96 protein-coding genes and 2 rRNA genes (2 of these 98 only partly in view) are annotated in these 114,099 nt (G+C 68.7%); 64 read left to right on the forward strand and 34 right to left on the reverse strand.

Annotated elements, in window-relative coordinates; all coding sequences use genetic code 11:
- From ACN6M5_RS14755 to ACN6M5_RS14770, 4 genes are all read left to right on the forward strand, one after another.
- Positions 1-1,601: ribosomal RNA gene (locus tag ACN6M5_RS14755) — 23S ribosomal RNA — on the forward strand (it extends 1,516 nt beyond the left edge of the window).
- A 137-nt stretch (positions 1,602-1,738) separates the two neighbouring features.
- Positions 1,739-1,855: ribosomal RNA gene (gene rrf / locus ACN6M5_RS14760) — 5S ribosomal RNA — on the forward strand.
- 126 nt (positions 1,856-1,981) lie between these two features.
- Positions 1,982-4,255, forward strand: a complete 2,274-nt coding sequence (locus tag ACN6M5_RS14765; RefSeq protein WP_434950920.1) for a tetratricopeptide repeat protein — start codon at positions 1,982-1,984, stop codon at positions 4,253-4,255.
- On the forward strand, positions 4,230-5,252 hold the full coding sequence (locus tag ACN6M5_RS14770) for an HAD-IIA family hydrolase (protein ID WP_085371303.1): 1,023 nt from the start codon (positions 4,230-4,232) through the stop codon (positions 5,250-5,252). Before ACN6M5_RS14765 ends, ACN6M5_RS14770 begins: the two co-directional genes overlap by 26 nt.
- A gap of 4 nt (positions 5,253-5,256) precedes the next feature.
- Here the strand turns inward: ACN6M5_RS14770 and ACN6M5_RS14775 are convergent, their stop codons facing one another.
- A complete protein-coding gene (locus ACN6M5_RS14775; RefSeq protein ID WP_434950922.1) occupies positions 5,257-6,249 on the reverse strand; it encodes an o-succinylbenzoate synthase in 993 nt (330 codons plus the stop codon).
- A 56-nt stretch (positions 6,250-6,305) separates the two neighbouring features.
- Between ACN6M5_RS14775 and ACN6M5_RS14780 the strand changes: the two genes are divergently transcribed.
- The 3 genes from ACN6M5_RS14780 to ACN6M5_RS14790 all read left to right on the forward strand — a co-directional run bounded on the left by ACN6M5_RS14780 (position 6,306) and on the right by ACN6M5_RS14790 (position 9,587).
- Positions 6,306-7,217, forward strand: a complete 912-nt coding sequence (locus ACN6M5_RS14780) for a 1,4-dihydroxy-2-naphthoyl-CoA synthase (RefSeq protein ID WP_434950924.1) — start codon at positions 6,306-6,308, stop codon at positions 7,215-7,217.
- Between the two features lie 267 nt (positions 7,218-7,484).
- Entirely contained in the window at positions 7,485-8,519 is a 1,035-nt protein-coding gene (locus ACN6M5_RS14785) for an AMP-binding protein (RefSeq protein ID WP_434952414.1), read from the forward strand.
- A gap of 90 nt (positions 8,520-8,609) precedes the next feature.
- A complete protein-coding gene (locus tag ACN6M5_RS14790) occupies positions 8,610-9,587 on the forward strand; it encodes a 1,4-dihydroxy-2-naphthoate polyprenyltransferase (protein WP_434950926.1) in 978 nt (325 codons plus the stop codon).
- Positions 9,588-9,666: 79 nt separating this feature from the next.
- Here the strand turns inward: ACN6M5_RS14790 and ACN6M5_RS14795 are convergent, their stop codons facing one another.
- Positions 9,667-9,951: a DUF4229 domain-containing protein gene (locus tag ACN6M5_RS14795; RefSeq protein WP_247597245.1), complete on the reverse strand. Its 285-nt coding sequence runs from the start codon at positions 9,949-9,951 to the stop codon at positions 9,667-9,669.
- A 42-nt stretch (positions 9,952-9,993) separates the two neighbouring features.
- Here ACN6M5_RS14795 and ACN6M5_RS14800 point away from each other — a divergent pair, with 42 nt between their 5' ends.
- The 3 genes from ACN6M5_RS14800 to ACN6M5_RS14810 all read left to right on the forward strand — a co-directional run bounded on the left by ACN6M5_RS14800 (position 9,994) and on the right by ACN6M5_RS14810 (position 12,810).
- Positions 9,994-10,350, forward strand: a complete 357-nt coding sequence (locus ACN6M5_RS14800) for a PLD nuclease N-terminal domain-containing protein (protein ID WP_085371298.1) — start codon at positions 9,994-9,996, stop codon at positions 10,348-10,350.
- On the forward strand, positions 10,343-12,103 hold the full coding sequence (gene menD, locus ACN6M5_RS14805; protein WP_434952416.1) for a 2-succinyl-5-enolpyruvyl-6-hydroxy-3-cyclohexene-1-carboxylic-acid synthase: 1,761 nt from the start codon (positions 10,343-10,345) through the stop codon (positions 12,101-12,103). The genes ACN6M5_RS14800 and menD overlap by 8 nt, the downstream gene beginning before the upstream one ends.
- A gap of 176 nt (positions 12,104-12,279) precedes the next feature.
- The gene (locus ACN6M5_RS14810; protein ID WP_247597246.1) at positions 12,280-12,810 is read left to right on the forward strand and encodes an acyl-CoA thioesterase; all 531 of its coding nucleotides are present in this window, start codon (positions 12,280-12,282) and stop codon (positions 12,808-12,810) included.
- A gap of 143 nt (positions 12,811-12,953) precedes the next feature.
- On the opposite strand, the gene ACN6M5_RS14815 is transcribed toward ACN6M5_RS14810, so the two are convergent.
- The gene (locus ACN6M5_RS14815; protein WP_434950929.1) at positions 12,954-14,351 is read right to left on the reverse strand and encodes an FAD-binding oxidoreductase; all 1,398 of its coding nucleotides are present in this window, start codon (positions 14,349-14,351) and stop codon (positions 12,954-12,956) included.
- 77 nt (positions 14,352-14,428) lie between these two features.
- Here ACN6M5_RS14815 and ACN6M5_RS14820 point away from each other — a divergent pair, with 77 nt between their 5' ends.
- Complete coding sequence (locus ACN6M5_RS14820; protein ID WP_434950931.1) at positions 14,429-15,385, forward strand: DNA-3-methyladenine glycosylase family protein; 957 nt, start codon at positions 14,429-14,431, stop codon at positions 15,383-15,385.
- Between the two features lie 11 nt (positions 15,386-15,396).
- Here ACN6M5_RS14820 and ACN6M5_RS14825 read toward each other — a convergent pair whose 3' ends face one another.
- The 3 genes from ACN6M5_RS14825 to ACN6M5_RS14835 form a co-directional block, all read right to left on the reverse strand.
- Positions 15,397-15,963, reverse strand: a complete 567-nt coding sequence (locus tag ACN6M5_RS14825; RefSeq protein ID WP_434950933.1) for an SRPBCC domain-containing protein — start codon at positions 15,961-15,963, stop codon at positions 15,397-15,399.
- Between the two features lie 103 nt (positions 15,964-16,066).
- Entirely contained in the window at positions 16,067-17,707 is a 1,641-nt protein-coding gene (locus tag ACN6M5_RS14830; protein ID WP_434950935.1) for a phytoene desaturase family protein, read from the reverse strand.
- Positions 17,708-17,761: 54 nt separating this feature from the next.
- Complete coding sequence (locus tag ACN6M5_RS14835) at positions 17,762-18,655, reverse strand: LysR family transcriptional regulator (RefSeq protein ID WP_434950937.1); 894 nt, start codon at positions 18,653-18,655, stop codon at positions 17,762-17,764.
- A gap of 157 nt (positions 18,656-18,812) precedes the next feature.
- Between ACN6M5_RS14835 and ACN6M5_RS14840 the strand changes: the two genes are divergently transcribed.
- Positions 18,813-22,457: a proline dehydrogenase family protein gene (locus ACN6M5_RS14840; RefSeq protein WP_434950939.1), complete on the forward strand. Its 3,645-nt coding sequence runs from the start codon at positions 18,813-18,815 to the stop codon at positions 22,455-22,457.
- 29 nt (positions 22,458-22,486) lie between these two features.
- Positions 22,487-23,314: an aldo/keto reductase gene (locus ACN6M5_RS14845; RefSeq protein ID WP_434950941.1), complete on the forward strand. Its 828-nt coding sequence runs from the start codon at positions 22,487-22,489 to the stop codon at positions 23,312-23,314.
- 109 nt (positions 23,315-23,423) lie between these two features.
- Here ACN6M5_RS14845 and ACN6M5_RS14850 read toward each other — a convergent pair whose 3' ends face one another.
- The 5 genes from ACN6M5_RS14850 to ACN6M5_RS14870 form a co-directional block, all read right to left on the reverse strand.
- Positions 23,424-23,828 carry a GntR family transcriptional regulator gene (locus tag ACN6M5_RS14850; RefSeq protein ID WP_434950943.1) on the reverse strand — a complete coding sequence of 135 codons (405 nt, stop codon included), beginning with the start codon at positions 23,826-23,828 and terminating at the stop codon, positions 23,424-23,426.
- A 13-nt stretch (positions 23,829-23,841) separates the two neighbouring features.
- Positions 23,842-25,380, reverse strand: a complete 1,539-nt coding sequence (locus ACN6M5_RS14855; RefSeq protein ID WP_434950945.1) for a sensor histidine kinase — start codon at positions 25,378-25,380, stop codon at positions 23,842-23,844.
- A 72-nt stretch (positions 25,381-25,452) separates the two neighbouring features.
- On the reverse strand, positions 25,453-26,145 hold the full coding sequence (locus tag ACN6M5_RS14860; protein ID WP_085369704.1) for a response regulator transcription factor: 693 nt from the start codon (positions 26,143-26,145) through the stop codon (positions 25,453-25,455).
- A 106-nt stretch (positions 26,146-26,251) separates the two neighbouring features.
- Entirely contained in the window at positions 26,252-26,674 is a 423-nt protein-coding gene (locus tag ACN6M5_RS14865) for an SRPBCC family protein (protein ID WP_434950947.1), read from the reverse strand.
- Between the two features lie 57 nt (positions 26,675-26,731).
- Positions 26,732-27,169: an Lrp/AsnC family transcriptional regulator gene (locus ACN6M5_RS14870; protein WP_168688378.1), complete on the reverse strand. Its 438-nt coding sequence runs from the start codon at positions 27,167-27,169 to the stop codon at positions 26,732-26,734.
- Between the two features lie 186 nt (positions 27,170-27,355).
- Here ACN6M5_RS14870 and ddaH point away from each other — a divergent pair, with 186 nt between their 5' ends.
- The 3 genes from ddaH (at position 27,356) to ACN6M5_RS14885 (ending at position 31,111) form a co-directional block, all read left to right on the forward strand.
- Positions 27,356-28,216 (forward strand): dimethylargininase, encoded by an 861-nt coding sequence (ddaH, locus tag ACN6M5_RS14875; protein ID WP_434950950.1) that lies wholly within the window; start codon positions 27,356-27,358, stop codon positions 28,214-28,216.
- An 11-nt stretch (positions 28,217-28,227) separates the two neighbouring features.
- Positions 28,228-29,547 (forward strand): ornithine--oxo-acid transaminase, encoded by a 1,320-nt coding sequence (gene rocD / locus ACN6M5_RS14880; RefSeq protein ID WP_434950952.1) that lies wholly within the window; start codon positions 28,228-28,230, stop codon positions 29,545-29,547.
- Between the two features lie 85 nt (positions 29,548-29,632).
- On the forward strand, positions 29,633-31,111 hold the full coding sequence (locus ACN6M5_RS14885; RefSeq protein ID WP_434950954.1) for a peptide MFS transporter: 1,479 nt from the start codon (positions 29,633-29,635) through the stop codon (positions 31,109-31,111).
- A 21-nt stretch (positions 31,112-31,132) separates the two neighbouring features.
- Here the strand turns inward: ACN6M5_RS14885 and ACN6M5_RS14890 are convergent, their stop codons facing one another.
- The 3 genes from ACN6M5_RS14890 to ACN6M5_RS14900 all read right to left on the reverse strand — a co-directional run bounded on the left by ACN6M5_RS14890 (position 31,133) and on the right by ACN6M5_RS14900 (position 33,259).
- The gene (locus ACN6M5_RS14890; RefSeq protein WP_434950956.1) at positions 31,133-32,080 is read right to left on the reverse strand and encodes a 2Fe-2S iron-sulfur cluster-binding protein; all 948 of its coding nucleotides are present in this window, start codon (positions 32,078-32,080) and stop codon (positions 31,133-31,135) included.
- Between the two features lie 75 nt (positions 32,081-32,155).
- The gene (locus ACN6M5_RS14895; RefSeq protein ID WP_434950958.1) at positions 32,156-32,497 is read right to left on the reverse strand and encodes a cupin domain-containing protein; all 342 of its coding nucleotides are present in this window, start codon (positions 32,495-32,497) and stop codon (positions 32,156-32,158) included.
- A 39-nt stretch (positions 32,498-32,536) separates the two neighbouring features.
- On the reverse strand, positions 32,537-33,259 hold the full coding sequence (locus ACN6M5_RS14900; protein ID WP_434950960.1) for a YqcI/YcgG family protein: 723 nt from the start codon (positions 33,257-33,259) through the stop codon (positions 32,537-32,539).
- Between the two features lie 353 nt (positions 33,260-33,612).
- Between ACN6M5_RS14900 and ACN6M5_RS14905 the strand changes: the two genes are divergently transcribed.
- The 4 genes from ACN6M5_RS14905 (at position 33,613) to ACN6M5_RS14920 (ending at position 38,490) form a co-directional block, all read left to right on the forward strand.
- Positions 33,613-34,809, forward strand: a complete 1,197-nt coding sequence (locus ACN6M5_RS14905) for an ATP-grasp domain-containing protein (protein WP_434950962.1) — start codon at positions 33,613-33,615, stop codon at positions 34,807-34,809.
- Positions 34,802-37,393 carry an MFS transporter gene (locus ACN6M5_RS14910; protein WP_434950964.1) on the forward strand — a complete coding sequence of 864 codons (2,592 nt, stop codon included), beginning with the start codon at positions 34,802-34,804 and terminating at the stop codon, positions 37,391-37,393. The genes ACN6M5_RS14905 and ACN6M5_RS14910 overlap by 8 nt, the downstream gene beginning before the upstream one ends.
- Before the next feature lie 132 nt (positions 37,394-37,525).
- The gene (locus ACN6M5_RS14915) at positions 37,526-38,173 is read left to right on the forward strand and encodes an MOSC domain-containing protein (protein ID WP_434950966.1); all 648 of its coding nucleotides are present in this window, start codon (positions 37,526-37,528) and stop codon (positions 38,171-38,173) included.
- Positions 38,170-38,490: a hypothetical protein gene (locus ACN6M5_RS14920; RefSeq protein ID WP_434950968.1), complete on the forward strand. Its 321-nt coding sequence runs from the start codon at positions 38,170-38,172 to the stop codon at positions 38,488-38,490. Before ACN6M5_RS14915 ends, ACN6M5_RS14920 begins: the two co-directional genes overlap by 4 nt.
- A gap of 20 nt (positions 38,491-38,510) precedes the next feature.
- Here ACN6M5_RS14920 and ACN6M5_RS14925 read toward each other — a convergent pair whose 3' ends face one another.
- Positions 38,511-39,047: a GNAT family N-acetyltransferase gene (locus tag ACN6M5_RS14925; RefSeq protein ID WP_434950970.1), complete on the reverse strand. Its 537-nt coding sequence runs from the start codon at positions 39,045-39,047 to the stop codon at positions 38,511-38,513.
- Positions 39,048-39,134: 87 nt separating this feature from the next.
- Between ACN6M5_RS14925 and ACN6M5_RS14930 the strand changes: the two genes are divergently transcribed.
- From ACN6M5_RS14930 to ACN6M5_RS14975, 10 genes are all read left to right on the forward strand, one after another.
- Positions 39,135-40,016, forward strand: coding sequence for a LysR family transcriptional regulator (locus ACN6M5_RS14930; RefSeq protein ID WP_434950972.1), 882 nt, complete (start codon positions 39,135-39,137; stop codon positions 40,014-40,016).
- A gap of 172 nt (positions 40,017-40,188) precedes the next feature.
- The gene (locus ACN6M5_RS14935; RefSeq protein WP_434950974.1) at positions 40,189-41,478 is read left to right on the forward strand and encodes a sugar ABC transporter substrate-binding protein; all 1,290 of its coding nucleotides are present in this window, start codon (positions 40,189-40,191) and stop codon (positions 41,476-41,478) included.
- Between the two features lie 4 nt (positions 41,479-41,482).
- Positions 41,483-42,457 (forward strand): carbohydrate ABC transporter permease, encoded by a 975-nt coding sequence (locus tag ACN6M5_RS14940; RefSeq protein WP_434950976.1) that lies wholly within the window; start codon positions 41,483-41,485, stop codon positions 42,455-42,457.
- The gene (locus tag ACN6M5_RS14945; protein ID WP_434950978.1) at positions 42,454-43,281 is read left to right on the forward strand and encodes a carbohydrate ABC transporter permease; all 828 of its coding nucleotides are present in this window, start codon (positions 42,454-42,456) and stop codon (positions 43,279-43,281) included. Before ACN6M5_RS14940 ends, ACN6M5_RS14945 begins: the two co-directional genes overlap by 4 nt.
- Complete coding sequence (locus ACN6M5_RS14950; protein WP_434950980.1) at positions 43,278-44,813, forward strand: glycoside hydrolase family 3 protein; 1,536 nt, start codon at positions 43,278-43,280, stop codon at positions 44,811-44,813. Before ACN6M5_RS14945 ends, ACN6M5_RS14950 begins: the two co-directional genes overlap by 4 nt.
- Positions 44,810-46,051: an anhydro-N-acetylmuramic acid kinase gene (locus ACN6M5_RS14955; RefSeq protein WP_434950982.1), complete on the forward strand. Its 1,242-nt coding sequence runs from the start codon at positions 44,810-44,812 to the stop codon at positions 46,049-46,051. Before ACN6M5_RS14950 ends, ACN6M5_RS14955 begins: the two co-directional genes overlap by 4 nt.
- Positions 46,048-47,028, forward strand: a complete 981-nt coding sequence (locus ACN6M5_RS14960; protein WP_434950984.1) for an N-acetylglucosamine kinase — start codon at positions 46,048-46,050, stop codon at positions 47,026-47,028. The genes ACN6M5_RS14955 and ACN6M5_RS14960 overlap by 4 nt, the downstream gene beginning before the upstream one ends.
- On the forward strand, positions 47,021-47,980 hold the full coding sequence (gene murQ / locus ACN6M5_RS14965; RefSeq protein WP_434950986.1) for an N-acetylmuramic acid 6-phosphate etherase: 960 nt from the start codon (positions 47,021-47,023) through the stop codon (positions 47,978-47,980). Before ACN6M5_RS14960 ends, murQ begins: the two co-directional genes overlap by 8 nt.
- Entirely contained in the window at positions 47,970-48,968 is a 999-nt protein-coding gene (locus ACN6M5_RS14970) for a MurR/RpiR family transcriptional regulator (protein WP_434950988.1), read from the forward strand. The genes murQ and ACN6M5_RS14970 overlap by 11 nt, the downstream gene beginning before the upstream one ends.
- Positions 48,965-50,596: a beta-N-acetylhexosaminidase gene (locus ACN6M5_RS14975; RefSeq protein WP_434950990.1), complete on the forward strand. Its 1,632-nt coding sequence runs from the start codon at positions 48,965-48,967 to the stop codon at positions 50,594-50,596. The genes ACN6M5_RS14970 and ACN6M5_RS14975 overlap by 4 nt, the downstream gene beginning before the upstream one ends.
- Positions 50,597-50,700: 104 nt before the next feature.
- Here the strand turns inward: ACN6M5_RS14975 and ACN6M5_RS14980 are convergent, their stop codons facing one another.
- Together ACN6M5_RS14980 and ACN6M5_RS14985 are read right to left on the reverse strand one after the other, a co-directional pair.
- The gene (locus ACN6M5_RS14980; protein ID WP_434950992.1) at positions 50,701-51,561 is read right to left on the reverse strand and encodes an aldo/keto reductase; all 861 of its coding nucleotides are present in this window, start codon (positions 51,559-51,561) and stop codon (positions 50,701-50,703) included.
- Positions 51,558-52,529 (reverse strand): aldo/keto reductase, encoded by a 972-nt coding sequence (locus ACN6M5_RS14985; protein ID WP_085369694.1) that lies wholly within the window; start codon positions 52,527-52,529, stop codon positions 51,558-51,560. The genes ACN6M5_RS14980 and ACN6M5_RS14985 overlap by 4 nt, the downstream gene beginning before the upstream one ends.
- Before the next feature lie 113 nt (positions 52,530-52,642).
- Here ACN6M5_RS14985 and ACN6M5_RS14990 point away from each other — a divergent pair, with 113 nt between their 5' ends.
- Entirely contained in the window at positions 52,643-53,269 is a 627-nt protein-coding gene (locus ACN6M5_RS14990; protein WP_434950994.1) for an MBL fold metallo-hydrolase, read from the forward strand.
- Positions 53,270-53,303: 34 nt separating this feature from the next.
- On the opposite strand, the gene ACN6M5_RS14995 is transcribed toward ACN6M5_RS14990, so the two are convergent.
- Together ACN6M5_RS14995 and ACN6M5_RS15000 are read right to left on the reverse strand one after the other, a co-directional pair.
- Positions 53,304-55,274: a serine/threonine-protein kinase gene (locus tag ACN6M5_RS14995; RefSeq protein WP_434950996.1), complete on the reverse strand. Its 1,971-nt coding sequence runs from the start codon at positions 55,272-55,274 to the stop codon at positions 53,304-53,306.
- 156 nt (positions 55,275-55,430) lie between these two features.
- Positions 55,431-55,712 (reverse strand): pyrophosphorylase, encoded by a 282-nt coding sequence (locus ACN6M5_RS15000; RefSeq protein ID WP_434950998.1) that lies wholly within the window; start codon positions 55,710-55,712, stop codon positions 55,431-55,433.
- 148 nt (positions 55,713-55,860) lie between these two features.
- Here ACN6M5_RS15000 and ACN6M5_RS15005 point away from each other — a divergent pair, with 148 nt between their 5' ends.
- The 5 genes from ACN6M5_RS15005 to ACN6M5_RS15025 are packed head-to-tail and all read left to right on the forward strand — an operon-like array spanning position 55,861 to position 67,321.
- Positions 55,861-58,572 (forward strand): spectrin repeat-containing protein, encoded by a 2,712-nt coding sequence (locus ACN6M5_RS15005; RefSeq protein WP_434951000.1) that lies wholly within the window; start codon positions 55,861-55,863, stop codon positions 58,570-58,572.
- 35 nt (positions 58,573-58,607) lie between these two features.
- Positions 58,608-60,008 carry a hypothetical protein gene (locus ACN6M5_RS15010; protein WP_434951002.1) on the forward strand — a complete coding sequence of 467 codons (1,401 nt, stop codon included), beginning with the start codon at positions 58,608-58,610 and terminating at the stop codon, positions 60,006-60,008.
- A 43-nt stretch (positions 60,009-60,051) separates the two neighbouring features.
- Positions 60,052-64,338 (forward strand): type VII secretion EssC family protein, encoded by a 4,287-nt coding sequence (locus ACN6M5_RS15015; protein WP_434951004.1) that lies wholly within the window; start codon positions 60,052-60,054, stop codon positions 64,336-64,338.
- A 20-nt stretch (positions 64,339-64,358) separates the two neighbouring features.
- On the forward strand, positions 64,359-65,792 hold the full coding sequence (locus ACN6M5_RS15020; protein ID WP_434951006.1) for a glycine zipper domain-containing protein: 1,434 nt from the start codon (positions 64,359-64,361) through the stop codon (positions 65,790-65,792).
- Entirely contained in the window at positions 65,789-67,321 is a 1,533-nt protein-coding gene (locus ACN6M5_RS15025; protein WP_434951008.1) for a hypothetical protein, read from the forward strand. Before ACN6M5_RS15020 ends, ACN6M5_RS15025 begins: the two co-directional genes overlap by 4 nt.
- On the opposite strand, the gene ACN6M5_RS15030 is transcribed toward ACN6M5_RS15025, so the two are convergent.
- From ACN6M5_RS15030 to ACN6M5_RS15045, 4 genes are all read right to left on the reverse strand, one after another.
- Positions 67,318-67,572, reverse strand: coding sequence for a glutaredoxin family protein (locus tag ACN6M5_RS15030; RefSeq protein ID WP_434951010.1), 255 nt, complete (start codon positions 67,570-67,572; stop codon positions 67,318-67,320). The genes ACN6M5_RS15025 and ACN6M5_RS15030 overlap by 4 nt on opposite strands.
- Positions 67,569-68,249, reverse strand: coding sequence for a nucleoside/nucleotide kinase family protein (locus ACN6M5_RS15035; protein WP_434951012.1), 681 nt, complete (start codon positions 68,247-68,249; stop codon positions 67,569-67,571). The genes ACN6M5_RS15030 and ACN6M5_RS15035 overlap by 4 nt, the downstream gene beginning before the upstream one ends.
- A 45-nt stretch (positions 68,250-68,294) precedes the next feature.
- A complete protein-coding gene (locus ACN6M5_RS15040; RefSeq protein ID WP_434951014.1) occupies positions 68,295-69,086 on the reverse strand; it encodes a nucleotidyltransferase domain-containing protein in 792 nt (263 codons plus the stop codon).
- A gap of 76 nt (positions 69,087-69,162) precedes the next feature.
- The gene (locus ACN6M5_RS15045) at positions 69,163-70,170 is read right to left on the reverse strand and encodes a LacI family DNA-binding transcriptional regulator (protein ID WP_434951016.1); all 1,008 of its coding nucleotides are present in this window, start codon (positions 70,168-70,170) and stop codon (positions 69,163-69,165) included.
- A gap of 277 nt (positions 70,171-70,447) precedes the next feature.
- Here ACN6M5_RS15045 and ACN6M5_RS15050 point away from each other — a divergent pair, with 277 nt between their 5' ends.
- The 7 genes from ACN6M5_RS15050 to ACN6M5_RS15080 all read left to right on the forward strand — a co-directional run bounded on the left by ACN6M5_RS15050 (position 70,448) and on the right by ACN6M5_RS15080 (position 80,673).
- A complete protein-coding gene (locus ACN6M5_RS15050; protein WP_434951018.1) occupies positions 70,448-71,752 on the forward strand; it encodes an ABC transporter substrate-binding protein in 1,305 nt (434 codons plus the stop codon).
- 106 nt (positions 71,753-71,858) lie between these two features.
- Positions 71,859-72,797: a carbohydrate ABC transporter permease gene (locus ACN6M5_RS15055; protein ID WP_168688389.1), complete on the forward strand. Its 939-nt coding sequence runs from the start codon at positions 71,859-71,861 to the stop codon at positions 72,795-72,797.
- Positions 72,794-73,627 carry a carbohydrate ABC transporter permease gene (locus ACN6M5_RS15060; protein WP_085369685.1) on the forward strand — a complete coding sequence of 278 codons (834 nt, stop codon included), beginning with the start codon at positions 72,794-72,796 and terminating at the stop codon, positions 73,625-73,627. Before ACN6M5_RS15055 ends, ACN6M5_RS15060 begins: the two co-directional genes overlap by 4 nt.
- 40 nt (positions 73,628-73,667) lie before the next feature.
- Positions 73,668-75,998, forward strand: a complete 2,331-nt coding sequence (locus tag ACN6M5_RS15065) for an alpha-L-rhamnosidase (RefSeq protein WP_434951021.1) — start codon at positions 73,668-73,670, stop codon at positions 75,996-75,998.
- A gap of 9 nt (positions 75,999-76,007) precedes the next feature.
- A complete protein-coding gene (rhaI, locus tag ACN6M5_RS15070) occupies positions 76,008-77,171 on the forward strand; it encodes an L-rhamnose isomerase (protein WP_434951023.1) in 1,164 nt (387 codons plus the stop codon).
- Complete coding sequence (locus tag ACN6M5_RS15075; RefSeq protein ID WP_434951025.1) at positions 77,171-79,207, forward strand: bifunctional aldolase/short-chain dehydrogenase; 2,037 nt, start codon at positions 77,171-77,173, stop codon at positions 79,205-79,207. The genes rhaI and ACN6M5_RS15075 overlap by 1 nt, the downstream gene beginning before the upstream one ends.
- Entirely contained in the window at positions 79,204-80,673 is a 1,470-nt protein-coding gene (locus ACN6M5_RS15080) for a rhamnulokinase (protein WP_434951027.1), read from the forward strand. Before ACN6M5_RS15075 ends, ACN6M5_RS15080 begins: the two co-directional genes overlap by 4 nt.
- Positions 80,674-80,733: 60 nt before the next feature.
- Here ACN6M5_RS15080 and ACN6M5_RS15085 read toward each other — a convergent pair whose 3' ends face one another.
- Both ACN6M5_RS15085 and ACN6M5_RS15090 read right to left on the reverse strand, forming a co-directional pair.
- Complete coding sequence (locus tag ACN6M5_RS15085) at positions 80,734-82,032, reverse strand: MFS transporter (RefSeq protein ID WP_085369676.1); 1,299 nt, start codon at positions 82,030-82,032, stop codon at positions 80,734-80,736.
- Positions 82,033-82,037: 5 nt separating this feature from the next.
- The gene (locus ACN6M5_RS15090) at positions 82,038-82,469 is read right to left on the reverse strand and encodes a MarR family winged helix-turn-helix transcriptional regulator (protein ID WP_434951030.1); all 432 of its coding nucleotides are present in this window, start codon (positions 82,467-82,469) and stop codon (positions 82,038-82,040) included.
- 72 nt (positions 82,470-82,541) lie between these two features.
- Here ACN6M5_RS15090 and ACN6M5_RS15095 point away from each other — a divergent pair, with 72 nt between their 5' ends.
- The 7 genes from ACN6M5_RS15095 (at position 82,542) to ACN6M5_RS15125 (ending at position 90,303) form a co-directional block, all read left to right on the forward strand.
- The gene (locus ACN6M5_RS15095) at positions 82,542-83,387 is read left to right on the forward strand and encodes an alpha/beta fold hydrolase (RefSeq protein WP_434951032.1); all 846 of its coding nucleotides are present in this window, start codon (positions 82,542-82,544) and stop codon (positions 83,385-83,387) included.
- Positions 83,388-83,424: 37 nt separating this feature from the next.
- Entirely contained in the window at positions 83,425-84,474 is a 1,050-nt protein-coding gene (gene lplAB, locus ACN6M5_RS15100; protein WP_434951034.1) for a lipoate-protein ligase LplAB, read from the forward strand.
- Between the two features lie 194 nt (positions 84,475-84,668).
- Positions 84,669-86,891 (forward strand): HtaA domain-containing protein, encoded by a 2,223-nt coding sequence (locus tag ACN6M5_RS15105; RefSeq protein WP_434951036.1) that lies wholly within the window; start codon positions 84,669-84,671, stop codon positions 86,889-86,891.
- On the forward strand, positions 86,888-88,045 hold the full coding sequence (locus tag ACN6M5_RS15110; RefSeq protein ID WP_434951038.1) for a heme/hemin ABC transporter substrate-binding protein: 1,158 nt from the start codon (positions 86,888-86,890) through the stop codon (positions 88,043-88,045). Before ACN6M5_RS15105 ends, ACN6M5_RS15110 begins: the two co-directional genes overlap by 4 nt.
- Positions 88,042-89,157: a FecCD family ABC transporter permease gene (locus ACN6M5_RS15115; protein ID WP_434951040.1), complete on the forward strand. Its 1,116-nt coding sequence runs from the start codon at positions 88,042-88,044 to the stop codon at positions 89,155-89,157. Before ACN6M5_RS15110 ends, ACN6M5_RS15115 begins: the two co-directional genes overlap by 4 nt.
- On the forward strand, positions 89,154-89,978 hold the full coding sequence (locus ACN6M5_RS15120) for a heme ABC transporter ATP-binding protein (RefSeq protein ID WP_434951042.1): 825 nt from the start codon (positions 89,154-89,156) through the stop codon (positions 89,976-89,978). The genes ACN6M5_RS15115 and ACN6M5_RS15120 overlap by 4 nt, the downstream gene beginning before the upstream one ends.
- 10 nt (positions 89,979-89,988) lie before the next feature.
- A complete protein-coding gene (locus ACN6M5_RS15125) occupies positions 89,989-90,303 on the forward strand; it encodes a hypothetical protein (protein ID WP_168688398.1) in 315 nt (104 codons plus the stop codon).
- On the opposite strand, the gene ACN6M5_RS15130 is transcribed toward ACN6M5_RS15125, so the two are convergent.
- The gene (locus tag ACN6M5_RS15130) at positions 90,263-90,547 is read right to left on the reverse strand and encodes a GNAT family N-acetyltransferase (protein ID WP_434951044.1); all 285 of its coding nucleotides are present in this window, start codon (positions 90,545-90,547) and stop codon (positions 90,263-90,265) included. The genes ACN6M5_RS15125 and ACN6M5_RS15130 overlap by 41 nt on opposite strands.
- A gap of 66 nt (positions 90,548-90,613) precedes the next feature.
- On the opposite strand from ACN6M5_RS15130, the gene ACN6M5_RS15135 reads away from it, so the two are divergent.
- Positions 90,614-91,516, forward strand: a complete 903-nt coding sequence (locus tag ACN6M5_RS15135) for a DNA-methyltransferase (RefSeq protein WP_168688399.1) — start codon at positions 90,614-90,616, stop codon at positions 91,514-91,516.
- 116 nt (positions 91,517-91,632) lie between these two features.
- On the forward strand, positions 91,633-92,460 hold the full coding sequence (locus tag ACN6M5_RS15140) for a phosphatase PAP2 family protein (protein ID WP_434951047.1): 828 nt from the start codon (positions 91,633-91,635) through the stop codon (positions 92,458-92,460).
- Between the two features lie 23 nt (positions 92,461-92,483).
- On the opposite strand, the gene ACN6M5_RS15145 is transcribed toward ACN6M5_RS15140, so the two are convergent.
- The 6 genes from ACN6M5_RS15145 to ACN6M5_RS15170 form a co-directional block, all read right to left on the reverse strand.
- A complete protein-coding gene (locus ACN6M5_RS15145; protein ID WP_085369656.1) occupies positions 92,484-93,506 on the reverse strand; it encodes a LacI family DNA-binding transcriptional regulator in 1,023 nt (340 codons plus the stop codon).
- 4 nt (positions 93,507-93,510) lie between these two features.
- A complete protein-coding gene (locus ACN6M5_RS15150; protein WP_434951049.1) occupies positions 93,511-95,022 on the reverse strand; it encodes a GH1 family beta-glucosidase in 1,512 nt (503 codons plus the stop codon).
- Positions 95,023-95,024: 2 nt separating this feature from the next.
- Complete coding sequence (locus ACN6M5_RS15155) at positions 95,025-95,951, reverse strand: carbohydrate ABC transporter permease (protein WP_434951051.1); 927 nt, start codon at positions 95,949-95,951, stop codon at positions 95,025-95,027.
- On the reverse strand, positions 95,948-97,123 hold the full coding sequence (locus ACN6M5_RS15160) for a carbohydrate ABC transporter permease (protein WP_085369651.1): 1,176 nt from the start codon (positions 97,121-97,123) through the stop codon (positions 95,948-95,950). The genes ACN6M5_RS15155 and ACN6M5_RS15160 overlap by 4 nt, the downstream gene beginning before the upstream one ends.
- A 67-nt stretch (positions 97,124-97,190) precedes the next feature.
- Positions 97,191-98,516, reverse strand: a complete 1,326-nt coding sequence (locus ACN6M5_RS15165) for an ABC transporter substrate-binding protein (protein ID WP_434951053.1) — start codon at positions 98,514-98,516, stop codon at positions 97,191-97,193.
- A gap of 385 nt (positions 98,517-98,901) precedes the next feature.
- The gene (locus ACN6M5_RS15170) at positions 98,902-100,902 is read right to left on the reverse strand and encodes an MDR family MFS transporter (protein WP_247597251.1); all 2,001 of its coding nucleotides are present in this window, start codon (positions 100,900-100,902) and stop codon (positions 98,902-98,904) included.
- Between the two features lie 360 nt (positions 100,903-101,262).
- On the opposite strand from ACN6M5_RS15170, the gene ACN6M5_RS15175 reads away from it, so the two are divergent.
- From ACN6M5_RS15175 to ACN6M5_RS15195, 5 genes are all read left to right on the forward strand, one after another.
- Positions 101,263-102,165 (forward strand): DUF1287 domain-containing protein, encoded by a 903-nt coding sequence (locus ACN6M5_RS15175; protein WP_434951056.1) that lies wholly within the window; start codon positions 101,263-101,265, stop codon positions 102,163-102,165.
- A 75-nt stretch (positions 102,166-102,240) separates the two neighbouring features.
- Positions 102,241-103,074 (forward strand): M15 family metallopeptidase, encoded by an 834-nt coding sequence (locus ACN6M5_RS15180; protein ID WP_434952418.1) that lies wholly within the window; start codon positions 102,241-102,243, stop codon positions 103,072-103,074.
- A gap of 162 nt (positions 103,075-103,236) precedes the next feature.
- Entirely contained in the window at positions 103,237-103,452 is a 216-nt protein-coding gene (locus tag ACN6M5_RS15185; protein ID WP_434951058.1) for a hypothetical protein, read from the forward strand.
- The gene (locus ACN6M5_RS15190) at positions 103,449-103,826 is read left to right on the forward strand and encodes a hypothetical protein (protein ID WP_434951060.1); all 378 of its coding nucleotides are present in this window, start codon (positions 103,449-103,451) and stop codon (positions 103,824-103,826) included. The genes ACN6M5_RS15185 and ACN6M5_RS15190 overlap by 4 nt, the downstream gene beginning before the upstream one ends.
- 146 nt (positions 103,827-103,972) lie before the next feature.
- Positions 103,973-106,072, forward strand: coding sequence for a sigma-70 family RNA polymerase sigma factor (locus tag ACN6M5_RS15195; protein WP_434951062.1), 2,100 nt, complete (start codon positions 103,973-103,975; stop codon positions 106,070-106,072).
- Positions 106,073-106,274: 202 nt separating this feature from the next.
- Here the strand turns inward: ACN6M5_RS15195 and ACN6M5_RS15200 are convergent, their stop codons facing one another.
- Entirely contained in the window at positions 106,275-107,858 is a 1,584-nt protein-coding gene (locus tag ACN6M5_RS15200; protein WP_434951064.1) for a DUF5979 domain-containing protein, read from the reverse strand.
- Positions 107,859-107,997: 139 nt separating this feature from the next.
- Entirely contained in the window at positions 107,998-109,620 is a 1,623-nt protein-coding gene (gene pgm / locus ACN6M5_RS15205; RefSeq protein ID WP_434951066.1) for a phosphoglucomutase (alpha-D-glucose-1,6-bisphosphate-dependent), read from the reverse strand.
- A 98-nt stretch (positions 109,621-109,718) separates the two neighbouring features.
- Here pgm and pheA point away from each other — a divergent pair, with 98 nt between their 5' ends.
- From pheA to ACN6M5_RS15240, 7 genes are all read left to right on the forward strand, one after another.
- Positions 109,719-110,720, forward strand: coding sequence for a prephenate dehydratase (gene pheA / locus ACN6M5_RS15210; protein ID WP_434951068.1), 1,002 nt, complete (start codon positions 109,719-109,721; stop codon positions 110,718-110,720).
- Between the two features lie 44 nt (positions 110,721-110,764).
- Positions 110,765-111,433 carry a hypothetical protein gene (locus tag ACN6M5_RS15215; RefSeq protein ID WP_434951070.1) on the forward strand — a complete coding sequence of 223 codons (669 nt, stop codon included), beginning with the start codon at positions 110,765-110,767 and terminating at the stop codon, positions 111,431-111,433.
- Between the two features lie 154 nt (positions 111,434-111,587).
- Positions 111,588-111,908, forward strand: coding sequence for a hypothetical protein (locus ACN6M5_RS15220; protein ID WP_434951072.1), 321 nt, complete (start codon positions 111,588-111,590; stop codon positions 111,906-111,908).
- Positions 111,905-112,219: a hypothetical protein gene (locus tag ACN6M5_RS15225; RefSeq protein ID WP_434951074.1), complete on the forward strand. Its 315-nt coding sequence runs from the start codon at positions 111,905-111,907 to the stop codon at positions 112,217-112,219. Before ACN6M5_RS15220 ends, ACN6M5_RS15225 begins: the two co-directional genes overlap by 4 nt.
- A 13-nt stretch (positions 112,220-112,232) precedes the next feature.
- Complete coding sequence (locus ACN6M5_RS15230; RefSeq protein ID WP_434951076.1) at positions 112,233-112,757, forward strand: zinc metalloprotease; 525 nt, start codon at positions 112,233-112,235, stop codon at positions 112,755-112,757.
- Positions 112,754-113,533: an ABC transporter ATP-binding protein gene (locus ACN6M5_RS15235; RefSeq protein ID WP_434951078.1), complete on the forward strand. Its 780-nt coding sequence runs from the start codon at positions 112,754-112,756 to the stop codon at positions 113,531-113,533. Before ACN6M5_RS15230 ends, ACN6M5_RS15235 begins: the two co-directional genes overlap by 4 nt.
- On the forward strand, positions 113,530-114,099 hold the 5' portion of the coding sequence (locus ACN6M5_RS15240) for a hypothetical protein (RefSeq protein ID WP_434951080.1). The gene runs 876 nt beyond the window's last position; 570 of the gene's 1,446 nt are visible here — the first part of the coding sequence; the start codon lies at positions 113,530-113,532; the stop codon falls past the right edge of the window. The genes ACN6M5_RS15235 and ACN6M5_RS15240 overlap by 4 nt, the downstream gene beginning before the upstream one ends.

The following is a 114,099-nucleotide window of genomic DNA, read 5'->3' on the forward strand; positions in this document are numbered from 1 at the left end:
GCGAAGAACCGCCCAAGCTAATCCAGTAATGCTAAGTGTCTGAATCCCCTTGATCGAGGCCTTCGGGTTGAGACGAGTGGGCCTAGCACACGACCCTATGCTGGTGCGGCTAGCGTATTAACAGGTGTGACGCAGGAAGGTAGCCGAGCCGGGCGATGGTTGTCCCGGTCTAAGTGTGTAACCCGAGAGATAGGCAAATCCGTCTCTCATATAGGGCCAGGCACGATGGGTAGTCTTAAGTGACGAAATCGGTGATCCTATGCTGCCAAGAAAAGCATCGACGCGAGGTTCCAGCCGCCCGTACCCCAAACCGACTCAGGTGGTCAGGTAGAGAATACCAAGGAGATCGAGAGAATCGTGGTTAAGGAACTCGGCAAAATGCCCCCGTAACTTCGGGAGAAGGGGGGCCTGAGGCGTGAACGGACTTGCTCCGGGAGCGTTTGACGGCCGCAGAGACCAGTGGGAAGCGACTGTTTACTAAAAACACAGGTCCGTGCTAAGTCGCAAGACGATGTATACGGACTGACGCCTGCCCGGTGCTGGAAGGTTAAGAGGAACGGTTAGCCGTAAGGCGAAGCTGAGAATTTAAGCCCCAGTAAACGGCGGTGGTAACTATAACCATCCTAAGGTAGCGAAATTCCTTGTCGGGTAAGTTCCGACCTGCACGAATGGCGTAACGACTTCCCAGCTGTCTCAACCGCGAACTCGGCGAAATTGCACTACGAGTAAAGATGCTCGTTACGCGCAGCAGGACGGAAAGACCCCGTGACCTTTACTACAGCTTGGTATTGGTGTTCGGTGTGGCTTGTGTAGGATAGGTGGGAGACTGTGAAGCGGGCACGCTAGTGTTCGTGGAGTCATTGTTGAAATACCACTCTGGTCACTCTGGATATCTAACTTCGAACCGTAATCCGGTTCAGGGACAGTGCCTGGTGGGTAGTTTAACTGGGGCGGTTGCCTCCCAAAAAGTAACGGAGGCGCCCAAAGGTTCCCTCAACCTGGTTGGCAATCAGGTGTCGAGTGTAAGTGCACAAGGGAGCTTGACTGTGAGACTGACAAGTCGAGCAGGGACGAAAGTCGGGACTAGTGATCCGGCAGTGGCTTGTGGAAGCGCTGTCGCTCAACGGATAAAAGGTACCTCGGGGATAACAGGCTGATCTTGCCCAAGAGTCCATATCGACGGCATGGTTTGGCACCTCGATGTCGGCTCGTCGCATCCTGGGGCTGGAGTAGGTCCCAAGGGTTGGGCTGTTCGCCCATTAAAGCGGTACGCGAGCTGGGTTTAGAACGTCGTGAGACAGTTCGGTCCCTATCCGCTGCGCGCGTAGGAAATTTGAAAGGATCTGACCCTAGTACGAGAGGACCGGGTTGGACGAACCTCTGGTGTGTCAGTTGTTCCGCCAGGAGCACCGCTGATTAGCTACGTTCGGGATGGATAACCGCTGAAAGCATCTAAGCGGGAAGCCGGCCTTGAGATGAGATTTCCATGCCTTCGGGCGAGAGGCTCCCAGCTAGACTACTGGGTTGATAGGCCGGATGTGGAAGTGGGGACTAAAGACCCATGGAGCTGACCGGTACTAATAAGCCGATAACTTGACAATCACTACTCACACACATGTTGTAAGGCTGGTGTGTGAGGCCTGAAGAATGCTTGCGTCCACTATGTGGTTCTCGATGTACGGTCGAGAACCGAACCAATCAGCTGATTGGTCCGTTCACTTTGATACATCAATAGTGTTTCGGCGGCCATAGCGAGAGGGAAACGCCCGGTCACATTCCGAACCCGGAAGCTAAGACTCTCTGCGCCGATGGTACTGCAGGGGGGACCCTGTGGGAGAGTAGGACACCGCCGGACTCCTTTTAGAAAGAGCCACCCCACACCGGGTGGCTCTTTCGCATTTAACACCACCACAACACCACACAGACCACACCACCAACGACATAGGCTGGGCGACAGGCCCGCCACCCAACAGGAGAAGTCGTGAGCGATACACCGGCAGACGACCAGCGAGACGCGCGCAGCGCCGACAATCGGGGCGGCGCATCCGGTGCACGCTCCGGTGGTGACCGAGGGAACGCACCGCGCAGATCCGACAGCGGATCGGGTCGCCCGTACCAGGGCGGGCGCGGCGGCAACCCGCGCGCCGGCCAGCGCTCCGACGGCGGCTATCGCGGTGACCGCGCACCCCGAGAGGGCGGCCGCGACGGTCAGCGCTCGGGTGGGTACCGCAATGATCGTGCGCCGCGGGATGGTGAGCGTTCCGGTGGGTACCGCAATGATCGTGCGCCGCGCGACGGCGAGCGTTCCGGCGGCTATTCTGCCTCGCGGGACGGCGGTCAGCGCGACGGCTACCGCGGCAACCGCGACTCGGCGCCGCGCGACGGGTATCGCGGCAGGAGTGGCGACGCGAGCGACGGCGGGCGCAGCGGCGACCGGGCCCCGCGTCAGGGTGCACCACGCGACGGATACCGCAGCGACCGCGCCCCCCGGGAGGGTGGATACCGCGCGGGCGGCGGCCGGGACGGCGAGCGTTCGGGTGGCTACCGCGGGAACGGCAGTGCTGCCGGCGCTCCGCGCAGCGGGGGGTCACGGGACGGATATCGAAGTGACCGTGCGCCGCGTGATGGAGAGAAGCGGGACGGATACCGGAGTGACCGGGGTGCGCGTGATGGTGCTCCGCGCGATGGCTACCGCAACGATCGGCGCCCCAGCGACGGTGCTCCGCGTGACGGGTATCGCAGTGATCGTGGACCGCGTGAGGGTGCTCCGCGCGATGGCTACCGCAACGACCGCGCGCCGCGTGAGGGCGCTCCTCGCGATGGCTACCGCAGTGAGCGGGCGCCGCGTGAGGGTGCTCCCCGTGAGGGCTACCGCAGTGACCGCGCACCCCGTGAGGGTGCTCCGCGTGATGGGTACCGCGGTGGGCGCGACGGGCAGCGCGGCCGGGCTCCGGCGGGTAGCCGTGGGGGCGCATCCCGTGGCTACGACCGCGATGGCGGCGGACGCGGAGCTGGACGCGACGGCGGCGGACACGGCGACAAGCTGTGGACCAGGGACGGCCGGCCGGCGCGCGGCGACCGCGATGCGCGCGACTATGAGCGCGAGCTCACCGAAGAAGAGCGCATGGCGCGGGAACTGCGATCGGTTCGTCCGCGCCATGACGACCCGGAGATCCCGGAGAGCGTGCAGGCGCGCGACCTCGACAAGGGTGCCCGCGTCGAACTGAAGACCCTGAGCAAGGACAACGCCGACTGGGTTGCGCGTCACTTGGTGATGGCCGCGCAGCTGATCGAAGAAGACCCGGAGCTCGCACACCGGCACGCGCTTTCGGCCGCTCGGCGGGCGGGTCGTATCGCCGTCGTGCGGGAGACGCTCGCGATCACCGCGTACGCGACGGGCGACTTCGCACTCGCGCTGCGGGAACTGCGCACGTACCGCCGGATCTCCGGATCCAACGAGCAGCTGCCGCTGATGGTGGACAGCGAGCGTGGCGTCGGACGCCCTGATCGCGCGCTTGAGCTGGGTCGGTCTGTCGACCGTTCCACGCTGCCGAACGACGTGCAGGTGTCCCTGGCGATTGCGATGTCCGGCGCCCGCCTCGACCTCGAGCAGCCGGATGCTGCGCTGGCCGAGCTCGAGATTCCGCAGCTCGACCCCAACCGGGCGTACAGCTGGAGTCCGGACCTGTTCCACGCGTACGCGGACGTGCTCGGCGAAGTCGGACGCACCGAGGAATCCGAGGCCTGGCGCGAACGTGCGACCCGTGCCGAGGAGGCGATCGGCGAGGCGCTCTCGATGGACGAGCACGAGACCGTCGACGTCGTCGAGGAAGAGTACGAGTTCGAATTCGACATCGACGGTGAGGACAGCATCGCCATCGGTGACGCCGGCACGTTCGACGACGATGCGGATGTGGTCATCGAGATCGAGGACGACGTCGAGCTCGACGAGGCGGACGACGAGGACCTGGACGAGGACCTGGACGACGAGTCGGACAACGACTATGACGACTCCGACGACGACGAAGATGACGAAGACGACGACTCTGATGACGACGACGACGACGCAGACGACGAAGACGACGACTCCGATGACGACTCTGATGAGGACGAGGACGACTCCGACGACGAGGCCGACGACAACGGCGCGGACGAAGACGACTCGACCGACGCCACGCCCGTGAGCGCCGGCGACGATGACCGCGACGACACGGAGGATGACGCGACCGATGGCCCTGTTTCGACGGAGCGCTAAGACCGTGACGCCGCTCGACGGAGTCGATCTGGTGCTGGCCGACCTCGACGGGGTCGTCTACAAGGGCGCCGACGCGATCCCGCACGCCGTGGAGAGCCTCAACCAGGCCGCCGAAACCGTGCGAGTCGGTTACATCACGAACAACGCATCCCGGACCGACGCGTCCGTCGCGGGACACCTCACCGACCTCGGCCTGACGGTGGCCCCGAGCGATGTGGTGACCTCGCCGCAGGCCGCCGTGCGATTGCTGGCCCAGCATGTTCCTGCCGGCGCGACCATCCTGGTCATCGGCGGGGACGGGCTGGTCGACGAGGTGCAGAAGGGCGGGTTCTCCGTGACCCGTTCCGCCGACGACGACCCGGCCGCCGTGATCCAGGGCTTCGCGCCGGAGATCGGCTGGACCCAGCTCGCTGAGGCCGCCTTCGCGCTGCAGGGCCGGACGGACGAGGAGCGGCCGTGGGTCGCGACGAACACCGACTGGACCATCCCGGTCGCGCGCGGCATCGCCCCGGGCAACGGGACGCTCGTGTCCGCTGTGCACACGGCCGCCGGCCGCCTGCCGATCGTGGCGGGCAAGCCGGAGGTGGCGATCTTCGAGGAGGCCGTCACGCGGTTCGGTTCGTCGAAAGCGCTGTTCATCGGCGATCGGCTGGATACCGACATCCTGGGCGCGAATCGTGCGGGGATCGACTCCGTGCTCGTTCTGACCGGGGTGGATCGGGCCAAGCAGCTGATCGCTGCGGATGCGAACTCGCGGCCGACCTACATTCTCGCCGACCTGCGCGGGCTGAGCGAACCGTATCCGGTCACCGAGTTCAGCAAGGACGGTCGGACGGCAACGGTCGGCGACGCCTCGGTGGCGATCGAAGGCAACGACGTGCGCATCCTGAGCGAGGGCGGCGACGAGCTGAACCTGCTGCGGGCCGCGTGCGCGGTGATCTGGGGTTCTGGGCGGGCGATCTACGGACTCGAAGTCCCGGAGAAGCTGTACAGCTGAGCGGTCAGAGCGCTGCGGTGCGCTCGACCAGGCGGTAGCAGCGGCGAACGCGGTCGAGCCACCAGTCGCGGCGGTCGTCGTCGGCCGCGAGGGCGTCGAGTCGCGCGCTGGACACCGACGGACGGACGACGGGGATGCTGCCGTCGACCGGGAGGAGCGGCTCGTCCGTCACGTCCTCGACGAACATCGCGGCCGTGCCGAGCCCGCAGTCGAAGTCGAGGCGCGGAACGGCCGCGGCGAGGTGGGCGCCCATCGCAACGCCGACCGACGTGTCGATCGCGCTCGAGACGACGATCGGCAGACCGGCCTCCGCGACGATGCGCAGGGCGGAGTGGATGCCGCCGAGCGGCTGCGCTTTGACGATCAGGAGGTCCGCTGCGCCGGCGCGCGCGACCGCGAGCGGGTCGGACGCCTTGCGCACGCTCTCGTCGGCGGCGATCGGAACATCCATGTATTTCGTCCGGCGGCGGATCTCGGCGAGCTCGTCGACGGTCGCGCAGGGCTGCTCGACGTACTCGAGGTCGAACGGCGCGAGCGCGTGGATGGCGTGCTCGGCCTCGTCGACGTTCCACAGGGTGTTCGCGTCGATCCGGATGCGCCCCTCCGGCCCCAGAAGGTCGCGGACCGCGCGGACGCGGGCGACGTCGTCGGCGAGGGTCTGGCCGGGCTCGGCCACCTTGACCTTGGCCGTGCGCGCGCCGGGATAGCGGGCGAGGATGCCCGCCACGGAATCCGCGGCGACAGCCGGGATGGTCGCGTTGACCGGGATGCGGTCGCGGAGCAGAGGCGGGGCGGGGTGCCAGCCGAAATCGATCGCGGCGTGCAGCCAGTGCGCGGCCTCCGCGTCGTCGTACTCGACGAACGGGGAGAACTCGGTCCAGCCCTCTGGGCCCTCGAACAGCACCGCCTCGCGAACCGCGATGCCGCGGAACTTCGCCGTCATCGGCAACGCGACGACGCGTGCAGTTTTCAACAGGTCGGCGAGCTCGGGCAACATTCCACAAGTCTGGCACGACCGGTCCGCGGCGGGATGGCGAACCGTAGGCTGGGTTCATGGCAAAAGCAGTCTCAGAGATCTTCGACCAGAGCGCGTGGAACGAGGTCGCCGGCTTCGAGGAGCTGACCGACATCACGTATCACCACGATGTCGCCGGACGGGTGGCGCGAGTGGCGTTCAACCGGCCAGAAGTGCGCAATGCGTTCCGACCGCACACGGTCGACGAGCTCTACGCCGCGCTGGAGGATGCGCGCACGAATCCGCGCATCGGAGTGGTGCTTCTCACCGGAAACGGGCCGAGTCCGAAAGACGGAGGGTGGGCGTTCTGCTCGGGAGGCGATCAGCGCATCCGGGGGCGAGACGGCTACAAGTATGCGGACGGGGAGACGGCGACGGGCATCGACGCTGCGCGCAGTGGGCGGCTGCACATCCTCGAGGTCCAGAGGCTCATCCGGTTCATGCCGAAGGTGGTGATCGCGGTGGTTCCCGGGTGGGCGGCCGGAGGCGGGCACTCGCTGCACGTGGTCTGCGACCTCACGATCGCGAGCGCCGAGCACGGACGGTTCAAGCAGACGGATGCGGATGTGGGTTCGTTCGACGCCGGATACGGCAGCGCGTACTTCGCCAGGCAGATCGGGCAGAAGAACGCGCGCGAGGTGTTCTTCCTCGCCAGGGAGTACTCGTCGCAGCGTGCGTACGAGATGGGCGCGGTCAACGCGGTCGTGCCGCACGCGGAACTCGAGACGACCGCTCTGGAGTGGGCGAACGAGATCCTGACCAAGTCGCCGACGGCGATCCGGATGCTGAAATTCGCGTTCAACGCTGTGGACGACGGACTCGTGGGACAGCAGGTGTTCGCCGGAGAGGCCACGCGGCTGGCATACGGAACCGACGAGGCCGTCGAGGGGCGCGACTCGTTCCTGGAGAAGCGGGAGCCGGACTGGTCGCCGTTCCCGTGGCAGTTCTGAGCGCGGCAGCGTGAGCGTGGTGAGCAAGCGGAGGACGCGGTGACCAGGGCGCTGAGGGTGGTGGACTCGGCGCGAGTGGATGAGGTGTTCGAGGCGCTGCGGGATGCGCTCGGCGGCGGAGGGCCGGCGGTGGTGCCGCGGGAAGGCGGTGGTGGTCGTCGCGTCGGTGGGCGAGTCGACAGTGGGCGAGTCGACGGTGGGCGGTTCGATGGTGGACGGCTCGACGATGGGCGGGTCGATCGGGTGTGGCCGGGCGAGAGTGAGCGGGTGGGGCAGAACGTCGCGCTCGTGATCGAGACCTCCGGGTCGACGGGAGTGCCGAAGCGGGTAGCGCTGTCCGCGGATGCGCTGCTGGCCAGTGCGGCGGCCTCGGCGGGCGCGATGGGCGGGCAGGGACAGTGGATGCTCGCCCTGCCGGCGCACTACGTTGCGGGAGCGCAGGTGCTGGTGCGGTCGATTGCGGCCGAGACGGAGCCGGTGCTCTATAGCGATGGCCACTTCGACCCCGGGCGGTTCGCCGAGGTGGCGCGAGACCTCATCCACGACCTGCGGTTCGTCTCGCTCGTGCCGGTGCAGCTGGCGCGGCTGGTCGCGGCGACGGAGGCCGGCGACAGGGTGGTGGCGGACGCTCTGCGGCGATTCGACGGGATCCTCGTGGGCGGCCAGGCGCTGACCACGGAGCTGCGCGAGCGCGCGCTGGACGCGGGGGCGCGCATCCTGAGCACCTACGGGTCGAGTGAGACGGCGGGCGGGTGCGTGTACGACGGGCGTCCGATCGGCACGACCACAGTGCGGGCGGTGGACGGGTTGCTGGAGATCGCGGGGCCGGTGCTCGCGGAAGGGTACCTCGGCGATCCGGACAGGACGGCGGCCGCGTTCCATGAGGCGGACGGGCAGAAGTGGTATCGCACGGGAGACCTCGGCGCGGTGGACGACGGGCTCGTGACGGTGTTCGGGCGTGCGGACAACGTGATCATCTCCGGTGGGGAGAAGGTGCTGCTCGACGCCGTCGAGGGGGCGGTTCGGGCTCTGGACGGGTTCGGCGGCGCGGTCGTCGTGGCTGCGGACGATGCCGAGTGGGGTCAGGTGCCGGTCGTGGTCGTCGAGAGTGGCGGGGCTGCGGCCGCCACCGCGCTCGCCGCAGTGCGCGCGCATGTGGCGGAGCAGCTCGGGCGGGCGGCGGCGCCGGCGGAGGTCGTTGAGGTGGATGTGCTGCCGCACCTCAGCAGCGGCAAGCCGGACCGGGTGGCTGCGCGGCGGATCGCGGAGAGCGCGCGGGGCGAGCGGGCGAGGCGAGGGTGAGCGGGCGAGGCGCGGCAAGGCGCGCGCGATGCGACGAGGGACGTTAGCGGACGAAACGGCATAGCGGTTGTTGTTACGATTCGCTCTGTGATGAGTCAGAACAAGCCACGGATGCAACGGATGACGCCCGCTCAGCGCGGCAACGGCGGCAAGAGCGGCCGGCCGGGGGCGGCGAAGGTCAAGGTCAAGCCCGCGACCGCATCCGACTGGATCGCCGGGGCGCGCCTGCGCACGCTTCCGCTGGCCATCGCGCCCGTCATCATCGGTGTCGGGGCCGCCAAGGTCGCTGACGGAGCGGGCATCTGGCATCCGGTTCGTGCGCTTCTCTGCCTCGCGGTCGCGGTGTTCCTGCAGATCGGTGTCAACTACGCGAACGACTACTCCGACGGCATCCGAGGCACGGACCAGTTCCGGGTGGGGCCGAGCCGGCTGACCGGTTCTGGACGGGCGGCGCCCAAGCGGGTGCTCACCGTCGCGCTCGTCTTCTTCGCGCTCGGGGCGGTCGCCGGGCTGGCGCTCGTGCTGCTGACCCAGCACTGGTGGGTCATCCTCGTGGGCGCGGCCGCCATCGTCGCGGCGTGGTTCTACACCGGAGGAAAGCGGCCGTACGGCTACTTCGGCCTCGGTGAAGTGTTCGTCTTCGTGTTCTTCGGGCTCGTCGCGACGGCGGGGACCACCTATATGCTGTCCGGCGTCGTCAATCAGGAAGCCTGGTTCGGCGCGGTCATCGCGGGGCTCATCGCGTGCGCCGTGTTGATGGTGAACAACATCCGGGACATCGGGCCGGACAAGCAGGCGGGCAAGCGAACGCTCGCCGTGCTGCTCGGCAACGTCGCATCCCGGATCGTCTTCTGCGTGTTCCTGCTGGTGCCGTTCGGCATCCTCGCGGTGCTCGCGTTGCTGTACCCGTTCGCCTGGTTCGGGATGTTCGCCCTGCTGGCCGCGCTGCCCGCGTGTGCGATCACACTGTTCGCGAAGACTCCGCGGGAGCTGGTCACCGCGCTGCAGCTCACCAGCTTCACCGGGCTGCTGGTCGCGCTGGCGCTCGGGGCGGCGTACGCGTTCTAGCGCAGGCGCAGGGATTCCTGCAGACGCAGACGCAGGCGCACGCATTGTTCCAGGCGCGGCCGCGCCTGGACGGGGCTGATCAGGCGGACTTGTCCGGGTGGTCGACGGCGTCGACGACCGCGTCTTCCGCATCGTCGTCGACCGTGGTGGCCGGCTTGTCGCGGTGGCGGGCGGCGTAGAGGTCGCTCGAGACCGCGTTGCGCGGCTTGCTCAGGAAGATGTACGACAGGCAGAGCCCGATGAGGGCTGCCGCGATGACCGCGATCCACCATTCGATGCGCAGCACCAGCAGGATCGCGAGCGGGATCGCGAACAACAGCAGTCTGAGCACCGTATAGGTGACCCACGAGGGAATGCGTTTCACCCTCCCAGCTTAGAGACACTCTCTGAGAGTTACGATTGACACATGGTTCGCCTCTGGATAGTCCTCGGCGTCGCTGCCGCGGTTTTCTACATCTATTCCGTGGCAGACTGCGCCCTGTTCGACCGTTCGCGAGTGCGCGGCCTTCCCAAGCCCGTCTGGCTTCTCGTCATCATCCTGTTCCCGGTCATCGGCGGGGTGCTCTGGTTCCTCATCGGACGCGGTCGACGCAAGAGCGGCATCGGACGCCGCACCGTCGCACCGGACGACGACCCCGAATTCCTCAAGCGCCTCCGCGTCGACCACGACCAGGAGGAGCGCATCCGGCAGCTGGAGAAGGAACTCGCCGAACTCGATGACAACGGACCAGACAACGACCAAACCGGCCGCCGGGATGGGTGAACCCCTCACCAGACCCGCACGCACGGGAAACCCCGCCACCGACTACTCCATCGCACTCCTCACCGGACTCGTCCGCGCCGGCGTCCGCGACCTGATCGTCAGCCCGGGCTCGCGCTCGCAGGCCCTCGCGCTCGTCGCCGCCGAACTCGAACGCTCCGGCTCCGCCCGGCTCCATGTGCGCATCGACGAGCGCGTGTCCGGATTCCTGGCGCTCGGCCTCGCACGTGAAGGCGGGGCACCCGCCGTCGTCATCACCACCAGCGGCACCGCAACGGCCAACCTGCATCCGGCCGTTCTCGAAGCGCACGAATCCGGCATCCCGATGATCGTGCTCACCGCCGACCGGCCGGACGAACTGCGCGGGATCCGCGCCAACCAGACCACCCAGCAGAACGGCCTTTACGACGTGGCCGTGCGCTCCACGCGCGACATCCCCGCGCCGGACGGCGCAGCCGGCGAACTCGACGCCGCCGCCGCGATCGCGCTCGCCGCCGTGCGCGAGGCGGTCGGTGCCGACAGCGGAGACCCCGGTCCGGTGCACCTCAACGTCGCGTTCCGCGAGCCACTGTCGGTGGCGGTCCCCGAGCTGGGGCGGATCGAGACCGGCGAGCATCCCGCACCAGCAGGGCCGGATGCGCTCGGCCGCGAGACCATCGAGCTCGCCGACGGGCCCCGCACCGTCGTGATCGCGGGAGCGGACGCCGGACCCGACGCGGAGGAGTTCGCCCGCGCATCCGGAGCACCACTGCTCGCAGAGGTATCGAGCGGGTCGCGGTTCGGGCCGAACCTCGTCGTCGCATACCGGGAGCTGCTGCACGAGGACACGTTCGGTGGGCGCGTCGAGCGCGCTGTCGTCTTCGGGCATCCGACGCTCAGCCGCGAGGTTCCCGCCCTGCTCACCCGCGCCGACGTCGAGGTGATCGTCGTGGCACCCCGCGGGAAGCAGGCGTACAACCCCGGCCATCGGGCGCGGATCGTCGGGCGCGTGCTGCCGGCAGCATCCATCGATCTGCGGTCGCCGGAGGTGCGCGCCTGGGTGGGCAGCTGGGTGTTCGGCAGTCGGCGGCTCATCGAGGCGGCGGAGCAGGCGGCCGACCCGGCCGCGACGGCACCCGACGTCGACAAGGCGCGCTCATACGACCGCGCCGACGCGCTCGCCTTCGCGAAAGCGGAACTCGCTGCGGTGCGCGCACCCATCACGCGGCCGCTGCTGGCCGAGGCGCTGTGGCGCTACACCTGGCCGCACGACCGGCTGCTGTTCGGCGCATCCCGGTTGGTGCGGGATGCGGACCGTATCGTTCCGGGAAAGAAGCTGCGGGTGCACGCCAACCGCGGACTCGCTGGGATCGACGGCACCGTCGCCACGGCTATCGGCATCGCCCTGGAAAGCCAGGCGGCCGCAGAAGCGACAGGAGCGCCCACGGGGGTGACCCGCGTGCTGCTCGGTGACATCACCCTGCTGCACGACGTCGGCTCGCTGCTGTTCGGCGAAGGCGAGCGGCGACCGCACCTGCAGGTGATCGTCGGCAACGACGGCGGCGGGACCATCTTCGACGGTCTCGAGGTGGCGTCGAGCGCCCCCGCGAACGCGTTCGACCGCGTGCTGTACACGCCGCAGAAGATCGACCTGGCACTGCTGGCGCAGGCGTACGGGTGGGCGTACAGCGTCGTGCGGACGAAGGGCGAACTCGACCAGGCGCTGTCCGCGCCGCCCGCCGGCGTGAGCATCGTCGAGGTGCCGCTGGGGCGGTGACGTGGGGCGCGGGCGGGGTTCGGGCCGCTCGATCCGGTAGCGACCGCGCGCCGTCGCGACGGAATGCACAACCCACCGCCGCGCCACGTGCCCGCGTTTTGGAGGCCGTCGACAACGAAAGTGAGCGGGCGTTGGCGCTTGGCTAGCATCGTCGGGTGCACATGATCTTTCGGACGATGCTTCATGCTCTGATCTCGCGGTTCGGCGCCCGGCTGGGGCACTGGGATGTTGCCCGCACCCGGTTCCGTGTGCTGCCGACCGACCTCGACATTCTGAAGCACATGAACAACGGTGTGTATCTGTCGATCGCGGACATCGGGCGGTTCGACCTGCTGACGCGGAGCGGGGTGTGGGCGATCTTCAAAGAGCGCGGCTGGTATCCGGTGGTCGCGTCGGAGACCATCTCGTTCCGGAAGTCGCTGGAACTGTGGCAGCCGTTCGTGGTGGAGTCGCGCATCCTGGGCTTCGACGAGCGGGCCGTGTATGTGGAGCAGCGGTTCACGGTGAACGGCGAGATCTACACGCAGGCGTTCATCCGGGGGCGGTTTCTGAAGCGCAGCGGCGGGATCGTGACCAACGACGAGCTGCTGGATGCGGTGGGCGTCGCACCCTCCGACGTGTCTGTGCCGGAGTGGCTGGTGCAGTGGGGCGCGGATGCGGCGCTCCCGTCGACCAAGGCCGAAGCGCCGAGCGTCTGGGCCGAGTGAGCCTGGCGGGCCAGGCGGAAGCCGGGCGGCCCGAGCGGCCCATGCGGGGCCATGCGGCCCGTTCGCGCTAGGGGCGCCGAACGAGTCCGAACCTGTTCACGCGGCGGTACGGCGTGTCGCGTGAACAGGTTCGGACTCGATTATCAGGGGGTCGGGGTGGAGGCCGGAGCCGGGGTGGGGCCGAAGGCGAAGACGCCGCGAGGATCCCAGGTGGCGCGGGCGGCGGCGAGGCGGTCGAAGATCGCCGGGGGCCAGGTGTGCTCGAACGCCACCTCGTCGCTGAGTCCGGCGGACCAGTTCACGTTGGTGATCGTGGAGACGTGACCGGCGAGGGCGGCCGTCACGGCTGCGGCGCGGGCGGGCGCGAGCTCGGCGAAGGTGGCCGGGTTCGCCGCGAGGGTCGACACCGTGTACCTGCTGTCCCGGCCGCCGACGGCTGAGCCGCCCGGCACATCCCGAGCCGTCGCTCCGCCGAGCTGGCGGATCTCGAGCGCGAGGAACGGCGAGTCCGTTCCGGGGCCGGCCGCCGCCATCAGGGCGTCCGCCGCATCCCGGTCGAACGTGTCAAGCATCAGGCCGCGGATCCAGCTCGGCGCACCCTGCTCCGGATCGTTGTGGATCGTGGCGACCGCGGTGGTGGGCATCTCGGCGACGACGTCGAGGTAGACCGGGGCGGCGGCACGCATCGGGGCGAACAGCTTCTCGCCCTCCGCGGCGTCGCCGGGGTACGCGAAGCGCACGCTGAGCACGGAGCGGCCGCGGAGTGGGGGAGGAGGGCCCTCCATGTCCGGGATCTGCAGGAAGACCACCGAGGTGGTCGCCTCCTCGGACAGCTCGGATGACCAGTCCACCCAGGCCTGGAACGCCGGGACGATGGCGTCGCCCTCGAAGAAGACGCTGCCGCCGTACAGGGTGCGCAGCGGAACCAGTTCGAGCGTCATCTCGGTGACGACGCCGAGGCCGCCCTTGCCGCCGCGGAGGGCCCAGAACAGCTCCGGGTTGGTCTCCGCGTCGGCGACGACCGTCTCTCCGTCGGCCGTGACCACGCGGAAGCCGCGCACCCAGTCCGAGGTGAAGCCGTGGCTCCTGGCGAGCGGACCGACGCCGCCGCCGAGCGTGTATCCGACGGCGCCGACGCTGGTGGACGAACCGGTGACCGGCGCGAGTCCGTGCTCCGCCGTCGCCACGATCACCGGCGCCCAGCGCACGCCGGCGCCGAGGACCGCGAGCCGCGCATCCGGATCGATGGCGATGGTGTCGAGCGCGCGCGTGGAGATGATCATGCCGCCGACGATCGGGGTCTCCGAGCCGTGGCCGGTTGCCTGCAGCCGCACCGGGATGCCGGCGTCGCGCGCGAAGCGGACGGCCTCGGCGACGTCGTTCTCGTCGGTGACGGCGACCACGATGTCCGGATCGTGGACGACCACCGGGTTGAAGCACGCGACCTCGGCCGCGAGCCCCTCTTCTCCCCGGAGGTAGACAGTTCCTGCGATGGCGCCGCGGAGTGCCGCGACGGCATCGTCGTTGAATTCGATTCCCATGACGTGAATGTATGGGAGACCGCCGACAGAAGGAATCACAGCCGATATCGTCAGCGGGCTGACGTAGCATTCCCTGCATGAGCACCGCCATTCCGACAGCGCCGGCCGCCGCAGGTGGCGCTGTCGAGACGGTGTACCGTCCAGCGTCGCCGGTGGATGTGCGGAGCACGCTCTCCGTGCTCGGCCGCGGCCCGCACGACCCGACGACCAGGTGGGATGCTGGAGGCGTGTGGCGCACATTCCGCACACCGGCGGGGGCGGCGACCGTGCGCATCCGGTATCCGGAGGCGGACGGGAGCGTGCGCGCGACGGCGTGGGGGCCGGGTGCCGAGTGGGCGATCCACGCTGTGCCCGCGCTGCTCGGCCGCGACGACGACTGGGACGGCCTGGACGTAAGCGGCACGCCTCTGCTGCACGACAGCCGGCGACGCAATTCCGGGATGCGGCTGTCCAGCACCAACCGGCTGATCGAAGCGCTGCTGCCCGCCATCATCGAACAGCGCGTGACCAGCCTGGAGGCGTACCGCTCGTGGGCGAGGCTGCTCCGGTGGTTCGGCGAGGTCGCGCCTGGACCGGCACCCGACGGGATGCGCGTCGTTCCGACTGTGATCCAGTGGCGGGGCATCCCGTCGTGGGACTGGCACCGCGCCGGAGTCGACCCCGGCAGGGCTCGCACGGCGCAGGCGGCGCTCGCCGTCGCCGCATCCCTCGAACGCGCTGTCGAGCGGGCCGAGACGCGGGATGCGGCCGCCCGCGCTCTGCAGACCATCCCGGGCATTGGCCCGTGGACGGCGGCGGAGACACTGCAGCGGGCGACGGGCGACCCGGACATCGTCAGCGTCGGCGACTACCACCTCGCGCACTACGTCGGCGAGGCGCTCACCGGGCAGCGCGTCGACGACGACGGGATGCTCGAACTGCTCGCCCCGTGGGCGGGACACCGGCAGAGGGTCATCCGGCTGATCCTGGCCAGCGGGCACAGGTTCGAGCGGCGTGGCCCGCGGATCACGCTGCAGGACCACCGCTGGCATTGAGCAGGACTGCGTTAGCCGTCCGTGCCGTTCGCCCTGTCCACCGCGTGCAGGGTCGCGTGCTCGGCCTTGATGTCGTGGTCGAGCTCCCTGCACAGGTTCTCGTAGTGCTCCAGCATCGCCGGGTCGTAGTCGTTCCAGTCCGGCATCGGCTTGCCGGTGCGGGCCGCGAGCAGGCGGTCCAGGTAGTAGTCCCAGCTCACGCCGATGTCTGCCTCTTCCCTCAACGACCGGAGGCGCTGGCCGAGGGTGACGGTCGTGTGGCCGCTGGCCTCGGTGAGGTGCACGTACACCCGCCGCGACGTGTTCGAGGGCCCGATGTCTGCGGCGAAACGGTGCGGGGCGTCGCATTCCAGGATGGTGACGTTCTCCCAGTCGGCGTCGTCACCCGCCGCGTTCATCCGGAACCGGGCTGCGCCGGTGGACGGTGTTCCGGTGAGTTGCCCGATCCACTCGCTGAGGCGCGGAGACCGGGAGAAATACGACCAGACATCCTCGATCGGCGCCTTGAAGATCCTGTCCAGGACCACGTAGACCCCGTCGTCTTTGCGAACGAGTCGACCCGTTGGTTGCGGCATCATGGTGCACCTCCCGCTGAATCCTCACACTAGTCACGTTGTGCCGTTTCCGGCAGTGCGTGCGGTGTGAGTCCTCACACGTCGGGGCGCGCTGGCGCGGCGGGTGTCAGCCTTCGAGCACCGCCATCGCAGCGTTGTGCCCGCCGAGCCCGCTGACCGCTCCGCCTCGCCGCGCACCCGAGCCGCACATCAGGATGCGCGGATGCCTGGTCGCAACGCCCCACCGGCGAGCGGGAGTGTCGAGCGGGTCGTCGTCCTCGGCGAACGGCCAGGACAGCGGGCCGTGGAAGATGTTGCCGCCCGGGATGTTGAGGGCGTGCTCGATGTCGCGCGTGGTCTTCGTCTCGATGCACGGGTTGCCGTCGGCATCGGTGCGCAGCAGGGTCTCGATGGGCTCGGCCAGGACGGAGTTGAGCGAGGCGACCACCGCATCCTGAAGCCGCTGCCTGGTGGCGTCGTTGTTGTCGTCGGTGAGCCAGCGGTCCGGCGTGTGCAGGCCGAAGACCGTGATCGTCTGGGCTCCGGATGCGGCCAGCTCTGGATCCAGGATGCTCGGATCGGTGAGCGAATGGCAGTAGATCTCGCACGGGATGAGGTCGGGCATGACGCCGCGGACCGCCCCGGCGAACGCCTCCTCCAGCTGCGTGTACGTCTCGTTGATGTGGAAGGTGCCGCCGAACGCCGCAGCGGGATCGACGGCCTCGTCGCGGAGGCGGGGGAGACGGGAGAGGAGGAGGTTGACCTTCACCTGGGCGCCCTCAGCGCGGGGGCGGGGTGGGGTGGTGTCGGTGTCGGTGTCGGTTTTGGTTTCGGTGTCGGCTTCGCCTTCGCTCAGGAGCGCGTCCAGCACATCCGGGGCGACGTTGACGAGCACGTGCCGCCCCACCACGCGGCGCTCGTGGCCGTGGCGGTCGTAGCGGACGGCGCCGTCGGGGCTGATCGACGTGACCTCGGCGTCGGTCACGATGCGGGCGCCCGCCTCGCGTGCCGCCCTGGCCAGCTCGCCGGTGACCGTGCCCATGCCGCCGACCGGCACATCCCACTGCCCGGTGCCCTGGCCGATGACGTGATAGAGGAAGCAGCGGTTCTGCGCGAGCGACGGGTCGCTCACGCTCGCGAACGTTCCGATCAGCGCATCCGTCGCCACGACACCGCGGACGAGGTCGTTGGAGATCCTGGACTCGATGAGTTCGCCGATCGGGCGCTCGAAGATGCTCTGCCACAGCTCGTCGTCGCCGACCAGAGCCTTCGCCTCGCTGCGAGTGAGGAGCGGTTCGGTGACCGTTGGCCAGAGGGACTGCGCGAGGGCACCGGTGGTCTCGTAGAACTCGGAGAAGGCGGCGGCGTCGTCGGCCGCGCCGATGTGGGCGAACGAGGCGGCGGTCGCGTCGGCGTCCGTGTTGTCGATGAGAAGTGCTGCCCCGGACTCGTCGCCGGGGACGGGCGTATAGGAGGAGTACCGGCGGCGCGCCAACCGGATGCGCAGCCCCAGGTCGTCGATGATGCGCTGCGGCAACAGGCTGACCAGGTACGAGTACCGCGACAACCAGGCGTCGACGCCGGAGAACGCCTGGGCACTGACCGCCGCGCCGCCCACTGCTTCGAGACGTTCCAGAAGGATGATGCTCTTGCCTGCTCGTGCGAGATAGGCGGCGGCGGTGAGCCCGTTGTGGCCACCGCCGACGATCACGACATCGTGCGTCGGCGCCTGCTCTGGCGCAGTGGTGGGGGAGGAAGTGGCGGTCATGCGTCTGAGCCTATTCGGCCGGCCGATCCGGCTTCAACGCGGGGTGCTGTTGTGTCAGGACGGCACGGCGCGGGCGAGGGCGTCGCGGCACGCGACCACGCCTGGCCGCTCGGCCGACGAGCGCCTGGCCGAGGTGAAGACGGTGCGGCGCGGAGAGCCGGGAAGGTCGATCAGGCGGACACTCGGGGCGTCGCCCGCCCACACCAGATCCGGGAGGATGCCGACCGCGTTCCCGGAACGGATCAGGCGGATGTGCGCGATGAGGTCGGCCGTCTCGTAGCGGACATCCGGCTCGAAACCGGCGGCGCGGCACAACTGCACCGCCCACGTGCGCGCGGCCGTGCCCTGCGGCTCCATCACCCAGGGGAGGGAGGCGGCGCCCGCCAGGCTCGCGGTGGCGACCCGCGCATCCGGGTCGGCGCTGCTCGCCAGGTGGATGGCGTCCGTCGCGAGCTCGACGCGGTCGAGGTCGGCGCGGAGACCACGGGTGCTGCCTGGATACTGCTCGGCGATGACGAGGTCGAAGTCGCGGGCGGAGACCTCGAAGAGGCCCTGCTCCGGCTCGCGCTCGGTGACCTCGACCCGGAGTTCCGGGTATTCGGCGGCCAGTGTGGAGAGGGCGTGCGGGAGGATGGCGTGCGCCGCGGACTGGAAGACGGCGACGCGCACGACCCCAGCCACCGTGGTGAGGGACGCGGTGAGTTCGGCCTCCGCGCGGTCGAGCAGGTCGAGGATCTCCGCGGTGTGCCGCACCAGGATCTCCGCCTGGGCGGTGAGTTGGACGCGGCGGCCGGCCTTCACCAGGAGGGTGACGCCGGACTCCTTCTCCAGGGCGGAGAGCTGCTGGGAGACAGAGGACGGGGAGTAGGAAAGGGCCTCGGCGACGCCGGTGACGGTGCCGCGCACCTTGAGCTCCTGTAGGAGGCGGAGTTTGCGCACGTCGAGCATCCGGTGCCTTCATTCGGTTCAGTCGAACGATATCGTTCGAAAACATTCGCTTTTCCTGATGATACTTGGGCCGCACACTGTTTCCACAGGGGTCACTTGTGCACAGATTTCACGGGCCTCAGCGATCACCCGAGCAGCGAGGAATACAGTCGTGGACATGGTCAATCACACGGATGGCAACGAGACGCGCCCGTCGCAGATCGCGGGAGACGCGGTGGAGCTCGTGCGCACCTGGCTCGCCCAGAGCACCGCGACGGTCGACGGCGCCACGCCGAAGCAAGACCCGGCGGCTGAGCGTCTCGCCGGTGTGCTGAAAGACCCGCACGGGCTCGATTTCGCCGTGGGATTCGTGGACGGGGTCGCCCGGCCGCAAGACCTGTTCGTCGCCGGGTACAACCTGCAGAAGGTCGCCAAGAACATCCCGTCGTTCCTGCCCTGGTACATGCGGTTCGCCATCTGGCTCGGCGGCGTGTTCGGCCCAGTGCTGCCGTGGATCGTCATCCCGATCGCACGCCGGGTGCTCCGCGGGATGGTCGGTCACCTCGTCGTGGACGCGACGCCGGAGAAGCTCGGCCCCGCCATCGCGCACCTGCGCAACCCAGGCGACCCGAACGGTCACGGTGCCCGGCTCAACCTCAACCTGCTCGGCGAGGCCGTGCTCGGCGAGAAGGAGGCCGCGCGGCGACTGGAGGGCACGCGTGCGCTGCTCGCCCGCGACGATGTCGACTACGTCTCGATCAAGGTGTCGTCGATCGCGTCCCAGCTGTCGATGTGGTCGTTCGACGAGACGGTCGAGCGCGTCGTCGAGCGGCTCACGCCGCTGTACCAGCTGGCCGCGTCGTCGCCCACGCCGAAGTTCATCAACCTCGACATGGAGGAGTACCGCGACCTCAACCTGACGATGGCGGTCTTCACGGGCATCCTGAGCAAGCCGGAGTTCGTGAAGCTCGAAGCGGGCATCGTGCTGCAGGCCTACCTGCCGGATGCTCTGGATGCGCTGCAGACGCTCACCGAGTGGTCGAGCCAGCGCCGCGTTGTCGGCGGAGCGCCCATCAAGGTCCGCGTGGTCAAGGGTGCCAACCTGGCCATGGAGCGCGTGGATGCCGCCATCCACGACTGGCCGCTGGCCACCTACGGCAGCAAGCAGGCAACGGACACCAACTACAAGCGGGTGCTCGACTGGGCGCTCACGCCGGAGCACACGGATGCGGTGAAGATCGGGGTCGCCGGTCACAACCTCTTCGATGTCGCATACGCGTGGCTGCTCGCCTCCCGCCGCGGGGTCACCGACGGCATCGACTTCGAGATGCTGCTCGGCATGGCCACCGCCCAGGCCGAGGCGGTCAAGAAGACCGTCGGCAGCTTGCTCCTTTACACGCCGGTCGTGAACCCGAGCGAGTTCGACGTGGCCATCTCCTACCTGATCCGGCGGCTCGAAGAGAACGCGAGCCAGGAGAACTTCATGTCCGCGGTGTTCGAACTGGACTCCGATGCGGGTCTGTTCGAGCGGGAGAAGCAGCGCTTCCTCGCGTCGATCGCCGATCTCGAAGCCGACCAGCAGCCGTGGGGAGTGGCCCCGCTGCCGAACCGTCAGCAGGACCGCTCGCGCGAATGGGACCAGGCGAGCGCGGACGAGTTCACGCGCCCGGCGGCGCCCGAGCCTGTCGCCGGCAGCGACGAGGGGCTGACGAGCGTGGTGCTCGGGCTGCGTCGCGGGTCGAGCGGGGGCGGGATCGTCGCCGGCGAGCCCGTGACCGTCGAGGTGACCCGCGGGTTCCACAATGCGCCGGACACCGACCCGTCGCTGGCCGCGAACCGGTCGTGGGGCCGGAAGATCCTGGCCAGGTCTGCCACCTCGTCGCTCGGCGTCGACACCATCGCGGCGGCAGCAGTCACCGACGCCGCCCAGCTGGAGACGCTCATCCAGACCGTCCGGATCAACGGAGAGGCCTGGGGCGCGCGCAGCGGCTTCGACCGCGCCGCGGTGCTCGACCGAGCGGGGATCGCCCTCGCGGCCAACCGCGACAGGCTCATCGAGGTCATGGCTGCCGAGACGGGCAAGACCATCGCCGAGGCCGATCCGGAGGTGAGCGAGGCCATCGACTTCGCCCACTACTACGCCAGCAGGGCGCGAGAACTGGATGCCGTCCAGGGGGCGCGCTTCGTGCCGGCGAAGCTCACGGTGGTCACCCCGCCGTGGAACTTCCCCGTCGCCATCCCCGCCGGTTCCGTCCTGTCGGCGCTCGCCGCGGGAAGCGGCGTCATCATCAAGCCGGCTCCCCAGGCCAAGCGCTCGGGAGCCGTCATGGTCGAAGCGCTCTGGGAGGCGGGCATCCCGCGCGAACTGCTGGCGCTCGCCGACGTGGCCGAGAACGACCTGGGCCAGTCGCTCATCTCCGACCCGCGCGTGGATCGGGTGATCCTCACGGGTGCGTACGAGACGGCCAAGCTGTTCCGGTCGTGGCGGCCCGACTTGCCGCTGCTCGCTGAGACGAGCGGCAAGAACGCGATCATCGTCACGCCGAGCGCCGACTACGACCTCGCCGTCGCGGACATTGTGAAGAGCGCGTTCGGGCACGCCGGCCAGAAGTGCTCGGCGGCCAGCCTGGTCATCCTGGTCGGGTCCGTCGCGAACTCCGACCGGTTCCGTCACCAGCTGATCGACGCGACGACGAGCATGCGCGTCGGCTACCCGCAAGACCCGACGAGCCAGATGGGTCCGCTGATCGAGCCGGCCTCCGGCAAGCTGCTGCACGCGCTCACCACGCTCGGCGCATCCGAGGAATGGCTGGTGAAGCCGAAACAGCTGGACGAGACAGGGAAGCTGTGGTCGCCGGGCATCCGGGCCGGGGTGCAGCCGGGGTCGTACTTCCACCTGACCGAGTTCTTCGGTCCAGTGCTCGGGATCATGACCGCGAAGAACCTCGACGAGGCCATCCGCTACCAGAACGCCATCGAATACGGGCTCACGGCGGGGCTGCACTCGCTCGACTCCGACGAGCTCACCGTCTGGCTCGACACGGTCGAAGCGGGAAACCTCTACGTCAACCGTGGGATCACCGGCGCCATCGTGCAGCGGCAGCCGTTCGGCGGGTGGAAGCGCTCGTCGGTGGGTGCAGGCACGAAGGCGGGCGGACCGAACTACCTGATCGGGCTCGGGTCGTGGGTGCCGGACGCCGGCAACTCCAGTGCCAGCCTCCACCTGCGCGGGCTGGACAAGCGCGTGTCCGACCTCATCGAGTCCGGGCAGTCGTCGATGGACTACGCGGCGTTCGACGTGGTGCGGCGGTCGGCACTCAGCGACGCCATCGCGGCGGCGACGGAGTACCACACGGTCAAAGACGTGTCGGACATCAGGGTGGAGCGCAACCTGTTCCGCTACCGTCCCGTGCCGGTGACCATCCGTCTCTCGGAAGGCTCGGGGCTGCCCGAGCTGCTGCGGGTGATGGCGGCAGGAACGGTCGCCAACTCCCCGTTCACGGTGAGCACGGCTGTGAAGCTGCCGCGGGCGATGCATCAGTTGCTGCGCGAGCGCGAGCTCGAGGTGGTCGTGGAGTCGGACGCCCACTGGCTGTCGCGCATCCGCTCGCACGCGACGTGGCCGCACCGCATCCGGCTGATCGGGGGCGACGCATCCGCCCTGGCCGCCGCGCTCGGCGGAAGTCCGGATGTGGCCGTCTACGCCAACGAGGTCACGCCGTCCGGACGCATCGAGGTGCTGCCGTTCCTGCACGAGCAGGCCATCTCGATCACCAACCACCGGTTCGGAAACCCCACGCAGCTTTCCGAAACAGTCATCTGACAGGAGGCAGGCGCGCGTAGCCTGACACCATGACGACACCTACGCTCCCGCTCAACTCCGGAACCACCATCCCGCAGGTCGGTCTCGGCACGTGGCCCCTCGACGACCAGGAGGTCGAACGCACGATCATCGAGGCGGCGGCCATCGGATACCGTCACATCGACACGGCGGTGAAGTACGGCAACGAGGTCGGCGTGGGGCTCGGCGTGAAGCACAGCGGCGTCGAGAGGGACGAGCTTTTCGTGACGACGAAGCTCGACGGCACCTACCAGGGCGACGATCGCGCGCTCGACGGGCTCGACGCCTCCCTCGCCCGGCTCGGGCTCGACTACGTGGACCTGCTGCTCATCCACTGGCCGCTGCCCGCCCGGGATGAGTACGTGTCGACCTGGGAGACGTTCATCCGGCTGCAGGAAGCGGGCAAGGCGCGCGCGATCGGCGTCTCCAACTTCAAGCCGGCGCACATCGACAGGCTGATCGCGGAGACGGGTGTCGTGCCCGCCGTGAACCAGATCCAGCTCAGCCCGGCCATCCAGCGGCGCGAGCAGCGGGCGTACGACAGCGAGCACGGCATCGTCACCGAATCGTGGAGTCCGCTCGGCGCGGGAGGCGACCTCCTGCGCTCGCCGGTGCTCGCCGAGATCGCCGAGAAGCACGACAGGACGCCGGGACAAGTGGTGCTGCGCTGGCACATCCAGAACGGGCTCGTCGTGATCCCGAAATCCAGCAACGCACAGCGCCTCGCCGAGAACTTCGACGTGTTCGGGTTCGAACTGGACGCCGCCGACCTGGCCGGGATCGACACGCTCGACGAGGGTCCGGATGCGGGAGTGGACTCGGACCGCAGCGGGCACTGAGGTCAGGGGCGCGCGTCGAGGGCAGCCCGGCGCGCGTCGAGGCGTGGCTCCCGAGCGCGTGCCGAGGGTCAGCCGGGCGCGGGCCGAGGTCGACGGGCGAGCCCTTCGGTCAGGGGCGCAGGCGTGACTCGAGGGCCGCTCGGGCGAGGGTGAGGGCTTCGTCCGCGGTGAGGCCCAGGTCGGCGGCGCGGTCGGCGAAGGCAGCTGCCGCGGTGGCGGCCTCGCGCTGGGTGGCGTCGGCGGCGGCGACGAACGTTCCTGCGCGGCCGCGGGTCTCCAGGACGCCGACGTGCTCCAGTTCGCGGTAGGCGCGGGCGATGGTGTTCGGGGCGAGGCCGAGGGAGTCCGCCAGCGCCCGGACCGGAGGGAGACGGGTGCCGACGGGGGCGTCGCCGGTGCTGACGGCGGCGAGGATGTGGGCCTTCAGCTGCTCGAACGGCGGGGTCGTCGCCGAGGCGTCGATGGGGGCGGACAGGAAGTCAGGGGCGCCGTTCGTGCCGGAGGATTCGCTCACAACTGTTCCGCCTTCACTGTTCCGCCTTCGCCGGTGAGGGTGCGCCGACGAGTGGGAGCACCACGGTGACGACGAGTCCGCCGCCTTCGGCGTTCGCCAGTACGACGCTACCGCCCGCCGAGCCCGCCAGCGCGCCGACGATCGCGAGACCGAGCCCGCCGCCCGAGTGAGCGGTGCGGGCGCCGTCGGCCCGGGTGAAGCGGTCGAGAGCGACCGGGATGAAGTCCGCGGGCATCCCGGGGCCGGTGTCGCGGACCGTGAGGATGACCTCGGCATCGGTGGCCGTCAGTTCGGCGGTGACCGTCGCATCCCGGGGGGTGAGAGCGTCGGGGGTGGTGGGGTCGGGTGGGGTGGTGGCGCCTGTCTCGGGTTCCGTCGCCGCGTCGGCCGCCGCGTCACCCGCGCGCGCTGGCGCGTCACCCGCACCCCCACTCGCGCCCGCGATCGCGGTGATCGCGTTGCCGATCAGGTTGTCCAGGATGCGGCCGAAGTCGGTGGGGGAGAGGCCGACCAGGCCGTCGCCCGGTGGGGTCTTGCGCGGGTTGTAGTCGAAGTCGATCGAGATCGGCGGGGTGTTCTCTTCCGGGCTCGCGGCCAGGAGGCGGGCGCGGTCGATGGCGTCGGCCAGTTCGTCCGTGAGGGTGCGCCAGTCGGTGCGGCCGCTCGCCGGTCCCGCCTCGATGCGGGACAGTTCGAGCAGGTTGTTCGCCAGCTGGCCGAGGCGGAGGGCGGTGCTGCGGGAGGAGCGGATGTCCGCGAGCAGGGCCTCCGCGTCTCCGGCATCCAGCTCCGCCAGTTCCAGCTGGCCGCGGAGGACAGCAAGTGGCGTTCGCAGCTCGTGGCTGGCGTCGGACACCATCTGGCGTTCGCGTTCCGCCGACGCGCGCAGCCTGCGGATGAGTTCGTTGAGCGTCCCGGCGAGTTCGGCCAGCTCGTCGCGGGCGGGGTTCACCGTCAGCAGGCCCGTCGACTGCACATCGGCGATGCGTTCCGCCTGCTCCCGCATCCGGCTCACCGGGCGCAGAGCTGCACGTGTCAGCAGCCAGGATGCCGCGCCGAAGCCGATCACCAGCAGCACGGCGCCGATCGCGAGGGCGCCGGTGAGCCTGTCCAGGATGAGGTCGGTGGTCTCGTTGTTGCGGGCGGCGACCACGTGCATCACGCCGTTCCTGGTGGAGACCGCGCGCACCAGCACCAGATACTGGTCGTCGCCGACTTTGACGCTCGTCGCCTGCTCGCCCAGCCGCAGCAGCCCGCCGATGTCGGCCTCCAGCGAGCCGGGGAGAGTGGATGCGAGCACCGCGCCCGACGCGTCGACGATCGCGAGCTCCTGGCCGCCTCCCGGCAGATCGAACGGGCCGGACGGGTTGTTGCCGAGAGCCGCGGCGGGCGCGGCGACGTCGTTGTCGAGGAGGGTGACCGTGGCGTTGTGCAGGATGGAGGCGACGCCGAAGCGCACCACCTCGACAGCGACCAGGCCGAACAGGGTCGCCACGATGAGACTGCCGATGGTGATGCGGGCAGTGATCGAGAGGCGTCTGAGACGGTTCATGGGCTGGTCACGCGCGATCCGCGCATCCGGAGCCGAAGCCGGAACCCGGAACAGCGCCGACCGCCGCGCGCGTCACGGGGTCGGGACCTCGGCGTTCTTGGCGTCCAGCCGGTATCCGCGGCCGCGCTCGGTGACGATGGCGAGCCCGGCGCCGGCGAGTTCCAGCTTCTTGCGCAGGTAGGACACGTACTGGTCGATGACGTTCGTGCCGATGTTCTCCGTGGTGCCCCACACCGTCTCGAGGATGTCGGAGCGGGCGAGCGTCTTGTCCGGGTTCGTGGCGAACAGGCGCAGCAGCGTGAACTCGCGGCGGCTGAGCGGCATCTCGTGGCCGGACACCAGGGCGCGGTGCTCGTGGGAGTCGATGGTGAGGCGTCCGACCGTCACCTGGGGGCGCATCCCGGACGGCTCGCGGCGCAGCAGGGCGCGCACCCGCGCGGCGAGCTCGGCGAACGCGAACGGCTTGGTGAGGTAGTCGTCCGCTCCCGAATCCAGGCCGTGAACGCGGTCCTCGATGGCGTCTCGTGCGGTGAGCAGCAGGATCGGCATCGGGTTGGCGGCCTCGCGGATGTGGCGGCACAGCTCGAAGCCGCTCATCCCGGGCAGCATCACGTCGATCGCGGCGGCGGAATAGCCTTCGGCGCGCAGGGCGATGAGCGCGTCGACACCGTTCGTGACCAGGGTCACGTCGTAGCCTTCGGCCGTGAGACCGCGTTCGACGAGGCCTCCCATGTCGGGATCGTCTTCGACAACGAGCAGCTTCATGCCAACATCGTGCCACCGATTCCCGTGGTCGTGCTCCGATGGCGGCGGATCGGGTGTGGCGTTTCCTGTAGGTTCTCGCAGGTCGTCACGGAAATCCGGATGCGCATCAGCGCTCGACGACGGCGCGCAGCCCTTCCAGGGTGGAGGCCCAGTTGGTGCTCATGCGGTCGGCTTCCGCGCGGTCGGCGCATCCACTCTGGGTGATGGTGACGCGGGTGTCGTCGCCGTCGGAGCCCAGGGTGTACGCGACGTCCTGATAGCTCTCCGGCACGTCCGGCTTGCCGCTGAGCGGACTGTAATAGCTGCTCACCAGGCGTTCGCCCGGCACGAATTCCAGGATGGTGCCGTGATCCTCGTATGGTTTCCCTTCCCACTCCCCGCGGTAGACGATGGGGCTGCCGACCGTCCACTCGGACTCGACGCGCGTGCCGTAGAGGTACTGCGCGATGAGGTCGGGGTCGGTGATGGCGTGCCAGACCGCGTCCCGGTCGGCGTGGATGAGGATGGTGGCCTCTGCTGTCTCGCTCATCTCACCATCGTGCGCTTCGAGGGCGCGGATGGCTTGAAGAAATGCGACGCGTGCCGGTCAGGCGTTGCCGCGGCTGATCAGGCGCGAGAGCACGATCGCGGAGCGCGTATGGTCCACGTTCGGTGCCAGCCGCACCTTCTCGAGCGCCGCCTCCAGGCTTGGGATGTCCCGCGACCGGATGTGCACGATGGCGTCCGCGCTGCCCGTGACGGTTCCCGCATCCACCACCTCCGGCACGGCGGACAGGATGCGCAGCAGCTCGTCGGGCGCGACCGTCCCCCGGCAGAACAGCTCGACGTACGCCTCGGTGCTCATCCCGTCGATCGCCGGGTCGACCTGGATGGTGAACCCGCGGATGACGCCGTCGGCGACCAGGCGGTCGACCCTGCGCTTCACCGCGGACGCGGACAGCCCGACCACGGAGCCGATATCTCCGTATCCGGCGCGGGCATTCTGGCGGAGCAGGTCGAGGATGCTGCGATCAAGGTTGTCCACGAGCGCTAGCATACGGTGGATCGTTGCGTGAGCGCCTGGTGTTACGCGGAATCGTTGCGCGGGCTGTATAACGATCTGCTCTCGCCGCACAGGCACGCAAATATTCTGCGCGGCGAGGCCGGATCCTGGCGATTACGTGCGCCCGGACGCATCCATTCGCCGACAATCGTGTGTGACACTATCCCCATGTCGATCACCCACGAAGACGCTGAGCCGCGGACGGACCGGCCGGCGCGCATTCCGACGCGGCGGTCGGTGCTGATGTGCCGTCCCGAGCATTTCGTGGTCGTCTACCGGATCAACCCGTGGATGGACCCCGCCCTGCCGACCGATACGTCGCTGGCCGTGCAGCAGTGGGATGTGCTCTACCGCACCTACGTCGAGCTCGGCTACGACGTGCAGCTGATCGAGCCCATCGAAGGGCTGCCGGACATGGTCTACGCGGCCAATGGCGGGTTCGTGGTCGACAACGTGGCGTACGGCGCGAGCTTCACATACCCGGAGCGGCAGCCGGAAGGCCCGGCATACATGGATTGGTTCCGCAGCCACGGGTTCGAGGTCGCTGAGCCGCGCAGCGTCAACGAAGGCGAAGGCGACTTCCTCCTCGTCGGGGACACGATCCTCGCGGGCACCGGCTTCCGCAGCACCGACGCCAGCCACGGTGAGCTCGCCGAGCTGTACGGGCGTGAGGTGGTCTCGCTGCGGCTGATCGACCCGAACTTCTACCACCTGGACACGGCGCTCTCCGTGCTCGACGGCACGCCGGGGCAGGAGCACATCGCCTACCTGCCGTCCGCGTTCGACGACGCCAGCAGGGCCGTCATCGCCGAGCGCTTCCCCGACGCGATCGTCGTCAACGACGAGGACGCCGCCGTGCTCGGACTCAACTCGTTCTCCGACGGATACAACGTGGTGATCGCATCCAGGGCCGTCGACTTCGAGCGGCAGTTGCGCGAGCACGGATACAACCCGATCGGCGTCGACCTCTCCGAGCTGCTGCTCGGCGGCGGCGGCGTCAAATGCTGCACCCTCGAACTGCGACGCTGAAAGGACAGCGCATGAACGACACAGACACGGTCGCCCCCGCGGGCACAACCGACGCTGACACGGTCGCCGGCGCGGGCACCGTCGCCCACCGCATCCACCCGAGCACCGTCGCCCCGACCGAACGCCAGGCCGAGGCGATCGAGCGGGAAGAGGAGCACACGGCGCACAACTACCATCCACTGCCCGTCGTGGTCGCGGAGGGGGACGGCGCCTGGGTCACGGACGTGGACGGCCGGCGCTACCTGGACTGCCTCGCCGCATATTCTGCCGTGAACTTCGGCCACTCCAACCCCGTGCTGCTGGATGCGGCGCGGGCCCAGCTCGACCGCATCACGCTGACGAGCCGCGCGTTCCACAACGACCAGCTCGGCCCGTTCGTGGAGGCGCTCGCCGCGCTCGCGGGCAAAGACATGGTGCTGCCGATGAACACGGGAGCCGAGGCCGTCGAGTCCGGCATCAAGGTGGCGCGCGCGTGGGGGTACCGCGTGAAGGGTGTGCAGGACGGGCGGGCGAACATCATCGTGATGGCCGGCAACTTCCACGGGCGCACGACCACGATCATCAGCTTCTCCGACGATCCGGATGCGCGTGACGGGTTCGGCCCGTACACGCCAGGATTCCGCACAGTGCCGTACGGCGACGCCGCCGCGGTCGCGGAGGCCATCGACGACGACACCGTCGCCGTGCTCGTCGAACCGATCCAGGGCGAGGCCGGCATCGTCGTGCCGCCCGCCTCCTTCCTTCCCGAACTGCGCGCGCTCTGCGACGAAAGACGCGTGCTCCTGATCGCGGACGAGATCCAGTCCGGCCTCGGCCGCACAGGTGCGACGTTCGCGTGCGACCTGGTGGGAGTGGTACCCGACCTCTACCTCCTGGGCAAGGCGCTCGGCGGCGGTATCGTGCCGGTCTCCGCTGTCGTCGGCAACCGTGATGTGCTCGGGGTGCTGAACCCCGGGGAGCACGGGTCGACGTTCGGTGGGAACCCGCTCGCTGCCGCCGTCGGGCGGGCCGTGGTCGGGATGCTCGCGACCGGCGAGCCGCAGGAGCGCGCCGCGCTGCTCGGCAGGCGCCTGCACGCCGGGCTCTCGCGGCTGGTCGGGCACGGCGTGCTCGCGGTGCGCGGTGCTGGGTTGTGGGCCGGGATCGACATCGATCCGGCGCTCGCGACGGGCAGGGAGGTCTGCGAACTGCTGATGGAGCGCGGGCTGCTGGCGAAGGACACGCACGGGTCGACCATCCGGTTGGCGCCCCCGATCGTGGTGGATCCCGCCGACCTGGACTGGGCGGTCGACCAGCTCGAGGCGGTGCTGCAGGAGTTGTCCACCCGCTGACAGCCTCCGCCTGTGAGCGGAGGAGTTATCCACAGCTTCAGCTTTTTCGTCGCGCAGTGTGCTCCCGAGTGGAAGCATGGGCGCCATGAGTGATCCGAGCACACAGGCGACGGCCCCTGAACGGCCAGGCGGCGGCAAGACGTTCTTCGGGCAACCCCGCTCGCTCGCGAACATCTTCGGCGTCGAGATGTGGGAGCGCTTCTCGTTCTACGGGATGCAGGGCATCCTCCTCATCTACCTCTATCACTCCGTCGCCGACGGCGGCCTCGGCATCGACCAGGCCACGGCCGCCGGCATCGTCGGCGCGTACGGAGGCGCGGTGTACCTCTCGACGATCCTCGGCGCGTGGCTCGCCGACCGGATGTTCGGGTCGGAACGCGTGCTGTTCTGGAGCGCCGTGGTCATCATGGCCGGGCACATCTCGCTCGCCCTGCTGCCCGGGGTGTCCGGCGTGATCGTGGGTCTCCTGCTGGTGGCGCTCGGCAGTGGCGGGCTGAAGGCGAACGCCACCCGCATCGTCGGCACGCTCTACTCGGAGCACGACTCTCGCAGGGACGCCGGGTTCTCGATCTTCTATCTCGGCATCAACCTCGGCGCGTTCTTCGGGCCGCTCCTCACCGGGCTGCTGCAGACCGAGCTGGGCTTCCACTGGGGCTTCGGGCTGGCGGCGGTCGGCATGGCGATCGGGCTCATCCAGTACTCCTTCGGGCGCAAGCGGCTGCCGGAGGAGGCGCACGACGTGCCCAACCCGCTGCCGGCATCCCGTCGCCCGCTCGTAATCGGGATCGCGGTGGCCGGGGTGATCGTGGTGGTCGCGCTGGTGCTCCTCGGCGTGATCACGGCGCAGAACCTGGCGCTCATCGTGATTGGGGTGGTGATCGTCGCCGCCATCGCGTACTTCACGCTGCTGCTCACGTCGAAGCTGGTGAACGCGGAGGAGCGCAGCAGGATCGTGGCGTTCATCCCGCTGTTCATCACGAACGCGGCGTTCTGGTCTCTGTACCAGCAACAGTTCACGGTGATCACGATCTACTCGGACAAGCGTCTCGACCGCAACCTGTTCGGCTGGGACTTCCCGGTCTCCTGGGTGCAGTCGATCAACCCGATCTTCGTCATCGTCCTGTCCGGTGTCTTCGCGGCGATCTGGACGAAGTGGGGAGACAAGCAGCCGTCCACGCCGCTCAAGTTCGCTGCGGGCACGGTGGTGATGGGGCTGGCGTTCTGGCTGTTCCTGTTCTGGGCGGGGGGCGGAGAGAACAGCACGCCGCTGCTGGCCGTGGTGGGCATCCTGCTCGTGTTCACGGTCGCGGAGCTGCTGATCTCGCCGGTCGGGCTGTCCGCCTCCACGAAGCTCGCGCCGCACGCGTTCGGTGCGCAGATGGTGGCGCTCTACTTCCTGTCCGTCGCGCTCGGCACCGCGATGGCCGGTCAGCTCGCGAAGCTGTACTCGCCGGCGACGGAGGGCGTCTACTTCGGGATCATCGGTGCGGTGGCCATCGCGATCGGCGTGGTGCTGGCCGTGATGAGCCCGTGGGTGCTGAAGATGATGCGCGGCGTGCGGTGAGGCAGCACCGCCCGCGTGTGTCTAGATGTCGAAGTCCAGTTCAACACCTTCAGACATCGCGTGACTTTGGCAGGCCAAGACGATGTTCTGCTCAATCTGTTCTGGGTCTAGCCCATCTGCTCGATTCATGACGACGTCTCCCGCCACCACGCGGCACTGACAAGCCGAGCAGATTCCAGACCGGCACGAGAACGGCGCAGCAATCCCTTGCTCCAACATGGACTCGAGAAGCACTGCCTCATTATTCCAGGCCCAGGTGTGCGTCTCGCCAAACAGTTGAACCTTGGCCTTAACCACTCGAGGCAAAGAATCGCTGATCGGGTCGGTACCGCTAAGGAAATCTTCCCTATGGATTTGGTGCTGCTCATACCCGCTGTCTACAGCAAGTTCCGCACACGCGTTCATCAGCGATGTAGAGCCACACAGATACAGTTCTCGTCCGGCCCCTCCAACGAGAAAGGCTCGGAGTTGTTCGACGGGGATTCGTCCGCGGCGGTGACTGTTCCACACGGTAGACGTCAACCGGTGCTCATATTCGAGGGCCAACGCCTCAATATCTTCTGCGAATGGAGCGTCGTCCATTCGGCTCAAGTAGAGGAGATTGACCTTTCCTGTCCCCGCTGCCAGGGCGGACTTGAGTATCGACACGATCGGACCGATGCCCGACCCCGATGCCACGAGAGTCAAGTCCAGGGTGAGGTCGCCCGGAGTGAATACGCCGGTCGGTCCATCAGCGTCGATGTACATCCCTGGCGAGAGCTCATCGTGGATCCACGTCGAAGCCCGTCCCCCGAGTACTCGCTGAACGGTTACATGCAGGTCGTCATCGATATGTGGGCTGCTCGAGAGGGAGTAGTTGCGTGGAACCAGCCCTGCCTTGCCGGGTATCCATAACGTCAGGAATTGTCCCGGCAGATACTCGATCGGTTCGCCTCCTCCGGCGTGTTCGAACACGACGGTGAGCGACATGTCTCCCGCTGGGCGGGTCTGTTTCACCCTTAACTGGCGCTGTTTCAACGGAACGTCACCGGGCCGCACACGTCATCAGTAATGCGTGGTGACGGCCGCGCGCCCACCTTCTGGATAAATCAAATAGGTGCAGGGGACGTCGTCGGCCGTCGACTGATGTACGGTGTTCGCCGGCAGTTCGATACGCGTTCCCGCAACAGCACGCTGAGACACGACTTCACCCTCAGAGGTTCGCCATGACAGCAGCATCGAACCAGAGAGCACGATAAGACGTTCGTGAAGGTCGTGGCTATGCCAGCTGTGAACCTTGCCTGGCTGATCTCTCTGGTACTCGATGCCACCTTGCTCGGGCGCGTACTTCTCTAGGGCATCGGCGACGCCGAGAACTGGTTCGTCGACTATCGAGGGAGCGTTCATTTGTTGGATCCTTTCACCCGCGGAGATTTCTGATCGAAGCTAAAAGTGGGCGACCGGACACTTGCCCGGCATCTGAGAGGCGTCGCCGTCGTCGAGATAGTACTGTTGCCACTCGCGATTCTTTGGATCGCCGAACGAGCCCAAGAGCGCGGTGACCGGAGCGTCATCGTAGGCGGCCAGCCGCTGTCTGATGATTTCCCGCGCGGAGTCCCCACGCGGCGTGCCTTCCCTGAGATCGTCAAACACAAACCTCGGCTGGAAGGTCACCGCGACGCGCTCGAAGGAACGGCTGCGCCGCCGATCGTGAATATCTGTGTTTACGACCACGAACATCGCCTGCCCGTTGAAACTGAACTCGAAGCTCGAATCGTTGGTAGCCCTGCTAACTCCATCGGGCCATGACGACGTGTCGAGTTCGGACACCCTTTTCAGCAGGTTCCAGAAATAGTCGAAGTACGCGTCATGAGTCTTGGCTTCCGCCCACGTCTCAAAGAAGCAGACAAGCGATGTCCGGCGGCCGAGCGACTCTGCGATCGACGTGAACTCCTCCAACGCCGCAGCCAGCGACTCCGCCGGATCACCGTCAGCCCCGACAAACGCGTAACGAAGTGCGTTTCGAACGACCGCCTCGATTCCGAAGATGCACGGAAAGTCGTTCGTAGACGCGTCCATTCGGGAGTGAAAACTCTCGACGGCTTCCCGCTGCCAGTTCGCGTGAATCGCGTGCGAATCCTTCGGAGCTGTGAGCAGTGTCGTGGGCATTGATCTCTCTTCCGCTAGTGCTGGATGGTTGTTCCCCAAGGGGGTGCTGAATAGAAGAGCCTGCCCAGCATCTGGGCCGCGCGACAAGCGTCGGCTTCGGCGTCGGACGCCATCCCCGGAGACTATCTTGACATCTGAAATCAAGAGTTATCAACATAGCTAAATTAAATGCGTAGCAAAATATCAAAAGTAGCGGTAGTTTGGTTGCGATCTGAAAGACTCTTCGCCAAAAACAAGCGTGACGCCGGGGGTTCCTCATCTGGGACCGTCGTCAGCACGTCACGAGGTCGCCGCTTGTGGGCGAGCCAAAAAGGGGAAATGTAACCATGCCTCATGCACGACCACGGCTCGCTGTGATCGGACAGGTTCCGAAGGAGTTCCGGGAATACGCACTGGACGAAGCAAGCAAGGTCGCGAGGCTGGTCCTGGTTACCAACCTCCCGGCGGACTGGCACCGCACTTATTGCGAAGAAGTCCTAGAAATCGACCTCGACGCTCCAGACGCCCGATCGAAGATAGCCAGACACCTCTCCGACGCTGTGGATGGTGTCTACACGCTGGACGAGCGTTACGTCGAGTTGACTGCCCATCTGGTCGATGACCTGGGACTGCCCGGCGCCGGCCGGAACTCGATTTCCCGGTTCAAAGACAAAGCAGCATTGCGAGAAATGACGCACCGTCGCGACTACTCGCTCGAGTTTGGAGTGGCGTACACGGTTGAGCAAGCTCTGGATGTGGCTTCTGAGATCGGATACCCAGTAGTCCTGAAACCGCGAGCGCTCGGTGGGAGTATCGGGGTGGTCCGCGTTGAGGATGATGACCAGTTGCGGCGGGCCTTCCACGTTGCTCATCGAGCGAAGGTTGGAACCATCGCTTCTGCATATCAGGGCGTTCTCGTCGAGGAATTTGCTGTTGGACCAGGAATCAGCGTCAATTCGTATGTCCACGAGGGCAACACGACGATGTGCTTCGTCTCGGATCGTCTTGTGGGACTTGAACCGTATTTCGAAGAGCTGGGCCATAACGTCGGCCCGATCACAGACGATATCAGTGACAAAATCGGGGGAATCGTCGAAGATATCCATTGTCTCAGCGAGTTCGACGGCGGCGTTTCCAACATTGAGTTTGTGCTCACGGACGCCGGCCCGAAGCTCATCGAGGTCAATGCGCGACTCAGCGGCGACCTGATTCCTTACCTCGGACTCCGCGCGACCCAGATCAACCTGGCAAGAACCGCTGCCCACCTCGCGCTGGGCCTGGCTCCCGACGAGATCAGGTCGACAGCTGGGGCGGCCGCCATCCGGTTCATCTATCCACAACGGCGCATCGTCTTCGACGGGATCGAGTGGCCACCGCTCGATCGGCATACGGAGGATTTCGACATCCTCATTTCTGAGATTGCCGACAAGGGCACCTCAATTGCCCCACCGCCAGAGGAGTTCATGGCTCGCCTCGCCTACGCGATTGTTGTTGGGAAGGACAAGGACGAAGTCGTATCGGCGGTAGACTGGATTGTAGAGAACGTAATCGTTCGAGAGCCCGGTGAATAGGTTCGGGCGCTTCGGCGCAGCAGGCATAAACCAATGGCGATCCGTTCCGCGGCCCCTGTGGTCGATCGGAATCGCCACCCTCATCAGCAGATCGGGCGGCTTTCTAGCCCTATTCGGCTCGATCTATCTTGCAGCGATTGACCTGAGCTCTCAGGAGATCGTCGTCACCCTCGGCGCTGCTGGTGTTCTGGGCGTTGCGGGTGTGACCTTCAGCGGATTTCTTGTCGACCGCTTCTCACCCAAACGAGTCCTCGTCGGCACGTCACTACTGAACGCTTGCCTACTCGTCGCCCTGGCGCTGGTTCCAAACCACTGGGTCTCGATGGTCGCCGTCGTTATTGCCAGCGTCCTGACCCAAGTCTTTCTTCCGATCGCCTCGACAATCGTGGCATCGATCAGTGATTCCGGTAACCGGATCCCATATTTTGCGGCTTTCCGGATCTTTGTGAATCTCGGATCGCTCGTAAGCCCGGTGATAGCGGCGGCGCTCGGAAGTAAGCATTGGATGTACCTGTTCTTGTTCAGCGCCGCGGTGAACATCGTCAGCGCTGTGGTCATCGCTGTCTCGCCGGACGGGTCCCGGCGTAAGCCTGAGCCTCCCTCGAAAGCGGCGACAACAAGCAGCCCCTCAATGCCCGCTCCCGATCTGCTCCGGCTGCTGCTCCTCTTCGGGCTGTTCGCGATCATCGCGGCCGTCTACGCGCAGAGCAGGTCAACCATCCCGCTTCAAGTAACTCGGGATCAACCCCTCACCTTCTATAGTGCTTTGCTTGTCATGAACGCCCTTATGGGCCTTCTTGTCGAACTGCCGCTAAGTACGGCAATCCGCAAAGTCCCTTGGAGATATTCCCTTGGTGCTGGCGCGGTCCTGATGACTGTTGGCCTTGCTGTGACGGGTATTACCGCGTCGATTGCTCCACTGGCGATCGCGGGCTTCGCCGTGTTCACGTTCGGCGAAATGATCTTCGCACCAGTAGTTAGTGCAGCGGTTGCGAGCATTGCGCCGCCGACGAAAGTGGCACGCTATCAGGGCTATTTGAGCTCCGCTCAGTCGCTGGGATTCTCGCTCGGCCCCGCCATCGGAGTTGCCTACTTCCTTCAGATCGGGTCCGCGTTCTGGTATTACCTCGGAGGGATCGGCTGCTTGGCTGCGCTGGCCGTTGTCATCGTTGCGCGATGGATCCACAGTGATGCGGTGGCTGCCGAGTCGACCACACCCGAAGTCGAGGCGTCCGCCCCCGCCGTCGAGGGGAACTGTTCCATGGCCCGGAGTCAATCCGCAGGAATGGCGCGGGTCGGTTTGGGCCACGCCAACGCAGAAGAGAGGATCACAATGAAAACGGTGTTGGTCGTGGACCCAGTGAGCACTGGTGCGCTCTACTCGCCCCTCCTCGCTGCACGAGGAGCCGAGGTGTACGAGGTTGTCACGAGCCGGAGCCGGGGCTATCACCTCGGTGAGAAGCCTCCGACGACGGTCTCAAGGCTTTCATACGACAAGGATTTCGGGACAGACAGCGCCGCGCTGGCGCGTTTCTGCCGAGAAAACGAGATCGAGACCGTTATTGCCGGTACTGAACCGGGCGTCCCCCTTGTCGAAGAAGTCCGCGCATTGCTCGATGCGAAATGGTCTAACGATAAATCCACGGCTCGCGCTCGTTTTGACAAGGGAGAGATGCTCGAGGCCTTGGCCAAGAACGCCGTGGATTCTTTGGAATTCGTGGCGATCGAATCAGACGCTCAGGCGCGCCAACACTTCGCGAATTTCGACTTCGAGAATAGGAGTGTCGTTGTGAAACCCGCGGAGAGCGCAGGGTCCGTGGACGTCGTTCACGTAACTTCCGCGTCGGAGGCAAACTCGGTCGTCCAGGGGTTACTCGGAAAGGCAGGTCTGTTCGGCGAGCGCGTCCAGCGGCTCGTTGCGCAAGAGTACTTCGCAGGGGCCGAGTTTGTCGTCGACACGTTCTCCAGCGCTGGCGAGCACGCTGTGACCAATATTTGCCAGTATGAAAAGACGAGGTCCGCGACCGGGCACTTCGTCTACAACGGCCTGACGTGGCTGGACCAAACCCATCCTGACGCCAGCCGGCTCACTGAATACGCCCTACAGGTGCTGGACGCGCTGGGCGTTCGGAACGGCGCCAGTCACCTTGAGATCATGGCCGACGAGAGCCGAACCGTCCTGATAGATTTCGGGTCTCGCGCTCACGGGGCTGCCCATCCGATGAAGACGTTCCAGCTCACGGGAGACTCGCACCTCCATCGAGAGGTGGATTACATCGCCACCGGCCACAATCGCACTGCCGGATTCAGCCTTCGGAAGCGTGGGAAGATCCTCTTCTTCTCGCGAGACAAGCATTCAGTAATGATCGCTGCCAGTCCTTTGGACGCGTTCGCCAACATTGATGGAATCGAGTCCATCTCAATCGAAGTAAAGACGGGCGCGGTCGTCCCTCCAACGACGAATCTTCTCGAGGGATTGGACCTCGGCATGTGCTACATCATCGGAGATGACGAGGACAAACTGATGGCTTCGCAGGCAGACGCGCGCGCAGCCTTTGATTCCCTCTTTGCTGACGCGACTTAGAATCCCACTCTCGCGTCGCTCGCTGCCGCAGCAATGCGTTGCTTCCCGCTTCCTTCAGTAGTCCTGCGGTCGATAAAACCCGTGGGTGCTGAAGATGATGCGCGGCGTGCGGTGAGGCAGCAGACTGGTCGCATGGCCGAGTTGCTCGAACTGTGCAGGGTGGAGAAGCTGATCCCGGATTCGGGGAGCATCGGGGTGACCGCGATCGACAAGCGGCCGGTCGCCGGTCCGCTGCGGGTGCGACCGTACGGGCTCTATGGTGACGTGCAGGCCGACCGCAAGCATCACGGCGGCCTCAGCAAGGCGCTGTACGCGTATGCGCAGGAGGACGCGGAGTACTGGGCGGATGCGCTCGGGCGCGACATCCCCGCCGGACTGTTCGGCGAGAACCTGCGAACGGCGGGACTCGACGTCAACGGCGCAGAGATCGGCGAGCGGTGGCGGGTCGGCGAGGAGCTGGTGGTCGAGGTGACCTGTCCGCGGGAGCCGTGCGCGACGTTCCAGCGGCGCATGGGGGAGCGGCAGTGGGTCAAGCGCTTCACCGAGGTGGGGCTGCCCGGCGCATACCTGGGCATCGTCAAGTCCGGGAGCATCGGCGCGGGCGACAGTATCGAGGTCGTGTCGCGGCCGGGACACGGAGTGACCGTCGCCTCCTGGTTCACCTCCCCCGACGCCGACCAGGTGGATGCGCTCGAAGCGGCAGCGCGCGCGGGGAGCGTGACGCTCGTGCCCGAGATGGTGGTGGCGATGCGGAAGATCGCGGCACGGGTGAGCGCGTGAGCGACGAGGGAGAGGCGGCCGAGGTGATCGAGGTGCCACAGGCGGCAGGGGCGACCGGAGTGACTGAGATTGTCGAGGCGTGGGCGAGTGAGTCGACGCTGCTGGCGTTCGACGGGCGCATCCTGGAGGTGTTCGGCTTCCCGGACGTTCAGAGGATACACATCGCGTTCCGTCCGACGATCACGGTCGGCAAGAAGATGGTGTCCATCGCACCGACCCAGGGCGGCAAGCTCAGCTTCTTCTACGATGCGGCGCGCGCCGACGAGATCGCCGCCTTCGCGGTGCACGTGCACGCGGCGCACGCAGCGCACGCGTGATCGGCATGGGCTGACGGCGCTCAGGCTCGCGGCGCGTACTCCGCCGCGAGCAGCCCCAGGATGACCTCGTCGATGAACTCGCCGAGCACCCACGCCGACGCGCGGGTCGTTCCCTCGCGGACGTAGCCGTTGCTCTCCGCCGCGCGGAGCATGGCCGTGTTGTCCGCCAGCGTCTCGATCTGCAGCCGGTGCAGTCCGCGTACCACGAAACCGTAGTGGGTGAGCACCGCCACCACGTCCGTGCCGTAACCGTGTCCGCGCGCCGCCGGGATCAGGCCAAGCCCGATGTGGGCGAACCGGCTGTGCGTGTCGATGCCCCACAGGGTGGCGGCGCCGATCAGCGTCCCTCCAGCCAGCTCGACGATCGAGAACCGGACCACGTCGTCTTCCGCCCGGCCCACCGACAGCCGCGGGTCGTCCGACCCGGGGGAGATCGGGCGCCACGGGCCGCCCTCCGCGCGGGAGCCGACGACGACGTCGTCCCACATCTCCTTCAGCAGGATCGGGATGTCCTCTTCGTGCCGGGCCCTCAGTCCCACCGTGCTGCCAGTAAGCATGGGTCATTCCTAGCTGATCGTCCCGCGCGGCGGCAACCATCAGTGGATGCGGTCAAGCCGCCCCCGATTCAGTCGTACCATTGCTGAATGGAACTCCGGCAGCTCGAGCACTTCGTCACGGTGGCGGAGGAGCGACACTTCACCCGCGCGGCGGAACTGCTGCAGATCTCGCAGTCCGGACTGTCCGCATCCATCCGGTCGCTCGAGCAGGAACTCGGCACCTCCCTCTTCATCCGCAGCACGCGCCGGGTCGAACTGACCACTGCAGGACAGGCGCTGCTCGCCGACTCGGTGCGCACGCTCGCCAGCGCGGCAGCGGCCCGCAACGCCGTCGCCGCCGTGCGCGGGCTGGTGCGCGGCCGCCTCACCATCGGAGCCGAGCCGTGCCTCGGCTCCGTCGACCTCCCCGCCGAGCTCGCGTCGTTCCGCACGGCCAACCCCGGCGTGGAGGTGCGGCTGCGCTACTCCGGCTCCGTCGAGCTGGTGGATGCGGTCGCCGGGGGACGCGTCGACGTCGCCCTGGTCGTCGACACCGGCCACACGCCCGCCGGTGTGCAGCTGCGACAGCTGAGCACGCAGGAGATGCTGGTGCTCTGCCACCCCGACCACCGGTTCGCGGCCGAGTCGAGCATCCCGTTGGAGAGCCTGCGCGGAGAGGCGCTGATCGGTTTCCAGGAAGGCTGGGGTGCGCAGGCGCTCGCGCGGCGGGCGTTCGCTGCTGCCGGATTCGACTATCGGGCGGCGATGGAGGTCAACGACGTGCATCCGCTGCTCGACCTGGTCGGCTACAACCTCGGCGTCGCGATCGTGCCGGCGAGTTTCGCCCGCAAGCGCCCGGACCAGCTGAAGGCGGTCGGGCTGCGCGGCGACGTGCCGGCCTGGAACGTCGCGGTGGCGGTGGCCGAAGAGCCCAGCCCGGCAGCCGGCGCGTTCCTGCGGCAGTTGCAGCCCGTCGGCGCGGCCGCCTAGCCGTCGTCGCGCCCGCACACTCGGCCGTTTCGGGACGCGTGTTCCGGCCGTAACAAACCTTTTACATGCCCGGCCTGGAAATAACTTGCAGACCGTTCCGCATTCATGGAGACTATTTCCATCACGTTCGGGCATTCGCCCACACCAATGGTTTCGAAGAGGAGACAGCACCATGAAGAAGCGCTATCTCTCCATCGCCGTCCTCGCCATCGCTGCGCTCGGGCTCACCGCCTGCTCCAGCGGGACGAGCGGCGATGGAGGAAAGGTCGACGCGAAGGGCGAGAAGCTCAGCGTGTGGATCATGCAGGGCACCAACCCGGACTCGACGGCCTTCTTCAAGAAGGTCGGGGACGAGTTCACCAAGGAGACCGGGGCCAAGCTCGATGTGCAGTTCGTGCAGTGGGCGGACGCACACGACCGGTTCGTGACCTCCATCGCCGGAAACACCACTCCGGATGTGGCGGAGACCGGCACCACCTGGACCGCCGAGTTCGCCGACGCAGGAGCGCTCGCCCCGATCGGCGACTACGTCAAGAAGGCCGACCTCGACAGCGACCTGGTGAAGGGCCTCAAGGAGTCCGGCACCTACGACGGCGAGCTCTACGGGATGCCGTGGTACGCCGGTGTCCGCTCGCTGGTCTACCGCGCAGACGTGTTCCAGGAGCTCGGCCTGAAGGCGCCGACCACCTGGGACGACATCGTCGCCGCCGGAGAGAAGATCAAGGCGGCCAAGCCGGACATGATCCCGTTCGCTGTCCCCGGCACCGCCGAGTTCGGCGTGTACCCGTGGGTGTGGGGCGCAGGCGGAGAGGTCGCGACGAAGAGCGGCAAGACCTGGAAGTCCGGGCTCGACAGTGCGAAGTCGCGTGAGGGCATCCAGTTCTACACCGACCTCGCCACCAAGCACGGCTTCTCCACGGCAGGCGCCACCACCTGGAAGGAGACCGACGTGCTCGACAACTTCAACCAGGGCAAGGTCGCGATGGCCATCCAGGGTTCGTGGACCCCGGCGACCATCGTGCAGAAAGCGCCGGACCTGAAGGGCAAGATCGCCGCGACGCCCATCCCGGGCAAAGACGGCGGGATCAGCCCGTCCGTGCTCGGCGGATCGCACCTCAGCATCTTCAACACGGCGAAGAACAAAGACCTCGCCTGGTCGTTCGTGAAGCTGATGACCACCGGCACGTTCGCCACGGAGTGGGCATCGCAGACCGGATACTTCTCCGGCCTTAACTCGCTGGCCAAGGACGCCATGAAGTCCGACGACCCGCTGGTCAAGCCGTTCGCGACGCAGCTGGTCGACGGAGGGGCGTCCGTTCCGGTCACGCCGAACTTCGGCGCGGTGCAGGCGAAGCAGACCACCAACTCGATGATCCAGTCCATCCTCTCGGGGCAGAAGTCGGTCGATCAGGCCACGACGGATGCCGCCAAGGAGATGACCCAGATCCTGAACGGCAAGTAGTCCGATGACCGTTGACGTTCGTCCTCAGCCGCCGGCCGTGCACCGCACGGGCCCGGCCGGCGGCGAGGCGCCGCGGCGCCGCAAGCGCTCGTTCCTCGTGGCGGGTCGTCCGTGGCTGCTGCTGGCGCCCGCGCTGGTGGTGCTCGCCGCGCTGCTGCTCTGGCCGCTGATCCGCGTCGTGATCTTCTCGCTGCAGGACTACGGGCTGCGCGAGATCGTCAGCGGCAAGACGAACTTCATCGGGCTCGCCAACTACGCCGAGATCTTCGGCAACTCCACGCTGTGGAGCGTGGCGCTGCCCAACACGGTGGTGTTCGCCATCCTGTCCGTCTCGGGCACGGTCATCCTCGGCACGCTCGTCGCGCTGCTGATGGCCTCGCTCGGGCCGGTCTGGCGCACCATCGTGGGCAGCGCCATCATGGTCGCCTGGGCGATGCCGGCAGTGACGGGGACCTACGTCTGGATCTGGATCTTCGACGCGGACAACGGCATCGTCAACCAGACGCTCAAGGGCCTCGGGCTCATGCACGAGTCGTTCAACTGGTTCACCAACCCGGTGAGCTTCTACGGCATCGTGCTGCTCAACATCATCCACCACGGGTTCCCGTTCGTGGCGATCACGGTGCTCGCCGGACTCCTCGGGGTTCCGAAGGAGATGCTCGAAGCGGCGGAGATGGATGGGGCAGGCTCTGTCCGCCGGTTCTTCAGCATCATCGTGCCGTCGCTCAAGCAGGTGTTTGCCGTGGTCATCATCCTGTCGACGATCTGGGACTTCAAAGTCTTCGCGCAGGTGTACCTGATGCCGGGAGGCTCCGGTTCCAACCGGCAGGTCCTCAACCTCGGCGTCTGGTCGTACGTCGAGTCGTTCGGCCAGAACAGGTACGGCTTCGGCTCGGCCATCGCCGTGCTGCTGACCCTGGTCCTGCTCGTCATCACGATCGTGTACGTCCGCACCATGCTGAAGGAGGAGAAGCTGTGACCAGGTCCGTGCGCGGAAACGTCGGCAAGGCCATCGCGGTCGCCGCCCTCCTCCTCTTCACCCTGTTCCCCGTCTACTGGATGATCTCCAGCGCCTTCGACAAGAAGGCGTCGAGCGGCGGCCAGTCGCTGGTGCCCAAGGAGTTCACCCTCGACAACTTCACCTACGTGCTCACCCAGGGCGGGTTCGACGTCTTCCTCCGCAATTCGGCCATCGTGGCCGTGGCGGTCGTCGTGCTGTCCGCAGCCGTCGCGTTGCTCGCCTCCGTGGCCGTCGCCCGGTTCAAGTTCAAGTTCCGCACGGCGATCCTGTTCATGGTGCTGACCGTGCAGATGGTGCCCCTGGAGGCGCTGGTCATCCCGCTGTTCGTGCAGGTGCGCGACCTCGGGCTGCTCAACCAGCTCCTCGGCATCGTGATCGTCTACGTGGCGCTGTCCCTCCCGTTCGGCATCTGGATGCTCCGCGGCTTCGTCGCCGCCGTCCCGATCGAACTGGAAGAGGCCGCATACCTCGACGGCGCCAGCTGGTGGCGGATGTTCCGTTCCGTGCTGTTCCCCCTGGTGATGCCCGGCCTGGTGGCGACGAGCGTGTTCTCGTTCATCACCGCCTGGAACGAGTTCATCTTCGCGATGACGCTGCTCGGAGGAGCGAGCGACCAGTACACCGTCGCCATCGGCCTCAAGCAGTTCTTCGGCGAGCACACCAACGAGTGGGGCTACGTGATGGCGGCGTCGACCATCATCACGATCCCGGTGATGATCTTCTTCATCCTGGTGCAGCGCAAACTGTCCAGCGGTCTCGTGGCGGGAGCCGTCAAGGGATGAACCACAGCACCGACCCCACGGTGCGCGCATTGGTCGCCGGCGTGCTCTGGCCCGGATTCCTCGGGACCACGGCGCCGGACTGGCTGCTGCGCGAACTCGACGCAGGACTCGCGGGCGCCGTCTACTTCGGGCACAACATCGACGCGACCGACCCTGCGCAGCTTCCCGCGCTCTCCCGGCAACTGTCGGATGCGCGCGCCGGGGTGCTCCTCGGCGTGGACGAGGAGGGCGGAACGGTCACCCGCCTCGAAGCCGCGCACGGGTCGACGCTGCCGGGTGCCGCGCAGCTCGGCCGGGTGGACGACACGGAGGTGACCCGCGCCGTGGGTGCTGAACTCGCGGCCCGGGTGCGCGCATCCGGTGCCAACGTGGTGCTCGCGCCGGTCGCGGACGTGAACACGAACCCGCGGAACCCGGTCATCGGCGTCCGCTCGTTCGGTGCGACGCCCGGGCTGGTGTCCCGGCACGTCGCCGCGTCGGTGTCCGGGATCCAGAGCGGCGGTGTCGCCGCCTGCGTGAAGCACTTCCCCGGTCACGGCGACACGTCGGTGGACTCGCACCACGGGCTGCCGAGGGTCGAACTCGACCTCGCGGTGGTCGAGGCGAAGCACCTTCCGCCGTTCCAGGCGGCGATCGATGCAGGGGTCGCCGCGGTGATGACGTCGCACGTGGTGCTTCCCGCGTACGGAGAGCTGCCCGCCACCCTCAACCCGCGCATCCTGGGCTCGCTGCGGGAGCGCGGCTTCCGCGGTGCGATCGTGACGGACGCCCTCGACATGGCGGCGATCAGGGCCGAGTACGGCGCCGGCCGCGGAGCGGTGCTGGCCATCGCGGCGGGGGCCGACCTGCTGTGCATCGGCAACCCGTCCCACCTGGGGCCGAAGCGGGGCGCGACGGACGACGTCGACGATTACACCGAGGTGCGGGATGCGCTGCTCGCCGCCCTCGACGACGGCACGCTGTCCATCTCGGCGCTGGAACGCGCATCCCGTGCGGTTGCCGACCTGTCGGAGTGGGTGGCGGCGGCGCAGGTGGTGCCCCAGGCGGCGGCTCAGGCCGTGGGCTTCGACGGCGCGCGGGTGGTCCGCGAGGCGATTACGGTCAGCGGAGACGTGGGCGTGGCCGGGCGCGAGCTGGCCGTCCTCGATCTCCGGGACAGGGCGAGCATCGCGGTCGCATCGACCGCCGACCCCTTCACGGCCGCGCTCACGGCGCGCGCCGACTGCGTGCGCGTGGGAGCGGGTCCGCTGAATGGACGCGACGTCGTGGCCGTGCTGTCCGACGCCCTTGCCGAGATCCCGGCCGAACGGACCATCGTCGCGCTCGTCGACGCCGTACAGCCGGGGTCGCCGCAGCGTAGGGCGCTCGGGATGCTCGCGGCCGCACGCCCGGGCAGCGTGGTCGTGAACGCGGGACTGCCCGCGGCCGAGCCGTCTGTGCTCCCGACCGTCGACGCATACGGCGTGAGCCGCCTGACGGCCGACGTCGTCGCCGGGGTGCTCACCGGAACCACCGAAGGGGTGCGCGCATGAGGATCCTCTCGCTGCAATCCGGCACGAGCGCGGACGGGATCGACGTGGCCGTGGCCGAGGTCGACGCGCTCGACGACTCGGATGCGCCCGTCGTCGCCCTGCGACCGCTGCTCGCCCGCACGGTGCCGTGGTCGGCCGCGTTGCACGCGCGGCTGCTCGCCGCGGTCGCGGGGGAGAGCATGACGCCCGCGGAGTTCTGTGAGCTCGACACCCTCGCCGGTCAGGAGTTCGCCGCCGTCGCTGCCCGGGCGGCAGCAGACCTTCCCGGTGGCGTCGACCTGGCGGTCTCGCACGGCCAGACCCTGTACCACTGGGTGGCGGACGGGCACGCCCGCGGCACCCTGCAGATCGGCGAGGCGTCGTGGATCGCCGAGGCGCTGGACCGGCCCGTGCTCTCCAACGTGCGATCGGCCGACATCGCTGCGGGAGGAGAGGGCGCCCCGCTGATGGGGCTGTTCGACCGCGCCTGGCTCTCCGGAGCTGCGGAGGCCGAGGACCGCCCGATCGCGACCGTCAACCTCGGAGGCATCGCCAACGTCCAGGTGGTCTCGCCGCCGAGCATCGACGGCGCAGGAGGCGGCCTGGTCGCCTTCGACAGCGGGCCGGCGAACGCGCTCATCGACGCCGCCGTCGCCCGTGCGACGGACGGACGCGAGAGCAGGGACACCGACGGGATGCTCGCGAGCGCCGGCAGGGTCGACGACCGTGTCCTCGCGGAGTTGCTCGCGCATCCCTACTTCATCGCTGCGCCCCCGAAGAGCACCGGCCGCGAGACGTTCCACCTCGGCGTCGTGGACGCCGCGGTCGCAGCGGCGGGGACGCATCCCTCGCTGCCCGATCTGGTGGCTACCCTCACGGCCCTCACCGCGCGCACCGTCGCCGACGCCGTCCGCTCTGCCACGCCGGTCGTGCCGTCGCGCGTCATCGTCTCCGGCGGCGGGGTGCACAACCCGGCCATGCTGCGGGCGCTGACCGCTGTGCTCGCGCTGCACGGCATCGCCGTCTCGACGAGCGACGAGTGGGGGATCGCGGCCGACGACAAGGAGTCGCTGCTGTTCGCCCTCGTCGGCTTCCTCAGCTGGCACGGCATCCCGGCCGCACTGCCCGGAACGCCCGCGGGCCGCGCACGCGTCCTCGGCCAGTTCACCATCACACCAGGCACCACCCTCGGCCGCCGCTTGACCGGCATCGCCGGACTCCGGCTGGCCGGCGACCTCATGAAAGCTGCAACACCATGAACGCTCCCCCCGTCCTCGCCGTCGACCTCGGCAAGACGAGCTGCCGCGTGCGCCTCAGCGTCGACGGCTCCGTGATCGCGGAAGCCGCAGCGCACGGGGCACCTGGCCTCGCGGAGGAGGACGGCGCGACGCGGTCGTTCACCGCCGTCGTGGATGCGGTCGGCCTGCTCTCCACAGCGCCGCCCGCCGGATGCGCGGTCGGCGTCGGCGCCGCGGGCAGTGAGGCGGCGCCGGCCGCAGCCCACGCTCTCATCGGCCTCCTTCGCGAGCGGTTCAACGGACCCGTCGCGGTCATCAACGACGCGCTCGCTGCACACGCCGGTGCGTTCGAGGGTGCGCCGGGCACGATGCTCATCGCGGGGACAGGCGCTGTCGTCTTCGCCGTGGACGAGGCCGGAGCGGTCCGGCAGGTGGACGGCTGGGGGCCCTGGCTCGGCGACGAGGGCAGCGGGCAGTGGCTCGGGCGCCACGGCCTGGTCGCCGCCCTTCGCGCGCACGACGACCGCGGGCCGCACACGGCGCTGCTCGCCGACGCCGCTGCGCTCACCGGCACCGGTGCGCTCACCGGCGCCGCTGCACCCACCGACGCGGCCGCTGCGCTCACCGCGGGGGCAGCATCCGGTGGCGGGGTCGCGTCCCTGCCGCACTGGGTCTCCGAATCCGGGACCCCCGCCCGTCAACTCGGGAGGTTCGCGCCGACCGTGATCGAACGCGCGTCGGAGGGCGACGCGGTCGCTGTCGAGCTCGTGGAGCGCGCCGCAGCGCACCTCGCCGACTCCTGCGCCGCCGCCGGGCAGCCGATCGTCTGCGTGGCCGGCGGCCTCGTCTCCCACCCGTTCTTCGCGGACAGAGTCTCTGCCGCACTGCACGCGCACGGACTGCGCGAGACCGTCCAGAAGGGCGACCCGCTCGCCGGGGCGGCACTGATCGCTGTCGAGCGATCGCTGCCGTACGAAGAAAGGATCATCCGTGGCTGAGCCGCAGACCATCGCAGACCTCCGGGAGACCCTCGGAACGCTCGCCACCGAATCCGTCGCGGACAGCTACCGCGACCTCGACCTGATGACGGTCGCCCAGCTGGTCGATGCCATGAACGCCAGCAACGCCGAGGTGCCTGCCGCCGTCGCCCGCCAGAGCGCCAGCATCGCCGCAGCGACCGAGGGCGTCGCAGAGCGGATGCGCCGTGGCGGCCGGCTGATCTACGTGGGCGCAGGAACCGCGGGACGCATGGGCATCCTCGACGCCAGCGAGATCCCGCCGACCTTCGGCACCGTCCCCGAGCTCGTCGTCGGCGTCATCGCGGGAGGCGAGCAGGCCATCCACACCGCCGTCGAGAACGCGGAGGACGACGAGGAGGCAGGGGCCGCAGCGCTCGCCGCGCTTCGTCTCGGGCCGCTGGATGCTGTCGTCGGCATCTCCGCATCCGGCCGCACCCCGTACGTGCTCGGCGCCATCGAGCACGCGAAGCAGGTGGGCGCGTTCACCGTCGGCCTGGCCTGCAACGCCGGCTCCGCCCTCGGCAGCGCGGCGGAGGTGGGCATCGAGGTGGTCGTCGGCCCGGAGATCCTCACCGGCTCCACCCGGCTCAAGTCCGGGACGGCGCAGAAGCTCGTCCTCAACATGATCAGCACCATCGCGATGGTGCAGCTCGGCAAGGTGCACGGCAACCTGATGGTGGACCTGCGCGCGACCAACGCCAAGCTCCGCGCGCGCTCCGAACGGACCGTTATGCTGGCCACGGGCGTCGACGCTGACACGGCGGCAGCCGCCCTCGACGCGACCGGCGGCTGGATTAAGGCGGCGATCCTCATGAGCGAGACCTCCATCGACGCCGCCACGGCCACGCGGCTGCTCACCGAGCACGGCGGACGGCTCCGCGACGCCCTCGCGGCGGCCCCGGACGGGAACGGGCGGCAGCATGTCGGTTGACGTTCTTGCCGCCGTCCGGCAGGCGCTACCGCAGCTCAGCGCAGCCGAGGCGAGGGTCGCCAAGGTCGTCATGGACGACCCGGCGCGCGTCGTCGATCTGACGATCACCGAGCTGGCGGCCGTCTGCGACGCATCCCAGGCCACCATCGCCCGCTTCTGCCAGGGCCTCGGCTTCACCGGATACCGGGAGTTCCGGCTCGCCGTGGCCTCCGCGACGAGCCGCGAGCAGGTCACCAGGGAGCGGTTCGACCTGACGGAGAGCGAGATCGACCCCAACGACACCGTGCAGGAGGTCGTGGCGAAGATCGCGTACCAGGAGACGCTGGCGATCGAGGCCACCGCGAAAGAGCTCGACGTCGAGACGCTCGACAAGGTCGTTGCCGCGATCGTCGCCGCCCCGCGCGTCGACCTCTACGGTGCAGGGTCGAGCAGCCTCACCGCGCAGGACCTGCAGCAGAAGCTCTCCCGGATCGGCATCACGGCGTTCTGCTCCGTCGATCCGCACCTCGCCCTCGCGTCCGCCGCCCTGCAGAAGCCGGGCAACGTCGCCGTCGGCATCTCGCACTCCGGGCTCACGCTCGAGACGAACCACGCGCTCGCGGTCGCCCGCGCCGCGGGAGCCACGACCGTGGCGATCACCAACTTCCCCGACTCCCGCATCGCGGCGGAGAGCGACTACGTGCTGACCACCCAGGCGCGCGAGAGCCTCTACCGCTCCGGGGCGATGTCGAGCCGCATCGCTCAGCTCGCGCTGGTCGACTTCCTGTTCGTGCGCGTGGCGCAGCAGCTCTACGACCAGATGACGGAATCGCTCCGCCTGACCTACGAGGCGGTGAGCAGCCAGCGCCTCGCTCCGGAGCGGCACCGCTCCGGGAACGGCCACGGCGGCGCGCACGACACCGGGAACGATGCCGGCGCGCACGACACGGCGCACGGCGCCGCCCACGACGCCGCCTCCGGCCATCACGACGAGGAGCACGCGGAGTGAACGCCGCGGAACGGCTCCTGCCGCGTCCGCGCCGGATCACCGAGCTCGACGGCGAGTTCGTCCTCGACGAGGCGACCCGCATCCTCTCCGACGCGTCGACCGCCGGGCCCGGCGCGCTCCTGCAGGCGGTGCTGCGCGCCTCCACGGGGCTGCCGCTCGGCGACGCGACCGGCGCGGGCGACCGTGTGATCGCCCTCTCCGTCGATCCGTCGATGGCCGACGAGGCCTACCTGCTCTCGGTGACGCCGGGCGGTGTCCGGATCGTCGGCGGCAGCGCATCCGGGGTCGGCAACGGCATGCAGTCGTTCCTGCAGTTGCTGCCCCCGCAGGTGTACCGCCGAGCCACCGTGCACGGGATGCGCTGGGCGGCCCCCGCCTGCGAGGTCGCCGACGAGCCCGCCTTCTGGTGGCGGGGCGTGATGCTCGACGTGGCCAGGCACTTCCTGCCGCTGCACGACGTGCTGCGGTTCGTGGACCTGATGGCGATGCACCGGCTCAACGTGCTGCACCTGCACCTCACCGACGATCAGGGCTGGCGCGTCCAGATCCTGCGGTATCCGCGGCTCACCGAGGTGGGGGCGTGGCGGCGCGAATCGCAGGTCGGCTACGGGGTGGATGCGCCCGGCGACGGCCGACCGCACGGCGGCTACTACACGCAGGACGATCTGCGTGAGCTCGTCGCATACGCTGCGGCACGCGGCATCACCGTGGTGCCGGAGATCGAGTCGCCCGGGCACGTGCAGGCCGCCATCGCCGCCTACCCGGAACTCGGCGTCACGGACACGCAGCTCGAGGTCGGAACGCGCTGGGGGATCATCCCGAACGTGCTCAACGCCGAGGAGGGCACGGTCGAGTTCTTCACGAATGTGCTGGACGAGGTGCTCGACGTGTTCCCGTCCGAGTTCATCGGCGTCGGCGGAGACGAGTGCGTGAAAGACCAGTGGCGGGCCGACCCGCGCACGCAGGAGCGGATGCGCGAGCTGGGCGTCGCCACGGAGGACGAGCTGCAGAGCTGGTTCATCCGGCGGCTCGATGCACACCTCACGGCGCGCGGCCGGCGGCTGTTCGGGTGGGACGAGATCCTGGAGGGCGGCCTCGCCTCCGGGGCGACCGTCGCGTCCTGGCGCGGGTCGACGGGAGCGGTCGCCGCCGCGCGGGCCGGGCACGACGTCGTGCTGTGCCCGGACGAGACGGTGTACCTCAACTACCGGCAGTCCGAGCATCCGGACGAGCCCATCCCGTTGGTGGTCGTGATCACCGTGCGGGATGTGTACGAGTTCGACCCGGTGCCCGCCGGCCTGACCGAGGCGGAGCGCGAGCACGTGCTCGGCGGGCAGGCCAACCTGTGGACCGAGTACATCGACTCCCCGCGCACGCTCGACTACTTCGCGTTCCCGCGGCTCTGTGCGCTCGCCGAAGCGCTGTGGACCGCGGGTGAACGCGAGTACGACGCCTTTGCGGCCCGACTGGATGCGCACCTCGCCCGGCTCGACGCGCTCGGCGTCGAATACCGGCACGCCGACGGCCCTCTGCCGTGGCAGACCCGTCCCGGCATCCCCGGCCGCATCGACACGCGCGCGGCCCGCGCCGCCACCGTCGCGGCCCTCACCGCCAACATCGCCCCCTGATCGGCCGGCCCCAAAAGATCGAGTCCGAAGCTGTTCACGCGACACGCCGGTGTCGACCGTGAACAACTTCGGACTCGATTAGCGGGGGAGCGGGACAGGCGGGGTCAGGCGGCGTCGAGCGCGGCCAACTCCTCGGGGGTGAGCGTCAGGTCGGCCGCGGTGGCCGAGTCACGGATCGACTCCGGGCGTGATGCTCCGGGGATCGGGATGACGTGCGGGCTCTTGGCGAGGTGCCAGGCGAGCGCGACGACCTGCGGGCTGACGCCGCGCGCATCCGCGACCTGCTGGAACGGTGCGAACCGGTCGCCGAGCGCCGCGGCCGACGTGATGCCGCCCAGCGGGCTCCACGGCAGGAACGCGATGCCGAGTTCGTCGGCCAGCTCCAGCTCGGGCTCGCTCGACCGGAAGGCCGGCGAGAACTGGTTCTGCACCGACGCGAGACGGCCGCCGAGGATCTCCTGCGCCTGACGGATCTGCTCGGGGTTCGCGTTCGAGATCCCGGCGAGACGGATCACGCCGTCGTCGAGCAGATCGCGGATCGCGCCGACCGAATCCTCGTACGGCACCTCGGGGTCCGGACGGTGGAACTGGTACAGCCCGATCGCGTCGCCGCCGAGCCGCGCGAGCGACGCCTTCGCGGCCTCCTTGATGTACTCGGGGCGGCCGTCGACGTACCAGCTGCCGTCGCCGGGACGGAGGTGGCCGCCCTTGGTGGCGATCAGAACAGTGGATGCGTCCCCGCCCCAGCTGCGCACGGCGCCGGCGATCAGCGACTCGTTGTGACCGACCTCGTCGGCGTGCAGATGGTATGCGTCCGCCGTGTCGATGAAGGTGACGCCCGCGTCGAGTGCCGCGTGGATGGTGGCGATGGAGCGCTCGTCGTCCGGGCGGCCCTCGATCGACATGGGCATGCCGCCCAGGCCGATCGCGCTCACCTCGACGTCGGCGATTCTGCGTGTTCTCACCAGGCGTAGTCCTCCGGTGCTGTCTTGTGGCCAGGGAAGATCTCGTCCAGGCGCGCGAGTGCGGCCTCGTCGAGGGTGACGTCGACGGCACGGACCGCCGCATCCAGTTGCTCCATCGTGCGCGGCCCGATGATCGGCGCCGTCACGGCCGGCTGCGCGAGCAGCCAGGCGAGCGCGATGTCTCCCGGCTCGTGGCCGAGCTCGTCGGCGAACGCCTCATACGCCTCCACAGCATCCCGGTGCTTCTCGAGGGTCTCCGCGGCGCGCCCTTCCAGGCGGCGCTTGCCCTCGTTCTGCTTGCGCACGACACCGCCGAGCAGACCGCCGTGCAGCGGGGACCAGGCGATGACGCCCACGCCGTTCGCCTGCGCGGCCGGCAGCACTTCGAGCTCCACCTGACGGGTCAGGAGGTTGTAGATCGACTGCTCGCTGACCAGACCGGTGTAGTTGCGCTTGCGGGCCTCCGCCTGCGCGGTGGCGATGTGCCAGCCGGCGAAGTTGCTCGAACCGGCGTACAGGATCTTGCCCTGCGCGACGGCGACCTCCATCGCCTGCCAGATCTCGTCCCACGGGGTGTCCCTGTCGACGTGGTGGAACTGGTAGATGTCGATGTAGTCGGTCTTCAGCCTGCTGAGGCTGGCGTCGAGCGCGCGCCGGATGTTCAGCGCGGAGAGCTTGCCGTCGTTGGGCCAGTCGCCCATGTCGCCGTAGAGCTTGGTGGCGAGCACTGTGCGCTCGCGGCGGCCGTCACCCTTCGCGAACCAGTCGCCGATGATCGACTCCGTCGCGCCCTTGCCGCGGTGCTGCCCGTAGACGTTGGCCGTGTCGAAATAGTTGATGCCGTACCCGTGCGCCGCATCCATGATGGCGAACGAGTCGTCCTCGCTGGTCTGCGGACCGAAGTTCATCGTGCCGAGTGCGAGTCGAGAGACTTTCAGGCCGGACCGGCCCAGATGTGTGTACTCCATACCGTCAGCATCCGCCCGCACGAGTCAGCTGTCCAACAGGAGATGTGGATGGCATTGTGCAGGGTGACAACTGAATGGATGCGCCTCCCGGGCGACGGTGCAAAGCTGAGCGCATGCAGCTCCTCACCGACGGCGTCTACCGCCTGCAGAAGGCCACCGGCGCCAACGCGTACCTCGTCGACACCGGAGACGCCGCTGTCGTCATCGACACCGGGACCCCGGGCGGTGCGGCGAAACTGGCCGCCGAGCTCCGGGAGGCGCGCGGCCTGCCGCCGGTGACGGACATCGTCCTCACGCACTACGACCCCGACCACGCCGGATCGGCCGCCGCGCTGCAGCGCGAGACGGGCGCCCGGGTCTGGATCGGCCGCGCCGACGCCGCCGTGCTGCGCGGAGAGACGCCGCCGTCGACCGGCTTCCGGAGGTTCCTCGGCCGCGTCTACCCGAAGACCGAGGTGCCGGCCGACCTGCACGAACTCCCGGATGCTGCCGAGACGGAGATCCTGCCCGGCCTCGTCGCCATCCCCGCTCCCGGGCACACCGACGGCCACATCGTCGTGGAGTGGCGCGGCGTGATTTTCGCCGGGGACGCCGTGCGCGTCTCGAAGGGCAGGCTCGTGCAGATGCCGCGGCTGCTGATCAGCGACAAAGCGCAAGCGCTGGCGACGACCGAACTGATCGCATCCCGTCGCCCGCGGCTGGTGTGCCCGGGGCACGGTGCCCCGGGGCGGTTGGGCTAAAAGCTGAGCGCCGCTCGCGCCTGAGCGCCGCGCGTCATTCCCTCGTCGTGATGGCGAACGGGGAGCTCTCCAGGTCCGTGAAGTTCCCGACCGACGCGCGGAGCCGGCAGTCCGATGTCACCGAGAGCGCCGTGACGGTGCGACCGTCGGACGAGACGGCGACAGCACCGGAGCACCCGTCCGCGAAGCGCACCGTGTCGAGCGGGCCGGCGACGTCGGTGAGCATCTGGGACGGAGGTCCCGTCGATGGACTGCGGAACAGCGGGTTCACTTCGTCAGGACCGCTCGGCCAGACCGGAAGCAGGGTGACGGGAAGGGGCGTCTGACTCACGGTCCGCGGCGGCACGGAGACGCTGATGTTCAGCAGACGCTGCACGGGGTACGCGGTGGAAACGCTTGCACTGTCGGTCATGGCGTCGGTGGTCATCGACGCGGCCATCGCCAGCCACGCGTTGAGCTCGGCGCCGTCCGCGACGGACGCGATGAACGTGCCCGTCGCGGTGACCCGTCCGTTCTGGGGCACCGTCAGGCCGTCGAGTTTCCAGCCGCACTCGGCCGTGATGCCGGTCGTGGATGCCTGGTGCTTGGTGCCATCGGCGCCCTTCCACGCGACGGCGGGGCAGGCGGAGCGGTCGCCGACCGAGGGGACCGCCTGGAAGAACGACCCGGAGAGCGGAGCCTTCTGCGCCGTGTACGTGACGGTGAGGGAGACGCGGCGGGTGTCAGGGTCGAACTCCGCGGAGCGCGACACGGTCAGCCCTGTCGGGAGAGGCTGGTCTTGCTGTGAGGCCTGGAGCTTCTGAGCGGACGATGCCTCCGGCTTCCCCGTTCCGCCTCCGAATGCGACGGCCAGCCACACGCCGAAGCCCGCAAGCACCACGATGCCAGCGGTGCCGAGTGTGATCGTCTTCGTCGTCATCCATGCGGGGCGCCCCGTCGGCTTCTGCGGCGCAGGGGCAGCCGGGACGGAGAGGGGGGCGCTGCGGCGCATCGGGCGCAGCATCGTCTGACCGCCGGAGTCGCCGAGGTCGGGGGACTCGGCGGCGAGCGGAGAAACATCGTCGGGCAGGTCAGGAGCGCTGGATATCAGGTCACCACGCAGCATCGTCGCCGGTCGCTCGATCTCGACGAACGTCTCCGTCTCCGGAAGCGCTTCGAGTGCTGGCAGGGTGCTGAAGCGCGTGGCCAGCTGTGCGAGCAGTGCGGCGGCGTCGGCCGCCGACGGGCGCCGCCGCGGGTCCTTCGCCAGCAGGCTGTCCAGCGCCTCCCACAGCGGATCCGGCAGGTCCAGCCGGGGCGGCAGGGATGTGACATGGCGGTACGCGACGGAGAAGTCGGTGCCGGGGCCGGCGAAGGGAGTGCGCCCCGCCAGCAACTCGTAGAGCATCACCCCGGCCGAATAGACATCCGCTGCCGGCGTCGTCTGCCCGTGACTGATCAGCTCCGGCGCCATGTACAGCGGGGTTCCGAGGAGCCCCGTCGTCTCCCGGTTCCGCTCGCTGACCACCGACGCGATACCGAAATCCGTGACGCGGACCGTGCGGCGCTGCCCGGGCTGCCACGCCTCGGTCAGCAGGACGTTGTCCGGCTTGATGTCGCGGTGCGTGACGCGCTGTGCGTGCGCGACCGAGAGGGCGTGGAAGACCTGCGAGCAGAGCGCGAGCGCGTCGCTCGCCGCCAGAGGCCCGTTATCTGCGAGGAGGTCACGCAGCGACCCTCCGGAGAGGTACTCCATGACGATCGCGAGAGTGGAACCCTCGACCACGAGGTCGCGCACGTCCACGATGTGCTCGTGACGCAGTCCGAGCAACACGGATCGTTCACGCACGAAACGCTCGACCAGAGCCGGGTCGTTCGCATGCTCCGGCTTGAGGATCTTCGCGGCGACGCCGACCCCTCCGGCGACGGGTTCGGCGATCCAGACGTCCCCGGCGGCGCCGGAGCCGATGCGTTCGACCAGTCGATACGATGCGCCGAGGGCGTCGCCGGGCTGCGGCAGCGACATCAGGTCGTCCTCTCATCCACGCCGTACTCCAGATCCCCTCGACTCAGCACGGAGAGCCTCCAGGCGTCAGCGGTCGTGACGAGGACCACTGATCAGCCTGAAGGCTCTCCTCGGCGGACGGAACGAACGGTGTCGTCCGTATCGCGCCTGTGGCAGCTACGCGCCGCCGCCCGCGGTGAAGATGTTCTGCGAGATCTGCTCGAGCTGCGAACGAAGTTCCTCGAGCTCGGTCTTCACCTTGTCGAGAGCAGTCTTCGTCTCCGGCCAGACGGAGCCGCGGAACTGGGTGGCGAGAGGGCCGTCCCACACATTCGGGTCGGACAGGACCTTGCCCTGTGCGTCGAGCTGGCTGATCTGGTCGGTGAAACCACCGTTGAGGATCGACTGAACCTGGCGGATCGCCGCCTTGGCCTCCTCGGTTGAGAGCACACGCGACATAAGCGAAACCTCCATGGATTGAGCGAAGGACCCGGGGCTCCGGGCCTGCCCATCACACTATGGGACAGGTGTAAGAAATACCAAATGTATAGCAAACTATGTAAATATAGATTTCTCCACCATCCTGCACCCGAACGAGGAAACACAGATGACGAACGTCGCACGAAGCGCGCGGGCACAGCGCCGAGCAGGGGCGATGCGCCGGATCTGCGCCATCGCCCTCGTCGGTGTCCTGGCCGCCACGACCGGCTGCACGATGCTCAGCGAGGAGGAGGCGCAGGCCACGCGGGTGCTCCAGTCCGTGCGCGTCGAGCTCGCTCCGAGCGGCAAGATCCAGGCCGTCAACGGCACAGCGTTTTTCGTGGACGACGGCACGGGTGCTGCGTCGAGCACGACGACGGAGTACAGCGTCGCCGACGCCGTGGACACGCTTCCCGTGCGGGTGACCACGCGGTACCGCACGGCTGACGGCACCGGCGCCGACCTGGCTGACATCGCCGGATACAGCGGGCGCGTCGACATCGAGCTGACGCTCGAGAACCTGCTGGTGGCGTCGGAGAACGTCACGTACGACGTCGTCGGGGAATCCAGGACGACGCCGGCGCTCGTTGGCACTCCGCTGAGCATCGCCGCTTCGACGGTGATCCCCGAGACCTCCCCAGGACACATCGTGTTCGACGCAGAGTCGGAGCGGCGCACCAACGGTGTCGTCAGTGCGTCGGGAGACAACGGGAGCGTCATCCAGTGGGGTGCGCTTCTTGCGCCGCCGCAGTCCGCAGCCACCGCGACGTTCCGGCTCGTTGCCGACGTGAAGGATTTCGAGGTGCCGTCCTTCGACATCGCCGTGCAAGCGGGCATCCACGCCGATCTCAGCTTCACCGGCGCGATGGCGTCCGCGTTCGACAGCAGGCCGGACTCCGAGCTCGCGGCCCAGCAGCAGACGATCAGTCTCGTCGCCGACGTGAACGATGTCCTCACTCGGGCCGGAGGAACGATCACCGAGGTGCGCAAGAACCTCAACGACACGTCCGGCAGGCTCGGAGTCAGGGCGTCGCAGGGCCTGACCACGAGTTCGAAGCAGCTGACGGCGGAGATGAGCGCGCTGTCCGGTCAGGTCACATCGCTCGAGAGCTCTCTGAACAGCTCGCTCACCGGAACCTCGTCCGCGATGTCGGCCGAGCTCTCTCGCATCGTGCACTCGATGGCGTCCCTGTTCGGAAACACGGCGGCAGACGCGCCGACGCTGATCGACGGCACCGGATGCGCTGCGACGATGCTCCAGGATGACGGCGACGGCACCGTCTTCTCGATGTTCCTGTACCTCTCGGGCCTGCTCGGCGGGTACGCCGATGCGTCGGAGGGATGCCGGGATGATATCCTCGCCGAGGTCAGCAGCGTGATCGGCCCGGAAGTGCCGGACGGGACGGCCTGCGCCGCTTCCGCACGAACGTCGGCCACCTGTTCGCTCTTCCAGAGCACGGAGACCGTGCTGGCGAGCCTCGTGGCCCTCGTCGACAGCGGGCAGCTGCTCGTCAGCAGCCTGGAGACGCCGACCATCGCCGATGGGCGTCTGGCTCACCAGGAACTGACCAGCCTTCTCGGCCAGATCGAGGAGTCGGCCCGCGAAGTGAACAGCCATGCGAGCGATCAGCGGTTCTGGAAGCAGCTGCTCGATTCGGTCACGTCCGCGCGAGCATCCGCAGACACGCTCGGCGCGCTGCGTGACGATCTCATCGGCATCAGAGACGGCCTGATCGGCGACGACAGCGTGCAGTCTCAGCAGGAGCTCATCGCGAGCATGCTCTGCACGCTGATCGAAGACGGAGACGTCACAGATCCCAAAAAAGCGGAGGCCATCCGGGCGCAGCTGGACGACAGAAAGTGCGACGGAACTCGCCAGGCGGTGGCGGACAGGCCACAGAACGGCACCTCCGTGAGCCGGCTGGCGACGATCGCCGCCGCGGTCGACACGGCGGCCGCGGCCGTGGATGTCGAGTCGCCGACCTCGTCCGTCTCGAAGCTCGCGACCGCGCTCACCAGCCTCCACACCACGATCAGCGCGACGCTCGACAGCATCAAGGACCAATCGTCGCTTCAGCCGGGCAAAGAGCTCGAGCGGTTCATCAGCGAGGCCATCGCGGCCAGTGAGATCGTCGGTCAGAAGCTGGACACGGCTCAGGCCGAGCACGACGCGCTGGCCGCGGACATCCAGGATGCCTTCCACACAGCGGCGACGGATACCGAGAAGGCCGTCACGGAGGATTCCGAGGACCGGATCGCGAAGCTGAACGCCCGGCGCACGCTCACCCATGACGAGCTCTCCACGTCGTACCAGGCCCTGATCGACGGCCTCCGGTCGTCGGCAGCGTCGTCGCTGGTGAACGGACGCGATCTCGTCGACGATCGAAAGGCCCGGCTCGACACGAGTATGGCGCAGGCCACACAGGCCCTCGATGAGCGCACCACCAGCGCGCTCGAGAGCATCGAGCTCAGCACATCCAGGTCCGTCCGCGATATCGAGGCTGCGTCTGCGCTGCTCACCGACAGCTTGAACAAGGTGCTGCTCGATCTGGGCGACCCCACCGTGCGCGGCTCGGGCATTCTCGGGGCGATGTCGTCGAGCGCTGCACTCTCCGACACGGCCGACTACCAGCTCGCCCAGGCTTCTCAGCACGCTTCGGGCTATGCGAATGTGCGAGAGCACGATGTGGCATCGATCCTGTTGCGCATCGCTCAGTTCCGGTCGGCCGTTGGCAAGACGACGTCGTTGCCCGCATTCAAGCTCGATGTGCCGGAGGGTACGACATCGCAGACGATCTACTCGTTCGCGCTCGCGAGCGGAAAGAGCGGAAAGAAGTGAGCGAGGAGACGGTTCCCGAGACGGCGGAGCCCTCGGTGCACTCTGAGTCCTCGGGGTGCTCGGCGCGCTCGGTGCGCTCGGGGCGCCGCCGGTTGCTCGCGCTTGCCGGCGCTGGTGCCGGCACGGTGGTGATGGCCGGCGTGGTGACCATCGTGGTCCTGTTGGCCGGCTCCAAGCCCGTGCCCGATCCGGTTGCCGCGACGGTCCCGGTGGCGCTCTCGCAGCTGAAAGCACCCGACGGAATGGCGATCGGGGTGATCGTCACGCTGGGTCAGGGGAGGGTCGAAGGGTCCGAATGGGGGCCGGCTTCGCACGGTGCGGTCGTTGCTCAACACCGGATCGCGCGGGGCGGATCGAAGGTCACCCTGCTCGTCGAAGACGATCGTGGCTCCGCGAAAGGCGGCGCGGAGGCCGTCGCCCGGCTCGCCGCGAAGGGAGTGTCCGGAATCGTCGTCGCGTCCTCCGGGCCCCACGTCGCCGCTGCTGCTTCGGCCGCGAGCGAGGCGGGCATCCCACTGGTCCTGCCATACGCCTCGATACCCGCCGACGCCGGACGGCTCGACGGTGTGTGGTCGATGGCCCCCGGAACCGGTCAGCTCGGTTCGGCGATGAAGCGTGCGCTTGCCGCGTACGATCATCCGCTACTACTCGACCTCGGTGGTGAGAGCCAGGGCGCCGTGGTGGTCGCCGACGCGCTCCGCGCCGACGGCCGTGACCTCGGTGAGTTCGCGGACGACGTTGCGCGACGAGCCGGCGCGGACCGGGCAGCCCACGGAGCGTACGCGGGCGGAGAGCGCGAAGGCGACGCTCCGGCGGAGGACACAGACGGTGCGTCGCGCGTCGACGCGCTCGTCATCGACGGTCATCCGCAGGCGATGGCCGACCTGGTCGCCGCGCTCGAGTTCAGGAAGGTGTCCGTCCCGATCGTCCTGGGTCCCTCAGCGGTGAGCCCGGTGTTCACGCAGACGCTCGGCGAACGCGGCGGCGCCGTGTCGTCCGCCCTTCGAACGGTCGGGAGCGGCGCGGAGGACACCGTCGCACTCGGCCGGAACGCGAGCGGCCGGGCCATGTCCGCGTACCTGCAGGCGCTCAGGCAGCTCGCAGACGATGCGAAGGCGACCAACCTGAGTGCGGATGCTCCGTTCGCCGACGTCGCGTCGTGGGCGGATGTCCGCAGCCACGACGCCGTCATCGCTCTCGTCTCCGCTGCCTCGAAGGGTGGGGGAGCGAAGCCGGAGAACGTGCGACGTGGCCTCGCCGACCTGAAGCTCACGGCCGCCGACGGAGTCGCGGGAGCCGACCTGGACTTCGCCGACGCTCAGGTCGTGTCGCAGAAGACCAGGGTGCTGCACGCGACGAGTCAGCAGCTCGGCCTCCGCCCGCACAACCCGGAGAGTCTCACCCTGAGCTGGTTCTCCGAGCCGGCCGGCGAGTGAGCAGTCCGACGCAGCAGAACGACCGACCAGGAGGGGTGCCCGGATGCGGGTTGTGATTGATCTCGACGGCTCTCGCGAACGGATCGACGTGGAGGCCTGGCAGCCGCAGTCGACGCTCGCGCAGCTCATCGCGTCCGCGAGCGGCCTGCGTCTGAACGCGGACGAGCAAGTGTTCCTCGATGGTGCGCCGGTGGCGGCGACGACCGAGCTGAAGGCCCTGACCATTCTCGAGGGGTCGAGGATTTCGCGGACCGCACCGGAACCGGTGCGCGGCATCGGCGAATGGAGCATCGCGGTCTCCGGAGGCGCCGGCGCCGGGCAGGTCGTCGCCGTTCCGAGACACCGAGCCATGGTGCTCGGCCGCGCACCCGGTGCCGATGTGGTGCTCCCGACGGAGAGTGCATCCTGGAATCACTGCACGGTGGAGCTCGTCGACGATGGGGTCCGCATCAGGGACGCCGGCTCCACGAACGGCACCATCGTCAACGGCGAGCCGGCGGGCGACGATGGCGTGCTGCTGACCGGGCCGGCCACCGTCATCGTCGGAGGTGCGGTCCTCGCGGTTCGGCCGGACCTGATCGAGCCGACCGCTCCCGCCCCGGGATCGTTGCAGAACCTCACCCTGGCTGCGACCGCGCCGTTCAACCGGCCGCCGAGACTCGGTCAGGCCGAAGCGGGCGAGCCGGTGCTTCCCCCCTCGCCGAAAGACGTCCCTCCCGCGTCGAAGTTCAACCTCATCGCGGTGCTCGCCCCGCTCGTGATGGCCGGCGTCCTCGTGGCCGTCCTCGGAGACATGCGCTTCGCGATGTTCGCCCTCCTGAGCCCGGTCATGGCGATCGGGATGTACTTCGAGCAGCGTCGGCGCCGCGCGAAGAACCTTCAGGAGGAGGACGCCCGCTTCACTGCGGCACTGGCCGACCTCCAGAACGAGATCGTCGAAGCGGCACGGATCGAGACGCTTCGACGGCAGGATGCGGTTCCCGATCCGTCGATCGTCCTCCGCCGCCCTGCGCTCCCGTCGACGCATCTCTGGCACAGGCGGGCGGATCAGGCCGACTTCCTTGCGCTGCACATCGGCAGCGGCGATGTGCCGTGGAAACCGGACCTGGATCTGCGCGGCGTCTTTCGCCTGGACGACCGCGTGAAGGAGGTGCTCGCTCAGGGGAGGCTGTCATCGGCGCCGGTCATCGCGGACATCAGCGGGGCAGGCGTCATCGGGATCGTGGGCGACCGCGACGGGTGCCTCGCGCTCGCACGGAGCCTGGTCGTGCAGGCGGCCGTCCACTGCGGTCCGGCCGACCTCACCATCAGCGTGTTCTGCGACGAAGGCCGGGAAAGCGAATGGGAGTGGGCGTCGTGGCTGCCGCAGACACGGCAGGCGGGAACCAGCGACGGCGCACGATGGATGTCGAACCAGCGCGAACAGAGCGCGACGATGCTCCGCGGCCTGCTGGACGGGATCGAAGGGCTCCCGACTCCTGCCATGCTCACGGTGATCGACTCCAACGTTCTCACGGAGGGCAGGGATGCTCCCGCTCGCGACCTTCTCGGCTACGGGCGAATCACGCCGGGTTCTGCGGCGGCGTCGCAGGCTGCGTCGCGCAGCGCATCCGGGATCGTCATCGCCGGGACGGTCGATCAGCTCCCCGCATCCTGCACCACCGTCGTCGAGGTCGGGCCGGACGCCGCGTGCGTCGTGCAGCACGCCGACGACGCGGGCCGCATCGATCAGGTCATCCTCGCCGGGGTGACCATCGAGGATGCGGAGACCTGTGCTCGCACCCTTGCGCACTTCGAGGACCCCGAGCTCGTGGTGCCTGGCGCATCCCTGCCGTCCCTCGTGCGGCTGCCCGAGCTGCTCGACATCGAGACCATGAACGCCGATACGGTGCGCGAACTGTGGGCCACGTCGTCGGGCATCTCGACGCCGGTCGGCCTCGGCGAGGCTGGACCGCTCAGCCTCGATATCGTCAAGGACGGACCACACGGTCTGGTCGGTGGAACGACGGGCTCGGGAAAATCCGAGTTCCTTCGTTCCCTCGTCGCCGGTTTGGCCGCGCGCAACGACCCGACGCAGGTGAACTTCATCCTGATCGACTTCAAGGGCGGCGCCGCGTTCAAAGCGTGCGAGCGCCTCCCGCACACGATCGGCACGATCAGCAACCTCGACGAGCAGCTCGCAGACCGCGCGCTCCGGTCGCTCGAAGCCGAGATGGAACGGCGGCAGCGCCTGTTCGCTCAAGCGGGAGAGGACGTCGACAATCTGCCCGCCTACCTGGCGACGAAGCCGGCGGAACCGCTCCCGCGCCTCCTGCTCGTGATCGACGAATTCGCGATGCTCGCCAAGGACTTCCCCGATGTGCTCGCATCCCTCGTGAGCATCGGGGCCGTCGGCCGCACGCTGGGCGTGCACATGATCCTCGCAACCCAGCGTCCGGCCGGCGTGGTCAACGACGACATCCTCGCCAACACCAACCTGCGTGTTGCGCTGCGGGTGCAGAGCCGCGACGACTCGTCGAACGTCATCGGTGTGCCGTCGGCGTCGAGCATCGGGCGGGCACAGATGGGCCGCGCGTACGTGAAGCTGGGCCAGGACGACATCACGCCCGTCCAGACGGCGCTCGTCACCGGCCGGGCGCAGAAGGCGCTCGCCGAAGAGGTGCAGTTTCGTCGGGTCGGGCTCTTCGGGGTCCCGATCGACCGACCGGAGCCGGCGACCTCGACGCCGACGGATGCGAACGACCTCGATCTCCTCATCGACGCCGTCGTCGCTGCGAACGATGCCGCGGGCTACCCGCCGCCGCGCCAGGTCTGGCCGGAGGCGCTCGGCGAACGGGTAACGCTGAGCGGGTATGCGGAGTCGTCTGCTGCTCAGGGGCAGCCGGTGTCCGGGGAGGCGATTCCGGCCGTCGGCGGCGCGGAGGGCTCCGTCGTCCTGGTCGGGCTCGCCGACGAGCCGGCCATGCAGCGGCAGAGCCCGGCCGGCTGGGACCTCGCCGAGGGGAACCTGCTGCTCATGGGCATCCCGGGCAGCGGGACGACCACCACACTCGCGAGCCTCGCACTCGCGCTCGCGCAGACGCACGCACCCGATGAACTCGACCTGCTCTGCCTGGACATGAGATCGCGCGGGCTGGCCCCGCTCGCCGACCTGCCGCACACGGTCGCATACGTCGGAGCCGGCCAGGGGGCGAAAGAGCAGCAGGTCCGCTTCCTGCGCTTTCTGCAGACCGAACTGCAACGCCGCCGGGAGAGCAGCAGCCCGCAGCGGCCGGCCGTCGTCCTGATCGACGGCCTCGCGACTCTCCGAGACGAATTCCAGGACTATGAGGGACAGCTGCTGCTCGACGCCCTGTACCGCGCGTACGCGGACGGCCCGAGTGTCGGACTCCACTTCGCCGTCGCGACAACCCGTGCCAAAGCCGTTCCATCGGCGATGGATGAGGTCACCACGCAGCGCTGGGTGTACCGGCTCGCAGACGCATATGACTACTCGTCGCTCGGAGTCAAAGGAAAGGACGTGCCGGCGTCCGTTCCCGGCCGCTGCGTGGACATCCTCTCCCTGCGCCAGATGCACATCGCCACGCCCGATCACGGCCTCGACGCCGCCGTGGCGGAAAACGCCGAGCGCTGGTCGGGGGCGCAGCAGAAGCCGGAGGCGATCGGTGTGCTGCCCGAGCTGGTGCAGAGCCGCGACATCGCCGGGCAGGCGGATTTCACCGCAGAGCCGTACCGGCTTCCCGTCGGCATCCGGGAGGACACGCTCGCCCCGGCGCTTCTCGAGGTCTACGAAGGGGAGCACATCCTGATCGCCGGACCGGCACGATCGGGCAAGTCGACGCTCCTGCTCGGGATCACCGCGATTTTGCGGGCATTGCCGGACGGGCAGCGCCCGGCGGTGTGGGCGGTTCACGACCGCCGTTCCCCGCTCGCGGACGAAGAATTCGACCGTGTGGCGCGCGACGTGGACGAGCTGCCCGCCCTTCTGGCTTCTGTGCCTGAGCAGACCGGGCAGGTCGTGCTGATCATCGACGACGCGGAACGGGTCGAGGACCCCGACCAGTCGATCGCGGCTCTGGTCAACAATCCGCCGCGAGGTCTCCTGATCATCGCAGCGGGCCGGGCCACCGACCTGCGAACCACATACAGCCACTGGACCAAGAACGTGCGCAAAGCCCGGTGCGGCGTGCTGCTGCAGCCGGACACCGATTACGACGGCGAGCTGTTCAGCACGAAGCTGCCGAAGAACGCGCCTGTCGCGATCACTCCCGGTCGCGGATACGCCTGTGTCGGAGGGGCGACCGCGCTTGTTCACGCGGTGAGCCGATAACGCGAAAGGACCATCAGACGATGACGATTGCATTCAACGAGGGAGACGCCACCCTCCTGATCGGCGCTGCGAAGAGGGCTTCCAACGAACTTCGCGACCAGGGCATTGGGCGTCGACGGGCAGCGGAGACGGCCGCGGAGCACTTCACCGGAGCGTATGCACGGCTCTTCGAGGCCGCCTGCGACGCCGAATCGGAGGACCGCGTCAGGCTCGCCGGAGTGCTCGACGACCTGGCCGGCCACGTGCACGACGCGATCGGCGCGGCACAGAAGGAGGAGCAGAGGATCGCGGACCTTGCGGCGTGGAAAGCTCGCGAGGTCGTCCGCGAACGACAGCGCGCGGCCGCGGCAGCGATGCCGACCCCCTTCCCCGACTTCTTCGACCCGAAACCCTCCGAGACTCCGTATGCTGCGCCGACCGTCTCCGCGGCCTTCGCCGCGAGAGACCGAACGCGCACATCGAGCGGAGGCACAAGCGGGGGAAGCTCCGCCGACCCTGCCGCTCTGATGATCTTCGTGGGCCAGGCGAACGCATCCAATACACGGATGGAGGGAGAGCTGACCTCACTCCGGAACTCGTGGAGCCGCTTCACGTCCACCTGTTCGTGGGTGAAGCTCGGCACGGTGAGCTTCCTCGGCGGGTTCAAGAGGCTGCTCGCCGAGAACAGGGCGGACAGCGACTGGATCGAACGCGTCGCTGCTGCATTCGAGCTGGCGGGCAGCGGACGGGCCGCGAGCGCGCCGGGAACCGGCATGCTCTCGGACGCGGCTCTCGGGCTGGCCACCGGCGCGCTGAAGCGTTACCGCGGATCGCTGGTGCTTCCGGGTAAGAACGCCGCGCAGATACTAGACCTGCTGGATGGCTCCCCGGGGCCTGGGTGGGTAAAGGTGCTCCACAAGGGCAAGGTGTATTGGCGGTCCTCTAGCAGCGGCTTCATGGTGCCGGACGGATTCCAGAAACCGCAGGCGATGCCAGGCGGTAAGCCGGAAGGCTGGTACCACAAGCCTGTGTTCTCGGGATCGCCGAGCGTCGGGACTCCACCGACGTGGGCGCGCGTCGGCGGTCGCGCGCTCGGCGTCGCCGGCATCGGGCTGACCCTGTGGGGCACGTATGCGGACAGCTACAACGAAACGCTCCTTCGGCATCCCCAATGGACGGATGCCCAGCGCCAGAATCAAGCCTTTTCGGACACCGTCACCGTCGGATCTGCGTCTGTCGTCGGTGGGGCGGCGGGCGCGATGGCGGGTGCGGCGGTCGGCGCTGCGATCGGAAGCATCTTCCCCGGTCCAGGAACGATCATCGGGGGGATCGTGGGTGGCATCATCGGCGGCGTAGCCGCAGGCGAGGCGGCGGGGGCCGGAGCGAAGGCAAGTCATGGCCTCGGCGGCGCCGACGAAACGGTCGTCGCCCCCGGCGTGCACGGCTCCCGGCCGGTGGGCGCGGGTGTGTCGTGACGGGTCTGCTGCCCATCTTCGCGATCGGCTTGGTCGCTGCGGGCATCCTCTCGTACACCGGGCGCTGGAAGACCTGGGCCTATCGGGCCGGATTCGCCCACTGCGGTGGGTTCGCCGCCCTGTTCATCGGGATCGCGTTGATGAATTTGCAGATCATGAGCATCGCTTCGACCTGGACGGTGTTCAGCGAAAGGTTCGTGTTCTTCGCGTGGGGAGCATTCAACATCGCCGCCGTCCTGGGGTTTTGGTGGATGCCCGCGTTCATGCTCCCGGCCTGGTTCCGTGACGGCCGTGACCTGCGGCGCCGAGCGGAGCGCGCAGCCCGGCTCTCCCGCCGAGCGGCACGGCGCACGGGAGAACGCACGACATCGACAAGGAAAGGCGGACATCGCATGGGGCAGGTCAGGAGCGAGGATGAGGTCCTCATTCGCGAGGTGAAGACACCGCACATCGTCGTGCAGTATCCCGATTTTCTGCGGACGGAAGACCACGACGGCGCGGAGCTGGTGCTCGTCGCGGACGAGCCGGGGCTGGTGTTCCGTCCGAACATCGTCGTCACGGCCGTGCCGAGCGATCGGCCGCTCACCGAAGCGTCCGTCGGCGCCATCGTCGGCGCGGGGGAGCAGCATCCCGGGGCGTACGTGATCGCCGTGGACCTCTTTTTCGGTTCCGTCGGCTTTGTCGACGGTGTGCCGAGCGGGCGGGTGATCACCTTCACCTACCCGGGAGCACACCTCGACGTCATCGTGAAGAAGTGGGTCTTCGCCACCGGGGAGCACCACGTGCACCTTGCGGCGTCCTATCTGCCGTCGCAGGCGATTGTGGCGGAGGAGACGTTCGGCTGGATCGCGCGCTGGGTGCGGCTCACAGCGGACAGTGACGCGATCCGGCGGGCGGCGTGCGCCAGTGGGGACGTTCGGCTGGACGAGGAGCACACGGCGCGCGCCGATTTCGCGGTGGAAGACCTCTCGTTCGTCGAGAACCCACCGTGCGCGAACACCGGTGCGATTCGCGCAACCGATCTGCCGTCTGCTCTCGCGGCGTTCGGGATCACCGCCGAACAGCCGAAAGTCCTGACGATTCACACGCGGCGCGGCTCCGCGCGGGGGATGTACACGACGGTGTCAGGAGGCGCCGAGCTTGTCGTCGTCCGGTCGGCCGGAGCGTCAGCCGAGTCCGCCCATCCGACCGAGGTGAACGTCTACGCGATGAGTGCGGAGAGGGTGGCAACGGATGTGGTCGCGTGGGTGGGTCTCTCGCCCGAGTTCGGTTACGGTGACGCGTGGACGATTCCCGAGGGGGAGTACGCCCGCCAGTTCGAGGATGACCCCGGCGATGGGTCGTGGATCGAGTTCCGGATGTCGTCCGGAGAGGACTGGTGGGTCGTCGTGCGCATTCCGGGGCGGGGCTGGTTCTCAGCGGCAGCGCCGACCGACGGCATCGTGACCATGCAGCCGTTCCCGCCAGTGCTGATCTTCGACAGCGTCCTCCGTCAGCTCGACCGGAGGCTGGCAGGCGACCGTGCTTAGCGGCTGAGCGCCGCCTCCAGCTCCGGGTCGGTCGGCTCCACCAGGTGGGAGCCGTCGGGGAAGACGATGACCGGGATGTTCGTGCGGCCGCTGATCGAGAGCGCCACGTCGGCCTGCTCCGGGGTGGCGACCAGGTCGACGTAGTCGTAGTCGGCGCCGAGACGGTCGAGGAGGGCCTTCGAGCGGATGCAGTCGCGGCACCAGTCGGCGCCGAACATGGTCACTTTTTCGTAGGTTTCAGCGGAAGTCATTCATCGAGCCTAAGCGCTTCCGGCTGGGAGCCGTCCACGAGGCGGGTCGCGCGCATCCGGCCGGACTCGATGAGGGCGGCGTTGGCGTCGTCGACCTCGCGGGCCCACGCCTCCGCCGCCTCCGGGGTGCGGCCGTGGCGGGTGTGCCTGTCGATCAGCCTCGCGAGGCGCACGTCCTCCGGCGTCGACACGAACCAGCTCTCCGCCAGCAGGCTCGGGATGCGCGACCACGGCTCGGCGTCGGCCAGCAGGTAGTTGCCCTCCACCACCACCAGCCGCGTCTCCGGCTCGATGGCGATGGAGGCGGCGACCGGCTCGTCCACGGTGCGCTCGAACGCCGGCACGTAGACGGTGTGCGTCTGCTCGGCGGCGACCCGGTGGAGGATGGCGACGAAACCCCAGGCGTCGAACGTGTCGATCGCGCCCTTGCGGTCGTGGCGGCCCAGCGCATCCAGTGTCGTGTTGGCCAGGTGGAAGCCGTCCATCGGGAGGTGCGCGGCGAGCAGGCGGCCGCCCGCGCGCTCGTTCACCCGCTCGACGATGGCGCGGGCCAGCGTCGTCTTGCCGGAGCCGGGGCTGCCGGCGATCCCGAGCAGCACACGCTCGCCCTGCGCTGCCAGCAGCAGCTCCTCCGCCCGTGCTGCCCCGGCTTCGCGCATCCCCTCATTCTCCGGCATCGAGGCCAGGGTGCGGTGCGCGGTGCGCGAGCGCGTGCGTGCACGTCAGGAGTACTCGGGCGGAGCGGTGCGGTAGCGCCAGGCGAGCTCGTTGTCTCGGGCGAAACGGGAGAGCGTGTGCGCGGGCGGGAGCAGGTCTCCGGTGAAGGCTTCCAGCGAGGCGAGGAGCGCGTCGGCGGTGGCGGGGGTCGGATCGGCGAGCACGGCCGTGAGCAGGGCGTCGAAACCGTCGGGCTTGCTGTCCAGCCCGGCGACGAGCTTCGTCAGGTATTTGGGGCCGGGGAATGCGACGCGGTTGGCCGCGAGCAGCGCCCGCGCGGCCGAGGTGACGAGGTGCACGGACGCGTGCCGCAGCAGCAGCTGGTCGCCGCTCGCGGCCGCCTGCTGCAGGAAGTACCCTCCGTACAGCCTGGCCTGCGCGAGGAACGACGCCACCTTGGCGTCCCACTCGGCCTCAGGGAGGGACGACGGGTGGATGCGGGCGATGCGTGCATCCAGGTCGTCGACGCGGCTGAAGACGACCCGGGATGCGGCGAAGGAGTCGCGCACCGGGTCGTCGCCGCGGTCGGCGGCATCGTCGAGGTAGGACAGGGTGGCGAGCTTGACGTCGAAGTAGCCGCCGTCGTAGCCGATGTCGTGGTCCTCGGTGTACATCAGGAGGTCGGCGGCGTCGGCGTCCGCCCAGCGCTCCTCGGTCACGACGAGGTAGAGGTCGACGTCCGAGTCGACGCGCTCCGTGCCGCGCGCGACGGAGCCCGTGAGGATGACGGCGACGGTGTCCGGCCGTGCCGTCTCGCGGGCGAGGTAGCGTTCGATGGCCTGGTCATGGTGCGGCAACGGTGGGTCTCCATTCGGGGTGAATCGCTTCAATGCGCGGGAGACGGTGGTGGCGCCCGCGTGGCGACGGCAGGGGTCAGTCCGAGCTGCTCGCCCGGACGACCAGCTCCGGCTGGTACAGGATCTGACGGGGTTCGAGGTCGGGGTCGTCCGCCTCTTGGAGCAGGATGTCGACGGCGGTCTCGCCGATGAGGCGGCTCGGCTGACGGATCGAGGTGAGCGGGACCACCGATGCGCTCGCGAACAGGATGTCGTCGTAGCCGACCAGCGCGATCTCATCCGGGATGGCGATCTTGCCCTGCATGAACAGGGCCTGCAGCAGCCCGATCGCGAGGAGGTCGTTCGCGGCGAAGACGGCGTCCGGGCGCTCGGCGGGGGAGCGGTCCACGATGGCGTCGCCCGCCCGGCGGCCCTCCTGCACGGTCAGCGCGGGGAGCGTGATCGCCTCGATGGTGACACCCGGATGCGCGGCGACGGCCTGCCGCGCGCCCTGCAGACGGTCGCTCACCTGCCGGATCTCGAGCGGGCCCCCGACGAACGCGATCCGCCGCCTGCCCGTGTCGATCAGGTGCTGGGCGGCCAGCGCTCCGCCGGCGATGTCGTCCACGGAGACCGAGCTGATCGACACGTCCTTGCTCACCCGGTCGACGAGCACAGACGGGATGCCGCGGTCGCGCATCCGGCGTAGCCTGGGCGCCACGTTGCCCACCGGGGAGATGAGAACGCCGCGGACGCGCAGCTCCTCGAACAGGGTGAGGTAGCCGGACTCGCGTTCCTTCTTCTCGTCGCTGTTGCCGGCGATGACCGAGTATCCGGCCAGGGCCGCACCGTCTTCTGCGGCGGTGGTCAGCTCGGTGAAGAACGGGTTGCTGCCGCTCAGGGTGATCAGGCCGAGCGCGTTGCTGTGGCCGACGCGGAGCTGCCTGGCCGCCTCGTTGCGCACGTACGACAATTTCTCCATCGCCAGGGTGACCCGCTCCACCGTCTCCGGGGAGACGATCTCCGGCCGGTTCAGCACGTTCGAGACGGTGCCGATGGAGACGCGGGCCAGTGCGGCCACATCCTTCACGCTCGCCGATGCCATGATCGCCCTCCCGATCGCAGTTTAGGACATTGAATCGTTAACACGCGTCGCCCCTGCGACGAATCGCTGGCGGCGCGGGCTGCCGATGGGTTGAACGATAGTCCTTCCCCGCATCCCGAGTGAATTGCCGGGAAGGACAACAAAAAACGGCTCGTTACTGAATCGTTACAATCGCGTGTTGACGTCCCTCCACCCGCCCCCTATCTTCAAATGAAGCGTTTCAATGCGAACCCAGCGCGCACTCTGGGACCTGCAGCGCCAATACAAGGAGGTATTCATGTTCTCTCGAAGGACGGCAGCTCGCGTTGCCGCCACAGTCGCCAGCACAGCCGTGCTGGCCGCCACTCTCGTCGCCTGCTCATCGAGCGGCGGCGGCGGATCGTCCATCACCCTCATGGCCGGCGGAAACGACCCAGCTGCGACCAAGTTCGCCAAGTCGATCGCCGACGGATTCATGAAGGAGAACCCGTCGATCAAGGTCAAGGTGAACACGCGCCCAGGCGGCACGGACGGCGACAACCTGATCAAGACCAGGCTCTCCACCCGCACGATGGACGACGTCTTCCTCTACAACTCCGGATCGCTGTTCCAGGCGCTCAACCCGGACACGCAGCTTCAGCCCCTCACCGACGAGGCATGGGTGAAGGAACTGACCCCCGACTTCAAGAAGACCGTCAGCACGTCGAAGGCGACGTACGGCGCACCGTGGGGCACGACCTTCAACGGCGGCATCATGTACAACAAGAAGGTCTACGAGAAGCTCGGGCTGACCGTGCCGAAGACCTGGGCCGAGTTCATCAGCAACAGCGAGAAGATCAAGGCGGCGGGCATCATCCCGGTGCTCCAGTCGTACGGGGACACCTGGACCAGCCAGCTCTTCGTCCTCGCCGACTTCGCCAACGTCAGCAAGCAGGATCCCGAGTGGGCGACGAAGTACACCGAGAACAAGGCCAAGTACGTCAACCCGCCCGCGCTCGCCGGCTTCACGCACACGCAGGAGGTCTTCGACAAGGGTCTGATGAACAAGGACTACGCGTCCTTGACCAACGTGAACGCGCTCAAGCTGCTCGCCACCGGCGAGGCTGCGCAGTACCCGATGATCACCGCGGTGATCAGCAACGTGGTGCAGAGCAACCCCGACCAGGTCAACGACATCGGCTACTTCGCGATGCCCGCCGACTCCGGCGAAGGCCAGGCGACGGTCTGGGAGGCGAACGGCGCGTACATCCCGAAGTCGACGACGGGCGACAAGCTGACGGCCGCCAAGAAGCTGGTGGCGTTCATCAACTCGCCGAAGGGCTGTGACGTGCAGAACTCGGCCGGTGTCCCCGCCGGGCCGTTCGCGATCAGCAGCTGCAAGCTCCCGGATGACGCTCCCGCCCTCGTCGCGGACGAGTTGAAGTACCAGGAGGCCAAGCAGACCGGGCTGGCGCTCGAGTTCCTCTCCCCGATCAAGGGACCGAACCTCGAGAAGATCCTCATCCAGGTCGGCTCCGGCATCACGGATGCCAAGGCGGGCGCTGCGCTCTACGACAACGATGTGAAGGCGCAGGCGCAGCAGCTCGGCCTCAAGGGCTGGTAACCCGGGACGACGCAGCACTGCGTAGCACTGCGGGGCCGATGGCCACGGCCGTCGGCCCCGCACAGCACCACAGCACCATCGCACTGAACTCGACGAGGAGTAAAACATGTCGACGGCCAACCCAGCGACCGCCATCCAAGCGGCCGACATCATCGCGGACATCACGCCGCCACCGAAGAAGCGGCGACCGATCAAGTCGTACTACCCGACCTGGTTCTTCATCCCGGCGGTCGCGCTCTACGTCGTGTTCTTCGCCATCCCGACGTTCTCGTCGTTCTACTTCTCGCTGACCCGCTGGTCGCTGTTCGACTCGCAGTTCATCGGCTTCGACAACTTCGTCCAGTTCTTCCGCGACCCTCAGCTCTACACGAGCTTCATCCACACCCTGATCTACGCGGTGATCACGTCGGGTGCGAAGGTCATCATCGGCTTCTTCCTCGCGATCCTGCTCACCGGGCCGATCGTCGGCCGCGGCTACCTCAGGGCCGTCGTCTTCTTCCCCGTGCTGCTCTCCACCATCGGCGTCGGCATCATGTGGAAGTCGCTGCTCGACCCCTTCCACGGGATGGTCAACGCCGTCCTCGGATTCTTCGGGCTCCCGCAGCCCGGCTGGTTCACCGACCCGAACCTCGCGCTCTACTCCATCGCCGGCGTCGACATCTGGAAGGGTGTCGGCATCGCGACCCTGATCTTCATGGCGGGCATCGTCGCCATCCCGAACGAGTACTTCGAGGCGGCAAAGATCGACGGGGCGAGCTCCTGGAAGATCCTGCGCCAGATCACGATGCCTCTGACCCGCGGCGCGACGGCGACCGTCATCATCCTGTCGCTGATCGGCGGCCTGCGGTCGTTCGACATCATCTGGGCCACCACGGGAGGCGGGCCGGGCTTCACCAGCGACGTGATCGCCTCCGTGATCTACAAGCAGTACCAGGCGGGCTTCTACGGTCTGTCGACCGCCGGCAACGTCGTCCTGTTCCTCGTCGTCACGGTGATCATGGTGCCGCTCTCGTACTTCCTCAACAGAAAGCAGGTGGAGCTGTGAGCCGCGAGCGTACAAGGGCCTGGATCGTCGGCATCATCGCGATCGTCGTCTCCGTCGTCGTCTTCCTCGTCCCCTTCGTCTTCGTGCTGCTGCAGGCGGCGAAGTCCCCTGCTGAGGCATCGAACCTCGCGTTCTCCTGGCCGAAGGAGTTCCTGTTCTTCCAGAACTTCTGGGAGACGCTGAACTCCAACGACGGCGTCATCTGGCGCGCCATCATCAACAGCGCGATCCTCACCATCGGCGCTGTCGCGATCATGGTGGTGCTGTCGGCGATGGCCGGGTACGTGCTCGCCCGCAAGAAGAGCAAGTGGGGCCCCGTCGTCAACTTCTTCGTGCTCGCCGGGCTGATCGTGCCTCCCGCCGTCGTCCCGACCATCTGGGTGCTGCAGGGGCTGCAGCTGTTCGGCACGATGCCCGGGATGATCCTGGTCGAGGCGACCTTCGGGCTCTCGTTCTGCATCCTGCTGTTCCGGGCGTTCGTCGGGAACATTCCGAGGGAGCTGGACGAGGCGGCGGTGCTCGACGGCTCCGGCCCCATCCGGCTCTTCTTCCGGGTGGTGCTCCCGCTGCTGCGCCCGGTCGTGGTGACCGTGATCGTCGTGCAGTCGGTGTTCGTCTTCAACGACTTCGCCGGACCGCTCTACTTCCTCCCCGGCGACCAGAACGTGACAGTGCAGCTCGCGCTGTACACCTTCTCCGGCCAGAACCTGAGCTTCTACAACCTGCTCTTCATGGCCATTTTCCTCATCACCATCCCTCCGCTCATCGCATACATCTTCTTCAACAGGCAGATCGTCGCCGGCATCACCAGCGGCGCCGTCAAGGGCTGACATCACCGTGACCACGAACGAGAACACTGGAGTGACATCAATGAACTGGCAAGCTCGCATGATCGCCGCGGACGACGACTTCGACGGGGCACCGCTGCTCCGCCGCGAGTTCGGCATCGACGGCGGCCACGGCGCCGTGACCAACGCGACCCTCACCCTGAGCGCGCTCGGCGTGGTGGAGGCGTGGCTGAACGGCCGCCCCGTCTCCGACGACCTGCTGACTCCCGGATGGAGCAGCTACGAGTGGCGCCTGCGCTATGCGGAGTACGACGTGACGGATCTGCTGGCCGGCGACGCGGGGAGTGCGGAGGGCGCGGAGGGTGGTGTCGGCGTGCTCGGCATCGCCCTCGGAAACGGCTGGTACCGCGGCAGGCTCGGCTGGACGGGACGCTCCGGCTTCTACGGCTCGGAGCTCGGCGCGTTCGCGCAGCTGGAGGTCACCTTCGCCGACGGCTCGACCCAGACGGTCGTGACGGACGCCGACGGTGGATGGACCGCCGGGCCGAGCCCGGTGCTCGCGAACGACCTCTACGACGGAGAGACCATCGACGCCCGCCGCAGGGACGACTCCTGGCTCTCCGCCGGATTCGCGGGCGACGGCTGGGTGGGCGTTCACGCTCTGGACTTCGACACCGCCATCCTGACCCCGTACGTCGGGCCGCGCGTCCACCGCTGGAACGAGCTGCCGGTCGTGGAGATCAGCACATCGCCCTCCGGCAAGACGCTCGTGGACTTCGGGCAGAACCTCGTCGGCTGGGTGCGCGTCTCGGTCCGGGGCGACGAGGGCGCCGAGGTCACCATCCGGCACGCGGAGGTGCTCGAGCACGGCGAGCTGGGCACCCGGCCGCTGCGCTCCGCCCTCGCCACCGACCGCTACATCCTGAGCGGCGGCGACGACGTGTTCGAACCCACGTTCACCTTCCACGGCTTCCGCTACGCCGAGGTCTCCGGATGGCCGGGCGAGCTGACGGCGGATGACCTGACCGCCGTCGCCATCGGCTCCGACCTGGAGCGCATCGGCACCTTCCGCAGCTCCGATCCGATGCTGAACCAGTTCCACGAGAACGTGGTCTGGGGCATGCGCGGCAACTTCGTCGACGTGCCGACAGACTGCCCGCAGCGCGACGAGCGCCTCGGCTGGACGGGCGACATCGCCGCGTTCGCGCCGACGGCAGCCTTCCTCTTCGACGTCGACTCCTTCCTCTCGGACTGGCTGATCGACCTCGACGCGGAGCAGCGGCACCACGACGGCATCGTCGGGTTCGTCATCCCGGATGTGCTGAAGTACACCGACGGCGAGATCCCGACCGAGTTCGGCCCTGCGGACTCCACGGCGATCTGGAGCGACGCGGCCGTCTGGGTGCCCTGGACGCTCTACCAGGCATACGGCGACCAGGATGTGCTCGGCCGCCAGTTCGACTCGATGGCCAGTCACGTGCGCCGCGTGAAGTCGCTCCTGTCTCCCGCAGGGGTCTGGGACGGCAACTTCCAGTTCGGCGACTGGCTCGACCCGGATGCTCCGCCGGAGGACCCCGCGAAGGCCAAGGCGGACAAGGGCGTGGTGGCCACCGCGTGCGCGTACCACTCTGCACGGATCGTCGCAGAGACGGCGGCGCTGCTCGGCCGCACGGAGGAGCAGGCGGAGTTCGAGCGGATCGCGACCGGCCTGCGCGAGGCGTTCAACCGTGAATACGTGAACGACGGCGTCGTGAAGAGCGACTGCACCACGGTGTACGCGCTGGCCATCGTGTTCGGACTGCTCGACGCCGCCGACGAGGCCGCCGCCGGCGCCCGGCTCGCCGAGCTCAGCGCAGAGGCCGGCTACCGCATCTCCACCGGGTTCGCCGGAACACCGTTCATCACCGACGCGCTCACGAAGACCGGGCACCTGGATGCGGCGTACCGGCTCCTGCTCGAACGCGAGTGCCCGTCGTGGCTCTACCCGGTGACGATGGGCGCGACCACGATCTGGGAGCGCTGGGACTCGATGCTGCCGGACGGCACTATCAACCCGGGCGAGATGACGTCGTTCAACCACTACGCGCTCGGCGCGGTCGCCGACTGGATGCACAGGGTCGTCGGCGGTCTCGCCCCGCTCGCCCCCGGATACGCGAAGGTGCTCGTCGCCCCGCAGCCCGGAGGCGGCATCACCGAGGCGGAGACGACGCTCGACACCCCGCACGGCCGCGTCGCCGTGCACTGGACCGTCGACGGCGACGAGCTCACCGTCGACGCCGAACTCCCCGCCGGAGTGGACGGCGTGCTCCGTCTGCCCGGCCAGGACGACCGGCAGCTCAGCGGAGGCCCCGTCTCCGTGACCGTCCCCTTCGCTGCTCCCGCGCTCGCCGCAGCCACCGCTTCAGAGAAATGACCAGGCACCATGACTGACCTCACCGCCATCGCAGCGGACCTCGCCGACCAGGCGATCGAGCTCCCATCCTGGGCGTTCGGCAACTCGGGCACCCGGTTCAAGGTGTTCGGATCGCCAGGCACCCCGCGTGACCCGTTCGAGAAGATCTCGGACGCCGCGCAGGTGCACAAGCACACCGGGCTCGCCCCGAAGGTGGCGCTGCACATCCCGTGGGATGTGGTCGATTCGTACTCCGACCTGCGCAAGCACGCGGAGGACAACGGGGTGTCGCTCGGCACGGTGAACTCGAACACGTTCCAGGACGACGCGTACAAGCTTGGCTCGGTGACCCACAGCGATCCGGCGATCAGGCAGAAGGCGATCGACCACCACTTCCGCTGCATCGACGTGATGGACCAGACCGGCAGCCGCGATCTGAAGATCTGGCTCGCGGACGGCACGAACTATCCGGGCCAGGACGACATCCGGGCCAGGCAGGACCGTCTCGCCGAGTCGCTGGCCGCGATCTACGCGCGGCTCGGCGACGACCAGAGGCTCGTGCTCGAGTACAAGTTCTTCGAGCCGGCGTTCTATCACACCGACGTTCCGGACTGGGGGACCAGCTACGCGCACACCGTCGCGCTCGGCGACAAGGCGTACGTCTGCCTGGACACCGGGCACCACGCGCCCGGCACGAACATCGAGTTCATCGTTGCGCAGCTGCTGCGGCTCGGGAAGCTTGGCTCGTTCGACTTCAACTCGCGGTTCTACGCCGACGATGACCTGATCGTGGGCGCTGCCGACCCGTTCCAGCTGTTCCGCATCATCGCCGAGGTGGTGCGCGGCGGTGGGCTCAACAACCCGGATGTGGCGTTCATGCTCGACCAGTGCCACAACATCGAGAAGAAGATCCCCGGTCAGATCCGGTCGGTGCTCAACGTGCAGGAGATGACCGCCCGCGCGCTGCTGATCGACAGGGAGGCGCTCTCCGCCGCCCAGGCCGCCGGCGACGTGCTCGGCGCCAACGGCATCCTGATGGACGCGTTCTACACGGATGTGCGCCCGGCGCTCGCCGAGTGGCGCGAGTCCCGCGGGCTCCCGGCCGATCCGATGAAGGCGTATGCGGCATCCGGATACCAGGAGCGGATCGAGGCGGACAGGGTCGGCGGCGTGCAGGCGGGATGGGGCGCCTGATGGCCGCCGAAGCGGCGGAGGCGCTGATCGCCCGGTCCAACCGCCTCGGCGCCGATCCGCGCAACACCAACTACGCGGGCGGCAACACGTCGGCGAAGGGCACGGACACGGATCCCGTCACGGGCGAACCGGTCGAGCTGCTCTGGGTGAAAGGCTCGGGAGGAGACCTGGGCACACTGACCGAGGCGGGGCTGGCCGTGCTGCGGCTCGACCGGCTGCGCGCGCTGGTGGGCGTGTACCCCGGTGTCGAGCGCGAGGACGAGATGGTCGCCGCGTTCGACTACACGCTCCACGGAAAAGGCGGCGCAGCGCCGTCGATCGACACGGCCATGCACGGGCTGGTGGATGCCGCGCACGTCGACCACCTGCATCCCGATTCCGGGATCGCGTTCGCGACGGCCGCCGACGGTGAGCGGCTGACCGCTGAGGCGTTCGGAGGACGGGTGCTGTGGGTGCCGTGGCGGCGTCCCGGCTTCCAGCTCGGGCTCGACATCGCGGAGCTGAAGGCAGCGCATCCGGAGGCGATCGGCTGCATCCTGGGCGGTCACGGCATCACCGCGTGGGGCGCGACCTCGGAGGAGGCGGAGGCGAACTCGCTGTGGATCATCGAGACGGCCGCCGCGTACATCGCGGAGCACGGGAGGGACGAGCCGTTCGGAACCGTCCTGGACGGTTGCAGCGCACTGCCGGAGGCGGAGCGCCGCGCGAAAGCGGCGGCGCTCGCCCCGCACCTGCGGGCGCTGGCGTCGACGGACAGGGTGCAGGTCGGGCACTTCACCGACTCGGAGACGGTGCTCGACTTCCTGGCGCGCTCCGAGCATCCACGGCTGGCGGCGCTCGGCACCTCCTGCCCTGACCACTTCCTGCGCACGAAGGTGAAGCCGCTGGTGCTCGACCTGCCCGCCGACGCGTCCGTGGAGGACTCGGTGGCGCGGCTGGAAGAACTGCACGAGGCGTACCGGGCCGACTACCAGGCCTACTACGACCGCCACGCCACCGCCGAGTCGCCCGCGATCCGGGGCGCTGACCCGGCGATCGTGCTCATCCCCGGCGTCGGGATGTTCAGCTACGGCGTGAACAAGCAGACGGCGCGGGTGGCCGGCGAGTTCTACGTGAACGCCATCAACGTGATGCGCGGAGCGGAGGCGCTGTCGACCTACGCGCCGATCGACGAAGCCGAGAAGTTCCGCATCGAATACTGGGCGCTGGAGGAGGCGAAGCTGGCGCGGATGCCGAAGCCGAAACCGCTGGCCGGGCGGATCGCGCTCGTGACGGGTGCGGCATCCGGCATCGGCAAGGCCATCGCCACCCGGCTCGCGGCGGAGGGTGCGTGCGTCGTCATCGCCGACCTCGACCTCGCGAAGGCGCAGGATGCCGCCGCGTCGATCGGCGGGACGGATGTGGCCGTCGGGGTGCAGGCGGACGTCACGGACGAGCGCGCGGTGCAGGCAGCAGTGGATGCGTCCCTGCTGGCGTTCGGCGGGCTCGACCTGGTGGTCAACAACGCCGGGCTGTCGCTGTCGAAGTCGCTGCTGGAAACCACCGTGGCCGACTGGGAGCTGCAGCACGACGTGATGGCGAAGGGCTCCTTCCTGGTGTCCCGCGCCGCCGCGCGGGTGCTGATCGACCAGAAGCTCGGCGGGGACATCGTGTACATCTCGTCCAAGAACTCGATCTTCGCGGGACCGAACAACATCGCGTACTCGGCGACGAAGGCCGACCAGGCGCACCAGGTGCGGCTGCTCGCGGCCGAGCTCGGCGAGTACGGGGTGCGCGTCAACGGGATCAACCCGGACGGCGTCGTGCGCGGCTCCGGGATCTTCGCGGGCGGCTGGGGCGCCAAACGCGCCGCGGTGTACGGGGTTCCGGAGGAGGAGCTGGGGCAGTACTACGCGCAGCGCACCCTGCTCAAGCGGGAGGTGCTGCCGGAGCACGTCGCGAACGCGGTGTTCGTGCTGTGCTCGTCCGACCTCGATCACACGACGGGACTGCACATCCCGGTGGACGCCGGCGTGGCGGCGGCGTTCCTGCGATGACTGGCACGGGGACCGTCGCGGCCGTCGACCTCGGCGCGACCAGCGGGCGGGTCATGATCGGGAGGGTCGGGCAGGACACGCTCGACCTGACCGAGGCCGCACGGTTCCCGAACACGCCCGTCAGCATCTGGGAGGGCGACAGGGCGGCGCTGCACTGGAACGTCCCCGAGCTGTACCGCAACGTGATCGGCGGGCTGCGGGATGCGCTGCACGCCGAGCCGGGCATCGTCAGTGTGGGGGTGGATGCGTGGGCCGTCGACTACGGACTGCTGCGCGGCGGAGCGCTGCAGGGCATCCCGTACCACTACCGCGACGAGCGGACGGCGGCGGGGGTGGCAGCAGTGCACGCGCGCGTGCCCTCCGACGAGCTGTACCGGCAGAACGGGCTGCAGTACCTGCCGTTCAACACGCTGTACCAGCTGGCAGTCGACCGCGCGGACGGGCGGCTCGACGGCGTCGACACGATGCTGCTCATCCCGGACCTGATCGCGTACTGGCTGAGCGGAGAACGCGTCGCCGAGCGCACGAATGCGTCGACGACCGGGTTGCTCGGGCCGGACGGGGAGTGGAACGCGGCGCTGATCGAGACGCTGGGGCTTCCGCGGGGAGTGTTCCGGCCGGTGGTGGATGCGGGGACCGTGCTGGGTCCGCTGCTGCCGAGTGTGCGGGGCGAGGTGCGCATCCCGGATGGTGGTGGTGGTCGTGGCCGCCCGGTGGTGACCGCGGTCGGCTCGCACGACACGGCGTCTGCGGTGGTGGCGGTTCCGATGCGGAGCGCGAACGCGGCGTACATCTCCTGCGGGACGTGGGGGCTCGTGGGCGTGGAGCTGGAGCATCCGGTGCTGACTGCTGCTGCGCGCGACGCCAACTTCACCAACGAGGGTGGGGTGGATGGGCGCGTCAGGTTCCTGCACAACGTGATGGGGCTGTGGTTGCTGAGCGAGAGCATCCGGAGCTGGCGCGACGCCGGGCTGGACGTGGACCTGGTGGAGCTGCTGGAGCGTGCCGAGGCGTTGGGTGCCGGGATGCCGGTGCCGGTCTTCGACGCGAACGACCCACGGTTCCTGGCGCCGGGGGACCTGCCGGCGCGGATCGCGGAATGGTGCGCGGAGCACGGCGTGGCGGCACCGGCCGGGCCGGTCGAATACGTGCGGAGCATCGTGGAGAGCCTGGCCGAGGCGTTCGCGGCGGCCGTGCGGTCGGCCGCCGACCTGTCCGGTCGTCCGGTCGACGTGGTGCACATCGTGGGCGGAGGGGCGCGGAACCGGCTGCTCTGCCAGCTGGTCGCCGACCGCTGCGGCGTGCCGGTGCTCGCCGGTCCGGTCGAGGCGACCGCCATCGGCAACGTGCTGGTCCAGGCCCGGGCGCACGGCCTGGTCAGCGGCTCGCTGGAGGCGCTGCGCGCCCTCGTGCTGCGCACGCACGCCCCCGTCGAGTACGCGCCTGCCTTCGCGAGACACCACTAACTGTCGCGAAACGCCCGGGATGCGCGACATTTGCTGGCATCTCGCGGCGGGCGCCGGGGGTCAGGATGCGCGGGCGGCGGTGGCCTCGGTGTCGGCGAGGTCCTCGCGGGCGACCTCGCGGGGCGAGAGGGTGAAGCGCGGGCGCCAGGCCGCGAAGCGGAGCCGCAGGTGGCGGTACTTGACCAGGTAGAACACGCCGACGATCGCCGCCGCGAAACCGGATGCTGCACCGACGCCCATCGCCCAGCGCGGGCCGAGCGTGTCGGCCACCCAGCCGACGATCGGGGCGCCGACCGGGGTGCCGCCCATGAAGATCGCCATGTAGATCGCCATCACGCGGCCGCGGAGTTTCGGGTCCGTGGTCATCTGCACCACGCCGTTGGCGGTGGTCATCAGGGTCTGCGAGGAGACGCCGATGACGATGAGCGCCACGGCGAACAGCCAGAAGTCGGGCATCACGGCGGCGAGGGCGCAGCCGAAGCCGAAGAACGCTGCCCCGGCGAAGAGCAGGGCGACGCGGGGACGCTCGCGGCGGGCGGAGAGCAGCGCACCCACCACGGAGCCGATCGCCATGATCGACGACAGCAGGCCGTACTCGCCCGCCCCGGCGTGGAACACCGACACCGACATCGTCGAGATGAAGATCGGGAAGTTGAGGCCGAAGGTGCCGATCAGGAACACCATCACCAGGATCACCATGATGTCCGGGCGGCGGCGCACGTACCGGAAGCCCTCGACCAGGCCGCCGCGCTGCTTCTTCGCACGCTCGGACCGGTACAGCTTCTCCACCCGCAGGAATTTCAGCGACAGCAGCACGGCTCCGAACGTCGCCGCGTTGATGAGGAACACCCATCCGGCGCCGACCACCGCGACCAGCAGGCCGGCGACGGCCGGACCGAGCAGCCGCGCCATGTTGAACGACGCGGAGTTGAGGGCCACCGCATTGGACAGGTTCGGCCCTGCCACGAGTTCGGACACGAACGTCTGCCTGGCCGGAGCATCGAAGGCGGCGACGCAGCCGAGCAGCAGCGCGAAGACGTAGACGTGCCACAGCTGCACCACCCCGGTCACGGTCAGGATGCCCAGCCCGAGGCCGAGCGTGCCCATCATCCCCTGGGTGGCCATGAGCAGCTTGCGGCGATCGAGGTGGTCTGCCGCCCATCCCGTGACGGGCAGGAGAAGCAGCTGCGGCCCGAACTGCAGCGCCATGACGAAGCCGACGGCGGCCGCGTTGTTGTGGGTGAGCTGGGTGAGGACGATCCAGTCCTGGGCCGTGCGCTGCATCCAGGTGCCGACGTTGGAGACGATCGCGCCGCCGGCCCAGATGCGATAGTTCACTCCGGAGAGCGAACGGAACATCGCACTCACGAATCGGCCAGCTCACGCAGGATGGCTGCGGCGTCCGCCAGTGTCGCGCGCTGCTCCGGCGTGAGGGTGCGGAGTCGCTTGTGCAGCCACGCATCCCGCCGCCGCCTGGTCTCCGCCACGAGGGCGAGGCCCTGCTCCGTGGGCACGACGACCACCTTGCGGCCGTCGTCGGCATCCGGGGTGCGGCGCACGTAGCCCGCCTCTTCGAGGCAGTTGATGGTGCGGTTCATCGACGGCGGCTTGACCCGCTCGTGGTCGCTGAGCTGCCCGATCGTGCCCGAACCTTCGCGCACCAGGAACGCGAGCGCCGAGGTCTGCGTGTCGCTCAGCTCGTCGTCCGCCTTCTCCGCGCGCAGCCGACGGGACAGGCGCGCCACCGCGATGCGGACGGCGGTGCTGAGGTCGTGGGTGGAGAGTCGCTGAGCCATACATCGTTAGCCTAACAAATTAGTCTTGCTAAATAAATCCCGTTCGCCTGCGGCGTGCGCCAGAATGGCGACGTGCCCACCTACGACGACGCCGCCGGCATCCCGATCACCTACGACGTGTATCCGGTCGATTCCCCCCGCGCGGTGGTCCAGGTCGCCCACGGTGTCGGCGAGCACGCCGGTCGATACCGGGAGCTCGCCGCGCACCTCAACGCCGACGGGTACACCGTCTACGCCGACGACCACCGCGGCCACGGCCGCACCGGCATGGCCCAGTGGAACGACCCGGAGAAGCTCGGGCACCTGGGGGTCGGCGGTCTGCGGGCCGCCGTGGATGCGCTGCACGCCTTCTCCGGGATCATCCGCGACCAGAACCCGGACCTCCCACTCGTGTTCTTCGGCCACAGCTGGGGCTCGCTGATGGGCCAGATGATCCTCAACAAACACAGCAGCGACTACGACGCCGCCGTGCTCTCCGGCACCGCATACCGGGTGCTCGGCTCGATGAACAGCGGCGACCTGAACAAGCGGCACGCCCACCTCGGCACCACCGGCGTCGAGTGGCTGAGCCGTGACCCCGCGGTCGCCCAGGCCTTCGTCGACGACCCACTGACCACGTCCGTCCCGCTGGCCAAGCTGTTCGGCCTGCTCGACGCCTCCCGGCTGCTCGGCCGCCCGGCCCGGTCTTTCCCGCGCGACCTGCCGCTGCTCATCCAGGTGGGTGGAGACGACCCGCTCGGCGGCGAGGCGAGCGCCCGCAGACTCGAGCAGGCATACCGGAAGCGGTCGGGGCTCACCGACGTGACCACCATCGTCTACCCGGGCGCCCGGCACGAGATCTACAACGAGACGAACAAGGCGGAGGTCATGGCCGACCTGACCGCCTGGCTGGATGCCCGCATCCCGTCCCGGGTGTAGCCGCTCGCTCGGCGCTGCGGCGATCTAGGCTGTAGTCATGCACGGTGAATACAAGGTTCCTGGTGGCAAGCTCGTCGTCGTCGACCTGGAGGTGATCGACGGCAAACTCGCGAACTTCCGCCTGGCCGGCGACTTCTTCCTCGAACCGGACACCGCGCTGGAGGCGATCGACAACGCGGTGAACGGCCTCCCCGCCGAGGCGGACGCCGCGACCATCGCCGCCGCCGTCCGCGGTGCGCTGCCCGAGGGCGCCACGCTGCTCGGGTTCTCGCCGGAGGGTGTCGCCGTCGCCGTGCGCCGTTCGCTCGCCCGCGCGACCAGCTGGCGAGACTACGACTGGCAGATCGTGCACTCCAAGGCCGTGCCTCCCGTGATGCAGATGGCGCTCGACGAGGTTCTCGCCACCGAGGTGGGGGAGGGCCGCCGCGGTCCGACCCTCCGTATCTGGGAGTGGGACGAGCCCGCCGTGGTCATCGGCAGCTTCCAGTCGGTCAAGAACGAAGTGGATGCGGAGAACGCCGAGAAGTACGGCTTCGACGTGGTGCGCCGCATCTCCGGCGGGGGCGCGATGTTCATGGAGGCCGGCTCGGTGGTCACCTATTCGATCTACGCGCCCGCCGACCTGGTGCAGGGGATGAGCTTCGCCGACAGCTACGCGTTCCTCGACGAGTGGGCGATCGTCGCCCTCAAGTCGCTCGGCATCGACGCGTTCTACCAGCCGCTGAACGACATCACGAGCCCGAAGGGCAAGATCGGCGGGGCGGCGCAGAAGCGTCTCGGCTCCGGCGCCGTGCTGCACCACGTGACCATGAGCTACGACATGGACGGCCAGAAGATGACCGAGGTGCTGCGCATCGGCCGCGAGAAGATCAGCGACAAGGGCATCACCAGCGCCGCGAAGCGCGTCGACCCCCTGCGCAGCCAGACCGGCATGACCCGCGCCGAGATCATCGAGCGCATGAAGCAGACCTTCACGCAGCTCTACGGCGCCACCCCCGGCGACATCACTCCGGAGGAGTACGCCGCCGCCGAGAAGCTGGTCGCCGAGAAGTTCGGCACCCCGGAGTGGCTGTACCGCGTGCCGTAGCCCTCTCGCGCCCCGTGCATCCATCGAGCCCAGGCTTTTTCGTCGTCGTCTTGCGAGGAAAAACCCTGGGCTCGATTGCGTTCGGAGCGGCGCTCTTGTTAGGTTAGGCAAAGCTTAGTTAGCTAAGCCTTACCTAACCACACCATTCAGAGTCCAGCGGGTCGGCGGTGTGCCGACCCGCTCACAGGAGCGCCATGAGATCGATGAGTTCCCCGCCCACAGCCGCCACGGCACCGGCCAGAGCACGCGGCACGCGTCTGCTCGCCGCCCTGGTCGCGACCGCCCTGGCGACGCTCGGCGTCACCGCCGTCGCCACCCCGGCCCACGCGGCTGGGCCGGCGGTCTCCGCCCAGCAGGTCCCGGCAGCGGGCGGCACGATCACGCTCAGCGGCAGCGGCTTCACCCCGAGCACGCAGGGCATCTACCTGGGCGTCGGCCCGGCCGGACTGCCCGGCTTCTACCTCGGAGCGAGCAGCCTGCTCAGCAGTGAGACGGTCTGGATCGCGCCGGGCAACGTCGACGGCACCAGCCCGTCCGGCCGCACGGCGCCGATGAACGCGGACGGCACGTTCTCCGTCACGGTCACCGTCCCCGCCGCCAGCGCATCCGTCCCGGCGTACGCGGTCTACACCTCCAAGGGCCACGGCCAGGGGATGAGCGACACCAGCCAGAACTCGATCACCCCGCTGGTCTACGCTCCCGCCCCGCCCGCCTCCACCACGCTCGCGCTGGCATCGAGCGCCGCCAGCGTCACGGACGGCTCGCCCGTGACCGTCACGGCGACGGTCAGCCCGGCCGCCGCGGGCCTCGTCACCTTCACCGATGGTGCGACGACGCTGGGGACGGCGACCGTCTCCGGCGCCACCGCGGCTCTCACGACGAGCGGCCTCGCGGTCGGCTCGCACGCGATCGCCGCGTCGTTCGCCCCGTCCGACGCCACCGCCTTCGCCGCATCCACCGCCTCGGCCGTGAGCGTGACGGTCACCGCCGTCGGCGCGCCCGCCCCCGCATCCGTCACCGTCGCCCCGGCCACCGGGCTCGACCCCGCCGGCGCATCCATCACCGTCACGGGCGCGGGCTTCGCCGCGACCGGCGGAGCCGTGCCTGGTGTCTACGTCGGCGTCGGACCCAAGTCGGCCGCGAACGAGCCGGCCTGGAACCTCACCGCCTCGCTCTTCCAGGGCGTCGCGTGGGTGCGCACGATCGGAGCGGACGGCGCGTTCACCACCACACTGAGCGGGATCGCGCAGGACTTCACCTCGAACGGCCGCCAGGTCGATTGCTCCACCGAGGAGTGCGGCGTGTACACCTTCGCCGCGCACGGCTCGGCCGACCGCAGCCAGGACACGTACACGCCGATCGCGTTCGCCGTCCCCGCCGTGACGCCTGTCGCCACCACCCTCAGCCTCACCACCTCTTCGGTCAGCTCGGCCGCGGGCGCCGGTGTGGATGTGACCGTCACCGTCTCGCCGAAGGCCGAAGGCACCGTGAGCATCCTCGACGGAGGCACCGTGGTCGCGCGCAACCTCGTGCTCCGCGACGGCCAGGCCACCACCCGCATCTCCACCCTTCCCCAGGGCGAGCGCACGCTGTCGGCCACGTTCACCCCGGCCGACCCCTCCGCATTCGCCGGCTCGACGGCCGCTCCGGTCTCGCACACCGTCACGGCGCCGCCGGTGGTCACCCCGCCCGTCGACCCTGCCGTCCCCGCTGTCGTGACCGCACCCACCGCGGTCGCAGAGCCGGTCTGCGTCGCCCGCTCGATCGACGACGCGACCATGAGCTGGGGCCTCAAGTCGAGCTTCCGCACCTACATCTCCGGCGGAATCGCGAACGGATCGTGGACCCTCTCCGGCGTGACGTACGCCGACGGCCGGTTCGGCTGGTCGAACGGCTCCGGCAGCTACAACACCGAGGACGAGAAGGGCATCGCGCGCTTCCCCGGCAGCGTCTCGTTCTCCGGTCACGGCGGCGTCCTCAGCCTCGTGCTCTCCAACATCGCCCTCCGCGTGACGGGGCCGGACTCGGCCACCATCGTCGCCGACGTGCACTCGACCGACATGGGAGGCGCCGCCAGCGACCATTCCGGGATCGCGTTCGCCTCCGTCGCGCTGAACGGAGGAGCATCCGGCTCCCGGGTGACCGCGACGGACGCTCCCGTCACGCTCACCGCGGCAGGCGCATCCGCGTTCGCCGGGTTCTACGAGGCTGGCACCGCGCTCGACCCCGTCTCGTTCAGCCTGCCGCTCGGCGCATCCGTCGCCTGCGACAGCGCGACAGCGTCCAGCCTCGCCACCACCGGCGGAGGAGATGCCGGCGGCTGGCCGCTGCTCGGCGGCCTGATGGTCCTGGTCGGGATCGCGGCGGTCGTCGCCGTGCGGCGCCGCGCATCCACCCAGGCGGTGGCGCAGGCGTGACCTCCAGCACCGAAGCACCCGTGGGCGGGGCCGTCGGCTCCGCCCACGGGCGTCGGCGGCCGTCGCGGTCCGCCCGCCTCCTGCGGCTGGCCGCCGTCGTCTCCGTGGTCGCGACGCTCTCGGGATGCGGCGCGACGGCGGCGACGTCGGCGACATCACCAGCGCCGAGCACCACGGCCACGGCACGGGATGCGCGGAGCGGCCTCGCCGACCCGCGCACCATCACCGGCCCGTCGACCGCCGCGCCCGTCGCCGACGTCGTGCCGATCACCACCGCGCCGAAGCCGACGCTGCCCGTGACGGTCGACGACGCCTCCGGCACCAGGGTCACGGTCGCAGACACCAGCCGCATCCTGGCCCTGGACGTCTACGGCACCCTCGCAGAGACGGTCGTGGGCCTGGGGCTCGGCGATGCGCTCGTCGGCCGGGGAGCCTCGAACACGCTCGGGGTGATGTCGAAACTGCCGCTGGTGACCCAGAACGGGCACGAGCTCAACGGCGAGGCGATCCTCGCGCTGCACCCGACGCTGGTGCTCACGGACACGACGCTCGGGCCGCGCGACGTGCAGGACCAGCTCCGCGCATCCGGGGTCACCGTCGTGTTCTTCGACGCGGAACGCAGCATCGGCGCCATCGGCTCGCAGATCGAGACGGTCGCTCACGCTGTCGGGCTCGACGCGGACGGCAAGCGGCTCGCCGCTCGCGTGGCGGGCGACCTCGCGGCGGCCAAGAAGACCATCGCGGAGATGGCGCCGACCGGCGACGACCGGCTGCGTGCGGCCATGCTCTACGTGCGCGGCCGCGCTGGAGTGTTCTTCCTGTTCGGGAAGGGGATGGGCGCCGACGACCTGATCGGAGCTCTCGGCGCCGTCGACGTGGCGACCGAGGCGGGCATCACGGGCGCGAAGCCCGCCAACAGCGAGGCGCTGCTGGCGACGAACCCGGATGTGTTCCTCATGATGACGGACGGCCTCGCCTCCACGGGCGGCGTCGACGGTCTGCTGCAGCGGCCGGGCGTCGCGGACACGGCGGCCGGACAGCACCGCAGGATCGTGGACATGAACGACGGGCAGCTGCTGTCGTTCGGCCCGACGACGCCCGCGGTGCTGCTGTCGCTCGCCGACGCGCTGTACCGGCCGGGGGCCGGCAGGTGACGAGTGTCGAGGCCGCCACCCACCCCCGGCAGCGGCAGCGCGCTGAGCAGGGCCAGCGTCTCAGCGCCGTCACCCGCGCGCGCCGCCGCCGCGTCCCCGTGCTCGTCGCCCTCGTGGTGCTGCTCGCCGCCGCCGTGCTGCTCTCGTCCGCCGTCGGCCAGTTCGCGCTCTCTCCCGCCGAGATCGTCGCATCCATCGGCCGCCGCATCGGCATCGGACCTGCGGCGAGCGGGGCGGCGACCTACGCGGACGGCGCACTGTGGAACATCCGGTTCCCGCGGGTGGCGCTCGGGATCGTCGTCGGTGCTGCGCTCGGCGTGGCCGGCGCGCTGATGCAGGGCGTCTTCGCCAACCCGCTGGCCGAGCCGGCCGTCGTCGGGGTCTCCGCCGGCTGCGCCGTCGGAGCCTGCGCCGTGATCGTCTTGGACCTGCAGCAGCTCGGCCCGGCGAGCATCCCGCTCGCCGCCTTCATCATGGGCGTGCTGACCACCGTGCTCGTCTACCTGCTCTCCCGCGCCCGAGGCCGCACCCAGGTGCTGATGCTCGTGCTCACCGGCATCGCGATCAATGCCGTGGCGAACGCGATCATCGCCTTCCTGGTCTTCCAGGCGGACACCGCCAGCCGCGAGCAGATCATGTTCTGGCAGCTCGGTTCTCTCAACGGAGCCACCTGGGCGGCCGTCGCCGTCACCGCGCCCCTGCTGGTCGTCGGGGTGGGCTGCGCGTGGCTGCTGGCCAGGCGACTGGATGCGCTCGCGCTCGGCGAACGCAGCGCCAGGCACCTCGGCGTCCCGGTGGAGCGGGTGCGGCTGGTGGCGATCCTCCTGGTGGCGCTGCTCACCGCCGTCGCCGTGTCATTCGCGGGGATCATCGCGTTCGTCGGCCTGATCATCCCGCACCTGCTGCGGCTGCTGATCGGCCCTGCGCACGCCGCACTCATCCCGGCCAGCGCCCTCGGCGGCGCCCTGCTGATCAGCGCGGCCGACCTCGCCGCACGCACGGTCGTGCCGTTCGCCGACCTGCCGATCGGGATGTTCACGGCCCTCGTCGGCGGCCCGGTCTTCTTTGTGCTGCTCCGGCGCACCATCGCCGCCAAGGAGGGAGCAGCGTGAGCGCCGACCTGCGCGGCGTCAGCCTCACCGTGGACGGCAGGGCGCTGCTGTCCGACGTGGATCTCGCGGTGCGCCCCGGCGAACTCGTCGCCCTCATCGGCCCGAACGGCGCAGGCAAGTCGACGGCGCTCTCCGTGCTGGCGGGCGACGTGACGCCGGACGCCGGAACGGCGACCATCGACGGACGGCCGCTGGCGCGCATCCGGGTGCAGGAGCTCGGCCGCCTGCGCAGCGTGCTGCTGCAGCAGAAGGGGGTGTCGTTCTCCTACCCGGTGCGCGAGGTCGTCGCAATGGGGCGGATGCCGTGGTCACGTCTCCCGTCGGACGGCGCAGACGCCACCGACGACGAGATCGTCGCCGCCGCGCTCGCCAGCACAGACACGGCCCACCTCGCCGACCGGGATGTGACCACCCTCTCCGGCGGAGAACTCGCCCGCGTCTCCCTCGCCAGGGTGCTCGCCCAGCGCTGCCGCGTCGTGCTCCTCGACGAACCGACGGACGCGCTCGACATCGGCCACCAGGAGCAGGTGCTCGCGCTCGCCGCCGGCCTGGCGGCGGACGGCGCCGCCGTGCTCGCCGTGCTGCACGACCTGAACCTCGCCGCGGCGTACGCGGACAGGGTCGTGCTGCTCGCCGACGGCCGTGTGGTCGCGGACGGAGCCCCGCGCGACGTCCTCACCGGCGAGCGGCTGAGCGCTGTCTACGGGCACCCGGTCGAGACCGTCGACCACCCGGTGACCGGCGCGCTGCTCGTGCTGCCGGTGCGCGCATCCACTGCTGTTCGCCCCCGGATGGGGGACATTCTCAGTGCTTTCGGGTAGCCTGACCGGCGTGAACTGGTGGATCGTCGGCGCGGTGGTGGCCGCAGTGGTGCTCGTTGTCGTGGCGTCGAGGCTCGGCTGGATCGACTTCTCCGACAAGACGAAGACGTCGGGAGGGTCGTCGAGCAGCATCGTCGGCATCGGCGACGAGGTGTTCGCGCCGACCCGTCACGAGGCTCAGGTCGAGCTCGACCGGCAGTCCATGCTCCCCGCTCCCGCCCCGCTGCCCGGCGACGGGGACAAGGGCATCTGGGAGGGCGGCACGATCCGGATCGATGTGCCGTCTAGCGCGACTGCAGGTCCTGATACCCGGGATGCTCCCTGAGCCAGTGCCGCACGTACGGGCACGTCGCGACCACGCGCAGGTCGGTGTTCGCGCGCACGTCGTCGAGCGCTTCCTGCACCAGCGTCGACGCCATCCCCTTCTCCCGCTTCTCCTCGTCGATCACGGTGTGCGTGAACACGATCGCGTCGTCGCGCAGGTCGTACTCGGCGACGCCGATCTGCTCTCCGTCCTTGACGAGCACGTAACGGGAGGACTCCGGCTGCTTCACCACGGTGAGACTCATCCCGCCAGGCTAACCCCGACGGGCGACGCGGCGGCGACCCGGCGCACACACTGCGAGAATGGTGGAATGCAGGACGACGCCACCGCGGATGCGGCCCTCCCTCCCGTGGCCTGGCATCCGGATGCGCCGAGCACCGTCGTGCACGCCGACAACCTCGACATCGTGGCCGCCCTGCCGGACGAGTCGTTCACCCTCATCTACCTCGACCCGCCGTTCAACACCGGCCGGTCGCAGACCAGGCGGAGCACCACGTCGGTGCGGTCGGCGGGCGGCGCGGGCAGCGTCACCGGGTTCAAAGGGCGCAGCTACGAGCGCATCAAAGGCGACCTGCTGCGCTACGACGACCGTTTCGACGACTACTGGTCGTTCCTCGAGCCGCGCCTGATCGAGGCGTGGCGCATCCTCGCCGACCACGGCACGCTCTACCTGCACCTCGACTACCGCGAAGCCCACTACGCCAAGGTGTTGCTGGATGCGCTGTTCGGCCGCGAATCGTTCCTCAACGAGATCGTCTGGGCCTACGACTACGGCGCGAAGTCGAAGAACAAGTGGCCGACCAAGCACGACACGATCCTGGTCTACGTGAAGAACCCCGCAGGCTACTTCTTCGACTCGTCGGCGGTCGACAGGGAGCCGTACATGGCGCCCGGCCTGGTGACGGCGGAGAAGGCGGAGCTGGGCAAGCTGCCGACGGACGTGTGGTGGCACACCATCGTCTCGCCGACCGGCCGCGAGAAGACCGGGTACCCCACCCAGAAGCCGGAAGGCATCCTCCGCCGCATCGTGCAGGCGTCGAGCCGCGAAGGCGACTGGGTGCTCGACTTCTTCGCGGGAAGTGGGACGACCGGAGCGGTTGCCGCCGCCCTCGGCCGACGGTTCCTGCTGGTCGACAGCAACCCGGACGCGATCGGCGTGATGCGGGCGCGGTTCGCCGCCGCGGAGCCCGCCGTGCGGTTCGTGGAGGGGTAGCGGGCGCGCATCCACTGTCCGTCGACGGATTCCTGACGCGATTCCCGACACGATTCCAGACACCCCGGAGCACCCGCCCGGAGAACACCAAGAACGGTATGGGAGGCTGGGGCACTATGCGAACCGCGCTCCGCCCTCTGCCCTTCGTCTGGGGTGCGCTGGGCACGGCCGTGGTGTTCGCCCTCATCTACCTGGTGTTCGTGCAGAGCTACATGGGCCAGGTCATCGACGAACGCGCCTTCGCGGGGGCCGACGCGTGGAAGGGCGACCTGATCGAGTTCGCCCACACCTTCCTCAACGCGCTGCCGGCCGCCTCGGTCATCCTGGGCTGTATCGCCGCCCTCGCGATCGTGGCGTTCCGCCGCAACTGGGCGGTCTTCTTCGTGGCCGTCGCAGCAGCGGCACTCGCCAACGGCAGCACCCAGCTGCTCAAATACACGGTGCTCAGCCGCCCGTCGAAAGGCGTGGACGTCGGCCTCGCCAACTCCCTGCCGTCCGGGCACACCACCGTCGCTGCGTCGGCGGCGCTCGTCGTCTTCCTCGTCGCATCCCCGCGCTTCCGTCCGCTGGCCGCGGTGATCGGCTCGATCTTCACGATCGCGGCAGGCGCATCCACGCTGGTGGAGCAGTGGCACCGGCCGAGCGACGTGGTCGCCGGGATGCTCGTGGTGGCATTCTGGGGCTGCATCGCCGGCCTGCTCTACTCCTGGCTGCGCGTGCCCACCGCCCAACGCCCGGTGCGCACGAAACTGTGGGCCCTGCTCTGGATCGCGGTGGTCTGCGCCGTCGGAGCGGTCGCGGCGCTGCTGGTGACGTACTTCTCCGCGCAGGACGGGGCGAGCCAGCATTTGTTCGTGGCGTACGCCGGGGGTGTTGCGGCGATCGTGGCGACGGGGTTCGTGCTCGCGGTGCTGGGGAACCGGGTGTTCCGGGCGCTGGGGTAGCGCGGGGACCGGCCGCCTCACCACTACGAGCTCTGCCGCACCACCAGCTCCGTGGGCAGCAGCGTCACCCTGTCCACCGGTTCGCCTTCGATACGGCGCACCAGCACCTCCGCCATCGTCTCGCCGAGCCCGACAGACGGCTGGTGCACGGTGGTCAGGGGCGGCGTCGCCGTGAGGCCGAAGTAGTCGTCGTCGTAGCCGACGACCGCGATGTCGCCCGGGATGCTCAGGCCGGACTCCAGGATCGCCGAGTATGCGCCGGCCGCCATCTGGTCGTTGGCGGCGAACAGGCCGTCGATCGGCACGCCGCGGGCGAGGAGGCGGCGCATCGCTTCCATGCCGGACATGGGGGAGAAGTCGCCGTACTCGACCAGGGACGTGTCGAGGCCGTGCGCATCCATCGCCCTGTGCCAGCCGGTGAAGCGGTCGAGGCCGGCGGGCATGTCCTGGGGGCCCGTGATGAGGGCGATGTTGCGGCGGCCGCGCTCGATCAGGTGCTCGGTCGCGCCCGCCGCTCCCGCGACGTTGTCGACGTCGACGAAGGAGGCGTTGTGCTCGGTCTCGCTCACCGGGCGGCCGCCGTAGACGATCGGCAGTGTCGAGCCGAGTTGCGCGTACGAGTGGTCGCCGGAGTGGTGGGAGACGACGAGGGCGCCGTCGACGTTGCCGCCCATCAGGTACCGCCTGGTCTTGTCGGGGTTCAGCTCCGACGAGATCACCATGTTGAGCGTGTACTCCGTGTCGGCCAGGTGCAGGGCGACGCCCTGGACGATGGATGCGAAGAACGGGTCGGCGAAGACCTTCGCCGTCGACTCCGGCACGACCAGGGCGATCACCTGCGTGCGACGGGATGCGAGGGAGCGGGCGGCGCGGTTCGGCACGTAGTTGAGGTCGGCGATGGCCTTGGTGACCGCCTCCGTCACCTCGGGTGTGACCTTCGTGGAACCGTTCACGACGCGGGACACGGTGGCGCGCGAGACTCCCGCACGCGCCGCCACCGCTTCGAGGGTGGGAACGGCGCGACCGTCCACCTGCTCCGACGTCATCGGGTCACCTTTCTACCGCAAGACCCATGCTAGAGCCGACGGGCTCGGCGGAGCGGCTGGGCGTGGCGGCCGTGCTCCGTGCCTCCGCGATCAGCCGGGCGAACGCGTGACCGGACTCCTTCACGGTACGCCCCTGCGTCTCGTAGTCCACCCGCACGATCCCGAAGCGCTTCTCGTATCCCCAGGCCCACTCGAAGTTGTCGAGGAACGACCACACGAAGTAGCCGCGCACGTCGGCACCCTCCGCGATGGCGGAGCGGACGGCATCCACGTGAGCGAGGATGTACGCCTCGCGTTCCGTGTCGTGGATGCGTCCGTCGTCAGCGACCGTGTCGTTGTACGCCGCGCCGTTCTCGGTGATGTAGAGCGGCGGAAGGGCCGGGTACTCCTGGCCGAGCCGGACGAGCAGGGTGCGCAGCCCGTCCGGGTTGACCTCCCAGCCCATCGCCGTCTGCGGCAGGTGGCGCGACGGGAACGTCACGTACTCGCTGCCGACGAACGGCGACGACTTCGGCCGGTCCGTCGGCGTGAGGCCGGGGACCGCATCCGCCGGCAGTGGATGCCCGGAGACGTTGTCGTCGTGGTAGTGGTTCACGCCGAGGAAGTCGATCGGCTGCGCGATGGTGGCGAGGTCGCCGTCGTGCACCAGCTCCTCGAAACGGTGCTCGCGGAGGTCGTCGAGCACGTCGTCCGGGTAGCTGCCGAGGAGCAGCGGCTCGAGGAACATCCTGTTCCACAGGCCGTCGATCCTGCGGGCGGCCTCGCGGTCCGTCGGGTCGGACGGGTCGTTCGGCACGGCGTTGGTGAGGTTGAGCGTGATGCCGACGCGCAGCGCGGCGGCGGAGGCGGCGGCGGAGGAGGCTGTGCCGGGCGCGCCCGCCGCATCCCGCAGCGTCTGCACCGCGAGCCCGTGTGCGAGGTGCTGGTGGTGCAGCGCCGCCAGTGCCGCGCGCGGCTCCCGACGACCGGGAGCGTGCTCACCGGCCGCGTACGCGATCAGCGACGAGCACAGCGGCTCGTTGAACGTGGTCCAGTGGCTCACCCGGTCGCCGAGAGCGTCGTAGACCGCCCCAGCATAGTCACGGAAACGGTACGCCGTGTCGCGGTTCGCCCAGCCGCCCGCGTCTTCGAGCGTCTGCGGCAGATCCCAGTGGTAGAGCGTGAGCCACGGCAGGATGTCCGCATCCAGCAGCTCGTCGACCAGGCGACTGTAGAAGTCGAGCCCCGCGCGATTCACGAAGCGGTCGCCCGGCTTCACGCGCGCCCACGAGATCGAGAACCGGTACGACTGCAGGCCGAGCTGCTTCATCAGCGCGACGTCGGCCGGCATCCGGTGGTAGTGGTCGACGGCGACCTCGGGGGTGTCCCCGCCGGCGACGGCATCCGGGATGCGCGCGAAGTGGTCCCAGATGGAGTCCTCTTTGCCGTCCTCGTGCGCTGCGCCCTCGATCTGGGCAGCGGCGGTCGCCGACCCCCACAGAAAACCAGCAGGCCAGTCGGTGGTCTGGAAGGTCATTCTTAGCCTTTCACCGCGCCGGCCATGATGCCGGAGACCAGCTGCTTGCCGGCGAGCACGAAGAGGATGAGCAGGGGGATGGTGGCCATGACGGCGCCGGCGAGCACGATCGAGTAGTCGACGTACTTGGCCGACTGCAGCTGGCTCAGCGCGACCTGCAGGGTCGGGTTCTGCGGCACGACGAGCAGCGGCCACAGGTAGTCCGTCCACGCGGTCATGAAGGTGAACAGGCCGAGGATCGCCATCGCGGGACGCGCGGCGGGGACGCCGACGTGCCAGAACGTGCGGATCATGTTGGCGCCGTCGACGCGTGCGGCCTCGATCAGCTCCTCCGGGATCACGTCCACCAGGTACTGACGCATGAAGAACACGCCGAACGCGGTCACCAGGGTCGGGATGATGACCGCGCCCAGGGTGCCCGTCCAGCCGAACTGCTTCATCACCATGAACAGCGGGATGATGCCCAGCTGGGTCGGCACGGCGAGGGTCGCGATGACGAACACCATCAGCCCCTCGCGACCGCGGAACTTCAGCTTCGCGAACGCGTAGCCGGCGAGCGTCGAGAACCCGACCACCGAGATGGTGATGATGCTCGCGACGATGAGCGAGTTGCCGAGAGCCAGCCAGAACGGCACGGTGTCGAGCACCTGTGCGACGTTGGTCCAGAACTGTCCGCCGGGAAGCAGAGGAGGGTATGTGGAGGTGAGCACGCTGCTCGGGCTCGACCCGGCGACGACGGACCACCACAGCGGGTAGACGCCGCCGATGAACACGACGATCAGCAGGCCGTAGGTGAGAAAACCGGGGCGGCGGTCGATGCCGAGCGCGCGGCGCTTCGGCGCCCGGCCCTTCTGCGTGCCGGCCTTCGGCGCTGCCGCCCGGGGCGAGCGCTGCTCTGCCTGGCCGTTGCGGTCGACGGTGGCGGTCATGATCTCTTCTCCTCGCTTGCGGCGACCAGGGCGAGGTCGCCCTCGGTGGCCGTGTCGTCACTGTTCCCACTGCCCGCGTCACCCGCCCCCGCCGTGGCGCGTGAAGCCGCCAGCCGACGTGCGGTGCGTTTGGCGCCCATCCGGGCCTCTGTGGATGCGATGCGCCGGGAAATGAGGAAGTTCAGCACCCCGAACGCGACGATGATGATGAACAGCAGCCAGGCGATGGCCGATGCCTTGCCGAAGTTCTGGCGGTTGAACGCCATGTCCCACAGGTAGAGGACGGTGGTCTGGTACTGCCGCTGCGGTCCGCCCGGCACGGCGCTGGACGGGTTGAACAGCTTCGGTTCCGTGAAGATCTGCAGGCCGCCGATGGTGGCCGTGACGATGACGAAGATCATCGTGGGCCGGATGCTCGGCAGGGTGATCGAGAAGAAGCGGCGGAACGCGCCCGCGCCGTCGAGCGCGGCCGACTCGTGGATGTCGCGCGGCACGGCCTGCATTGCGGCGAGCAGGATCAGCGCGTTGTAGCCGGTCCAGCGCCAGTTGACCATGGATGCGATGGCGACGTGCGCGGGGAACGTCTCGGTCTTCCAGTTGATCGGGGAGAGGTGCACGGACTGCAGCAGGTTGTTGATCAGGCCGTACTTCTCGTCGAAGGCGCTGGAGAAGATGAGGGTGACAGCGACGGGCGTGACGACGTACGGGATGAGGACGCTCATCCGCCAGAACGTCTTGGCCCGGATGTTCTGGTCCAGGATCGCGGCGATCAGCACGGCGCCGATCAGCTGCGGGATCGCGGACAGCAGGAAGATGCTGAGGGTGTTGAACAGCGAGTTCCAGAAGAACGGGTCGCTCAGCTCGGCGACGTAGTTGCCGAGGCCGACCCACTCGCCGGGGCCGGTGAGGAGGTTCCACTTGTTCAGCGACACGACGAACGTGTAGACGAGCGGGAACAGTCCGACCAGGCCGAACAGCACGAAGAACGGTGCGATGTAGAAGTAGGGGGACGCCTTGACGTCGAAGCGGCTCAGCTTCTGACGCGGGGTCAGGGCGCGGCGCGCATCCCGATCCTGCTTGCGGCGGTCGCTGCGGTCGGTGCGGTCTGTGCGGTCGGCGGCGCCTGTGCCATCGGCGTCGGCCGCGGTGGGCGGTGTTGTCACGGAGGTCATGCGCTGGTTCTCCCCAGGGTGCGGGCCCCCGCCGCCTGCGCGGCGGGGGCCCGGTCGGTGCTGGATGCTACTTGCTGACGACCAGCTGGTTGAGCAGCTTCATCGCGTTGGCCCAGGCCTGGTCGCCGTTCGCCTTGCCGGAGTCGAGCTCCTGCACGGACGGGCCGAAGACCTGGGACTGGATGACCGAGTCGTCCGGTCCCTTGTACTGGGCGACGACGCCCTTCGCACGCTCGGCGAGGATCTGACCGATCGGAGCGTTGTTGAAGAACTTCGTCAGGTCGCTCTCGCCGGTCACGCCGGAGTCGGACTGCGCTGCGGTCACGGACGGGAAGGTGCCCGCGGCCTGGAAGGTGGCGACCTGCGACTTGGCGGTGGTCAGCCAGGCGGCGAGGTCAGCGGCCTCCTTCGGGTGCTTCGACTGCTTCGGGACGGTCAGGAACGATCCACCCCAGTTGGCTGCGCCGCCGGGGAAGACGTTGGCGAAGTCCCAACCGGTCGCTGCGTCGCCGCCGCCGGCCTTGACCTGGCCCTGCACGACGCCGAGCATCCAGCCCGGGCAGACGAACGTGGCGAACGAGCCGTCGGTGAACGCCTTGCCCTTGCCCCAGTCCCACTGGGTCTGGTTGGAGGAGAGGCCGGCAGCCGCTCCACCGGCGAGCTGGCTCCACAGGCCCTTGAGCGTGGAGTTGTCCTCGATGTTGAGCTTGCCGTCCTTGGTGTAGTAGCCCTCCGGCTGCTGGTTCACCATGGCGTTCCAGAGGAAGCCGGACTGGTCGTAGAACGGCTTCCCGCTGGCGGCCTTGTACTGCTGGCCGACCTTGAAGTAGTCCTCCCAGGTGGCGTTGTCCCCGCCGAACAGCTTGGCGACGGAGTCGCGGTCGCTCGGCAGACCGGCGGCGGCGAAGAGCTTGCTGTTGTAGCAGAGGCCCTCCGGCCCGATGTCGGTGCCGTAGCCGATGATGCGGCCGTCCTTGTCGGTGGCCTGCTTGAGCTTCCAGTCGACCCAGCGGTCCTTGATCTTGTCGGCTCCGTAGTCCTTCAGGTCGTTGAAGTCCGTGGAGACCTGCATGACCTTGCTGAGCCAGCCTTCTTCGACGGCCTGGACGTCGGGGAGGCCGCTTCCGGCCGCTTCCTTGGTCTGCCAGTCGGTCAGGGCGTTGTCACCGGTGTCGATGTTCGTCGCCTTGATCTTGATGTTCGGGTGCTCCTTCTCGTATTGCGAGTAGAGCTTGTCGAATCCCATCGTGCCGAACGTGGTGACGGTCAACGTGATCGGGTTCGAGCTGCTGCCGCTGTCTCCACCGCTGGATGAACATCCTGCGGCGAGGAGGGCGAAGGATGCGGCGCCTGCAACGGCGGCGACAACCTTGGTGCGTCGTGAGAACTTCACGGTCACTCCCTTGTGTGCGTGGTCTGGTGGTGGGGCGCTGAGAGCGCTCTCAACCACTGGTGTGAGAGCGCTCTCACGCGTTGCCACAGAGAATATGCAGGCATTGCGGGCGGTGTCAAGCGCGAGCGTGGTCGCGCTCTCATCGGCACCAATCCGCGGATGTGGCATTCTGTCGCTCGCGCTGTGGGCGATTCTGCGTCTTGCCCAACAATTCCGGGGGTTCGGGACGCGCGGACGGCCGTCGTGAGGCTGTCATGGCGACTCTGCGCGGTCGTCGCGTCGTGACCGAATCGTTACCGTCGCGGGGCGCGGTTCGGGGCTCGCGCACCCACAACGCACAGCGGCCGCCGCCCGCGAGGGCGACGGCCGCTGGATGCGCTTGAACCTACTCCGCAGCCGGCTTCGGGCGCTGGGCGCGCAGGGAGGCCGTGTCGGCTCCCGGCTCGATCAGTGCGCCGAAGTCGTCGGCAGCGCGGTGGGCGAGGATGCCTGTGTCGTACTCCTCGTCGCTCTCCGCAGCCACGGTGCCGGCGAGCACACGCTCGCGGTCGGCTGCCGCATCCGCTGCGTCCGCCGCGTCGTCCGCCGCCTCCTGGAGGGCCGACTTGGCCCGGAGCGGCGGCGTCTTGAAGAACCAGGTGAGCACGAACGCGATCAGGACCACGATCAGCGCCACCCAGTAGACCTCGATGGCCGACTGGTTGAAGCCGACCAGGAACGGCTTGGAGAGCCGCTTGTCGGCGCCGTTGAGGAACGACGTGTCGTCGAGGCTGGCGCCACCGGCGGAGTCGGACTTCTTCAGCTGGGTCTGCAGCGTGGGCACCGCCTTCTCGACCACCTGCGAACGCTGGTCGGCGTTCGAGAAGTCGATCGGAGCAGCGGGCACCTTGGTGGCCGCGATGTCGGCGGGGACGCCCTGGGCGACCAGCTGTGCGACGGCCGCGTCGTGCGCGCCCTTCTGCGCGTTCGCCTCGAGCGGGGTCACGATCTTGTTGTAGATCGTGTCCATGATCTGCTTGTTCTCCGGCGCGCTCGCCACGGACGGCGTGAGTGCCGCATCCAGAGCATTGGTCAGCGTCGGCTTGTCGCTCAGCGAGGTCTGGATGTTGCCGGGCATCACCGTGAACAGCAGCGACAGCAGCACGGCCGTGCCCAGCGTTCCACCGATCTGGCGGAAGAACGTGGATGCGCTGGTCGCCACGCCCATGTCCTTCAGCCCCACCGAGTTCTGGCTGGCGATGGTGAGCGTCTGCATGAGCTGGCCGAGGCCGAGACCGATGAGCAGCATGGCGCCGGCGATGAACCAGTACGAGCTGTCGAACTTGAGGAACGTCAGGTAGAAGAACCCACCGGACAGCAGCGCCGTGCCGATGATCGGGAATTGCCGGTAGTGGCCGGTGCGCGAGATGATCTGGCCGGAGGCGATCGAGGAGATCATGAGGCCGAGGATCATCGGGAGCATCTGCAGGCCGGACTCCGTCGGCGTCGCGCCGAGCACGAGCTGCAGGTAGAGCGGCAGGGTCAGCATGGCGCCGAACATCCCGAAGCCGACGAACACACCGATGATGGTGGCCATCGAGAAGGTGGAGGAACGGAACAGCTTGAGCGGGATGAGCGCGTCGTCCTTCATCGCCATCTCGACCAGGATGAAGGCGACGATGCCGATGGCGCCGACCACGTAGCAGGCGATCGCCCCTGCGCTGTCCCAGCCCCAGTCGCGTCCCTCTTCCGCCACGAGCAGCAGCGGCACCAGGGCGACGACGACCGCCGTCGCACCCCACCAGTCGATGCGGGCGGAACCGCGTTCTCGCTTCGGCAGGTGCAGGAACCGCATCACGATGAAGAGCGCGATGACACCGATCGGCACGTTGATGAGGAACACCCAGCGCCATCCGGCGATCCACAGGATCTCGTTGGCGCCGGCGAACAGGCCGCCGACCAGCGGGCCGATGAGGCTCGAGATGCCGAAGACCGCGAGGAAGTATCCCTGGTACTTGGCGCGCTCGCGCGGGGCGAGCATGTCGCCCATGATGGCGAGCGGCATGGACATCAGGCCGCCGGCGCCGAGGCCCTGGATGGCGCGGAACACCGCGAGCTCGATCATCGAGGTCGAGAACGTGGCGGCGATCGAGCCGACCACGAAGATGACGATCGCGAGGATGAACAGCGGGCGGCGGCCGAAGATGTCGGACAGCTTGCCGTAGATCGGCGTGGAGATCGTGGAGACGATCAGATAGGCGGTGGTGACCCACGCCTGCTGGCTCAGACCGTGCAGATCGTCACCGATGGTGCGGATGGCGGTACCGACGACGGTCTGGTCGAGGGCGGACAGGAACATACCGGCCATGAGGCCGAAAATGACGAACAGGATCTGACGGTGCGTCATGATCGCGTTCCTCGGTGCGGCGGGTGCCGCGGATGCTTGGCTTGACATGAATCTCCGAGTCGAGAGTCTGAATGGGGACGCCCGAGCCACGGGAGTCACACCGGTGTGGGGCACAAAAAAATTTGCGGAGAGTGCAAAGTTACACCCAGTGCGACTGTTTCAGCAACGTGAAGTAGTTGTCATGTGTAAACGTTCGCCACAAGCGAACGCGCATCCCGGATTCCGCGCATTCATGCGGATGTATGGATCGAATCCACGCGAACCACACCCCCCGCACAGGTGCCACCGAAAAAGCAGGCGTACCGTGAAAGAAGACCCGAATCCGACGCCCCCCCATTCGACATTCGATCTGAAGGTCCCATGTTCCGCCAGTCCCGTACGACCCCTTCGCGCCGCCTCATCGTGGCAGCAGGCTTCGCCGCAGCCACCGCGCTCATCCTCACCGGATGCGCGGGCGAACCGTCGCCCATCACCAAGGCCGTCGCCGGCGCATCCCCGTCGTCGGAGAGCACGAGCATCTCCACGATCCGCCCGGCAGCAGGCAGCGTCTCCGGTGCAGGGACGGTCACCATCTCCGGCAACAACCTCGACGACGTGAAGAGCGTGCAGATCGGCGGCCAGCAGGCCACGGTCACGCACACCAGCGACAACAAGGTCGTCGCGGTCGTCCCTCCCGCCGCCAACTACCAGGCCGGCGCCGTGGACGTGGCCCTCACCGGCAAGAACGGCAAGGCCATCGCCAGCAGCGACAAGGCATACGACTACAAGGTCGCGACGCCGGTGGACAAGCAGCTCGCATACGCGATGACCTACTGGAAGAACTACAACACCGCGGAGTGGGGCGACCTCAACCCGGTGGGTGGCGACTGCGCCAACTTCGTCAGCCAGTCGCTCATCGCCCGCGGCTGGCAGATGAACGCCGACTGGTACAACAAGGACGCCGCGGCCGACTGGAGCCCCGCCTGGGGCTACGTGCCGTCGATGGATGCGTACTTCCAGGCGAACGCCGCGGCCCTCGGCCTCACGGAGTACCCGCTCGACCAGCGCGACAACATCAAGGTCGGCGACATCGTGATGTTCGACTGGAACGACAACGACTCCCTCGACCACGTGCAGATCGTCTCCTCCGTGCAGAAGGTCGACGGCAAGGTCGTCATCAAGATGGTCGGCCACAACGAGGACACCGACTACCGCGACCTCGACACGACGATCACGGTCGACCACCCCGGCGCCATCGGCCACTTCTGGAGCCTCTCCAAGTAGCCTGCACGCCCGCCGCGACGCGGCTGGGAGTACCGAACGCGTGACTATGCATCGAGATATGCTCATCGCGTGAACATGGGGGAGCTTCGACCGCGTCGTGCCCGCGCGACGGCGGCCGCGCTTCTCGGCGGTGCGCTGATCGTCGTCGCGGCACTCAGTGGATGCGCGACGGGCGGGGCGACGGCGGCCGACCACCCACGGCGTTCCGGCACACCGCACTCGAAGCCGTCTCGCCCGACGGGGGACCCGTCCGTGTCGTCGCGCCCCACGCCGACGGTCACGCCCACGCCGACGGCGGTCGGCTTCGACAAGGCGGCGCAGTCCATCGACGATCCGGCGAGCACCTGGGTCGTGGCGAACAAGCCGCGGGGGTTGAAGCCGCCGGAGTACGTCCCGGGCGATCTGGTCTACCCGGACGTGACGTACGTGAACCGCCAGCCGATGCGGCAGGAGGTGGCGACGGCGCTGGTCGCGATGTTCGCCGCAGGCAAGGCGGAGGCCGGCCTCGAGTTCTCGGTGCAGAGCGCATACCGGTCGTACGAGTCGCAGGTGCGGGTCTACAACGACGACGTGGCACGCAACGGCCAGGCGTACGCGGACACCGACACGGCCAGGCCTGGGCACAGCGAGCACCAGACCGGGCTCGCCGTCGACATCAGCGCCGTCCCGGCGAAGTGTTCCCTCGCCGCCTGCTTCGCGCAGACGCCGCAGGGGGAGTGGCTGGCGGCGAACGCGTGGCGGTTCGGCTTCCTTCTGCGGTATCCGGCCGACAAGGTGCCGGTCACCGGGTTCACGTTCGAGCCGTGGCACTTCCGCTACATCGGTGCGCCGCTGGCGGCCCAGCTGCACGCGACCGGCGTGACGACGCTGGAGGAGTTCTTCGGAGTGCCGGGCGGTACGACGTACTAGTGAGTCGTTCCGCCGGCGCGTTTCTCTGCCGTCGGCGGTGAGCCGACGCACGAATTTCTTCGAGCGTGGCGTCATCGAGGCGCGCATTCTGCGTCTCTCTTCGTGACGGCGGCAGCCCCCTGCTGCCCCGTTACCGAACCCCCGACTCGATGAAGGCACCCGATGACTATCGCCGACGACGAAGCCCCTTATGTGCTCGGCCAGCAGCGCATGACGCTCGCTGAACTCCGGGCAGAGCTCGAGAGGGTGCCGGCCGGCACGCCCTCGCACTCCGCCCCGTTCTGGCGTTCGCCGGTGGTGGTGATCGGCGCAGCCGCCGTGATCTCGGTCGGCGCCCTCGTCGCCATGTGGGCGGCCCTCGTCGCCACGTCGGTGTGACCGTGCCGGCCATCGACCACCCGCTGATCGGGGAACTGATCCGCTGGTCCAGGGACGGCAACGTGCTCGTCGGACTCGCGGGCGGCTACGACGACGACAGAGACAGCATCCTGCTGTTCACCGACGCGCTGCGCGAGGTGAGCATCCTGGTCCCCGCTGTGGAGTGCCGGCGGATGCGCGGCGCCGACCGTTCTTTCGACGCCGAGCGGACGCAGGGCGAACGCGACGCGTACCATCGCGGGCTGCTGGATGCGCGGACCGCGGTCACGCAGGTCGCCGCGGACCTGGCGATGTCGGGCGACGTGCAGCGCTGCTCCGGTGTCGCGCGGGCGTTCGAGGCGGTGGAGGAGCTGGTCCAGGGCCACGGCGATTAGCCCGGCGCAGGGCCTGAGAGAAATATCTGAGAATTCCCCAGCAGTCGCGTCATGTTCCGCGTGCTGGGGACTCTCTCTCGGTTAAGACCAGGTGTCCTCCCGAAGGGGCATCCGGTCGGTCGTCACCTGTTCCCGGAGGTCGAAACATGCCGAAAGCGCTCTTCAGCGCCCGACGAGCCCTCTCTACCCGTTCTGACGGCGAACTCGTCGAGCTGAGCCGTTCTGGCAATCGCGACGCGTATGCCGAGCTGTGGCGACGCCACGCGTCGGCGGGCCTCGCGGTCGCGCGCTCGCACAGCCCGACACTCGACGCGGACGATCTCGTCTCCGAGTCCTTCGCCCGCATCTTCAAGACGATCGCGGCGGGCGGCGGCCCGACGTCGGGCTTCCGGCCGTACCTGTTCACGACGATCAGGAATACGGCAGCAGGATGGGGACGCGCACGCCGCGAGGTGGCGGTCGACGACGCCGACCTCATCGAGGACCCCCGCTTCAGCGAGGAAGCCCAACTGGATGCGCTCAACGGCACGCTCGCGATGTCCGCGTTCCGCACGCTCTCCCCGGAGTGGCAGGAGGTGCTCTGGTACACCGAGGTCGAGGGGCTGGCGCCCCGAGAACTCGCCCCGCTCCTCGGCCTCAGCGCGAACTCGGCCGCAGCACTCGCGTACCGCGCCCGCGAGGGCCTCCGCCAGGCCTGGATCCAGGCCCACCTCGCATCGGTCCCCGCCGACTCCGAGTGCCGCTGGACCATCGACCACCTCGGCGCATACCTCCGCGGCAAGGCGCAGAAGCGCACGCGCACCCGCGTCGACGCCCACCTGGAGACGTGCGCCGAATGCAGCCTCGCCGCAAGCGAGGCCACAGACGCCAGCCGCCAGGTCGGCCTCATCCTCCTGCCCCTGACCGCCGGGATCGGCGGGGCCATCGCGTACACGGCGTGGCTCTCGACGGGCGGCGGCGTCGGTGCCGCGTCGGCGGCGACGGCGGGGACGCTGGGGGGTGCCAGTAGTGCTGGTAGCGCAAACACCGCCGGCACCGCCGGCGCAGCCAGCGCGGGGACCGCATCCGGTCTTCCCGTGCTCGTCGGAGCGGGCCTCGTGCTCTGTGCGGTGGCGGTGGCAGGCTTCGCGCTCTCGTCGACGATCGCCTCGACGCCGAGCGACCAGGACGTCGCGGCGGCGTCCGGTCCCTCCCAGCCCGCTGTGCCGCCCGCGACGGCGACGGTGGCCGCGCCACCCCCGCGTCCGGTCGTGCCTGCGCCCACGGTTGCACCCGTCGAGCCGCCCGCGGTGGACCCGGCGGCCACGCCAGGTGTCGCAGCGTCAACGCCGCAGGCCGGGGGACAGCCGCGCCCCGCGACCGTTCCGACCGCGCCCGCAAAGCCGAAGCCGACCCCCACGCCCACCCCGACGACCTCGCCGACGACGCCTGCCACTCCCGTGCCGGATGCGCCGGTGATCCTGTCACCGTCCCCCAGCGCTCCGGTGCTCACCGACGCCGACGTCATCACGGTCTCGGGCACCGCCCTTCCCGGCTCATCGGTGACCGCCGCCGTCGACCGCAGCGTCTTCTCCACCTTCCCGGCGGATGCCACGGGTTCGTGGACGATCCGTATTCCTCTCGCGGCATACGCCGATGGGCGGCACGCTCTGACCTTCGTGCAGAAGGCAGCGCAGGGCACGTCGGCCGCCTCGTCGTTGGACGTCACGATCGACCGGACCCCCGCTGCGCCGGTCGTCATCGCCGTGGACACGGCGGACGGACGGTACTTCCCCATCCTCAGCGGCACGGCCCAACCGGGAGCAACGGTGGCGATCTCCGGGCCGGGTGGGGTGGGTCCGGTCAGCGTCGCCGCCGATGCGACCGGCGCGTGGACATCGCCACCGGTGACCGGTCTCGCCGCAGGCACGAGCACCCTCACGGTCACGCAGACGGACCAGGCCCGTCGACAGTCCGCATCGTCGACGGTCGATGTGCAGCTGGTCGCGCCCGCGCTCTCGATCGATTGGTCCTGGTGGCCCGACCACGGTCCTGCCGTCACGGCCACCGCGACCGGCATCCCCGGCGCCGACGTCGAACTGCGCGTGTGGGGCAGCATCGGCTGGACCACCGCCGCGCTCGATGCCGACGGTCGCTGGTCGGATCGGCACCTGTGGCTGCCGCTGCACGGCTACTTCCTCGGAGAGGTGAGGTACGCGGGCGACGGACGCGTCGGACCGGCGGCGGAGGCCCACGCGGCCGACTGACCGGCAGCCGCCGCAACGAGCAACGCTGGCCAGAGAGCAGCGCCACCCAGCGCACCCGTCCGCACCTTGCGCCGCGGCACCAGTCGTGGCGGGACCCGGTGATTCACTTCACCCTCCGCACCAGGAGCGCCGCGTATTGGTCGCGCCACCACGCGGCGCGGGACGGCTGGGATGGGAACCAGCCGCCCCGCGGCTCAGGGCCTCAGCGGCGGGTGGCCGAGCGGCGGACGCGACGGAGCACGAGCATCCCGAGTCCGGCGGCGACCGCCATTGCTGCCGTGATCCCGAGCATCCCGGCCCCGGTCGTGTCGCTTCCGGTGTGCGCGAGGGTGCCGCTCGGGGATGAGGGGCTCCCGGCCACAGGCGCCGCGCCTGACGCCGGGGACGCCGGGGTTGTCGGCGGCACGACCGCCGTCGGCGTCGGCGTGGGTGTCGGAGTCGAGGTCGGCGGCACGGCGGCGTAGTCGTTTGTGATCGTCACGGGGATCGTCGTCGGGGAGTCCTGGGTCACCGCGATGTCGCCCGTGGGGGCGTATGCGACCGAGGTGGCGCCGCGGCTGTCCGTCTCAGTGACCGTGCACTGCGCGCCCACCGGGATGCCGGGGAACGTCTTCGTCTGGCCGGCGGCGATCCCGGCGGTCGCCGGGTATCCGCTGACGGGGGAGCCGCCGGACGTGCAGGTCACCGTCACAGGGAAGGTGCCGGAGGGTGCGACGCCGTCGCCGGTGACCTGCTTGGTGACCGCGATGCTGCGGAGGGTGATCCCGGATGCTGCGCCGCCCGCTGTGACGTAGTCGACCGACGCCTGCGCGTCGCCGAGGCTGCGGCCGCTTGCGGTGTTCGCGAAGACCGTGCCGTCGGGGATGCCGGCCGGGACGTCGAGCCGGTAGTAGATGGAGTAGACGCTGGCCGGGTCCGGCTGGTGCACGGTGAGGGCGAACGACGCGGCTGCGGGCGTGAACGAGAAGGTGCCTGCGCCGGTACCTTCAGTGAGCTTGGTCGCCGATGCGCCCCAGTCGCCGTTGTTCCAGCCGGCGATCGGCACCCGGTACACCTCGAGCGAGCCGGGGTGCAGCGTGAGGCGACTGTCGTAGGTGTCCGTCAGCTCGACCTCCGATCCTCCGGTCGCGAGGAGGGCGCCCGGCACGCTGACGTTCCAGCCGAGCGTGCCGTCGGCGTTCTGCCAGCCGCCCTTCGTCAGCGTCGTCGGCGCAGGCCAGCCGCCGCCCCCGGTGCCCGGCTGGATGCCGCCGCCCGGCAGCGGGACCGTGATCGTCGCCGTCGATCCTGCGCTGAACAGCACGTCGCCCGTCGCGGCCGACGCAGCGGTCGCGTAGAAGTAGAGCGAACCAGCGATGCCGGAGTGGGTGGCGGCGTACGGGCCGACGGTGCAGGTGACGCTCGTCGAGACGACCGCGCAGCTGCCGACGTCCGCGCCGGTCGAGTCCCGCAGTTCGAACTGCGACGAATAGCCGCTCACCGGCGATGGGAACGAGAGAGTGAAGGTGTCGCCCGGCTGCGCGCCGGACGGCAACGCCCACTGAGCGTCGACGCGGAACCGCTGACCCACGGTCAACGGGGTGTCCGGATGCGCGGGATCCGGCGCCTGGATGGTCACGGCGGTGACCGCATCCACCGGCGCGGCCGACGCGGCCTGAGCGGGTGCGAGCGCGAGCGCCGTCGCACCGAGGGCGGCGACGGCGGCGACGGCCGCGAGCGCCGCGGAGGCATGAGCAAAGGAAACGCGCGACCGTCGGTTCGCGCGCTGGAACAGCAAGGGAAGCATTTCGGGACTCCAACTCGGGTACGAGAGCCCTGGAGAACGCGGCTCTCGACCTCAGTGAGTTGAAGAATCGTCAATTATGACGGGCCGCCGCCAGCAGGGCGGCGGCCCGGAAACACAATCCGGCGAAGGAGTCCCGCCGCTACGCCCCCGCCAGCGCGTCGCCGACGATCCGCTTCGCCTCCTCCTGCACCTCGCGCAGGTTGTCGGAACCGGCGAACGACTCGGCGTAGATCTTGTAGACGTTCTCGGTGCCGCTCGGCCGGGCGGCGAACCAGGCCGTCGCCGTCTCGACCTTGACCCCGCCGAGGGCCGCGTCGTTGCCGGGGGCGCGGCTGAGCTTGGCCGTGATCGGCTCTCCCGCCAGCTCGGTGGCGGTGATCGCTTCGCCGTCGAGCTTGGAGAGGGCGGATTTCTCGGCGGGGCTGGCCGGAGCATCCACTCGTTCGTAGACGGGGTCGCCGAACTTCTCGGTGAGTTCCGCATAGAGCTGGGAGGGGGTCTTGCCGGTCACCGCGCGGATCTCGCTGGCGAGCAGCGCCAAGAGGATGCCGTCTTTGTCCGTGGTCCAGACCGAGCCATCGAAGCGGAGGAAGCTCGCTCCCGCGCTCTCCTCACCACCGAAGCCGACCGAGCCGTCGATGAGCCCGGGCACGAACCACTTGAAGCCCACCGGCACCTCCCACAGCCGGCGGCCGAGCGAATCTGCCACCTTGTCGATGATCGAGGAGGAGACGAGGGTCTTGCCGACCGCTGCGTCTTTCCGCCACTCGGTGCGCGTGCGATAGAGGTAGTCGATGGCCACCGCGAGGTAGTGGTTGGGGTTCATCAGGCCGCCGTCCGGCGTGACGATGCCGTGCCGGTCGGCGTCGGCGTCGTTGCCGGTGAGGATGTCGTAGTCGTCTTTGTGCGCGAGCACCGACGCCATCGCCGACGGGCTGGACGGGTCCATCCTGATCTTGGAGTCCCAGTCGAGCGTCATGAAGCTCCAGGTGGGGTCGACTGTGGGGTTCACGACCGTGAGGTCGAGGCCGTACCGCTCCGCGATGGCTGCCCAGTAGTTGACGCTCGCTCCGCCGAGCGGGTCTGCGCCAATGTGGATGCCGCTGTCGCGGATGGCCTTCACGTCGATGATGTTCTCGAGGTCGTCGACGTACGTTCCGCGGAAGTCGTACGTCTCCACCGCGCTCGGCTCGCTCATCCGGACGCCGCGGAGGTCGTCGGCGATCAGCTCGTTGGCGCGGTTGGCGATCCAGCTCGTGGCGTCTGTGTCTGCCGGGCCGCCGTGCGGCGGGTTGTACTTGAAACCGCCGTCGGCCGGCGGGTTGTGGCTCGGGGTGACCACGATGCCGTCTGCCTGGTCGTCGTGACCGGCGCGGTTGTAGCGCAGGATCGCGTGCGACAGGGCGGGCGTGGGCACCCAGTCGTCGAACTCGTCGACCAGCACGCGCACCTCGTTGCCGACCAGGACTGCGAGAGCGGTGGTCATCGCGTACTCGCTCAGCGCGTGCGTGTCCGCGCCGAGGAACAGCGGCCCGGTGATGCCCTGCGATGCCCGGTACTCCACGATCGCCTGTGTAGTGGCGGCGATGTGGTTCTCGTTGAACGCCGTGTTCAGCGAACTGCCGCGGTGACCGGACGTGCCGAACACCACCCTCTGCTCCGGGATGCTCACATCCGGCTTGAGGTCGTAGTAGGCGCGTCGCAGAGCGTCGATGTCGACCAGGTCGGAGGCTTGGGCTGGGGTGCCGGCTCGTTCGTTCATGGCTCCATACTTCCACTCGGGCTGCGCCGCGCCAGAGGGTTACGTCAGGTTGTGGAGAACTTCATCCTGTGCAGAGGCGGTTGGCTAAGCTGATCGCCATGCCTGAAGCCGTCGAGCCCACCGCCGAACTGCCCGCGTCCGTCGACGAGGTCTACAGCTTCCTCGGCCCGTCCGGCACGTTCACCGAGGCGGCGCTCGCGCAGGTCCCCGAAGCGCGCGGCAAGCACTGGCGCTCGGTCAACAACGTGGGGGAGGCGCTCGCCGACGTGGTCTCCGGCCGCAGCGTCGCAGCGATGATCGCGATCGAGAACTCGATCGAGGGCGGCGTCTCCGTCGCTCAGGATGCGCTGGCCACCGTGCCCGGCCTCCGCATCGTCGGCGAGTACCTCGTCCCGGTCAACTTCGTGCTCGTGGCCCGCCCGGGCACGACGCTCGCCGACGTGAAGACGATCAACGCGCATCCCGTTGCGTACGCGCAGTGCCACCTGTGGCTCGACGAGCACCTGCCTGAGCACGGTCACCTGCCGGCGTCCAGCAACGTGGCCGCGGCCGCTTCGCTCTTCGAGGGCAGCACGGCGGACGCGGCCATCGCGCCCCCCGGCATCGTCGACCACCACGACGTCGAGGTGCTCGCCGCGAACATCGGCGACAATCCGAACGCGGTCACCCGCTTCGTCCTCGTCAGCACGGAGCGCAGCGTCCCGGCCCCGACCGGCGCGGACAAGACCAGCCTGATCGCCGAGCTCCCCGACGACCGCCCGGGCTCCCTGCTCGACCTGCTCGAACAGTTCTCCACGAGGGGCATCAACCTGAGCCTGATCGAGTCGCGGCCGATCGGCGACGCCCTCGGCCGCTACCGCTTCGTGATCGACGCCGACGGCCACATCCACGACGAGCGGGTGGCGGATGCGCTGCTCGGCCTGCGCAGGTTCAGCCCGGCCGTGATCTTCCTCGGCTCGTACCCGCGCGCGGACAAGGTCTCCGTCGACTACGACCGCCGATACCGCGACGAGGTGTTCACCGAGGCGCGCGACTGGCTGGCGTCCCTCACGGCGCCCAGGGACACCGACGCCGGCGCCGGCGCGGGCCACCAGGGGTAGGCTGCGAGCCAGAACCGTTCCGAGTCCCGAGCGAGGAGCACACGATGGCCGTGGACGAAGCGAACCGCGAGACCGCCGACCGCGGCGATTTCGATCCGCGCTACGACCCGGCCTTCCAGCGCGGGTACCAGCCCAAGCCGGGGGAGCGACCCGCCACCAGGATGCGGGATGCGGCTGCGACCGCAGCGTTCCAGCGCCCCGCACCGCGGGCGGTCGACCCGGTGGAGCGGGCGGATCGGGCCGAGCGGGTGGAACGAGTGGATGCGTCGGCGGACGCTGAGTACGACGTCGTGGAGGCGGAAGCGGTGCCCTACGCGCCCCCGACCGGCGCGGCCCCCGCTCCGGCAACGGCCCCCGCCCTCACCGCCGCCCCCGCCCTCGCGCATCCCGCCAGCGGCGGAATCCTCGCCACGGTCGACTTCTCGCCCCGCCGCAACCGGGCCGTCCTCACCCTCTGGCTGGTCGGCGGCGGCCTGGTGGCGCTCGGCATCCTGCTCTACGTGATGTCGGTCTTCACCTCGTACACCAACCCCACGTCGGGCGCCGACGTCACCGGCCTCGTCTTCAGTCAGCTGGGCTGGATGCTCGCCGGCCCGCTGATCACGGTCGGTCTCGCGACCCTCGTTCTGTTGCTCGCGCTGACCCTGCTCTCCGCGCGGCCTGCGCTTGAGCCTGTCGCTGAGGCGACGCACGGACCGGAACAGTCGGACTGATCGGCTCGAGTCGCCTCCTCGTGAGGCGGCCCCCGCGTCCCTTATAGATGCAATAACAACATTGCAGCGGACGCGGGCAGACCGTACCTTCTTTGAAACGCCAGGTTCCAGATACAAGATGTATCATCTGGCGTTTGGATTCAAAGGAGTTCCGATGTCAATCACTCTCGACCGCCAGCAGGTCTCCCTCTCCAGAACGCGAGAGGCGGTCTTCGAACTGGCCTCGCGCGTTGCGACGAGCGATCCGCTGGGCGCGCTGGTGTCGCGGCGGGCAGCGCTCGCTGAACGGCGCGCCGGTGGCGTAGCGAACGGGGTGGCGCCGGTCGTGGCGTTCATCGTCCTTGTCGCCGTGCTCGCGTTGCTCGCTGCTGCCATCAGCATCGCCGTTCTCATCTTCTGCTCGCAGAAGGGCATGAATTTCGAGTGGTACGTCCACACCAGCTGGTTCGAAGTGAAGGTCGCCTGCAAGAAATGACAGTTCTCGGTGATCAGCTGAGGTCCGCGCCGTCGTCCACCAAGCGCGGCGCCCTCGTGGCTGGTGCGATCGGTCTGGTGACCGGACTCGTCGTGGGTGCCGTGGGTACCGCGATCGCGGTCGGCTGGGCGATCTTCAACGCAGTCGACTCCCAGGCGTCGGCACACGTGCCGCTGGTTATCGACGTCGCCGTGGTCGACGGCACCGTGCGCGCAGAGTCGGGGGACGGTCTCGTCGTTCCCGCGTTGGTGTGTGCCGTGGTGGGGGCATCGATCGGTGTCGCGATCTGGGCACTTCGACGTCGTCGATGATGGCTCAGCCGTGATGGCTCAGCCGCGGGCGTTCCGGCTCGCGGTCAGTGCGTCGTGGCGGTTCAGTCTGCTCTGCCTGACGACGCTGGCCATCGTGGGCGGACCGGGCATCGTGCTCCTCGGCGCGATGTTCGGACCGCCCGTGGCGTACAGCGGTTTCGCGTCGATCGTGCTCTTTCCTCTGTCGATCCTCGTGCACGAGTACGGTCATGCGCTTCCCGCCATACGTTCGATCAGGCTGCTGCACTCGCGAAGCGTGACCGACCGCGTCGAAGCGCACGGCGACTGGTTCTCCGCCGAGATCCGGCGACCGCGTTTCGCCCCGCGCAGGGATGCGCTCATCACGATGTGCGGGCCGGCGGCCGGAGCATCCGTCGGCGTGATCGTCATTGGAATCGCCTTGCTCTGCATCGAGGAGCCGAGCCCGCTTGTCCTGCTCTTCTCTGTCCCCTTTGTCAGCCACCTTGCGGCGCTCACCCCATTCAGCAAGGACGGGCGTGCCCTTCTGGACGCGTTCCAACGGAAGGAAAACACATGAGCAACCATCCGGGCCTGATCGTCCGTGACCTGGTCGTGGGCTACGGCCGTCGACCGGCCGTGCTGAACGGCATCGATGCAGACATCGAGCCGGGCACGATGGTGTCCATGCTCGGGCCGAACGGTTCGGGCAAATCGACCCTCCTGCACGCGCTCCTCGGCCTCATTCCCGTGCGACAGGGAAGCGTGCGGCTGCGAGGTGAGCCGCTCACAGCGATCCAGCGCACGCACGTCGGCTTCTGTGCAGACGATCTTCCGCTGCCGAGCCTGCTCACCGGCCGCGAGTTCCTGCGCTTCTCGGCCGTTGCGCGCGAGGTCGAACTCTCCGACGGCGATGTGGCGAACCTGTTCGAAGCAACGAACATGGCCGGTTCGGAGACCCGGATGATCCGCGAGTACAGCCACGGGATGAAGCGCAAGCTGATGCTGCTCGCCAACATCCTGCACTCACCGAGTCTCCTGATCCTCGACGAACCATTCCGGGGCCTCGACCCGGAAGCGCAGGTGGTGATGCGCACCGTCCTGAACGCGGCCGCCGAGCGGGGAAGCATCGTTCTCATTTCGACGCACGACCTTGCGGTCGCGGCGCGGATCAGCGACAACGTTCTGGTTCTCGACCGAGGACGTATCCGGTTCCTGGGCGCGTTCAGCGAGAGCGCGACAGGTTCTGCCGACCTCGCCGACACCTTCGCGGGCATCGTCAATTCGGACGACCGGCACGCGATGAGATCCGAGCAGCTGTTCAGCACCCTCGACGGCATCCGGACGCGCCGATGAGCGTTCTCCCGATCCTTGCTCGCGCGCACGTCGCGTCGACGCGCAATCACCTCACGGCCCAACTCGGCGGCGTCGTTCAGCGCAACGTCGTCCTGGCGGCGGGCGCGATCCTGCTCCTCGCCTACAACTCCGGGGTGTACGTGTGGAGTTCCAGCCTCCTGGGCGGCCTGATCGACGATCCGGCGGCGGCAGCGACCATTGTGCCGGTGCTGCCGATCATCCTCACGCTGCCCGCGTACGGCCTTGCTTTGATCCTCACGATGCTCCTGCCCGTCGAGTCCCCGCTCGCCTTGCAGGCGAGGCTGCTGGGTGCCTCACGCTGGTACTGCGCGGTGTCCGAGTTCCTCCCCATCGCCGTCGCCGTCGCCGTCGCCGCCGCCCTCGGGCTGGGCGGGTCATTCGTGTTCCTGGCCGGCATCAGCGCGGTTCCCGTCGCGACGTTCCTCTCGCTCATGCTTCTCGCTGTCGCCTTCGGCTTCCTGTGCCAGGTCGTCACCCTCGCTGTCGAGCGCGTTCTCGGGCTTCTCCGGGTGCCGCCGCGCGAGCGACGGTTGTGGGGAGTCATC

This window comes from Leifsonia araucanica (assembly GCF_051161895.1).
Taxonomy (GTDB): domain Bacteria; phylum Actinomycetota; class Actinomycetes; order Actinomycetales; family Microbacteriaceae; genus Leifsonia.

What these genes read in the sequence shown, in the direction of transcription:
- ACN6M5_RS15050 (WP_434951018.1), top strand. Translation starts at nt 70,448, where the DNA reads ATGTTCTCTCGAAGGACGGCAGCTCGCGTTGCCGCCACAGTCGCCAGC.
- ACN6M5_RS14860 (WP_085369704.1), bottom strand. Translation starts at nt 26,145, where the DNA reads ATGAAGCTGCTCGTTGTCGAAGACGATCCCGACATGGGAGGCCTCGTC.
- ACN6M5_RS14865 (WP_434950947.1), bottom strand. Translation starts at nt 26,674, where the DNA reads ATGAGCGAGACAGCAGAGGCCACCATCCTCATCCACGCCGACCGGGAC.
- ACN6M5_RS14900 (WP_434950960.1), bottom strand. Translation starts at nt 33,259, where the DNA reads ATGCCCACGACACTGCTCACAGCTCCGAAGGATTCGCACGCGATTCAC.
- ACN6M5_RS14830 (WP_434950935.1), bottom strand. Translation starts at nt 17,707, where the DNA reads ATGACCGCCACTTCCTCCCCCACCACTGCGCCAGAGCAGGCGCCGACG.
- ACN6M5_RS14990 (WP_434950994.1), top strand. Translation starts at nt 52,643, where the DNA reads ATGCAGCTCCTCACCGACGGCGTCTACCGCCTGCAGAAGGCCACCGGC.
- ACN6M5_RS15200 (WP_434951064.1), bottom strand. Translation starts at nt 107,858, where the DNA reads ATGCTTCCCTTGCTGTTCCAGCGCGCGAACCGACGGTCGCGCGTTTCC.
- ACN6M5_RS14955 (WP_434950982.1), top strand. Translation starts at nt 44,810, where the DNA reads ATGAGGATCCTCTCGCTGCAATCCGGCACGAGCGCGGACGGGATCGAC.
- ACN6M5_RS15075 (WP_434951025.1), top strand. Translation starts at nt 77,171, where the DNA reads ATGGCCGCCGAAGCGGCGGAGGCGCTGATCGCCCGGTCCAACCGCCTC.
- pheA (WP_434951068.1), top strand. Translation starts at nt 109,719, where the DNA reads ATGCCTGAAGCCGTCGAGCCCACCGCCGAACTGCCCGCGTCCGTCGAC.
- ACN6M5_RS14855 (WP_434950945.1), bottom strand. Translation starts at nt 25,380, where the DNA reads ATGAACCGTCTCAGACGCCTCTCGATCACTGCCCGCATCACCATCGGC.
- ACN6M5_RS15230 (WP_434951076.1), top strand. Translation starts at nt 112,233, where the DNA reads ATGGCTCAGCCGCGGGCGTTCCGGCTCGCGGTCAGTGCGTCGTGGCGG.
- ACN6M5_RS15155 (WP_434951051.1), bottom strand. Translation starts at nt 95,951, where the DNA reads ATGACCGCCACCGTCGACCGCAACGGCCAGGCAGAGCAGCGCTCGCCC.
- ACN6M5_RS14935 (WP_434950974.1), top strand. Translation starts at nt 40,189, where the DNA reads ATGAAGAAGCGCTATCTCTCCATCGCCGTCCTCGCCATCGCTGCGCTC.
- ACN6M5_RS15175 (WP_434951056.1), top strand. Translation starts at nt 101,263, where the DNA reads ATGTTCCGCCAGTCCCGTACGACCCCTTCGCGCCGCCTCATCGTGGCA.
- ACN6M5_RS14840 (WP_434950939.1), top strand. Translation starts at nt 18,813, where the DNA reads ATGGTCAATCACACGGATGGCAACGAGACGCGCCCGTCGCAGATCGCG.
- ACN6M5_RS14845 (WP_434950941.1), top strand. Translation starts at nt 22,487, where the DNA reads ATGACGACACCTACGCTCCCGCTCAACTCCGGAACCACCATCCCGCAG.
- ACN6M5_RS15215 (WP_434951070.1), top strand. Translation starts at nt 110,765, where the DNA reads ATGGCCGTGGACGAAGCGAACCGCGAGACCGCCGACCGCGGCGATTTC.
- ACN6M5_RS15080 (WP_434951027.1), top strand. Translation starts at nt 79,204, where the DNA reads ATGACTGGCACGGGGACCGTCGCGGCCGTCGACCTCGGCGCGACCAGC.
- ACN6M5_RS15020 (WP_434951006.1), top strand. Translation starts at nt 64,359, where the DNA reads ATGACGATTGCATTCAACGAGGGAGACGCCACCCTCCTGATCGGCGCT.
- ACN6M5_RS14825 (WP_434950933.1), bottom strand. Translation starts at nt 15,963, where the DNA reads ATGATGCCGCAACCAACGGGTCGACTCGTTCGCAAAGACGACGGGGTC.
- ddaH (WP_434950950.1), top strand. Translation starts at nt 27,356, where the DNA reads ATGTCGATCACCCACGAAGACGCTGAGCCGCGGACGGACCGGCCGGCG.
- ACN6M5_RS15015 (WP_434951004.1), top strand. Translation starts at nt 60,052, where the DNA reads ATGCGGGTTGTGATTGATCTCGACGGCTCTCGCGAACGGATCGACGTG.
- ACN6M5_RS14940 (WP_434950976.1), top strand. Translation starts at nt 41,483, where the DNA reads ATGACCGTTGACGTTCGTCCTCAGCCGCCGGCCGTGCACCGCACGGGC.
- ACN6M5_RS14800 (WP_085371298.1), top strand. Translation starts at nt 9,994, where the DNA reads ATGGTTCGCCTCTGGATAGTCCTCGGCGTCGCTGCCGCGGTTTTCTAC.
- ACN6M5_RS14890 (WP_434950956.1), bottom strand. Translation starts at nt 32,080, where the DNA reads ATGTCGCTCACCGTCGTGTTCGAACACGCCGGAGGAGGCGAACCGATC.
- ACN6M5_RS14930 (WP_434950972.1), top strand. Translation starts at nt 39,135, where the DNA reads ATGGAACTCCGGCAGCTCGAGCACTTCGTCACGGTGGCGGAGGAGCGA.
- ACN6M5_RS14820 (WP_434950931.1), top strand. Translation starts at nt 14,429, where the DNA reads ATGAGCACCGCCATTCCGACAGCGCCGGCCGCCGCAGGTGGCGCTGTC.
- ACN6M5_RS15235 (WP_434951078.1), top strand. Translation starts at nt 112,754, where the DNA reads ATGAGCAACCATCCGGGCCTGATCGTCCGTGACCTGGTCGTGGGCTAC.
- ACN6M5_RS14960 (WP_434950984.1), top strand. Translation starts at nt 46,048, where the DNA reads ATGAACGCTCCCCCCGTCCTCGCCGTCGACCTCGGCAAGACGAGCTGC.
- ACN6M5_RS14790 (WP_434950926.1), top strand. Translation starts at nt 8,610, where the DNA reads ATGAGTCAGAACAAGCCACGGATGCAACGGATGACGCCCGCTCAGCGC.
- ACN6M5_RS14915 (WP_434950966.1), top strand. Translation starts at nt 37,526, where the DNA reads ATGGCCGAGTTGCTCGAACTGTGCAGGGTGGAGAAGCTGATCCCGGAT.
- ACN6M5_RS15000 (WP_434950998.1), bottom strand. Translation starts at nt 55,712, where the DNA reads ATGTCGCGTGTGCTCTCAACCGAGGAGGCCAAGGCGGCGATCCGCCAG.
- ACN6M5_RS15135 (WP_168688399.1), top strand. Translation starts at nt 90,614, where the DNA reads ATGCAGGACGACGCCACCGCGGATGCGGCCCTCCCTCCCGTGGCCTGG.
- ACN6M5_RS15170 (WP_247597251.1), bottom strand. Translation starts at nt 100,902, where the DNA reads ATGACGCACCGTCAGATCCTGTTCGTCATTTTCGGCCTCATGGCCGGT.
- ACN6M5_RS14895 (WP_434950958.1), bottom strand. Translation starts at nt 32,497, where the DNA reads ATGAACGCTCCCTCGATAGTCGACGAACCAGTTCTCGGCGTCGCCGAT.
- ACN6M5_RS14985 (WP_085369694.1), bottom strand. Translation starts at nt 52,529, where the DNA reads ATGGAGTACACACATCTGGGCCGGTCCGGCCTGAAAGTCTCTCGACTC.
- ACN6M5_RS15160 (WP_085369651.1), bottom strand. Translation starts at nt 97,123, where the DNA reads ATGACCTCCGTGACAACACCGCCCACCGCGGCCGACGCCGATGGCACA.
- ACN6M5_RS15055 (WP_168688389.1), top strand. Translation starts at nt 71,859, where the DNA reads ATGTCGACGGCCAACCCAGCGACCGCCATCCAAGCGGCCGACATCATC.
- menD (WP_434952416.1), top strand. Translation starts at nt 10,343, where the DNA reads ATGGGTGAACCCCTCACCAGACCCGCACGCACGGGAAACCCCGCCACC.
- ACN6M5_RS15035 (WP_434951012.1), bottom strand. Translation starts at nt 68,249, where the DNA reads ATGCCGGAGAATGAGGGGATGCGCGAAGCCGGGGCAGCACGGGCGGAG.
- ACN6M5_RS14780 (WP_434950924.1), top strand. Translation starts at nt 6,306, where the DNA reads ATGGCAAAAGCAGTCTCAGAGATCTTCGACCAGAGCGCGTGGAACGAG.
- ACN6M5_RS14970 (WP_434950988.1), top strand. Translation starts at nt 47,970, where the DNA reads ATGTCGGTTGACGTTCTTGCCGCCGTCCGGCAGGCGCTACCGCAGCTC.
- ACN6M5_RS14810 (WP_247597246.1), top strand. Translation starts at nt 12,280, where the DNA reads ATGCTTCATGCTCTGATCTCGCGGTTCGGCGCCCGGCTGGGGCACTGG.
- ACN6M5_RS15180 (WP_434952418.1), top strand. Translation starts at nt 102,241, where the DNA reads ATGGGGGAGCTTCGACCGCGTCGTGCCCGCGCGACGGCGGCCGCGCTT.
- ACN6M5_RS14835 (WP_434950937.1), bottom strand. Translation starts at nt 18,655, where the DNA reads ATGCTCGACGTGCGCAAACTCCGCCTCCTACAGGAGCTCAAGGTGCGC.
- lplAB (WP_434951034.1), top strand. Translation starts at nt 83,425, where the DNA reads ATGCACGGTGAATACAAGGTTCCTGGTGGCAAGCTCGTCGTCGTCGAC.
- ACN6M5_RS15005 (WP_434951000.1), top strand. Translation starts at nt 55,861, where the DNA reads ATGACGAACGTCGCACGAAGCGCGCGGGCACAGCGCCGAGCAGGGGCG.
- ACN6M5_RS15195 (WP_434951062.1), top strand. Translation starts at nt 103,973, where the DNA reads ATGCCGAAAGCGCTCTTCAGCGCCCGACGAGCCCTCTCTACCCGTTCT.
- ACN6M5_RS15225 (WP_434951074.1), top strand. Translation starts at nt 111,905, where the DNA reads ATGACAGTTCTCGGTGATCAGCTGAGGTCCGCGCCGTCGTCCACCAAG.
- ACN6M5_RS14770 (WP_085371303.1), top strand. Translation starts at nt 4,230, where the DNA reads ATGGCCCTGTTTCGACGGAGCGCTAAGACCGTGACGCCGCTCGACGGA.
- ACN6M5_RS15105 (WP_434951036.1), top strand. Translation starts at nt 84,669, where the DNA reads ATGAGATCGATGAGTTCCCCGCCCACAGCCGCCACGGCACCGGCCAGA.
- ACN6M5_RS15130 (WP_434951044.1), bottom strand. Translation starts at nt 90,547, where the DNA reads ATGAGTCTCACCGTGGTGAAGCAGCCGGAGTCCTCCCGTTACGTGCTC.
- ACN6M5_RS15045 (WP_434951016.1), bottom strand. Translation starts at nt 70,170, where the DNA reads ATGGCATCGGCGAGCGTGAAGGATGTGGCCGCACTGGCCCGCGTCTCC.
- ACN6M5_RS15090 (WP_434951030.1), bottom strand. Translation starts at nt 82,469, where the DNA reads ATGGCTCAGCGACTCTCCACCCACGACCTCAGCACCGCCGTCCGCATC.
- rocD (WP_434950952.1), top strand. Translation starts at nt 28,228, where the DNA reads ATGAACGACACAGACACGGTCGCCCCCGCGGGCACAACCGACGCTGAC.
- ACN6M5_RS14995 (WP_434950996.1), bottom strand. Translation starts at nt 55,274, where the DNA reads ATGTCGCTGCCGCAGCCCGGCGACGCCCTCGGCGCATCGTATCGACTG.
- ACN6M5_RS15150 (WP_434951049.1), bottom strand. Translation starts at nt 95,022, where the DNA reads ATGACCTTCCAGACCACCGACTGGCCTGCTGGTTTTCTGTGGGGGTCG.
- ACN6M5_RS15220 (WP_434951072.1), top strand. Translation starts at nt 111,588, where the DNA reads ATGTCAATCACTCTCGACCGCCAGCAGGTCTCCCTCTCCAGAACGCGA.
- ACN6M5_RS15085 (WP_085369676.1), bottom strand. Translation starts at nt 82,032, where the DNA reads ATGTTCCGTTCGCTCTCCGGAGTGAACTATCGCATCTGGGCCGGCGGC.
- pgm (WP_434951066.1), bottom strand. Translation starts at nt 109,620, where the DNA reads ATGAACGAACGAGCCGGCACCCCAGCCCAAGCCTCCGACCTGGTCGAC.
- ACN6M5_RS15145 (WP_085369656.1), bottom strand. Translation starts at nt 93,506, where the DNA reads ATGACGTCGGAGCAGGTGGACGGTCGCGCCGTTCCCACCCTCGAAGCG.
- ACN6M5_RS14775 (WP_434950922.1), bottom strand. Translation starts at nt 6,249, where the DNA reads ATGTTGCCCGAGCTCGCCGACCTGTTGAAAACTGCACGCGTCGTCGCG.
- ACN6M5_RS15030 (WP_434951010.1), bottom strand. Translation starts at nt 67,572, where the DNA reads ATGACTTCCGCTGAAACCTACGAAAAAGTGACCATGTTCGGCGCCGAC.
- ACN6M5_RS15140 (WP_434951047.1), top strand. Translation starts at nt 91,633, where the DNA reads ATGCGAACCGCGCTCCGCCCTCTGCCCTTCGTCTGGGGTGCGCTGGGC.
- ACN6M5_RS15065 (WP_434951021.1), top strand. Translation starts at nt 73,668, where the DNA reads ATGAACTGGCAAGCTCGCATGATCGCCGCGGACGACGACTTCGACGGG.
- ACN6M5_RS14950 (WP_434950980.1), top strand. Translation starts at nt 43,278, where the DNA reads ATGAACCACAGCACCGACCCCACGGTGCGCGCATTGGTCGCCGGCGTG.
- ACN6M5_RS14925 (WP_434950970.1), bottom strand. Translation starts at nt 39,047, where the DNA reads ATGCTTACTGGCAGCACGGTGGGACTGAGGGCCCGGCACGAAGAGGAC.
- ACN6M5_RS14815 (WP_434950929.1), bottom strand. Translation starts at nt 14,351, where the DNA reads ATGGGAATCGAATTCAACGACGATGCCGTCGCGGCACTCCGCGGCGCC.
- ACN6M5_RS15185 (WP_434951058.1), top strand. Translation starts at nt 103,237, where the DNA reads ATGACTATCGCCGACGACGAAGCCCCTTATGTGCTCGGCCAGCAGCGC.
- rhaI (WP_434951023.1), top strand. Translation starts at nt 76,008, where the DNA reads ATGACTGACCTCACCGCCATCGCAGCGGACCTCGCCGACCAGGCGATC.
- ACN6M5_RS14885 (WP_434950954.1), top strand. Translation starts at nt 29,633, where the DNA reads ATGAGTGATCCGAGCACACAGGCGACGGCCCCTGAACGGCCAGGCGGC.